The 113,586-nt window shown below is 58.5% G+C and carries 108 protein-coding genes (2 of these 108 only partly in view); 33 read left to right on the top strand and 75 right to left on the bottom strand.

All coding sequences use genetic code 11. The features are described from left to right. The 3 genes in view from hflK (ACLK1G_RS14885) to hflK (ACLK1G_RS14875) are tightly spaced (each overlapping or abutting the next) and all read right to left on the bottom strand, a layout consistent with a single transcriptional unit that may run on beyond the window. Positions 1-870: the 5' portion of a protease modulator HflK gene (hflK, locus tag ACLK1G_RS14885; RefSeq protein ID WP_420766083.1), read on the bottom strand. The gene continues 183 nt to the left of window position 1, outside the view; the window shows 870 of its 1,053 coding nt (coding positions 1-870); it begins with the start codon at positions 868-870; the stop codon falls past the left edge of the window. Next, positions 867-1,910: a protease modulator HflC gene (gene hflC / locus ACLK1G_RS14880; RefSeq protein ID WP_420766082.1), complete on the bottom strand. Its 1,044-nt coding sequence runs from the start codon at positions 1,908-1,910 to the stop codon at positions 867-869. The genes hflK (ACLK1G_RS14885) and hflC overlap by 4 nt, the downstream gene beginning before the upstream one ends. Next, on the bottom strand, positions 1,907-3,868 hold the full coding sequence (gene hflK, locus ACLK1G_RS14875; RefSeq protein ID WP_420766128.1) for a protease modulator HflK: 1,962 nt from the start codon (positions 3,866-3,868) through the stop codon (positions 1,907-1,909). Before hflK (ACLK1G_RS14875) ends, hflC begins: the two co-directional genes overlap by 4 nt. 207 nt (positions 3,869-4,075) lie before the next feature. On the opposite strand from hflK (ACLK1G_RS14875), the gene lpdA reads away from it, so the two are divergent. Then, positions 4,076-5,476, top strand: coding sequence for a dihydrolipoyl dehydrogenase (gene lpdA, locus ACLK1G_RS14870; RefSeq protein WP_420766081.1), 1,401 nt, complete (start codon positions 4,076-4,078; stop codon positions 5,474-5,476). Positions 5,477-5,577: 101 nt separating this feature from the next. On the opposite strand, the gene ACLK1G_RS14865 is transcribed toward lpdA, so the two are convergent. The 4 genes from ACLK1G_RS14865 to ACLK1G_RS14850 all read right to left on the bottom strand — a co-directional run bounded on the left by ACLK1G_RS14865 (position 5,578) and on the right by ACLK1G_RS14850 (position 10,662). After that, positions 5,578-7,728, bottom strand: coding sequence for a hypothetical protein (locus ACLK1G_RS14865; protein WP_420766080.1), 2,151 nt, complete (start codon positions 7,726-7,728; stop codon positions 5,578-5,580). Beyond that, positions 7,715-8,908: a DUF3142 domain-containing protein gene (locus tag ACLK1G_RS14860; RefSeq protein WP_420766079.1), complete on the bottom strand. Its 1,194-nt coding sequence runs from the start codon at positions 8,906-8,908 to the stop codon at positions 7,715-7,717. The genes ACLK1G_RS14865 and ACLK1G_RS14860 overlap by 14 nt, the downstream gene beginning before the upstream one ends. Before the next feature lie 99 nt (positions 8,909-9,007). Continuing rightward, the gene (locus tag ACLK1G_RS14855) at positions 9,008-9,634 is read right to left on the bottom strand and encodes a glutathione S-transferase family protein (RefSeq protein WP_420766078.1); all 627 of its coding nucleotides are present in this window, start codon (positions 9,632-9,634) and stop codon (positions 9,008-9,010) included. Positions 9,635-9,759: 125 nt separating this feature from the next. Continuing rightward, complete coding sequence (locus tag ACLK1G_RS14850; RefSeq protein ID WP_420766077.1) at positions 9,760-10,662, bottom strand: LysR family transcriptional regulator; 903 nt, start codon at positions 10,660-10,662, stop codon at positions 9,760-9,762. Positions 10,663-10,908: 246 nt separating this feature from the next. Here ACLK1G_RS14850 and ACLK1G_RS14845 point away from each other — a divergent pair, with 246 nt between their 5' ends. After that, positions 10,909-13,122, top strand: a complete 2,214-nt coding sequence (locus ACLK1G_RS14845; RefSeq protein ID WP_420766076.1) for an LTA synthase family protein — start codon at positions 10,909-10,911, stop codon at positions 13,120-13,122. 63 nt (positions 13,123-13,185) lie between these two features. On the opposite strand, the gene ACLK1G_RS14840 is transcribed toward ACLK1G_RS14845, so the two are convergent. The 5 genes from ACLK1G_RS14840 to ACLK1G_RS14820 form a co-directional block, all read right to left on the bottom strand. Then, positions 13,186-14,175: an aspartate-semialdehyde dehydrogenase gene (locus ACLK1G_RS14840; protein ID WP_420766075.1), complete on the bottom strand. Its 990-nt coding sequence runs from the start codon at positions 14,173-14,175 to the stop codon at positions 13,186-13,188. Positions 14,176-14,231: 56 nt separating this feature from the next. Further along, positions 14,232-15,161, bottom strand: coding sequence for an EamA family transporter RarD (gene rarD / locus ACLK1G_RS14835; RefSeq protein ID WP_420766074.1), 930 nt, complete (start codon positions 15,159-15,161; stop codon positions 14,232-14,234). Then, the gene (locus tag ACLK1G_RS14830; protein ID WP_420766073.1) at positions 15,158-15,904 is read right to left on the bottom strand and encodes an iron-containing redox enzyme family protein; all 747 of its coding nucleotides are present in this window, start codon (positions 15,902-15,904) and stop codon (positions 15,158-15,160) included. The genes rarD and ACLK1G_RS14830 overlap by 4 nt, the downstream gene beginning before the upstream one ends. 82 nt (positions 15,905-15,986) lie before the next feature. Beyond that, positions 15,987-16,781: a HalD/BesD family halogenase gene (locus ACLK1G_RS14825; protein ID WP_420766072.1), complete on the bottom strand. Its 795-nt coding sequence runs from the start codon at positions 16,779-16,781 to the stop codon at positions 15,987-15,989. Next, positions 16,782-18,035 carry a cation:proton antiporter domain-containing protein gene (locus tag ACLK1G_RS14820; protein WP_420766127.1) on the bottom strand — a complete coding sequence of 418 codons (1,254 nt, stop codon included), beginning with the start codon at positions 18,033-18,035 and terminating at the stop codon, positions 16,782-16,784. Between the two features lie 355 nt (positions 18,036-18,390). On the opposite strand from ACLK1G_RS14820, the gene ftrA reads away from it, so the two are divergent. After that, positions 18,391-19,386: a transcriptional regulator FtrA gene (gene ftrA, locus ACLK1G_RS14815; RefSeq protein ID WP_420766126.1), complete on the top strand. Its 996-nt coding sequence runs from the start codon at positions 18,391-18,393 to the stop codon at positions 19,384-19,386. Between the two features lie 8 nt (positions 19,387-19,394). Here the strand turns inward: ftrA and nudK are convergent, their stop codons facing one another. From nudK to arsN2 (ACLK1G_RS14780), 7 genes are all read right to left on the bottom strand, one after another. After that, positions 19,395-19,991 (bottom strand): GDP-mannose pyrophosphatase NudK, encoded by a 597-nt coding sequence (gene nudK, locus ACLK1G_RS14810; RefSeq protein ID WP_420766071.1) that lies wholly within the window; start codon positions 19,989-19,991, stop codon positions 19,395-19,397. 52 nt (positions 19,992-20,043) lie between these two features. Beyond that, entirely contained in the window at positions 20,044-21,474 is a 1,431-nt protein-coding gene (locus tag ACLK1G_RS14805) for an FAD-binding oxidoreductase (protein WP_420766070.1), read from the bottom strand. 22 nt (positions 21,475-21,496) lie between these two features. Beyond that, complete coding sequence (locus tag ACLK1G_RS14800; RefSeq protein ID WP_420766069.1) at positions 21,497-22,654, bottom strand: L-talarate/galactarate dehydratase; 1,158 nt, start codon at positions 22,652-22,654, stop codon at positions 21,497-21,499. A gap of 79 nt (positions 22,655-22,733) precedes the next feature. Then, complete coding sequence (locus ACLK1G_RS14795; protein ID WP_420766068.1) at positions 22,734-24,254, bottom strand: tripartite tricarboxylate transporter permease; 1,521 nt, start codon at positions 24,252-24,254, stop codon at positions 22,734-22,736. A 9-nt stretch (positions 24,255-24,263) separates the two neighbouring features. Next, entirely contained in the window at positions 24,264-24,737 is a 474-nt protein-coding gene (locus ACLK1G_RS14790) for a tripartite tricarboxylate transporter TctB family protein (RefSeq protein WP_420766067.1), read from the bottom strand. 75 nt (positions 24,738-24,812) lie between these two features. Then, positions 24,813-25,784 carry a tripartite tricarboxylate transporter substrate binding protein gene (locus ACLK1G_RS14785; protein ID WP_420766066.1) on the bottom strand — a complete coding sequence of 324 codons (972 nt, stop codon included), beginning with the start codon at positions 25,782-25,784 and terminating at the stop codon, positions 24,813-24,815. 644 nt (positions 25,785-26,428) lie between these two features. Then, positions 26,429-26,923, bottom strand: coding sequence for an arsenic resistance N-acetyltransferase ArsN2 (gene arsN2 / locus ACLK1G_RS14780; RefSeq protein WP_420766065.1), 495 nt, complete (start codon positions 26,921-26,923; stop codon positions 26,429-26,431). A 175-nt stretch (positions 26,924-27,098) separates the two neighbouring features. On the opposite strand from arsN2 (ACLK1G_RS14780), the gene ACLK1G_RS14775 reads away from it, so the two are divergent. Genes ACLK1G_RS14775 through arsH (ACLK1G_RS14760) form a run of 4 tightly spaced genes read left to right on the top strand, consistent with a single transcriptional unit; the run spans position 27,099 to position 29,990 of the window. Beyond that, a complete protein-coding gene (locus tag ACLK1G_RS14775) occupies positions 27,099-27,455 on the top strand; it encodes a metalloregulator ArsR/SmtB family transcription factor (protein WP_420766064.1) in 357 nt (118 codons plus the stop codon). Positions 27,456-27,484: 29 nt separating this feature from the next. Beyond that, positions 27,485-28,768 (top strand): arsenic transporter, encoded by a 1,284-nt coding sequence (locus ACLK1G_RS14770; protein WP_420766063.1) that lies wholly within the window; start codon positions 27,485-27,487, stop codon positions 28,766-28,768. A gap of 14 nt (positions 28,769-28,782) precedes the next feature. Further along, positions 28,783-29,253: an arsenate reductase ArsC gene (locus ACLK1G_RS14765; protein ID WP_420766062.1), complete on the top strand. Its 471-nt coding sequence runs from the start codon at positions 28,783-28,785 to the stop codon at positions 29,251-29,253. Positions 29,254-29,276: 23 nt separating this feature from the next. Continuing rightward, positions 29,277-29,990: an arsenical resistance protein ArsH gene (arsH, locus tag ACLK1G_RS14760; RefSeq protein ID WP_420766061.1), complete on the top strand. Its 714-nt coding sequence runs from the start codon at positions 29,277-29,279 to the stop codon at positions 29,988-29,990. A gap of 581 nt (positions 29,991-30,571) precedes the next feature. Here arsH (ACLK1G_RS14760) and arsN2 (ACLK1G_RS14755) read toward each other — a convergent pair. Then, positions 30,572-31,021 carry an arsenic resistance N-acetyltransferase ArsN2 gene (arsN2, locus tag ACLK1G_RS14755; protein ID WP_023048556.1) on the bottom strand — a complete coding sequence of 150 codons (450 nt, stop codon included), beginning with the start codon at positions 31,019-31,021 and terminating at the stop codon, positions 30,572-30,574. 177 nt (positions 31,022-31,198) lie between these two features. On the opposite strand from arsN2 (ACLK1G_RS14755), the gene ACLK1G_RS14750 reads away from it, so the two are divergent. The 7 genes from ACLK1G_RS14750 to ACLK1G_RS14720 are packed head-to-tail and all read left to right on the top strand — an operon-like array spanning position 31,199 to position 36,241. After that, a complete protein-coding gene (locus ACLK1G_RS14750) occupies positions 31,199-31,555 on the top strand; it encodes a metalloregulator ArsR/SmtB family transcription factor (RefSeq protein WP_049695271.1) in 357 nt (118 codons plus the stop codon). A 29-nt stretch (positions 31,556-31,584) separates the two neighbouring features. Further along, positions 31,585-32,868, top strand: a complete 1,284-nt coding sequence (locus ACLK1G_RS14745; protein WP_049695270.1) for an arsenic transporter — start codon at positions 31,585-31,587, stop codon at positions 32,866-32,868. Positions 32,869-32,882: 14 nt separating this feature from the next. After that, positions 32,883-33,353, top strand: a complete 471-nt coding sequence (locus tag ACLK1G_RS14740) for an arsenate reductase ArsC (protein WP_023048558.1) — start codon at positions 32,883-32,885, stop codon at positions 33,351-33,353. Between the two features lie 23 nt (positions 33,354-33,376). Continuing rightward, on the top strand, positions 33,377-34,090 hold the full coding sequence (arsH, locus tag ACLK1G_RS14735; RefSeq protein ID WP_023048559.1) for an arsenical resistance protein ArsH: 714 nt from the start codon (positions 33,377-33,379) through the stop codon (positions 34,088-34,090). Between the two features lie 4 nt (positions 34,091-34,094). Next, positions 34,095-34,598 carry a cyclin-dependent kinase inhibitor 3 family protein gene (locus ACLK1G_RS14730; protein ID WP_080992800.1) on the top strand — a complete coding sequence of 168 codons (504 nt, stop codon included), beginning with the start codon at positions 34,095-34,097 and terminating at the stop codon, positions 34,596-34,598. Positions 34,599-34,623: 25 nt separating this feature from the next. After that, entirely contained in the window at positions 34,624-35,706 is a 1,083-nt protein-coding gene (locus tag ACLK1G_RS14725; protein ID WP_023048561.1) for an ArsO family NAD(P)H-dependent flavin-containing monooxygenase, read from the top strand. Continuing rightward, positions 35,699-36,241: an arsinothricin resistance N-acetyltransferase ArsN1 family B gene (locus ACLK1G_RS14720; RefSeq protein WP_023048562.1), complete on the top strand. Its 543-nt coding sequence runs from the start codon at positions 35,699-35,701 to the stop codon at positions 36,239-36,241. The genes ACLK1G_RS14725 and ACLK1G_RS14720 overlap by 8 nt, the downstream gene beginning before the upstream one ends. Before the next feature lie 166 nt (positions 36,242-36,407). On the opposite strand, the gene ACLK1G_RS14715 is transcribed toward ACLK1G_RS14720, so the two are convergent. The 9 genes from ACLK1G_RS14715 to ACLK1G_RS14675 all read right to left on the bottom strand — a co-directional run bounded on the left by ACLK1G_RS14715 (position 36,408) and on the right by ACLK1G_RS14675 (position 46,996). Further along, complete coding sequence (locus ACLK1G_RS14715; RefSeq protein WP_172439589.1) at positions 36,408-37,091, bottom strand: hypothetical protein; 684 nt, start codon at positions 37,089-37,091, stop codon at positions 36,408-36,410. Between the two features lie 657 nt (positions 37,092-37,748). Next, a complete protein-coding gene (locus tag ACLK1G_RS14710; RefSeq protein WP_371263243.1) occupies positions 37,749-38,075 on the bottom strand; it encodes a four-helix bundle copper-binding protein in 327 nt (108 codons plus the stop codon). Between the two features lie 160 nt (positions 38,076-38,235). After that, positions 38,236-38,589 carry a copper-binding protein gene (locus tag ACLK1G_RS14705; protein ID WP_023048565.1) on the bottom strand — a complete coding sequence of 118 codons (354 nt, stop codon included), beginning with the start codon at positions 38,587-38,589 and terminating at the stop codon, positions 38,236-38,238. Then, positions 38,586-41,744 carry an efflux RND transporter permease subunit gene (locus ACLK1G_RS14700; protein WP_420766060.1) on the bottom strand — a complete coding sequence of 1,053 codons (3,159 nt, stop codon included), beginning with the start codon at positions 41,742-41,744 and terminating at the stop codon, positions 38,586-38,588. Before ACLK1G_RS14700 ends, ACLK1G_RS14705 begins: the two co-directional genes overlap by 4 nt. Continuing rightward, positions 41,741-43,201, bottom strand: a complete 1,461-nt coding sequence (locus tag ACLK1G_RS14695; protein WP_023048567.1) for an efflux RND transporter periplasmic adaptor subunit — start codon at positions 43,199-43,201, stop codon at positions 41,741-41,743. Before ACLK1G_RS14695 ends, ACLK1G_RS14700 begins: the two co-directional genes overlap by 4 nt. Beyond that, a complete protein-coding gene (locus tag ACLK1G_RS14690) occupies positions 43,198-44,448 on the bottom strand; it encodes a TolC family protein (RefSeq protein ID WP_420766059.1) in 1,251 nt (416 codons plus the stop codon). Before ACLK1G_RS14690 ends, ACLK1G_RS14695 begins: the two co-directional genes overlap by 4 nt. A gap of 86 nt (positions 44,449-44,534) precedes the next feature. After that, positions 44,535-44,882, bottom strand: coding sequence for a hypothetical protein (locus ACLK1G_RS14685; protein WP_023048569.1), 348 nt, complete (start codon positions 44,880-44,882; stop codon positions 44,535-44,537). 36 nt (positions 44,883-44,918) lie between these two features. Then, on the bottom strand, positions 44,919-46,319 hold the full coding sequence (locus ACLK1G_RS14680) for a heavy metal sensor histidine kinase (RefSeq protein ID WP_084966822.1): 1,401 nt from the start codon (positions 46,317-46,319) through the stop codon (positions 44,919-44,921). Then, positions 46,319-46,996: a heavy metal response regulator transcription factor gene (locus ACLK1G_RS14675; RefSeq protein WP_012316925.1), complete on the bottom strand. Its 678-nt coding sequence runs from the start codon at positions 46,994-46,996 to the stop codon at positions 46,319-46,321. The genes ACLK1G_RS14680 and ACLK1G_RS14675 overlap by 1 nt, the downstream gene beginning before the upstream one ends. A gap of 165 nt (positions 46,997-47,161) precedes the next feature. Here ACLK1G_RS14675 and ACLK1G_RS14670 point away from each other — a divergent pair, with 165 nt between their 5' ends. The 6 genes from ACLK1G_RS14670 to ACLK1G_RS14645 all read left to right on the top strand — a co-directional run bounded on the left by ACLK1G_RS14670 (position 47,162) and on the right by ACLK1G_RS14645 (position 52,048). Continuing rightward, a complete protein-coding gene (locus ACLK1G_RS14670) occupies positions 47,162-47,368 on the top strand; it encodes a co-regulatory protein PtrA N-terminal domain-containing protein (protein WP_012316926.1) in 207 nt (68 codons plus the stop codon). Positions 47,369-47,549: 181 nt separating this feature from the next. Beyond that, the gene (locus tag ACLK1G_RS14665) at positions 47,550-49,367 is read left to right on the top strand and encodes a copper resistance system multicopper oxidase (RefSeq protein WP_012316927.1); all 1,818 of its coding nucleotides are present in this window, start codon (positions 47,550-47,552) and stop codon (positions 49,365-49,367) included. A gap of 14 nt (positions 49,368-49,381) precedes the next feature. Continuing rightward, complete coding sequence (locus ACLK1G_RS14660; protein WP_012316928.1) at positions 49,382-49,705, top strand: hypothetical protein; 324 nt, start codon at positions 49,382-49,384, stop codon at positions 49,703-49,705. Further along, positions 49,695-50,810 carry a copper resistance protein B gene (locus ACLK1G_RS14655; protein WP_012316929.1) on the top strand — a complete coding sequence of 372 codons (1,116 nt, stop codon included), beginning with the start codon at positions 49,695-49,697 and terminating at the stop codon, positions 50,808-50,810. The genes ACLK1G_RS14660 and ACLK1G_RS14655 overlap by 11 nt, the downstream gene beginning before the upstream one ends. 10 nt (positions 50,811-50,820) lie before the next feature. Next, positions 50,821-51,603: a c-type cytochrome gene (locus tag ACLK1G_RS14650; RefSeq protein WP_012316930.1), complete on the top strand. Its 783-nt coding sequence runs from the start codon at positions 50,821-50,823 to the stop codon at positions 51,601-51,603. Continuing rightward, positions 51,593-52,048 carry a DUF411 domain-containing protein gene (locus ACLK1G_RS14645; protein WP_023048571.1) on the top strand — a complete coding sequence of 152 codons (456 nt, stop codon included), beginning with the start codon at positions 51,593-51,595 and terminating at the stop codon, positions 52,046-52,048. The genes ACLK1G_RS14650 and ACLK1G_RS14645 overlap by 11 nt, the downstream gene beginning before the upstream one ends. Positions 52,049-52,153: 105 nt before the next feature. Here the strand turns inward: ACLK1G_RS14645 and ACLK1G_RS14640 are convergent, their stop codons facing one another. The 3 genes from ACLK1G_RS14640 to ACLK1G_RS14630 form a co-directional block, all read right to left on the bottom strand. Further along, positions 52,154-52,342 (bottom strand): AbrB/MazE/SpoVT family DNA-binding domain-containing protein, encoded by a 189-nt coding sequence (locus ACLK1G_RS14640; protein ID WP_016489899.1) that lies wholly within the window; start codon positions 52,340-52,342, stop codon positions 52,154-52,156. A 137-nt stretch (positions 52,343-52,479) separates the two neighbouring features. Next, a complete protein-coding gene (locus tag ACLK1G_RS14635; protein WP_012316932.1) occupies positions 52,480-52,812 on the bottom strand; it encodes a DUF2790 domain-containing protein in 333 nt (110 codons plus the stop codon). A gap of 145 nt (positions 52,813-52,957) precedes the next feature. Next, positions 52,958-53,470: an antitoxin Xre/MbcA/ParS toxin-binding domain-containing protein gene (locus ACLK1G_RS14630; RefSeq protein WP_023048572.1), complete on the bottom strand. Its 513-nt coding sequence runs from the start codon at positions 53,468-53,470 to the stop codon at positions 52,958-52,960. 137 nt (positions 53,471-53,607) lie between these two features. Here ACLK1G_RS14630 and ACLK1G_RS14625 point away from each other — a divergent pair, with 137 nt between their 5' ends. Next, entirely contained in the window at positions 53,608-54,531 is a 924-nt protein-coding gene (locus ACLK1G_RS14625) for a TniQ family protein (RefSeq protein WP_125924300.1), read from the top strand. Here ACLK1G_RS14625 and ACLK1G_RS14620 read toward each other — a convergent pair. The 26 genes from ACLK1G_RS14620 to rpmH form a co-directional block, all read right to left on the bottom strand. Then, a complete protein-coding gene (locus tag ACLK1G_RS14620) occupies positions 54,503-55,981 on the bottom strand; it encodes a TnsD family Tn7-like transposition protein (RefSeq protein ID WP_031312166.1) in 1,479 nt (492 codons plus the stop codon). The two genes, ACLK1G_RS14625 and ACLK1G_RS14620, sit on opposite strands and share 29 nt — an antisense overlap. A gap of 24 nt (positions 55,982-56,005) precedes the next feature. Then, positions 56,006-57,454 (bottom strand): ATP-binding protein, encoded by a 1,449-nt coding sequence (locus ACLK1G_RS14615; protein ID WP_023048574.1) that lies wholly within the window; start codon positions 57,452-57,454, stop codon positions 56,006-56,008. Further along, positions 57,451-59,418, bottom strand: coding sequence for a transposase (locus ACLK1G_RS14610; protein WP_420766058.1), 1,968 nt, complete (start codon positions 59,416-59,418; stop codon positions 57,451-57,453). Before ACLK1G_RS14610 ends, ACLK1G_RS14615 begins: the two co-directional genes overlap by 4 nt. A gap of 8 nt (positions 59,419-59,426) precedes the next feature. Continuing rightward, the gene (locus ACLK1G_RS14605; protein ID WP_420766057.1) at positions 59,427-59,615 is read right to left on the bottom strand and encodes a hypothetical protein; all 189 of its coding nucleotides are present in this window, start codon (positions 59,613-59,615) and stop codon (positions 59,427-59,429) included. After that, complete coding sequence (locus ACLK1G_RS14600; RefSeq protein WP_420766125.1) at positions 59,608-60,507, bottom strand: TnsA endonuclease N-terminal domain-containing protein; 900 nt, start codon at positions 60,505-60,507, stop codon at positions 59,608-59,610. The genes ACLK1G_RS14605 and ACLK1G_RS14600 overlap by 8 nt, the downstream gene beginning before the upstream one ends. A gap of 268 nt (positions 60,508-60,775) precedes the next feature. Further along, a complete protein-coding gene (glmS, locus tag ACLK1G_RS14595; protein WP_420766056.1) occupies positions 60,776-62,608 on the bottom strand; it encodes a glutamine--fructose-6-phosphate transaminase (isomerizing) in 1,833 nt (610 codons plus the stop codon). A 1-nt stretch (position 62,609) separates the two neighbouring features. Further along, entirely contained in the window at positions 62,610-63,386 is a 777-nt protein-coding gene (locus ACLK1G_RS14590) for a DeoR/GlpR family DNA-binding transcription regulator (RefSeq protein WP_420766055.1), read from the bottom strand. A 201-nt stretch (positions 63,387-63,587) separates the two neighbouring features. After that, entirely contained in the window at positions 63,588-64,955 is a 1,368-nt protein-coding gene (gene glmU, locus ACLK1G_RS14585; RefSeq protein WP_420766054.1) for a bifunctional UDP-N-acetylglucosamine diphosphorylase/glucosamine-1-phosphate N-acetyltransferase GlmU, read from the bottom strand. 115 nt (positions 64,956-65,070) lie between these two features. Beyond that, positions 65,071-65,496 carry a F0F1 ATP synthase subunit epsilon gene (locus tag ACLK1G_RS14580; protein WP_420766053.1) on the bottom strand — a complete coding sequence of 142 codons (426 nt, stop codon included), beginning with the start codon at positions 65,494-65,496 and terminating at the stop codon, positions 65,071-65,073. 45 nt (positions 65,497-65,541) lie between these two features. After that, positions 65,542-66,918, bottom strand: a complete 1,377-nt coding sequence (gene atpD, locus ACLK1G_RS14575) for a F0F1 ATP synthase subunit beta (RefSeq protein ID WP_039593181.1) — start codon at positions 66,916-66,918, stop codon at positions 65,542-65,544. A gap of 27 nt (positions 66,919-66,945) precedes the next feature. Continuing rightward, on the bottom strand, positions 66,946-67,806 hold the full coding sequence (gene atpG / locus ACLK1G_RS14570) for a F0F1 ATP synthase subunit gamma (RefSeq protein ID WP_072397487.1): 861 nt from the start codon (positions 67,804-67,806) through the stop codon (positions 66,946-66,948). A gap of 50 nt (positions 67,807-67,856) precedes the next feature. Further along, positions 67,857-69,401, bottom strand: coding sequence for a F0F1 ATP synthase subunit alpha (gene atpA, locus ACLK1G_RS14565; RefSeq protein ID WP_024777788.1), 1,545 nt, complete (start codon positions 69,399-69,401; stop codon positions 67,857-67,859). A 21-nt stretch (positions 69,402-69,422) separates the two neighbouring features. After that, on the bottom strand, positions 69,423-69,959 hold the full coding sequence (locus tag ACLK1G_RS14560) for a F0F1 ATP synthase subunit delta (protein WP_003187192.1): 537 nt from the start codon (positions 69,957-69,959) through the stop codon (positions 69,423-69,425). Positions 69,960-69,971: 12 nt separating this feature from the next. Continuing rightward, positions 69,972-70,442, bottom strand: coding sequence for a F0F1 ATP synthase subunit B (locus ACLK1G_RS14555; RefSeq protein WP_030139033.1), 471 nt, complete (start codon positions 70,440-70,442; stop codon positions 69,972-69,974). 58 nt (positions 70,443-70,500) lie between these two features. After that, positions 70,501-70,758, bottom strand: a complete 258-nt coding sequence (gene atpE, locus ACLK1G_RS14550; RefSeq protein WP_003097235.1) for a F0F1 ATP synthase subunit C — start codon at positions 70,756-70,758, stop codon at positions 70,501-70,503. 132 nt (positions 70,759-70,890) lie between these two features. After that, positions 70,891-71,760 carry a F0F1 ATP synthase subunit A gene (gene atpB / locus ACLK1G_RS14545; protein WP_305497744.1) on the bottom strand — a complete coding sequence of 290 codons (870 nt, stop codon included), beginning with the start codon at positions 71,758-71,760 and terminating at the stop codon, positions 70,891-70,893. Positions 71,761-71,776: 16 nt separating this feature from the next. Beyond that, positions 71,777-72,184, bottom strand: coding sequence for a F0F1 ATP synthase subunit I (locus ACLK1G_RS14540; protein ID WP_039593179.1), 408 nt, complete (start codon positions 72,182-72,184; stop codon positions 71,777-71,779). Between the two features lie 148 nt (positions 72,185-72,332). Continuing rightward, positions 72,333-73,205: a ParB/RepB/Spo0J family partition protein gene (locus tag ACLK1G_RS14535; protein ID WP_420766052.1), complete on the bottom strand. Its 873-nt coding sequence runs from the start codon at positions 73,203-73,205 to the stop codon at positions 72,333-72,335. Between the two features lie 9 nt (positions 73,206-73,214). Continuing rightward, positions 73,215-74,012 carry a ParA family protein gene (locus tag ACLK1G_RS14530; protein WP_186633322.1) on the bottom strand — a complete coding sequence of 266 codons (798 nt, stop codon included), beginning with the start codon at positions 74,010-74,012 and terminating at the stop codon, positions 73,215-73,217. 18 nt (positions 74,013-74,030) lie between these two features. Beyond that, positions 74,031-74,666 (bottom strand): 16S rRNA (guanine(527)-N(7))-methyltransferase RsmG, encoded by a 636-nt coding sequence (gene rsmG / locus ACLK1G_RS14525; protein WP_420766124.1) that lies wholly within the window; start codon positions 74,664-74,666, stop codon positions 74,031-74,033. A 5-nt stretch (positions 74,667-74,671) separates the two neighbouring features. Next, on the bottom strand, positions 74,672-76,570 hold the full coding sequence (gene mnmG / locus ACLK1G_RS14520; protein ID WP_420766051.1) for a tRNA uridine-5-carboxymethylaminomethyl(34) synthesis enzyme MnmG: 1,899 nt from the start codon (positions 76,568-76,570) through the stop codon (positions 74,672-74,674). Between the two features lie 678 nt (positions 76,571-77,248). Next, positions 77,249-78,619: a tRNA uridine-5-carboxymethylaminomethyl(34) synthesis GTPase MnmE gene (gene mnmE, locus ACLK1G_RS14515; RefSeq protein ID WP_420766050.1), complete on the bottom strand. Its 1,371-nt coding sequence runs from the start codon at positions 78,617-78,619 to the stop codon at positions 77,249-77,251. Positions 78,620-78,698: 79 nt separating this feature from the next. Then, complete coding sequence (yidC, locus tag ACLK1G_RS14510) at positions 78,699-80,381, bottom strand: membrane protein insertase YidC (RefSeq protein ID WP_420766049.1); 1,683 nt, start codon at positions 80,379-80,381, stop codon at positions 78,699-78,701. Between the two features lie 2 nt (positions 80,382-80,383). Further along, complete coding sequence (gene yidD, locus ACLK1G_RS14505; RefSeq protein ID WP_010465488.1) at positions 80,384-80,629, bottom strand: membrane protein insertion efficiency factor YidD; 246 nt, start codon at positions 80,627-80,629, stop codon at positions 80,384-80,386. After that, positions 80,622-81,023 carry a ribonuclease P protein component gene (rnpA, locus tag ACLK1G_RS14500; RefSeq protein WP_420766123.1) on the bottom strand — a complete coding sequence of 134 codons (402 nt, stop codon included), beginning with the start codon at positions 81,021-81,023 and terminating at the stop codon, positions 80,622-80,624. The genes yidD and rnpA overlap by 8 nt, the downstream gene beginning before the upstream one ends. A 16-nt stretch (positions 81,024-81,039) precedes the next feature. Then, the gene (gene rpmH, locus ACLK1G_RS14495) at positions 81,040-81,174 is read right to left on the bottom strand and encodes a 50S ribosomal protein L34 (RefSeq protein WP_003213577.1); all 135 of its coding nucleotides are present in this window, start codon (positions 81,172-81,174) and stop codon (positions 81,040-81,042) included. A 568-nt stretch (positions 81,175-81,742) separates the two neighbouring features. Between rpmH and dnaA the strand changes: the two genes are divergently transcribed. The 4 genes from dnaA to gyrB are packed head-to-tail and all read left to right on the top strand — an operon-like array spanning position 81,743 to position 87,953. Next, a complete protein-coding gene (gene dnaA, locus ACLK1G_RS14490) occupies positions 81,743-83,269 on the top strand; it encodes a chromosomal replication initiator protein DnaA (protein ID WP_420766048.1) in 1,527 nt (508 codons plus the stop codon). 39 nt (positions 83,270-83,308) lie between these two features. Continuing rightward, positions 83,309-84,412, top strand: coding sequence for a DNA polymerase III subunit beta (dnaN, locus tag ACLK1G_RS14485; RefSeq protein ID WP_025211054.1), 1,104 nt, complete (start codon positions 83,309-83,311; stop codon positions 84,410-84,412). A gap of 14 nt (positions 84,413-84,426) precedes the next feature. Beyond that, positions 84,427-85,530, top strand: coding sequence for a DNA replication/repair protein RecF (recF, locus tag ACLK1G_RS14480; RefSeq protein WP_420766047.1), 1,104 nt, complete (start codon positions 84,427-84,429; stop codon positions 85,528-85,530). Positions 85,531-85,535: 5 nt separating this feature from the next. Next, a complete protein-coding gene (gyrB, locus tag ACLK1G_RS14475) occupies positions 85,536-87,953 on the top strand; it encodes a DNA topoisomerase (ATP-hydrolyzing) subunit B (protein ID WP_420766046.1) in 2,418 nt (805 codons plus the stop codon). Between the two features lie 62 nt (positions 87,954-88,015). Here gyrB and ACLK1G_RS14470 read toward each other — a convergent pair whose 3' ends face one another. Further along, positions 88,016-88,750: a response regulator transcription factor gene (locus ACLK1G_RS14470; protein WP_420766045.1), complete on the bottom strand. Its 735-nt coding sequence runs from the start codon at positions 88,748-88,750 to the stop codon at positions 88,016-88,018. Positions 88,751-88,986: 236 nt separating this feature from the next. Here ACLK1G_RS14470 and ACLK1G_RS14465 point away from each other — a divergent pair, with 236 nt between their 5' ends. Next, positions 88,987-90,501, top strand: a complete 1,515-nt coding sequence (locus tag ACLK1G_RS14465) for a sensor histidine kinase (protein WP_420766044.1) — start codon at positions 88,987-88,989, stop codon at positions 90,499-90,501. Between the two features lie 166 nt (positions 90,502-90,667). Here the strand turns inward: ACLK1G_RS14465 and ACLK1G_RS14460 are convergent, their stop codons facing one another. The 4 genes from ACLK1G_RS14460 to glyQ form a co-directional block, all read right to left on the bottom strand. Next, positions 90,668-91,447 carry a lysophospholipid acyltransferase family protein gene (locus ACLK1G_RS14460; protein WP_420766043.1) on the bottom strand — a complete coding sequence of 260 codons (780 nt, stop codon included), beginning with the start codon at positions 91,445-91,447 and terminating at the stop codon, positions 90,668-90,670. Between the two features lie 77 nt (positions 91,448-91,524). Next, entirely contained in the window at positions 91,525-92,058 is a 534-nt protein-coding gene (gene gmhB / locus ACLK1G_RS14455) for a D-glycero-beta-D-manno-heptose 1,7-bisphosphate 7-phosphatase (RefSeq protein WP_420766042.1), read from the bottom strand. A 3-nt stretch (positions 92,059-92,061) separates the two neighbouring features. Then, entirely contained in the window at positions 92,062-94,116 is a 2,055-nt protein-coding gene (glyS, locus tag ACLK1G_RS14450; protein ID WP_420766041.1) for a glycine--tRNA ligase subunit beta, read from the bottom strand. Then, complete coding sequence (gene glyQ / locus ACLK1G_RS14445) at positions 94,113-95,066, bottom strand: glycine--tRNA ligase subunit alpha (protein ID WP_022641565.1); 954 nt, start codon at positions 95,064-95,066, stop codon at positions 94,113-94,115. Before glyQ ends, glyS begins: the two co-directional genes overlap by 4 nt. An 81-nt stretch (positions 95,067-95,147) precedes the next feature. Between glyQ and ACLK1G_RS14440 the strand changes: the two genes are divergently transcribed. The 3 genes from ACLK1G_RS14440 to ACLK1G_RS14430 all read left to right on the top strand — a co-directional run bounded on the left by ACLK1G_RS14440 (position 95,148) and on the right by ACLK1G_RS14430 (position 97,733). Further along, positions 95,148-95,705, top strand: a complete 558-nt coding sequence (locus ACLK1G_RS14440) for a DNA-3-methyladenine glycosylase I (RefSeq protein WP_420766040.1) — start codon at positions 95,148-95,150, stop codon at positions 95,703-95,705. 43 nt (positions 95,706-95,748) lie between these two features. Further along, the gene (locus ACLK1G_RS14435; protein WP_122567691.1) at positions 95,749-96,636 is read left to right on the top strand and encodes a lysophospholipid acyltransferase; all 888 of its coding nucleotides are present in this window, start codon (positions 95,749-95,751) and stop codon (positions 96,634-96,636) included. Between the two features lie 308 nt (positions 96,637-96,944). Next, positions 96,945-97,733, top strand: a complete 789-nt coding sequence (locus ACLK1G_RS14430; protein WP_420766039.1) for an SDR family NAD(P)-dependent oxidoreductase — start codon at positions 96,945-96,947, stop codon at positions 97,731-97,733. A gap of 163 nt (positions 97,734-97,896) precedes the next feature. On the opposite strand, the gene ACLK1G_RS14425 is transcribed toward ACLK1G_RS14430, so the two are convergent. From ACLK1G_RS14425 to ACLK1G_RS14400, 6 genes are all read right to left on the bottom strand, one after another. After that, positions 97,897-98,202 (bottom strand): hypothetical protein, encoded by a 306-nt coding sequence (locus ACLK1G_RS14425; protein WP_420766038.1) that lies wholly within the window; start codon positions 98,200-98,202, stop codon positions 97,897-97,899. Between the two features lie 41 nt (positions 98,203-98,243). After that, on the bottom strand, positions 98,244-99,368 hold the full coding sequence (locus tag ACLK1G_RS14420) for a GGDEF domain-containing protein (RefSeq protein WP_420766037.1): 1,125 nt from the start codon (positions 99,366-99,368) through the stop codon (positions 98,244-98,246). 228 nt (positions 99,369-99,596) lie between these two features. Continuing rightward, positions 99,597-99,971 (bottom strand): lysozyme inhibitor LprI family protein, encoded by a 375-nt coding sequence (locus ACLK1G_RS14415; RefSeq protein ID WP_420766036.1) that lies wholly within the window; start codon positions 99,969-99,971, stop codon positions 99,597-99,599. A 201-nt stretch (positions 99,972-100,172) separates the two neighbouring features. Then, a complete protein-coding gene (locus ACLK1G_RS14410) occupies positions 100,173-100,943 on the bottom strand; it encodes a MetQ/NlpA family ABC transporter substrate-binding protein (protein WP_420766035.1) in 771 nt (256 codons plus the stop codon). A gap of 90 nt (positions 100,944-101,033) precedes the next feature. Continuing rightward, positions 101,034-101,708 (bottom strand): methionine ABC transporter permease, encoded by a 675-nt coding sequence (locus tag ACLK1G_RS14405; protein ID WP_420766034.1) that lies wholly within the window; start codon positions 101,706-101,708, stop codon positions 101,034-101,036. Continuing rightward, a complete protein-coding gene (locus tag ACLK1G_RS14400; protein WP_420766033.1) occupies positions 101,708-102,715 on the bottom strand; it encodes a methionine ABC transporter ATP-binding protein in 1,008 nt (335 codons plus the stop codon). The genes ACLK1G_RS14405 and ACLK1G_RS14400 overlap by 1 nt, the downstream gene beginning before the upstream one ends. Positions 102,716-103,141: 426 nt before the next feature. Between ACLK1G_RS14400 and ACLK1G_RS14395 the strand changes: the two genes are divergently transcribed. Continuing rightward, positions 103,142-105,025 carry a ricin-type beta-trefoil lectin domain protein gene (locus ACLK1G_RS14395; protein WP_420766032.1) on the top strand — a complete coding sequence of 628 codons (1,884 nt, stop codon included), beginning with the start codon at positions 103,142-103,144 and terminating at the stop codon, positions 105,023-105,025. A gap of 232 nt (positions 105,026-105,257) precedes the next feature. Next, the gene (katE, locus tag ACLK1G_RS14390) at positions 105,258-107,396 is read left to right on the top strand and encodes a catalase HPII (protein WP_420766031.1); all 2,139 of its coding nucleotides are present in this window, start codon (positions 105,258-105,260) and stop codon (positions 107,394-107,396) included. A gap of 121 nt (positions 107,397-107,517) precedes the next feature. Here katE and ACLK1G_RS14385 read toward each other — a convergent pair whose 3' ends face one another. Genes ACLK1G_RS14385 through zur form a run of 4 tightly spaced genes read right to left on the bottom strand, consistent with a single transcriptional unit; the run spans position 107,518 to position 110,311 of the window. Further along, positions 107,518-108,228, bottom strand: a complete 711-nt coding sequence (locus tag ACLK1G_RS14385; protein ID WP_420766030.1) for a PA5502 family lipoprotein — start codon at positions 108,226-108,228, stop codon at positions 107,518-107,520. A 37-nt stretch (positions 108,229-108,265) separates the two neighbouring features. Then, entirely contained in the window at positions 108,266-109,054 is a 789-nt protein-coding gene (gene znuB / locus ACLK1G_RS14380) for a zinc ABC transporter permease subunit ZnuB (protein ID WP_420766029.1), read from the bottom strand. After that, positions 109,047-109,829 (bottom strand): zinc ABC transporter ATP-binding protein ZnuC, encoded by a 783-nt coding sequence (gene znuC / locus ACLK1G_RS14375; protein WP_420766028.1) that lies wholly within the window; start codon positions 109,827-109,829, stop codon positions 109,047-109,049. The genes znuB and znuC overlap by 8 nt, the downstream gene beginning before the upstream one ends. After that, a complete protein-coding gene (zur, locus tag ACLK1G_RS14370) occupies positions 109,829-110,311 on the bottom strand; it encodes a zinc uptake transcriptional repressor Zur (protein WP_420766027.1) in 483 nt (160 codons plus the stop codon). The genes znuC and zur overlap by 1 nt, the downstream gene beginning before the upstream one ends. Positions 110,312-110,377: 66 nt before the next feature. On the opposite strand from zur, the gene znuA reads away from it, so the two are divergent. Continuing rightward, positions 110,378-111,310, top strand: a complete 933-nt coding sequence (gene znuA / locus ACLK1G_RS14365) for a zinc ABC transporter substrate-binding protein ZnuA (protein WP_420766026.1) — start codon at positions 110,378-110,380, stop codon at positions 111,308-111,310. Positions 111,311-111,441: 131 nt separating this feature from the next. Here znuA and ACLK1G_RS14360 read toward each other — a convergent pair whose 3' ends face one another. Both ACLK1G_RS14360 and ACLK1G_RS14355 read right to left on the bottom strand, forming a co-directional pair. Continuing rightward, positions 111,442-112,392: a homoserine kinase gene (locus ACLK1G_RS14360; protein ID WP_420766025.1), complete on the bottom strand. Its 951-nt coding sequence runs from the start codon at positions 112,390-112,392 to the stop codon at positions 111,442-111,444. Between the two features lie 59 nt (positions 112,393-112,451). Then, entirely contained in the window at positions 112,452-112,739 is a 288-nt protein-coding gene (locus ACLK1G_RS14355) for a DUF2782 domain-containing protein (protein WP_030138994.1), read from the bottom strand. A 74-nt stretch (positions 112,740-112,813) separates the two neighbouring features. On the opposite strand from ACLK1G_RS14355, the gene polA reads away from it, so the two are divergent. After that, on the top strand, positions 112,814-113,586 hold the 5' portion of the coding sequence (gene polA, locus ACLK1G_RS14350) for a DNA polymerase I (protein WP_420766024.1). Its footprint extends 1,996 nt past the window's final position; the window shows 773 of its 2,769 coding nt (coding positions 1-773); its start codon is at positions 112,814-112,816; the stop codon falls past the right edge of the window.

The raw sequence follows: 113,586 nt of genomic DNA, 5'->3' as shown, positions 1-113,586 counted from the left end.
GAGCCGTTCTCCAGCCTGGGCATGGGCCACCTGCAAGGCCCGGTCGGCCTCCTGGCGGGCTGACTGGGTCTGTTTTTCCGCCTCGGTACGGGCGCTGGCGACGGCTTTGTCGGCCTGCTGGCTGGCGGTCAGCACTGCGTTGAAAGCCCCCACGGCAGGCCCGGGCAGGCTCGACTGCACGTCGACTCGCACCACTTCGATTCCCAACCCCTGCCCTGTCGCGGCAAGATCAGCGAGTCGCCGGTTGATACCTTGCACCAGATCGCCACGAAGGCGCTCCCGACGCTCCGCGGCCTGGCTATCGCTACCCAACAATTCGGGGCGAGCCACCAGGATCGTGTCCAGGTCCCGGGCTGCGGCAAGAGCCACGGCACTGCGGGTCGCCAACCGATCCAGGGCCGGCAAGACGTGTTCGCCTTGCAGGACAAACGCGTAAGGGTCGGTGACCTTGTAGAAAACCCGCACGTCCAGCTGCACCACGCCGGCGTCACCGGTCAATAAATAACCAGAACCCGCCAAGGCATCCGTCACTGGCGAAGCGAAGCTGGCCACTCGATCGGCCTGTAGCGCCGCATCCGAGCGGAGCAGATTTTCTACGCGGCGTTCCAGGACTCGATCCGCCGCCGGCAGTAGGATCACCTGTTCCACGGGACGAGGCCATGCCCATAAAAGTCCCGCGTTCTGGACACGATCCAGTGCGCCAAAGTGCAAAACCATCGCGCGGTCCTGCGGAGCGACCTGCCGCACGTTGGCGAACAACCAGGCCAACGCGGCAAGGACAGTGACCGCGTAAAGCGCAAGGAACGACAGGCGTCCGGCCTGAATCCATGGACTGGACAGCTCGTTTGTTCCACGTGGAACCAAACTCATGGCTGGGTCCCGCCCTTGGGTTCCAGTGAAGGAGGGCCGTCCACCAACACCCGGAATGGCGCCGCGTCTGTGCGCAGAATCAGCTTGGTGCCCGGGCTGACGATGGTCTCCAAGGTGTCCAGCGAGCGAAGCAGATTGTAAAGCTGGGGCGAACCCGCATAGGCCCTTCCATAGATCTGCGCTGCCTCCACGCGAGATTGTGCCTCTATCTCGGCAGCTTTGACGGTGGCGTCGGCTTGCATGATTCGCGCGTCACGTTCAGCCGCCGAACGAATTTGTGCTGCTTCACGCTTACCGATGGCGGTGCGCTCCGTGGCGATGGTTTCTCGTTCGGCACGCATGCGGTCCACGGTTGCGGTAAGCGTTATCGAAGGCAAAGTCAGGCGCTCGATGCCCACTTGCAAGACCCGCACACCATAGGTTGTCAGCAGTTGCTGCTCGATCTGTTGACGCAGTTGGGTTTCAAAATCAACGATGCGCACTTGGCTGGCATCGGTATTGACCAGATTCGCCAAATCGAAACTGGCGGCCGTGGTCTCCAGCGCCGAGCCGACAAACGTGCGTATTTGCCGTGCGGCTTCGTCTGGCTGGTTCTGCACTGCCCGCATGAAACGCTGCACATTTTCCGGGTCCGCTTGCACCTGCCAGGTGACATAGGCCTGAACAATGATTCGCAGCCCATCGCGAGTACCGACATCCTGCAATCCGCTGGAGCTGGTACGTAACCGCAAATCCACCGGGACCGCTGCTTCGAATGGCGCCGGCCAGCGCCAGCCCAGGCCCGGGTCCAGCAGCACTCGCGCCGGGTTGCCAAAACGGGTGATAACGGTGGCCTCCCCCGAGCGCACTTGCACCAGGCTGGCAGCCGCTATGGCAAACACCACCAACAGCGTTGCCCAGCCCATGCGCCTCCAGGGAAACGGACCAGCCTGCTGCGGGTCGCCGTGGTGATGATGCCCGTGGTGATGACCAACATGGCCGTGATCGTGACCACCGTGGTCGTGATGGTCGTGATGGTCGTGGGACGAAGACTGGCTCAATGGGCAGCTCCTGGCAGGACAGGGTTACGTGGCGACGCAGGGTCCGCCGGCAGCGGGAAAGTGCGCAGATCCAGGGTCGGCGCGTTGCCGCTGCCGCCCACGCGATGATCGAGAATCAGCAGATTGGCCTTGTCCAGGCCATGGCTCAGTTGGCTGAAGTACTGCTCAAGGAGGAAGGCGTGGCCTGCCTTCGCATAGGCTTGGCGTTCGGCATCGAAGCGCAGGCCCGCGGCTTCGGCGGCGGCGTTGATTTCCCTCGCCGTGGCTTGGGCCTGGTCATGGGCGATGCTGGCTTGCAGTTGCGCCTGGTTGGTCTGTTCAGCCGCGGCGCCGCGCTCCCGGGCGATCAATGCCTGCGCGCCGATCTGCGCCGCTTGCACACCGTGATAGGCATTCGCCGCGCCAGCCGGAGGGTGGATCGCCTCGACCACTGTCGCAAGAATCTCAACGCCGCTGTCCAACGATTGCAAGTCAGCCTGCACCGCACGGCCGATTTCGTCGGCCAGGCTGACCCGGTCCGTGCCCAGCAAACCGTCCAGCGTGCGCGATGCGAATTCATGCACGAGGATGCGGCTGGCCGTGCTGCGGATCAGCGTTGGCACATCGGCACTGTTGTACGTCGCAGCAAGTGCTGCGGCATCCGTCAGGCCGATGCGATATACAAAGCGCACATCCATGTTGACGATCTCGAAGCTTTGTTTATCGGCACGCCGGCTGGCGATGACTTGGGATTTATCGTTCACATGCGTGGCGTCCCATAACCGATTGGCGTTGACCGGCGCCGCTCCTTCGGCCGGTTCCGCTTGCACAAGCGCGTTGCTATCGCCAACGCTGGTCGCCAATTCATGCACGACACCATTTTCCACTGTGAGCACCCTGCCCCACGGCCAAGGGAGGCCCCCATGCAGGCCTGGGCCAAGGACTTGCACCGGCTCGCCGAATCGCTCGTAGATTCCGCGCTCCTGCAACGCCACTTCATGCACGCCGGTGAGCGACCAGCCCACCAGCGCCACCAGCGCCAGCACAGGAAAGAAAGCCCGGCGCATATAGCTGAACGCCCAGATCTGACGCAGGTCGATGCCGAAACGGTTGTGCAACTCGTGCTGCAAGACCAGCAACGGTTGCGGCGGCCAGCGCAGCAGATCGGCGACAAAGCTGCGACCCATCAGCGTCGGCTCGAGGGAGTCGCGGCGCGGGCTGAATAAGGAGAGTATGGCGCGCAACAGCAGCTCCACCGCGACCAGCCCTGGCAACACCCCGATCAACACTCCCAGGCGCGTCGGCCAGATTGACGTATCGGCGGCGAACAGCAGGCACAATGCGCCAAGGACAAGCACGGCGATCGCCACCCGCGCGAGCTGTGCCAATGGCAAGGCTTCCGGCCACTCGATTGGCGGTTGCTGGGCCAGTTGGCGTTCAAACACCAGCAAGCTGAACGCCAGCAATAACGAAACCACCGCCCCGACACTCGCCGACACCCCAAGCGATGCAGCAGGCAAATCTAGATTCCAGGCTTGCTCAAGGCTCAGCAACGCCAGGAGCGCCCAACCGGAAAGCCACAACGCGGGCGCCCCGATTTGCTTCAGCAGACCGACCCAGCGGGCGCTGATCCCCTCGAGCATCCGCTCATACCAACCCGAGTCTTCAACCGGCTCAGTTATAACAGGTGCGTTGTCCACCGCAGGCGCCAGCGCCTCGCTGCGCCAACGCGTCACCCACCCGGCCGATTGCAGGCCCGCCAACAACACAACAAGGCCGGCGCTTTGGCTGACCAACAGGGCAGGCCACAAGGATTGCGGCGAGAACAATCCGATGAAAAACGCCAGTACCAGGCCCAATCCCGCCAGGCCGGCCAGCGCCAACGCGATCCGCTTCAAGCGGCGTGTCTGGAGCGCAGCACGCTGAAAGCGCGGCCACTCGGCCACCCGTGCCCCTTCGATTTCTAGATCGACTTGCATGTCATCCCAGCGCATGTGGAAAACCAAATTCAGGGCTGTGGATAAAAACCGCCACCGCTCCGCTACGTTCGTTACTTTATAACCGGTGCTGTGAAATTTCCGTGTTGAATTTTTCACGGCCAGCCCTGGTGACTTTAGCCTTGACCGTAATCTCTGGAAACGCTCATATTACGTGCATAATTTTTTTGGCGAGGCGGGAGAACAGTGATGAGCGATTACGACGTGATCATTCTGGGTGGCGGTCCCGGCGGCTATAACGCAGCGATTCGGGCCGGGCAGTTGGGCTTGAAGGCCGCTTGCATCGAAGGCCGCGCAACGCTGGGCGGCACCTGCCTGAACGTCGGTTGCATGCCCTCCAAGGCACTGCTCCACGCGTCTGAGCTGTACGAAGCGGCCAAGGGCGCGGAATTTGCCAATCTGGGCATCAACGTCAGCCCTACCCTCGACCTCGCGCAGATGATGAAACAAAAGGACGAAAGCGTGGCGGGCCTGACCAAGGGCATCGAGTTTCTGTTTCGCAAAAACAAGGTCGACTGGATCAAGGGTTGGGGCCATATCGATGGGCCCGGCAAGGTGAGCGTCACCGGCGGCGATGGCGGCAAGGTTGAACTCGGCGCCAAGGACATCGTTATCGCCACCGGCTCCGAGCCGACGCCACTGCCCGGAGTAGAGGTCGATGACCGGCGCATCCTCGATTCCACTGGCGCATTGTCCCTCGGCGAAGTGCCCCGTCACCTGGTGGTCATCGGCGCGGGGGTCATTGGGCTGGAACTGGGCTCAGTCTGGCGACGCCTGGGCGCTGAAGTGACCGTGGTGGAATACCTCGATCGCATCTGCCCGGGTGTGGATGCGGACACCGGCAAGACTTTGCAGAGAGCCCTGGCGAAACAGGGCATTCAATTCAAGCTGGGGGCCAAGGTCACTGGCGCCGTGTCCTCGGCCAACGGCGTGCAGTTACAGGTCGAATCCGCAGCAGGCGGCAACGCGCAGACGTTGGACGCCGATTACGTGCTGGTCGCCATTGGCCGCCGGCCTTACACACAAGGGCTGGGGCTGGAAAATGTCGGGTTGACGACCGACCCGCGTGGCCTGCTCGCCAACAAGCGCCACCGCACTGAGGCGCCCGGTGTCTGGGTGATCGGCGATGTCACGTCCGGGCCGATGCTCGCCCACAAGGCCGAAGACGAGGCCATGGCCTGCATCGAGCAGATTGCCGGCAAGGCCGGCGAGGTCAATTACGACCTGATCCCCAACGTGATCTATACCCGGCCGGAACTGGCCAGCGTCGGCAAGACCGAGGAACAGCTCAAGGCTGCGGGCCGCGCCTACAAAGTCGGGAAATTCCCTTTTACGGCCAACAGCCGGGCGAAGATCAATCACGAAACCGAAGGGTTCGCCAAAGTGTTGGCCGATGAGCACACCGACGAGATCCTCGGCGTGCATCTGGTTGGCCCAAGCGTCAGCGAAATGATTGGCGAATACTGCGTAGCGATGGAATTCGGCGCCTCGGCCGAAGACATCGCCCTGATCTGCCACCCTCACCCGACCCGCTCGGAGGCATTGCGCCAGGCGGCGATGGATGTGGAAGGAATGGCTACGCAGATGTAGCGCCGCATTCCTGTGGGAGCGAGCTTGCTCGCGATGGCGTCAGGTCAGTCTCATCCACACCTGCTGACTCGGCCTCATCGCAAACAGGCTCGCCTCCACAATCAGCGCGCCGCCAACCGTGCCTTGCGCTGGCGACGGCTGATCAATGCCAGCCCAACGGCTACAACCAGCACTACGCTGCCCACTTGCACCCAGATTTTATAGGGCTGCAACGCCGAGCGAATCGGACTCAGCGCCTGCGTGACATAGCGCTTGTCAGCCTTGTCAAAGTCCGGAAATGGACATAATTCCCCAAAATGCCATCCCCATTCCACGTAAGGCCCTTCCTCTATATACCGCCGGTACAACGCTCCCTGCTCTTCAGGGCTTGAATTGAATCTCCATGCATAACACAGCACCGCTGCAAACGCCTGGCTGGTATGGGGTAGATTGTCCGCCGCCCGACTCGCCAATGCAGTGGCGACAAACCGATAGTGATATCGCTGGTCCGGTTCGGCTGCGCTGGCCTGTTGCCTTTGCACCTCGCCTTCAGACAATAAGGGGCCAACCTTCAGTTCCACTGGTTCAAAACTGTAGTTGCCTTCCAGACTGGCGTAATCCGGCGCCATCTCATAAGCGAGCAGCTGCATGCCCATGTCGCGCGCTACCGTGGACGCAAGAAAATACGCCTTGGCACGTCCGGTCGGCCACCATTTGGACTCGGCATCCTTGCGCATTTGCCCGTAATATTCGGCACTCACCTGCAGCTGAACGCTGTCGAAATACGCTGGTGCTTCGTCGTAGCGCCCCTCGCGCAGCAGACGACGACCCAGCAGGTTACGCAGTTTCGCCGGCACCGACAGTTGTACATAATTGTCCCGCTCTTCCTGGCTCAATGGCGGCGGAGCCGTAACCTGGGCGTCTACGTATTGCTTGAGTTCATCGACCGTCAGCACGCGCTCGGCGACCGTCGCGGCGTCGTACCAATAATTGTTGCCGCCGCGATAAAGCTGATCGAACGCTTGCAGGTAATCACCACGCTGCAACGCTAGGATCGCGCTTTCACCTTCGACCCGGCACTTGGGCTGGACCGTCTCGTAATCCCAGTCCGGCGTGCGTCGATCGCCCCAGGATTCCTCCTTCGGAAATGCCTGGGCGGCCTTGGCATAAGCCGCCGCCGCAGCAACCTTGTCTCCGTCGCGCAGGGCGAGTTTGGCGCGCACCCACCAGGCCAGCCCAGTGTCGGCGGCTTTATCCACGAAAGCCTTGGCGCCGGCGTAGTCGCCGTGTTGATAACTCACCGCAGCCAGGCGATCCGCATCGTCCAGGTTGCCCCGGGCGCTGGCCTGCAGCAACTTGACGAGTTGTTTCTCGCCGGATGGCTCTTCGCCGTCCCACCAGCCGACGCGGCTGAGCAAATACGCCGTCGCCAGGCGCTGGACGCCTTTGGTCTTGAGCAATTCCCTAAGGCGCTCGTCGGATTCGAGCTTCAGGCTACTCGCCAACTGCAACAACGAGCTGTAGCCGACCGGAGAACCCTGCAGGTTCTGGGTCGCGTACAGCCCGATGGCACTGTCCCAGTCATCGGCGGTATAGGCCACCCTGGCCTCCTCACCGAGACTGGCGACGCCCAGTTCCAACGGGTCGCTGAAACCGGCGACGCTCAACTCTCGGGCCTGGCGAAAGGCTTGGCGCGCCTGATCCCGCAAAATAGTGGGGTCGCCGCGACCGGCCTCGGTGCTCATGGCGAACAACGCGCGGCCCAGGGAATAGGCTGCCCAGGTGCTGCGCAGGCGGCGCTCGTCGGCGGGCAGCGCCAGCAATTGTTGGAATGATTCGGCGGCGCGCTGGTGATCGCCCGCGTTGAAAGCCGCCGCGCCCACCGCGTACAAGCGCAGCTCGGCGGGCAGGTTCGCCGCTTCGCTGGCGACCTGCTCAACATCGCCTACTGCTCGCAGCCGCTCTACCACCGCTTGTTGCGGTGGCGTCAGGCCGAGCTGTTCGGCTTTGTTGCGTTGTTCAACGTAGGAGGCCACATCGTCATAACTGTAGTCGGGGTTGCGCGTCGCATCCGTGGTTGGCTTCAGCCCCGCAATGGCCTGACCGAGACGGCTGACCTCGAAACGAAAGCTGCCTTCGGGCAACTCCGCCAAGGATTGGGCCCGGTTATCCAGCAGGCGCATGGGGAACTCCGGTCCACAGGCCAGCGCCTGGCCCACGGGCAGGCTGAGGCTCAGGCACAGCAGGCGACGAGGCCACTTACGGGTAGACATTGAAACCTCCTTGGTCAATTTTTGTGCAGCGCGCCCAGCCGATCGCCCGTTGGGCACCGGCAGCCAGGCGACCTTCCTGAATGCGCGAGAAGGTAAGCACTCCGGGGGTTTGTTGCAATGCATAACCTGACAGGGCATCGACCCCGTCACATGCGCCCACCGCCAGCGTCAGCCGCTGGGGCCAAGGGCTGTCGAGATTGCCCTGGTTCACCAGCCAGATATCGTAGAGGCCGTCCTGCTCGTCAATGCGCACCGCCATACGACTGTGGAGCCTGTCGCCACGGGCCACCGCGCCAAGGGTGGCCAGGCTCCATGCCCGTCGATCTCCCGGCAGCGGTAACCGAAACCAGACGATCCCGGCCAGGTGCCCAGGCGGTTCGGCGCGCAGCTTTGCCGTCAGGTCGGCGACCTGTTGCGGATCGGCCCGCAATTCCCGGCGTTCGCCGCCCCGGTCGATAGACACTTCGCTTTCCACCACGGGCGCACCGTTTTCCTGGGTCAGCAGCGCGACACCATACGCCGGCAAGGCCAAATAGAACGGCCGCGCGGTGATCTCGCCCCAGCGTTCGGCCCAACGCCTGGCCTGTTGCGCGTCGAACAGACCTTGGCGAGGATCGCTGACCGCATGGACCTGCAAGACGCTACTGTCCACGGTCGCCAACAATTCAGGCAACTCGGGGCTATCGAGCCAGGCCGGCAGCGCCGTGATGCTGAGCTGTAGCGTGGTGGGTAAGGTTTGTCGCAACCGGGTGAGAAAGGTCCGGTAAGCCGGTAGCCGTTCAGTGCCCGCATCGTGATCGATTTCCACACCCATCGGCACCAGGCCCTGGGCCCGCCACTGGGCCAGCAACTGTTGGATCTGTGCGATCACATCGTCCTGGTCCAGAGATCTGAGCTGGCCGTCCAGACGGATCACCGCAACCAGCGGTCGGCCGTCAGCCTTGAGCAATACTGGGTCAATACGCGCACGGCTCCAGCCGGCTCCCGGAAACGCCTGCAACGCCAACACCCGCAAGCTGGAAAAATCGCCGTGGCTTTGGCGCAGCGCGCCTTCGTGGGCCGGCGTCCACTGGCGTTGCCAGACATAGAGCTGTTGATCAAGGACGGCAGGCGCGGGCTGGTCACAGCCGCTCAGAAACAACGCGGCGAGGACCAGCGCTAGCCTGTGGATAAAAGTCATGAAGCGCAGCCAACCGAGAAAGGTTGGCAGATTAACCCTTCCAGGTTCCTTCAGAAACCGCTGGCGGGGGCATTGCCCCCGCCATAACCGGCCAGGCGCTCAGACTTCTGTCTGCAATCCCGCAGCCGTACGCGGCATCCCGACGAAGCCAGGCAGGGCTTCGATCCGCGCCAGCCATGCGCGCACATGGGGATAGTCTTGCAACGAAACATTACCCTCCGGCGCGTGGGCGATGTAGCTGTAACTGGCGATGTCGGCAATGGTCGGGGCGTCGCCGACCAGATAGGCGCTGTTGCCCAGGGCTTGGTCGATGACTTTGAGCAGGCTGTGGGCACGGGCGATCACCTCTTCGGCATTATGAGAGGCACCGAACACCGTGATCAGCCGCGCCGTGGCCGGTCCGGCATGCAGTGGCCCGGCGGCTACCGACAACCAGCGCTGGACGCGAGCGGCGCCGACCGGGTCCGTTGGGAGCCAACGGCCCTGGCCGTACTTGTTTGCCAGGTACACCAGGATCGCGTTGGAGTCAGCCAGTACCACGCCGTTGTCATCAATGGCCGGCACCTGGCCAAACGGGTTGATCGCAAGGAAATCCGCTTGTTTGTGCGCGCCCTTGGCCAGGTCCACAAAGCTGATCTCCACAGGCAGATCGAGTAACGAGAGCATCAGCTGCACACGGTGGGCGTGGCCCGAGAGTGGAAAGTGATAGAGCTTGATAGGGTTCATGGTCGACTCCGCTCAGAGATGACGCCATCAGCAGAACGGCGTCGATGGCCCATCTTCTGCCCAAGCCCGACGCTGTGGAATCACCTGCAAACGCAATCCATTATTTCTGCTGGCGAAACAATGCGTCAGCCTTTCAAGGCCGGGTGTTCTCGCAACGCGCCGACCATGAAGTCGACAAAGCTGCGCACCCGCGCCGACGCATTGCGCCCGCCCTGATACACCACGTGGATCGGCAGGGGCGGCAGCTCGAATTCCTCCAGGACGATTTCCAGCTCACCGGCAGCCAGGTTGCCGGCCACTTGGTAAGACAGCACCCGCGTCATCCCCAAGCCTTGGCACGCCGCAGTGATGGCGGCCTGATTGGCCGTCACCACCAGCCGCGGCGCGGGCCGGACGGACAATGGCTGGCCAGCCTCGACAAAGGTCCAGTTCTTGATCTGGCCAATCGCCGATGAAGACACCACCGGCATCCGCTCGAGGTCTTGAGGGTGCCGCGGACGGTCGTGGCGGGCAAAGAAATCCGGGGAGCCACACACCACCCGCCGCACCTCACCGACACGTACGGCGTGCAGGCTGCTGTCGGGCAGCTCGCCGATGCGCACGGCCACGTCTATGCCCTCCTCCACCATGCTGACGGTGCGATCGAGCAGCAAGGCGTTGACGCAGACCTCGCAGAAGCGACCCAGATAATCCACCAGCAATGGCGTGACAAACAGCTGTCCGAACAGCACGGGTGCCGTGATGGTCAATTGCCCGCGGGGTTGGGCGTGACTGCCCGCGGCGGAATCCTCGGCTTCCTGCAGGTCGCCCAGGATCCGCCGGCTGTCATCGAGAAAGCGCTGGCCGGCTTCACTCAGGTAGACGTTGCGTGTAGTCCGTACCAACAACGGCGTACCGATGCGTTGCTCCAACGCCGCCACTGCACGCGTCACGCTGGCCGCCGACAAACCCAGGCGTCGCGCAGCCGATGAGAATCCCGACTCCTGGGCCACGGCGACAAACACCTGCATTTCCTGGAACCTGTCCATCCATCCTCCGATGAGAAATCCTGATACAAGTTTTGTACACGCCGAAAAGCCGCGCCGGACGCCATTGTAGGGGGCTTGGCAAGCGAACCGTAGCCAGCCGCGAGGCCATAGGCCAACAATGGCTACTGGGCTTGATACCATCCAGCACACTGTTATGAAAAACTCATGACCATTAAATGAAATCTTGTGGGAGCGAGCCGTTCCCGCAAGGTGTGTGTGATTGGTTAGACCCGAAGGCCGTTTTCCGTGAATATTGTCCACCGCCCCCTGACTCATCCCCTCGCGCGCCTCATCGCCTTGGCGGGATGCGTCCTCTTGGTCCCCATGGGGATGCGCGTCGCATTGGGCTGGTCCGACCCGCTGGGCTATCTCTCGGATATCGCCATTGGCACCCTGCTGGTCGTCCTGCTCTATCGGCGTCCCTGGTGGCTGGCCTTGCCCGTGTTGCTGGCATGGTGTGTATTGACGCTCACCAGTATCGAGCTGGTCAACGCGGTCGGGCGGATGCCAACGCCTGCGGACATCCAGTACCTGACCGACCCACAATTCGTCGAGAACTCCAGCAGCGGCGGCTTCGCGCATCCCTGGCTCGCGGCAGTCATGTTGACAGCCCTGGTGCTTTGCCTGGCCGTCCAGTGGGCCAATCGAAGCCGCCAGGCCCCGCCCTTGCCGCGCCACGCCTGGGCCATGCCGACAATGCTGTTGCTGGCCCATGCCGGCGTTCAAAGCTGGCGCCCCAGCGAGGCGGATCAGTGGAACCTGTTCAACCTGCCCCACCAGCTCATGACCGCCAGCGTCGCCGCCGGGCAAGAACATCTGGAGCAGTGGCTGGCGGGCAACACGCCGGAACCGCTTCCCCCCATGGAAGGGCTGACCCGCCTGGACCTGGAGGGGCAAAAGCTGCTTGCCGCCCCGGGCCGCGCGCGCAATGTGCTGATCATCGCCCTGGAAGGCATTCCGGGTGCCTATCTGGAAACCAACCGCCAGGCTTTGCAAAGCAGCTATCACGAGAATCTGATGCCGCGCCTCAGCGCCTGGTCGGAGCGCGGGATGAACACGCCCGACTATGTGCTGCACAGCCACCAGACCATCCGTGGCCTGTACGCGATGCTGTGCGGGGATTACGACAAACTCGACAATGGCACGCCCAAGGGCGTCGAGATGCTGAACCAGACCCAGCGCAACCAGGCCTGCCTGCCCGCCCAGTTGCGCAAGCACGGATTCTCCACCCACTTCCTGCAAGGTGCCGGGCTGCGGTTCATGGCCAAGGACCGGATCATGCCGCATATCGGCTTCGATACGACCCTGGGCATGGAGTGGTTCACTCGACCGGCTTACCTGGAGTTTCCCTGGGGCAAGGATGACAAGACCTTTTTCGAAGGCGCGCTGGATTACGTCGGGCAACTGCAACAAGCGGACAAGCCGTGGATGCTCACCCTGCTGACGGTAGGCACGCACCAACCCTACTCGGCACCGGACGATTATCTGGAGCGCTACGACACCGCCAAGCAGGCGGCCGTGGGCTATCTGGACGACGCGCTGGACGTCTTCCTGACGAGCCTTGAACACCAGGGAATTCTGGACAACACCCTGGTGGTCATCACCTCGGACGAGTCCCATGGCATCGACGACGTGCGCCTGGCATCGTCCTGGGGTTTCAACCTGACTCTGGCACCAGAGCCCTTGCCGGCAATCAAGCAAGGGGTGCATGGCCATGTCGACCTGACCGCTTCGGTGCTCGATTACTTCGGTTTCGACGTGCCAACGTCCCTGTCCGGCCGCTCGATGTTCAGGCACTACGCGACGGGCCGGGAAATCATGTCGTTCACCAACGGCAAGCTGCGCTATCACGATGGCAAGGGCACCTTCACCGAGTGCGATTTCCTGCAACGTTGCCGTGACTACAAGAGCGAGGGTTTCATCGCCGATCGCGCCACTTACGCCGGGCAATACAGCGGCCAGCGCGCCCGGCTGATCGCCGCGCGGGCCACCGCCCTGGACCAAACGCTGCTGGCGACGCCCCTGAACCAGCACTACCAGTTTGGCAGCAACGAAAAAATCCCGCTGCCCGCCCAGGTTTCCAACGATTGGACCGACAACCTGATCGGCGCCCAATACCTGGAAATGCCCAAGGGCACCCGCACACGCGTCAGCCTGACCATTCGCGCGGTGGACACTGACCACGCCGCGTACATTTCACTCAAGGCCAAGGAATTCGAGCAAGACGTGCCGATGGACTTGCCCACCGACGTGGCGGTTACCATGGATCAACCGCTGGTGATGGACATCCATTTCGACAACCCGCAACCGCGCAAGGCGTTCTCTTTCCACTTGCTGGGTCATGGTGTGGGCGCTATCGAAATCAGCGACTTCAGCGTTGTGACCGAGCTGCCCGACCAGACCGACCAACCGGAATATCTGGATGACATGCAGGACGACAGCGAGGCGCAGTCCAGCTGAAAGCAAAAACGCGCAGCCGCTGGGGGGCGGTTGCGCGTCAGGTTCACTCAATGCCTGGTTCGATCAGTCACTGACCAGTTGCATGATCTCGAAGGCATTCAACGCCGCGCCCCGCAGCAACTGGTCGCCGCTGATGAACAGGTCCAAGCCGTGTTCGCCGTAGATCAGGTTGTAGCGAATCCGGCCAACCTCGACCGCATGCTTGTAGGTCGATGTCATGGGCATTGGATAAACGCCCTGCTGGGGTTCGTCCACCACTTCGACGCCCGGCGCAGCCGCCAGCAACTCGCGCACCTGGGCCAGCGATTGCACCGGTTTCTTGAAGCGCAGGCTCAGGCTCTCGGCATGGGAGCGCAGGGTCGGCACCCGCACCGCCGTGGTGCTGATGGCCAGCTCCGGTTCGCCCAGGACCTTGCGCAGCTCCCAGACCACTTTCATCTCTTCGCGGGTGTAGCCGTTGTCTTCGAACGAATCGACTTGAGGGATGACGTTGAACGCCAGGTTATGGGCGAAATTCTCGCTACCGTCCTGGTCGCCGTAGTCGCTGAACGCCTTGGCCTTTTCCCGCAGCTCGAGCATCGCCGGCTGCCCCGCGCCGCTGGCGGCCTGGTAGGTGGAAATGATCGCGCTTTCGAGCCCGAAGGTTTCGTGCAACGGCCCCAGCACCATCAGCGCAATGGCCGAGGAACAGTTGGGGTTGGCGATCAGCTTTTCGCCCTTGTAGCGCTGACCATTGATCGGCGGTACCAGTAGCGGAATGTCCGGGTGATAACGAAAAGCCGATGAGTTATCGATGACGTAAGAGTTTTCAGCCAGGCGCTCGCCATATTCCAAGGCAAACGATCCGGAAACGCACAGGAAGACGATATCGCACGAAGCGCAGCCTTCGACCGAAAAAGGCTCGATCAGGTGCTCGGTATTGCCAGCCTTCAAGCGCTTGCCGGCCGAACGCTCAGAGGCCATGCAGACCACTTCGTAGTCGGTTTCTTCAAGCAATTGCAGCATGGTCATGCCCACTGCACCGGTGCAACCCACCACGGCGACTTTCTTCATTTCGATTCCCTTATCCTGAAAAACCCGCGCCGCTGTAGACGGCGCAGGCGGGTATGTCATGCCGTACGCATTTGCACGGACAACCTGGCGGCTGCCGCTGCACGCTGGACCCGAATGGAATTCAACGTGAACAATGCAAGCGCCAGCCAGATGAACGAAAACGCCGCCAGTTTCAACGACGAGACCGGTTCACCGTAAACGAACGCCGCCAACAGGAAGTTGCAAATTGGCGGGACAAACTGCAAGAAGCCCAGCGTGATCATCGACAACTGCTTGGCCGCCAGACTGTACCACCACAACGGCAGCACCGTGATCAGGCCCGTCGCGATCAGCAACACGTCGCGGGTGCCCGATTGCAGGAACTGATGCCCTACTCCCTGGGCTTGGGCCAGCAGCAGGAACAGCGCCGCGAACGGCAAAAGTACGGCAATTTCCAAGGTCTGGATGACCACCGGATCGCCCGGGACCTTTTTCTTGAAAATGCCATAGAAGGAATAGCAGAAGCCGATGACCAATGCGATCCACGGGAAGGAATGCAGGTTCAGCAGTTCGAACGCCATCAGCGTCACGCCAGTGACGGCCAGGAATATCGCCCAGGTCTGCAATGACGTGAGGCGCTCCTTGAAGATGACCCGCGAGACCACCATGCTCATGATCGGGCTGAGGAAATAGCCGAAAGCCACCTCCAGCACGCGCCCAGTCATGATCCCGTAGATGTACATCAGCCACCACAGCCCAAGGACCGCCGACACTGTCAGCACATTTGCCGGACGCACCGTCTTGAGGGTCGAACGCAACGTTCCTACCCGGGCGGTCAACAGTACCAGGGCGAGGAGAAACAACTCGGCGAAGACCACCCGCCAGGACAGCAGATGATAGGCATCGAGCCCGGCCAGCGGCTTGTACCAGAGCGGGTACGAGCCCCAGAGCAGCGTGGCGCCGAGCCCGAAGGCGACGCCTTGTCCGGATTCATTCTTGGCGGTCATTGACGTCCTCCGGCGTTGAGTTTGCGCTCGATACCATCCCAGTACACTTCCATCAGGTGCAGGTACTGCTCAATGCCTTCGGCGAACAGGCGACGCTCTTGCGGTGTTTGCAGGTGCTTTTCCATGACGTTGAACACAGCGTTGGAATGCCCGACTTCGACTTCCATATGCAGCGTCCAGAAGAACCGTCCACGCTCGCTGACGCCTTCCTTGATCAGGCCATCGTTGTACTTGGAAACCATCGAGGCCGACATCGCCTCGTCGGCGAACAATCCGCCCAGGGCCTTTTGCAGGGGCGGCTTGCTGTAGAGCGCGCAAATTCCGTCATTCAAGGCCTGGGTGCTGGGCAAGCACTTGTAGGCTTCGATCTGCTCTTCGCTGATGCCCTTGTCGTGCAGGAACTTGCGATACAGGTCGGAGTGGGAGTGCGTTTCACCCAGCTCGTCGCGGGCATTGAACGCGATCGTGCGCAGAACCGCTTCGTCACGAGTGATGGTGGAAATGCCACACACGTAGAACGGCAGGTACTTGAAGTAGTGAAGGGTTTCCAGGTACAGCACCTTGCTTTGCTCCGGCGGCAGGCCGTGCTGGGCGTAGGCATTGAGGAACGGATGTTCGGTCGCTCGATGCTTGAGAATGTAGTCGATCTGCTCATCCATGAACGACTGAAGTTCCAGGTCGACACCTTCGTTGCGCACGACGTAAGCGGTTTCGGACTGAAATGTTTCTTGGGTAATGGACATGGCCTGCTTCCTTGAGCCCCGGGGGCAACGTTGATTTTGAAATATGAACCGGGCGGACACCCATCCGCCCGGCCGGTTGCCGTCAGGCTTCTTCGGTGCTCCGGGCCTTGGTGTCCCAGATCACTTCAATGCTTTCGTGGGCGACGTCGGTTCGCCGGTCATGGGCGCTTGCCCAACAGGTGTTGAGGATGATCCGAGTGGTTTCCTGTTGGATCGGCACGACGTGGTGCAACGTGGTGTCGGACTTGAGGAAATACACATCGCCCTTGAGGTGGTGGTAGGACTTGATCGGGTTGTTGAGGATGTACTGCCAGATCTGCGGGTTCTGCTTGTCCCACTCGCTGTGTGGCACGCATTGCAGCACGCCGCCGATCGCCGGGTCCTCGGGTGCTTCGATGATCCAGATCATCGTGTAGGGGTAATCGCCCCAATGCCAGCCGTGGGTATCGCCCGGGTGGCTCAGCTTGGTGATCAGGTATTGCTCTTGCTCCCAGCAGGACGCCAGGTCATCGCCCGCGATGTTGCCGAGAAAATTGCGCAGCGACTCCGATTGGTAGAGCGCAGGGATGAACGTCCCGCCCTCGGCGATCTCTGGTTGGTTGACGTTGTACATCTTGCGGTAAGTATTACCGGTGGAAGGAACCGTAACATCGCGACGTACCGAATATTCATCCAGCAAGGCATGAACTTCGGTGTGAACGTTTTCCAGGATTCTTTTTGGCAGAAAGGAAAAGTTCTTGAAGTTGAAATAACCGTCGCGGCGAAATTCATTACGAATCTGCTTCATCCGGTTTTCATCTTGCAAAATAGCCTGGAAATGCCTGGCCAGTTGTTGCTCCATGGCTTCAATGACCAAGCTGGATGTTTGTTCGCTCATTTATCGCTCCATTCCATTGTTATCGGTCGGTGTTACAAATCCGTTGGGGGATGACACTCTCGCCATTGACGGAGTGCCGGTCGCAACTTTCTTGTTATGCAGATTCATCAGCGGGCCGGTCATCAGCGTGGTGACGATGGTCATCACCACCAGGGCGGTAAACAGCTCGCTGCCGATGATCCCCATGTCCAGGCCGATCTTGAGCACTACCAGCTCCATCAGCCCGCGGGTATTCATCAGGGCCCCGACGGTCAGGGAATCGGACCAGGAGCATCCCACCAGCCGGGCGCCCAGGGCGCTGCCGGCCACTTTGCCGGTGACAGCCACCACCAGGATCACCAGCAGCACCCAGACGCCAAGGCCCGAGAAGGCCGAGGAGGTTGTGCTCAAACCTGCAAGAGCGAAGAAGCACGGCATCAATATGATCAACGACACGTGTTCCAGCCGCTCGATGATCATGTCCAGCAGGCCCTGGTCCCGTGGCAGGCACAGGCCGAACAGGAAAGCCCCGAACACGGCGTGTACTTGCAGCGCGTGGGTCAGGCTGCCGTAGATCATCACACCGGCCAGCAGCGCCACCAGCACCATGGGTTGCGCGAGTTTTCCTTCAGCGGCGAGCCAGCGCGCCAGCAACGGCTTGAGCACCAGGAACGAAAAGACCACCAGCGACAACAGACAGGCGCCTCGCAAACCCAGGGCCATCCAGTTGTCGTCCTGGCCATTCACCATGGCGACGGCTGCTATCAACATCCACGCCACCACGTCGCTCATGGCGGCAGCCAGCAAGGCAATCGCACCGGTTTGCGTGCCGAGCATGCCTCGCTCCTTGAGGATCCGCGCCAGAACTGGAAAAGCGGTCACGGAGAACACGGTGCCGATGAACAGGACGAAACCCAACCGAGAGGTTCCGGGCGTGGCGAAATGCTCGAACAGCCAAGGGGCTATCGCGGCGCCGAGGGAAAAAGGGATCACTATGCTGAAAGCGCCGATGACCATGGCCTTGAAGCCGGTCTTGCTTTGCTTGAGAGGGAAGCGAAACTCGGCACCGATGACGAACATGAACAACAAGATGCCCAGTTCACTCAATACTTTGAGTTGGGTAATGGCAGTGCTGTCAAATAACTGCTGATGGAAGGCGGGAAACAACTGACCGAGTACAACAGGCCCCAATACAAAGCCGGCTATCATTTCGCCAACAACCTGAGGTTGCCCCAAGCGATTGAATACCGCGCCCAAAAGTTTTGCTGACAACATCACAAACAGAATCTGGATCAGCAACATAGTCCATTCCCTTACAACGTCCAGGTTAATCCGGTTACAACTGACAACTCCTCGACACCGCCGAAATCCGTTGGCAGCGTCGTTAACAGAACTCAATCAGATGCGCACACTCGCGCAGCTCGCACTTATCGAACTTCTGTAGAAGCAGGAATAAATCTGGAAGTGACAATCCTCTACCGGCGCGATGGGGTGGGGTACCGGTAATGCGACAGTCACCTTTGTGGGGTGCGGCCGTCTTGGTTTTCCTGATTGCCTGGCAGCGATTGTAGGGGCATGGGATCGTCCGCTACAGTGCAGCAGACGACAATAATCGGTGAATTTACGCCAAATGCACGCTCATCCCGGAACAGTGGCAATCCTCGTTTATGAGGGCCTTTGCGTATTCGAGTTCGGTATCGCCCTGGAGATATTCGGGCTGCCACGCCCAGAATTGGACGTCCCTTGGTACACCCATCGCATCGTCGCGGTCGACCAGGGCCCGATGCAAGCGCTGGGGGGCTTGCAGATTTCCGTCGATGCCGGCCTGGAAGCGCTTGAAACCGCACAAACCATCATCGTGCCCGGTTGGCGCAGTCGTCTCGAGCCGCCTCCAGAGGCGTTGTTGCAGGCCCTTAGGCGAGCCCACGCCCGCGGGGCACGCTTGCTGTCGATCTGCTCGGGGGTCTTCGTACTCGCCGCCACGGGGCTGCTCGACGGCGAGACCGTGACCACCCATTGGCAATTCTCCCAGGAACTGGCCGAGCGATACCCCAGCATCAAGGTCGACCCCAACGTGCTCTACGTCGATCTGGGGCAACTGATCACCTCAGCCGGCAGCGCCGCCGGGATTGACGCCTGTCTGCATCTGATCGCACGGGATTTCGGCACGCATATCGCCAATTCGGTGGCGCGGCGCCTGGTCATGGCGCCACAACGAACCGGCGGGCAATCGCAATTCATCGTCGCGCCGGTGTGCAAGTCACCGCGCAACGAGCTGACGCGCGTGCTGCAATGGATTCGCGAGAACCTCGATCAACCGCTGAGCGTGGCCGACATGGCGGCTCGCGTGGCGATGAGCGAGCGCACGTTTTTGCGGCGTTTCATTGAGACAACCGGCCTGTCGCCCAAGGTCTGGCTGCAGCAGGAACGGCTGAACCGGGCAAGGGAAATGCTGGAAAGCACGGACCAGAACACCGCCGGCATCGCACACGCCTGTGGCTACCGGTCAGTGGAAAGTTTTCGCGCGGCCTTCCGCAACGCGGTAGGCCTGGCTCCCTCCGCCTATCGCGAAAGGTTCGGCAGCGGCGAGATCAGCAAACAGGCTGCCTGGGTCGCCAACTGCTGAAACCGGCGTCAATCGAGCAACCGATGCAGCTTGGCGTACTGCAACAGCATGATGGTCTTGCCGTCACAGATCTCCCCCGTCTCGATCATGCCCAGGGCCTGGTCGAGCGGCATTTCCAACACTTCGATCTCCTCACCTTCGGCCTCGAGCCCTCCTCCTTCGTGCTGCTTGTCCTCGTCGAAATATTCACCGACGAAAAAATGCACGCGCTCGGTCACCGATCCCGGGCTCATGAATGCCTCGAACACCTTGCGCACGTCCTGGACGATGTACCCGGTTTCCTCCTGGGTTTCCTTGCGGATGCAGGTTTGCGGATCATCGTTATCCAGCAGGCCGGCGCAGGTTTCGATCAGCAAGCCGTCGTGCCCGTTGACGAACGCCGGGAAGCGGAACTGCCGGGTCAACACCACCGTTTGCTTGGCCTTGCTGTAAAGCAGGATGGTGGCGCCGTTGCCGCGATCATAGGTTTCACGCGCCAATTCACGCCATTGGCCGTCGCGGCCAAGGTAGTCGTAGGTCGTCTTGCGCAGGATGTACCAATTGTCCGAGAGAACTTCGACGTGCTTGATGCGCACGCGATCCTTGGTGCTGATGGCCTGTGTCATTCCACCCTCCATGTCCGGTGTCAAACCGGCAGGCTAGCAGAGCCGGCCCCGGTCACTCCAGCCCAGCGGCGAACACTTTGCCTGGGTTCATCAACCCCAGGGGATCCAGCGTGCGCTTGATGGCCCGCATCAGTTCCATTTCCAGCGGGTCCTTGAACTGGGCCGCGGCCCGGGGCTTGGCTTGTCCAAGCCCGTGCTCGGCACTGATGCTGCCGTTGTAGGAGCTGGTCATCCGGTAGATGACGTTCATGATCGCCTGCTCCTGCGACTTGAACGCGGCATCGGCGTGGCCCAGCGGTTTGCTGATGTTGTAGTGCAGGTTGCCGTCGCCCATGTGGCCGTAGGACACAATGCGCACGCCGGGAAACTGGTCTTGCAAGGCCCGGTCGGTATGCTCGATGAATGCCGGGATCTGGCTGACCGGCACACTGATATCGTGCTTGAGGCTGGGCCCCTCATGATTCTGTGCTTCGGAGATACCCTCGCGCAGGGCCCACAACGCAGCGGCCTGGGCATGATTGCTGGCGATGACTGCATCCAGGACCCAAGCCTTTTCGAAAGCATGGCCGAGCCCGGTTTCAAGCAATTGGGCCAGCGGCGCATCGGGCACCGTGTCGCGCAGTTCGATCAACGCATACCACGGGTGTGACTCCGCCAAGGGATCGCTGCAGCCGGCAACATGTTCCAGGACGAACTCCACGCTCTGGCGCGACATCATCTCGAAGCCTGTCAAACGGTCGGCGCAGAGGCCACGGACATGGCCGATCAAGTCCACCGCCGCCTGCGGCGAGGGCAGCGCGACCCAGGCGGTGGCCTTGCTGTGGGTGGCCGGGAACAACTTGAGTACCGCCGCCGTGATGATGCCCAGCGTACCCTCCGAGCCAATGAACCAATGTTTGAGATCGTAGCCGGTGTTGTCCTTGCGCAAGCCACGCAAGCCGTTCCAGATTCGGCCGTCCGGCAATACCACCTCCAGGCCCAGCGTCAGTTCGCGCATGTTGCCGTAGCGCAGCACCGCTGTACCGCCCGCGTTGGTCGCCAGATTGCCGCCCACCGTACAACTGCCCTCCGCCCCCAGCGACAATGGGAACAGGCGCCCGGCCTCACTGGCGGCTTCCTGCAATTGCCGCAGGATGACCCCCGCCTCGACCGTGACGGTTTCATTGGCCAGGTCGATGTCGCGGATGCGTTTCATCCGGGTCAGGGACAACACCAGCTCGGTGCCGGAAGCATCCGGAATCGAGCCACCGCATAAGCCGGTATTGCCGCCCTGGGGCACCACCGCCACCCTCGCGTCATGGCAAAGCCGCACCACTGCCGCCACTTCCTCGGTGGTGGCGGGCCTGACCACCAACGCGGCCTGGCCTTGATAGGCGTTGCGCCAGTCTGTCAGGTAGCTGGCCATGAGCGCCGGATCCCGTACCACGCCTGCGGCACCCACCACCTGCTCGATGCTGTGGATAAACTCAGGACTCAACGCCATGCCGCGCTCCTCATCGAACTGATCATGGACGCCGCCCGATCTCAACCTGGTCCGCCGTCCATCCCGCCACACGTTCGCTCAACGACAGCCCAAGGCCAGGCCGGGTCGGCACCAGCATTCTTCCGTCGCGGGTTTCCATGCGTTCGTTGAATAACGGCTCCAGCCATTCGAAATGTTCGACCCAAGGCTCGCGACTGTAGGTGGCGGCCAGATGGATATGCAGCTCCATCGCAAAATGTGGCGCGATCATCAACCCCGCTTGTTCAGCCGCTGCCTGGACTTTCAGATAAGGCGTGATGCCGCCGACACGCGGTGCATCGGGCATGAGGTAATCGGCGGCGCGCAGTTTTATGAATTCCCAGTGCTCGGCCACGCTGGTCAGCATCTCGCCGGTGGCGATCGGTGTGTCGAATTGCTGGGCCAGGGCGGCATGACCTTCGGCGTCATAGCAATCGAGCGGTTCCTCGATCCACACCAGGTTGTATTGTTCCAACTGGCGGCACATCCGTTGCGCGGTGGGCCGGTCCCACTGCTGGTTGGCATCGACCATCAGCGGGAACGCATCACCCAGGTGCTTGCGGATGGTGCTGACACGGTGCAGATCCAGCGCCTGATCCGGCTGGCCCACCTTGAGCTTGATACCGCCAATGCCTTTTTCTCGAGAGATGTCGGTATTGATCATTAATTGCTCAAGCGGCGTATGCAAAAAACCGCCGGACGTGTTGTAGCACTGGACCGAATCACGGTGGGCTCCGAGCAGTCGCGCCAATGAGAGATTGGCCCGCTTCGCTTTCAGGTCCCAAAGCGCCACATCGAAGGCGCCAATCGCTTGGGTCGCCAGGCCGCTGCGGCCCACCGAAGCCCCGGCCCAGCACAGCTTGTCCCAGAGTTTGGCGATATCGCTGGGATTCTCGCCTATCAGGCCAGGGGCAAGTTCCCGGGCGTGGGCAAACTGCCCGGGGCCGCCGGCGCGCTTGGAATAGCTGAATCCCAGGCCATGATGGCCATCCCTGGTCTGGATTTCGACGAACAGCATGGCGATCTCGGTCATCGGCTTTTGCCGACCGGTCAGCACCTTGGCGTCACTGATAGGATTGGCCAGCGGCAGGAAAACCGAAGCAACACGAATCCAGGCGATACGGTCATCATCGGCCGAGGGCGAGTGAGTCAGGTCTTGCATGTCGATCTCCGGGCGTATCGGTTCAACTGCTGCCACGCTTGACGGCGTGGCAGCAGCAAGAGCGGATGGATGCGCTGGACTAGCTGCGCATCAACTCGATGGCGGCGCTTTTCTTTTGACGGATCACGGTAACCAGGTGCCAGGAAATCGAGGCGGCGGCCAAAATCAGGAAACCGGCCGAGATAGGGTTGGCGAGGAAGCCGCTGAAATTCCCATCGGACAACATCAGGCCCCGGCGCAGGTTGGTTTCCGCCATGGGACCGAGAATGAAGCCAATGATGAAAGGCGCGATCGGCAAACCGCTCTTGACGAATCCATAGCCCAGCAAGCCAAACAGCAGCACCGCCCAGACGTCGAAGATCCGACTGTTCAAGCCAAAGGCGCCGACGACGCAGAGCACCAGGATGATCGGCAACAGGATGTGCTTGGGCACCGCCAGCAATTTGATGAACATGCGCAGGCCATAGAACTCCAGCACCAGCATCATCACGGAAGCGAGGATCAGCGCGGCGAAGATCGTGTAGACCAACGGTGCCTGGCTGATGAATAGCAGGGGCCCGGGCTGGATCCCGTGGATCATGAAGCCACCCAGCATGACCGCTGTGGTGGTATCGCCGGGAATGCCAAGGGTCAGCAGCGGAATCATCGCCCCACCGATACCGGCGTTGTTTGCCGTTTCGCTGGCCACCACACCGTCGATCTTGCCTTTACCGAACTCTTCCGGGGTCTTGGAGCGTTTCTTGGCAACGATGTAAGAGACGATGTTCGACGTACCGGCACCGATGCCGGGCAGGATGCCAATACCCAGGCCGATCAGGGATGAACGGGTGGCATTGGGCAGCTGGCCGACGAATTCCTTCATCGAGAAACCAAAGCCTTTCACGCCTTTCATGCTGACGTGCTGCGGTTTGGCCCGGTGGCTCAGGCGTGCGCTTTCGGCGAACTTCAGCACTTCGGCAACCGCGAACATACCGATCATGACCGTGAGCATGGCAAAGCCGCCATTGAGACTCGGCAGATCAAAGGTAAAACGGCGGATGGCCTCGACCGGGGCGATTCCCACTGTGGAGAAGGCAAAGCCCAGGGCACCGGCAAACAACCCTTTGACCAAGGAGCCGGTGGACAGCGTAGCGATCAACGTCAGCGAGAAGATCGCAATGGAAAAATATTCGTGCGGGCCAAAGCTCAGCGCCAGATCAGCCAGGATCGGGGCGATGAACATCAGCGCGGCAATGCTGAAAATCGTGCCCAGGAACGAGAACACCACGCCAATCCCGAGGGCCTTGACGCCGTGGCCTTGTTTCATCAACGGCCAGCCATCGAACGTCGTCGCAATGGAGGCCGGCGTTCCCGGTATGTTGAGCAATATCGCCGATATCAACCCTCCCGAGGTGGCGCCGACGAACAGCGCGACCAGCAGGGCCAGGCCCGTGCCAGGCCCCATCGAATAAGTCAGTGGCAGACACAGCGCGATGGCCATGGTGGCTGATAGCCCGGGCACCGCACCGAAGACAATCCCCACCGCCACGCCAAGGAGGATGATGATGAAAACGTAGGGTGTGAGTATGGCCCCGAAGCCTTGTTGCATGAGTTCAATCATGGCCGTCCCCTAGAAATCCAATAAACCGACCGGCAGGAGCAAGTCGAAGCCATGGCGGAAGATGTAAAAGATCAACACCGACGAGACGACCGCGATCAGCCCGTATTGCAAGTGCTTGATTTTCTGTTCCGCAGGGGTCAGTACGATGAACTGGGCATAGAGATAAAGCACAGTCGTGATCACGAAACCCACCGGCTCCATCAGCGCTGTATACAGCAGCACCAACGCCAGGGATTTGAAGACCGTTGGGTAATCGATCGCCTCGGGCTTTTCCGCGGGTTCGGCACTTTTGTTCGGCAGCTTTCGCCAAGCCCACAATTGCAGCGCGCCCAACAGGCACAGCGACACGGCGAGCACCCAGGGCACAAACGCGGCATCGACCGTCCCGCGACGTGGCAGGTTCAAGGTCAGCACCAGGTAAGCCACGCCGGCGCCGAGCATGGCCAGGCCGGCGATCAGCTCGTTTCTTTTATAGGAATCCATACAGGCTCCTCTTGCTTGGAAGGACGGGGCGTCGGGTGCCTGCCAGCGCGGCGTGCACCCGAGCCGCTACGCAGATTATTTAGCCTTACGCATCTCGTCCTTGAACTGCATGAAGCTGTCGCGGGTTTTGTTCAACGTGGCTATGGCTTCTTCGGTGCCCTGGAAACTGACCGGCTGTTTGAACGACTTTTTCAGCTCTTCGGCGTATTCAGGTTCTTCGGTGATTTTTTTCATGGTGTCGGCCATTTTCTTGACGATGGCCGGGTCGGTGCCTTTCGGGAACGCGACGACGTAAGGCTTGTCCAGAACCAGGTCCACGCCTTGCTCCTTGAACGTCTTGACGTCACCCAGCAGCGCGTTGCGCTCGGCGTTGGGTTGGCCCAGGGCGGTCATCTTGCCGCTGGAAATGTAATCCTGGACCGAACCATAGCTGATGGCCCCCAGATCGATCCGCTTGCCCAGCAAGGCGACGATCTTTTCCGAGACGGTGCCGCTGTCCACCATTTTCAGTTTCACGCCGGCGAGCTTTTCGAACATCAAGCCTTGCAGGTGGGAGAAGTTGCCCATCTCGGTGCCGTAGGTGATGGTGCCGGGCTTGGCCTTGGCTGTTTCAATCAGTTGGTCGAGGCTGTCGATGCCCGAGCTCTTGGCCGAGACGAACACCGCGCCTTTGTCGACGCCAGCGATGCAGGAGATATCAAACGCATCGAAACGGTCTTCGGACAGCCCCGCCACTTCATTGACGATCAACTGGCCGGTGTGGGTGAAAAGAATGGTGTTGCCATCGGGCGCCGCGCTCTTCACCGCATCGGCGGCGATGGTGCCGCCCCCGCCGGCCATGTTGGTGACCACCATGGTCTTGCCGGTGACCTTGGTGAAGTACTTGGCCATCATGCGTGCGTTGAAATCGGTGTCACCGCCAGCGTTGGCGATCACCACCACCTGTATCGGACGATTTGGCCAGTCGCTGGCATCGGCAGCGATCGCCGTCCCGGCAGTCAGGCTCAGGAAAGACGCGAGCAGTGAGGCATAGAGTTTTTTCTTCATTGTTGTTCTCCAAATACTGCCATTCAGTGTGAGGGGGAAACGGCTCGAGCAGCGCCTGCGCCAACGCTAGATGCCTGGCGGGACGGACGATGTCGATAAAGGGATGCGAGGGAGGAATCGGGTTGTGCTTGCAAGCAGGCGAAAGGGTTTTCAAGCGCCGACGCGAAGCGTGGCGGCAGCGCATCAGTGGCCGAGGCTGGCACGATGTGCAATGGATGGGCTGCAAGTGTGGAAACCATGACTGCGCCTTTCGTTTTTATTATTTTTTGATGTCATACGTTGTCGTACGACTGAATATCAACACCTATGCCCGGCATTGTCAACGCAGTTGTTCACTCGCCCATGACGAAAGCGACAAACAGGAAAGGCGCGAATCAGAGGGCCCTCCGTAGCGCGTTTGCCCAAGGACGAGCCGGACCTTTTCCCAGTCCAAAAATAAACCCTTGGGTTTCAGGGGGTTAGTGCTCAAGGTTGGGGGCTTCTGATCGCTGGAAAAACTACTAGTGCCTGCATAACAAAGGGGGTCCCAACCCTCCTGATTCGCGGCCGCTAGGAGTAGACGAGACATGGAACAAAAAAGATTAAATCGCCCCCAGCAACCTCGGGATCGGTACAGCGCGACATTTCGGCCATTGAGAACGAACTCACTGACGTTCGTTGAAGCAAGTTTCCGCTGGTAATGACAGGGTCACGTCAGCAAGTTCCTTCACCATATAAACCGCCGATGCAGGGCAGAGCGCTGTGAATTCCTCGGAGTTGGAAATCACCTCCGGCGCTTGGGAGCGATCTCTGCGCTCGTATCCCCGAGCCTCGAAAAACTCGGGCGCCGTGTCGGTCAGAAGATGAAGGCTCAGGGCGCCATCGGCGGCAGCTATACCCTCAAGCGCTTGCAACAACAAAGTGCCAGCCCCAGATTTTCTCTGATTAGGCACGACGATGAGCGAGCGTAGAAGGCGCGCACCGCCGTTTCCTTCAATACCCCCGAACCCCAGCTCGGCTTCTCCACGGTGAAAGGAATAAAAGATTCGATCGGGCTGCAGAAGGTCCTGGGTTGGCAATCCCGCTGCGCTCAAATGAGCAGCCATCCCTTGGATTAGATCAGCATCAAGTAATCGCACGGAGATATCTGGGGGGTTCATCGCAGGCTCTGAAGGAGGTGATGGACGTTCAGTATAGGTTTCTAAACAAGGACACCTGCTGTGTTTGGGCGGAGCCTGGTGACCTAGGCCAGGCGGAATATCTGATTTACCGCATATTCGAATAAACGTATATTCCCGTTTTCAGATATGAGCCGTGCATTCACCAGGAGGCCACATGCAGGAACCCCTGACACCCCTCGCCCTTTTCAAGTGTCTTGCTGACGAAACCCGAGCCCGGATGACCTTGCTGATTGCCCGTGAGGGCGAGCTTTGCGTATGCGAGCTCACCTGCGCGCTGGACGTGAGTCAGCCGAAGATCTCCAGACACCTGGCACAACTGCGTGAAGCGGGAGTCCTCATGGACCGGCGCCAGGGTCAATGGGTTTATTACCGGCTACACCCGTCTCTGCCTGAATGGGTGGGCGTCATGCTCAAGGGTATTGTTGATGCGAACAAGGAATGGTTGAGCACCGATGCGCTGCGTCTCGCAGAAATGGGCGAGCGGCCGCAGAGCCTGACCGCCTGTGCCTGACCTTTTCTTCCGCTGACAGAGTAGTACTCATGCTGATCGCATTTCTGATTTTTCTGGTGACGATTGTTCTCGTCATCTGGCAACCAAAAGGTTTGGGTGTGGGTTGGAGCGCCGCCCTAGGGGCTCTCGTGGCGCTGCTGGCAGGTGTCGTGAGCGTGTCCGATATCCCCGTGGTGTGGCAGATCGTATGGAATGCGACTGCAACCTTCATCGCCGTCATCATCATCAGCCTGTTGCTGGATGAGGCGGGATTCTTCGAGTGGTCGGCGTTGCATGTGGCCCGTTGGGGCAACGGTAGCAGTCGTAAATTATTCGCCTTCATCATCCTGCTGGGGGCGGCGGTATCGGCCCTGTTCGCCAATGACGGCGCGGCGCTGATTTTGACTCCGATCGTCATCGCGATGCTTTTGGCCCTGCGCTTTTCGCCGGCCGCTACGTTGGCGTTCGTCATGGCGGCGGGATTCATCGCTGATACCGCGAGCTTGCCTTTGGTCGTATCCAATCTGGTGAATATTGTTTCCGCTGATTATTTCAACATCGGCTTCAGCGAGTACGCTGCCGTCATGGTGCCGGTGAACTTGGTCAGTGTCGCAGCGACCCTGGTCATGCTGCTGTGGTTCTTTCGCAACGATTTGCCACGTACGTATGAGCTTGATCAGTTGAAGGCCCCCGAGGCGGCCGTCCGCGACAAGGCGACGTTTATTGCAGGCTGGTGGGTACTGGGTTTGTTGCTGATCGGTTTCTTCGTTATCGAGCCGCTGGGCGTCCCGATAAGCGCCATAGCCGCCGTCTGCGCGTTTATTCTTTATCTGATCGCCGCCCGTGGGCACGTTATTTCGACTCGCAAGGTACTAAGAGAAGCACCTTGGCAGGTCGTAGTGTTTTCGCTGGGCATGTATCTCGTGGTCTATGGCATGCGTAACGCTGGCCTCACCGATTACCTGGCGCAAATTCTCAATGTCTTCGCTGGTTATGGCGTGTGGGGAGCGGCGTTTGGGACAGGGCTGCTGGCCGCAGGTCTTTCGTCGGTCATGAACAACATGCCCACTGTTTTGGTGGGGGCGCTGTCGATCCACTCCACAGAGGCTACCGGTGTCATCCGCGAGGCCATGGTCTACGCCAACGTCATCGGCTGCGACCTGGGACCGAAAATCACTCCTATCGGCAGCCTCGCCACCTTGTTGTGGCTGCATGTGCTGGCGCGCAAGAACATCGTCATCACCTGGGGCTATTACTTTCGCACCGGCATCGTCCTGACGTTGCCAATCCTGCTTGCCACCCTGGCCGCATTGGCCATCCGCCTGAGCTTTTGAACCGGAGATAGTTGATGAAAGTCTTGTTCATGTGCACCCACAACAGCTGCCGCAGCATTTTGTCCGAGGCGTTGTTCAATCACTTGGCACCCTCCGGTATGGAGGCTGTCAGTTCAGGCAGCTTTCCCAGCGGCAAGGTCAATGAACGGGCACTGAAGACACTGCAAGCCGCCGGTATTCCCACTGTCGGTCTTTCGAGCAAGGCGTCGGATGCCTTCGAAAGCGCCCCCCCCGATATCGTCATTACCGTGTGCGATCGCGCAGCCGGCGAGGCCTGCCCGATCTTCTTCGGCCCGTCACTCAAAGCCCATTGGGGCCTGGCCGATCCCTCTGCGTCAACGGGGAGCGAGGCGCAGATCGAGGAAGCCTTCCAAAACACTGTGGCGAAAATTGATGAAAGGGTACGCGCTTTCTTTGCGCTGCCTTTGCAACAAATGAGCCCGGATGAATTGAAAGGAGAGCTAGCCCGCATCGGCTCGCTCTAATCCTTGGATCAATGGAGACTGAAATGAACGACAATCTGCCGAATATTCAATCAGCGCTGATTGATCTCCCGTCGCTTGAGCGGCTGGAGCCCAAGGATCCTTCTACTCACAAACCGCGCATGCTCCTACTGTATGGATCAACCCGTCAGCGCTCATTCAGTCGTCTTCTTGTCCAGGAAGCAGCCCGCCTGTTGGAGGAACTCGGCGCCGAGGTCCACATTTTCGATCCGTCCGGGCTGCCGTTGCCGGATGACGCTCCCGACTCACATGAAAAGGTGCTTGAGCTTCGCAAGCTGATGCAATGGTCCGAAGGCCAGGTGTGGTGTTCACCTGAGCGCCACGGCTCGATGAGCGCCGTTTTCAAGGCACAGATCGACTGGGTACCACTGGCGATGGGGTCCGTGCGCCCAACCCAAGGCAAGACCCTGGCGGTGCTACAGGTCTGTGGCGGTTCGCAGTCCTTCAACGTAGTGAATCAGTTGCGAGTGTTAGGCCGCTGGATGCGCATGTTCACTATCCCTAACCAGTCTTCGGTACCCAAAGCCTTCCTGGAATTCGACGATGCCGGGCGTATGAAGCCCTCGTCCTTCTATGATCGGTTGGTCGATGTGATGGAAGAACTGATGAAGTTCACGCTGCTGCTGCGCGATCGCCAGGACTATTTGGTTGACCGCTACTCCGAGCGCAAGGAGTCGGCGGAGGAGCTTTCCAGACGGGTCAACCTTCGGTCCATTTGAGGTATCGAAACCATTATTGTGTTTGTGACATCCACCCGCGAAGCTGCTGAGCTCGATTGAGCTGTTGCCGATTAATAAACTTTGTCACAAAGTCTCTTGCATTTCGCGGCCTAGCGAGGAGGCTGCTTCTAGGGAAGCAAAAATAAAGGTTGTCACAAAGCATAATTTTTCAAAATTTCTCGGGCTTTTTCGTTTAATAAAGGTTGTCACAGCAAAGGTTCAGCCAGAAAAAATCACAGGAAGGACCCCGTGCTAAAACCCCAAAAAAATTATGATGGTATCTTTTTGGGGCGTGGTAACCGGTGCGAGCGCTCCTGGCTGGGAGCCCCCTACAAATCGTTGGGTTGGGCATGGATTTCTCTGAGATACATCTTGGAGGGGTTGCTGCTTTTCCGAGCGCAGACGCGCCAACCAGACTGACTGTTTTCCGCTACCAGGCAGGTTTAAAACCGTCCAAGGATACGCCTGTATCCTCACTCATGAAGTCGCTCAATCATGCCGGGCCCAGGGCTCGCCATCTTCAGGGCGCCGCAGGACTCAGTGAAATTCGTGGAGGCGAGTTCCCTGAGGTGACACCGAGTTCATGTCGCCAGATCCTTCACCATATAGACCGCAGAGGTCGGACAAAGGCTCTTGAACTCCTCCGAACTGGAAATTGCCTTTGGGGCTTGAGATCGGTCTCTGTGCTCATATCCCCGAGCCTCGAAGAAGTCGGGTGCTGTTGTGGTCAGCAGATGAAGGCTCTGGGCTCCGTCAGCTTCCGCTATTCGCTCAAGTGCTCTGAGCAGCAGGGTACCGATCCCTGACTTTCGCTGGGCCGGTACGACAACCAGTGAGCGAATCAGACGAGTCCGACCAGTTCCTTCAATGCCCCCGTATCCCAGCTCCGTTTCTCCCCGATGAAAGGAATAGAACATTCGGTCGGGCTGCAAAAGGTCTTGGGTCGGCAAGCCCGCTGCAGTCAGATGCGCAGCCAGGCCTTGGATTTGATCGGTACCAAGCAATCGGACAGAGATATCAGACTGGTTCATTGGGGACTCTGGGGATGGTATCGACGGCCAGTATAGGGCCCAAAGCGAGGGCTTTTTCCAGTTTTATGACGTCCCGTAAGGCGAGGCGAGTGTAAATATCTGCTTTACCGTATATTCGAATTGGCATATATTCGGATTTCCAGATATTGGCCGTACACGCATTCCCCAGGAGGTCACATGCGGGAAACACTGACTCCCCCCATCGTTTTCAAATGCCTGGCTGATGACACCCGGGCCCGGATGACCCTGCTGATCGCCCGTGAAGGCGAACTCTGTGTCTGCGAACTTACCCACGCGCTGGAGCTGAGCCAGCCGAAGATCTCCCGGCATCTTGCCCAGTTGCGCGAGGCTGGAATCCTGATGGATCGCCGCAAGGGTCAATGGGTGTACTACCGACTGCACCCCGAACTGCCGCAGTGGGTGGACGCGATGCTGAAGGGAGTGGTCGATGCCAACCAGGAATGGTTGAGCCCCGATGCATTGCGCCTTGCCGAAATGGGCGAGCGGCCGCAGAGCCCTGTTGCTTGTGCTTGAGAATTCCCTTCGCTGATTGAGTTGTAGTCATGCTGATCGCATTTTTGATTTTCCTGGTGACGATCGTTCTCGTCATCTGGCAGCCCAAAGGCCTGGGCGTGGGCTGGAGCGCCGCACTGGGGGCCGTCGTGGCGCTGCTGGCGGGCGTCGTGAGCCTGTCCGATATTCCCGTGGTCTGGCAGATCGTCTGGAACGCTACCGCCACTTTCATCGCCGTCATCATCATCAGCCTGCTGCTGGATGAGGCGGGGTTCTTCGAGTGGGCGGCATTGCACGTGGCCCGCTGGGGCAATGGCAGCAGCCGCAAGCTGTTCGCCTTCATCATCCTGCTGGGCGCCGCCGTCTCGGCGCTGTTCGCTAACGACGGTGCGGCACTGATCCTGACCCCGATCGTCATCGCCATGCTGCTGGCCCTGCGCTTCTCCCCGGCGGCGACGCTGGCATTCGTCATGGCGGCGGGCTTCATCGCCGATACCGCGAGCTTGCCGCTGGTGGTGTCCAACCTGGTGAACATCGTTTCCGCCGACTACTTTGGCATTGGCTTCAGCGAATACGCCTCGGTCATGGTGCCGGTGAACCTGGTCAGCATCGCCGCCACCCTGGGAATGCTGCTGTGGTTCTTCCGCAAGGACCTGCCGCGTACCTATGAACTCGACCAACTGAAGGCTCCCGAAGCCGCTATCCGCGACAAGGCGACGTTCGTTGCCGGCTGGTGGGTGCTTGCGCTGTTGCTGGTTGGCTTCTTCGCCATCGAGCCGCTGGGCGTTCCGATCAGCGCCATCGCTGCTGCCTGTGCGCTGATCCTCTACCTGATCGCCGCGCGTGGGCACGTGATTTCAACCCGCAAGGTGCTCAAGGACGCGCCTTGGCAGGTCGTGGTGTTCTCGCTTGGCATGTACCTTGTGGTGTATGGCCTGCGTAACGCCGGCCTCACCGACTACCTGACGCAGATCCTCAATGTCTTCGCTGGCTACGGAATCTGGGGCGCATCCCTCGGGACGGGGCTGCTCGCCGCTGGCCTGTCGTCGGTCATGAACAACATGCCCACTGTGTTGGTAGGGGCCTTGTCGATCCATTCCGCCGAGGCCACCGGCATCGTGCGCGAGGCCATGATCTACGCCAACGTCATCGGCTGTGACCTCGGTCCGAAAATCACCCCCATCGGCAGCCTGGCCACCTTGCTGTGGCTACACGTGCTGGCCCGCAAGAACATCGTCATCACCTGGGGTTACTACTTCCGCACCGGCATCGTCCTGACGCTGCCGATCCTGCTTGCCACCTTGGCCGCATTGGCCATCCGCCTGAGCTTTTGAACCGGAGATACCTGATGAAAGTCTTGTTCATGTGCACCCACAACAGCTGCCGCAGCATCCTGTCCGAGGCGCTGTTCAATCACCTGGCCCCAGAGGGTATGGAAGCTGTGAGCTCGGGCAGCTTCCCAAGCGGCAAGGTCAATGAGCGGGCACTGAATACCCTGGAAGCCGCCGGTATCCCCACCGCAGGTCTTTCAAGCAAGGCCTCGGATGCCTTCGAGAGCTCTCCTCCCGACATCGTTGTCACCGTGTGCGACCGCGCTGCCGGCGAAGCCTGCCCGATCTTCTTCGGTCCATCGCTCAAAGCCCACTGGGGCCTGGCCGACCCTTCGGCGGTCACCGGGAGTGAGGCAGAAATCGAAGAAGCCTTCCAGACAACACTTGCGAAGATTGATGAGCGCGTGCGCGCCTTCATTGCGCTGCCTTTCTCGCAACTGAGCCAGGACGAACTGAAAGCCGAACTTGCCCGCATCGGCGCGCTGTAGGCCCTGGATCAATGGAGACCGAAATGAACGACCACCTGCCCAATGTCCAACCAGAACTTATTGATCTGCCGTCGCTGGAGCGGCTGGCGCCGAAGGATCCTTCCACACACAAACCGCGCATCCTGCTGCTGTACGGATCGACCCGCGAACGCTCATTCAGCCGCTTGATGGTCCAGGAGGCTGCGCGCCTGCTGGAAGAGTTCGGCGCCGAAACCCGAATCTTTGATCCTTCCGGCCTACCGCTGCCGGATGACGCTCCGGACTCTCACGAGAAGGTGCTGGAACTCCGCGAGCTGATGCAATGGTCCGAGGGCCAGGTGTGGTGCTCGCCCGAGCGTCACGGCTCAATGAGTGCTGTCTTCAAGGCGCAGATCGATTGGGTACCGCTGGCCATGGGCGCGGTTCGCCCAACCCAGGGCAAGACCCTCGCGGTGATGCAGGTATGTGGAGGCTCGCAGTCCTTTAACGTGGTGAACCAACTGCGCGTGCTTGGCCGCTGGATGCGTATGTTTACCATCCCGAACCAGTCGTCGGTGCCGAAAGCCTTCCTGGAGTTCGATGAAGCCGGGCGCATGAAGCCGTCTTCTTTCTACGATCGACTGGTCGACGTGATGGAGGAACTGACCAAGTTCACGCTCCTGCTGCGTGATCGCCAGGATTATTTGGTAGACCGCTACTCCGAGCGCAAAGAGTCGGCGGAAGAACTATCCAAGCGAGTCAATATTCGGTCTATCTGAGGTCATGAGCATGTCGCATCCTTACTCATTGAAATCGTTGCCCCATGCTCCGGGTGTGCTGATTTTTACGCCTTGTCCGGGCACCCAGACCAGCGGTCTCGCTGAAAGCCTGGATACGCTCAAGAAGGCCGGTGCCGTGGCGCTGGTTACGCTGATGTCGGACGCAGAGCTTCAGGAAAACGGAGTTGCCCAGCTTGGCGTCGCGGCCAAGCAGCATGGGTTGGAGTGGTACCAACTGCCGATCAAGGATGATCATGCTCCGGATAAAAACTTCGAGGTCGGGCTGGGAGAGATCCGCCACCAGTTGAACGCTTTGCTCGCATCCAACAAGGCCCTGGCCATCCACTGCAAGGGCGGCTCCGGCCGCACCGGGCTGTTCGCTGCCCGTCTGCTGATCGAGTCCGGAATGCCGCGCCGCGAGGCGATTGCATGGGTGCAGGATCTTCGCCCACGGGCGATTCAGAAGCCTGCGCACATCAACTACATCAACCAGTTCGGCGAAGGCTGAGCGCTCCAGCCAGACAGGAGAAACCATGGCCACCGAAGGCGAGCTACTCGATGTCATCGTGATTGGCGGCGGGCAGTCCGCGCTGACGGTGGCCTATTTTCTCAAGCGGGCCAAGCTCTCGTTCCTGCTGCTTGACGCTGAAGAGGCTGCGGGCGGGGCGTGGCGCCATGGCTGGCACTCGCTGACGCTGTTCTCGCCCTCCGCTTGGAGCTCCATCGCGGGCTGGCCGATGCCGCCAGTCACCGAAGGTAATCCTGATAGGGATCACGTGGTCAGCTACCTGGAGCAGTACGAGGCGCGCTACGGGTTTCCTATCGTTCGCCCCGTCAGCATCACGGCGGTGGAGCGGACCGCACGTGGTCTTCGTGTGCGCTCGAAGGACCGCAACTGGGAAGCCCGTGCCGTCATCAGCGCAACGGGGACCTGGAGCAAGCCCAATGTTCCGGCCTATCCGGGGATAGAGCTGTTCCAGGGGCAGCAGATTCACTCCGCCCAGTACCAGTTACCAGAGGCTTTCCAAGGAAAACGCGTGCTGGTCGTTGGTGGTGGCAACTCGGGGGCGCAAATCTACGCGGAGCTGTCCGAGATCGCCGACGCAACGTGGGTAACCACGAAGGAACCGGCGTTTCTGCCTGATGACGTGGATGGCCGGGTGCTGTTCGAACGGGCTACCGAGCGCCTCAAGGCTCAACAGGAGGGCCGTGTTATCGACGCACAGGTCGGTGGGCTTGGTGATATCGTCATGGTGCCCTCAGTAGTCCGGGCTCGCGAGCGCGGGGCCCTTCGTGCTGTAAGGCCTTTCACCTCATTTACGTCGGATGGGGTCGTCTGGCCCAACGGTGAGAAAACCCAGGTCGATGTGGTGGTCTGGTGTACTGGATTCCGGCCGGCACTGGATCACCTTAAGGCACTGGACGTGCTGGATGACTACGGAAGGGTCGAGGTTGATGGGGGGCGTTCTATTCGCGAGCCGCGCCTCTGGCTGGTCGGATATGGCGACTGGACCGGCTTGGCCTCGGCGACGTTGATTGGCGTCACCCGTACCGCGCGCAGCACAGTTAACGAAGTAGTCGAACACCTGAACAGCTTGGAGCAGTCGGATGCATAGCGGAATCGAAATTCGTGTCGCCAGACCAGAGGATGCAGAAGAGATCCAGATCATCTACGCGCCCATCGTACTCAACACGGCCATCTCATTCGAAGAGGCAGTGCCGAGCGTGGAGCAAATGTGTGAGCGTATCTCCACGACGCTGCAAACCTATCCGTATCTGGTGGCTGTGCGAGAAGGACGGGTAGTCGGCTATGCCTACGCCAGTCAGCACCGGGCGCGTGCGGCGTACCGGTGGGCGGTGGATGTGACGGTGTATGTCGCCGAGGGGCAGCGCCGCAGCGGAATTGCTCGGCAGCTCTATGACGTGCTGCTGCCGGTTCTGAAGCGTCTGGGATATCGCTCGGCGTATGCCGGTATCGCCTTGCCGAATGAAGGCAGTGTCGGGCTGCACGAACGACTCGGTTTTCAGCACATCGGTACGTTTCCGCAGGTCGGATTCAAGCTCGATGCTTGGCATGATGTGGGGTATTGGCGGTTTGAGTTCGGTGACGACGGCCTTCGACCCGAGGCTCCAATGAGCTTCGTATCCTAAACCCGAATGCCACGCTAGAGCGTCCCAGCCCGCGCCGTTGCTGGCTGCGACAGCACTAATCCTCCAACACATGTGAGTAAACCTGAATCGTCCCAGTTTTGTAGACACCTCCAAACCTAATAATGATGCCCAAAGATTGGTGAAATGGTGCTTGCACTACAGGGGGCTAGTTGAAAAGGGCCAAGAAACGGCTGAAATTGACAGCGGCAATGGCAAGGCCGCTCAGTACGATAACTGTCGTGTAGATCGGGTGGTCTTTGACGATTTCAATTAACACAACAGGATGCACCCCGTTCCGCTCGTACCATTTGGATTTTGTCTTCAAGGACTTTTCATGTGTACGCTCGAAGAAGTTCGCAAACATATCGAGCTTCCTTAGGGTCGATTGATGCATTTTTATGTACTCAGCGTTCACAAAGGCGGCAGCCTCATCAGCGCCGGGCAGTGCGTCTTGGTCGCTGGCATTATTGAGTTCAGCCAATGCCATGATCCTGCCTTTCCTTCCCCTACTATCGGCATGCGGGGCATAGTTTCTTCCATATAACGCAACCAGCTCACGCGCAAGGTCAACCTTCTTGTCATCCGGCAGCTCTACGGGTTTGCCCCCGAGCACCCGAAAGCGATGCTCAAGCGCAAAGAACCCGAAATTTTCGTCTCGCATGTTCCAATGCAGGAACCGACAATCCTTGTGCTTATCAAGCCATTGGAAAAAACCTTTCAGCATCGACTTTTCGAATTTATTGAGCTCTGCTTGCATGCTGGAGAGCTGTTTGCTGAGCTCTGCTTCTTTATGGATGGACCACGATTTGGTTTGGCCGGTTTTTAGGTTCCGTGTGGCGATGGATGTCACACGTTTCGACTCCCCCGTATCATTTTCATAAAACGATTCGCAGGAGTAGTGAATTACGTAAACTCGGTTCGCGTCCAGGTAGAGGTCTTCGATTAACGCTCTGCTCCTTTTGCGATCCTTTACCCGATCTAGCTCTGCTCCCACACCTTTCCCCTCAACCCAATGCACTGTAGGCGAAGCTGGTGATTTTGCCCTCAAATGTGGGTACCCGCTAGATTCACCCCTAGCTTTGCCTTTGACTCTTCCTGAGGGTATACCGCTTGGGGATAATCAGCCGGCTTTGTCTTGGTGGATTGCCCTACAAATCGACGTGGCCTTCACCAAGCCGCTCCCAATGCCGGCCGTCAGAACGTAGGACCATTCGCTTCCGCCGAAGCGGGCTGGTGGGCGTGAGCCAACAGGCGTATCCTACAAGTGCTTGCTCCGAGACTTGTTGGCCTACAGCCTCCCCTTGGAGACATCTGATAGCCCGCCGCTGAGGCGGGCTTCTTTGCTATCGGGTCGCAGCGCCTTTGGTTTGCTAGCTTCCCAAGCTAGGCTCTGCCAGGGCGCATGCCCATCAGCGGTCTACCCGCCTCCCTAAGCACGACGATTATCGACGTACCCAAATCCTTAATCAGGCGCATGGAAAGCAGGCGGAGGTTTGGCGAAATTCGCTTACGCAGCCATTGCTTCGCAGGATTCTGCGCAGGTCATGCAGGCCTGGGCGCATTGCTGACAGTGGTCTGCCTTATGCTTACCGCACTCCTCCCCGCAGGCCCGGCAAATTTTGGCGCATAGGGCACAAAGCTCTTTGGCCAGCATGCTTTCTCGTGCCATCAAGGTAGCCGCAAGGTTGCACATATCTGCGCAATCTCTGTCCAGCTTGATGCAGTCAGCCATCATTTTTACATCTTGTTCTTGTAGGCAGGCTGACGCACAGCCTTCACAGGCCAGCGCACAGCGCAGGCATTCCGAGATGCATTCTTCAAAGCGACTGTTCATGGTCATATCTCCGGTATCGGGTCGATTTGATGCCAGTGCACCGTCTCATGACGGTATGTAGCGTTCGACCTGACGGGGTCCTGAAGATTGATTACATTTCTGTAAGCTTGTCCGAATCCTCTCGGTGTGAAGGCGTGCCCGATCATTTAAGGCTGGAACATCACTGCTTATGAATGCTCACGATCTTCGCGACGCTTCCTTCCATACGGAACCCAAATTTCACCTTGTCTCCTACGTTCAAGCCCTTCAGCTGTGCAGGCTCAGCATGGAAACCCATGGTCATCGCCGGCCATTTGAGCTCTGCTACCGGGCCGTGGGCCAATGTGATTTTTCCGCTTTGAGGATCCAGCGCCTTTATTGCCCCTTCAGCATGCGCGGTGGGTGCCGCCTGGGTGCCTTGGCCTCCTTCGGCGGAAGCTGGCATGTTCTTCATGTCCATACCATCCATGTCCTGGGCATGCACACTGGCGGCGAAAGCTGTGACCAGGGCTGCGATGACGATTAGCTTTTTCATTGGTTTTCTCCTGAGGGGTTGGGGGTAGTGACAGTAAGTTCGCGGCGACGGATCAGCCAGTACGCCGCAGGTATTACAAACAGGGAGAGCAACGGAGCGGTTAGCATGCCGCCGACCATGGGCACCGCGATGCGACTCATGACCTCGCTGCCGGTACCGCTGCTCCAGAGGATGGGCAGCAGGCCTGCAACGATGACCGCCACGGTCATTGCCTTGGGTCTGATGCGCTGCACCGCACCCTCACGGATTGCGCCGAGCAGCGCTGCTCGTGTGGTTTCGCCACTGGCCTGACGCTCAGCCCAAGCGTTATTCAGGTAAATGAGCATAATCACGCCAAACTCCGCCGCTACGCCGGCCAAGGCAATGAAACCAACGCCTGTGGCCACCGACAGGTTGTAGCCCAGCAAGTACAGCAGCCAAACGCCTCCGGTTAGCGCGAACGGTAGCGTGCCCATGATGAGTAGCGCCTCACCGAGGCGCCCAAAAGTCAGGTAGAGCAGCACGAAGATGATGGCCAGCGTCGCCGGCACCACCCAGGCCAGGCGTGCGTTAGCGCGCTCCAAGTATTCGAACTGCCCGGAGTAACTCAAGCTCATGCCCGGATCTAGCTTTACCTCGGTGTCGATCACCTGCCGCAGGTCTGCCACAACAGACGATAGGTCTCTGCCGCGCACATCGACGTACACCCAGCCCGAGGGGCGAGCATTTTCGCTCTTGAGCATGGGCGGGCCATCGGCAATACGTATGCGGGCCACGGTGCCAAGCGTCAGCTGGCCCCCCTGCGACGTGTAGATCGGCAGCTGACGCAACGCCTCCACGGAATCACGCCATTCACGTGGATAGCGCACGCTAATGGGAAAGCGAGCTAACCCTTCAACCGTTTCCCCAATGGTTTCGCCACCTATGGCACCGGCTACAATAGCCTGTACGTCGGTAATGTTCAGGCCATAACGCGCAGCGGCATGGCGGTCGATGTCCAAATCAATGTAGCGACCGCCAGTCAAACGCTCTGCCAGGGCCGAAGTCACTCCAGGCACCTTTATCGCTGCCCGCTCTACAGCAAGGGTAGCCCGGTCTATCTGGTTCAGATCGCTGCCGGCAACCTTGACGCCGATCGGACTCTTGATGCCGGTGGCCAGCATGTCAATCCGATTGCGGATAGGCGGAATCCAGATATTGGTGAGCCCAGGCACACGCACGATACGGTCAAGCTCTTCGATTAGCTTCTCAGTGGTCATACCTGGACGCCATTCACTCTTGGGCTTGAGCCGCACGGTGGTCTCGAACATCTCCAGCGGTGCAGGGTCAGTGGCCGATTCGGCGCGGCCGGCCTTACCAAAGACGCTGGCTACCTCGGGGACTATACGAATCAAGCGATCCGTTCGCTGCAACAGCTCTGAAGCTTTCTGCGCGGAGAGTCCAGGCAAGGCTGAAGGCATGTAGAGCAGATCACCTTCATCAAGTGGGGGAAGAAACTCGCCACCCAGATGGTTCAAGGGCCACAGACTGCTGAGCAGGATGAGCAATGCTCCAGCGAGGGTAAGCAAGGGCCGGCGCAGGACGACCTCCAATGCCGGACGGTACAGCCGGATGAGGCCCCGGTTGAGCGGGTTGCGCTGTTCCGCAGGCAGTGGCCCTCTGATCCAGTACCCCATCAGCACCGGTATCAGGGTCACCGATAGCGCAGCCGCCGCTGCCATCGCGTAGGTCTTGGTAAAGGCCAGGGGGGCAAAGAGGCGGCCCTCCTGGGCTTGCAGCGTGAACACCGGGATGAACGAGAGCGTGATGATCATGAGGCTGAAGAACAGCGCTGGTCCAACCTCGACGGCCGCCTCCGTCATTACGTTCCAATGCGCTTCGCCCCGCAAAGGTTGACCAGGATGCTGGGCATGCCAGGCCTCTACACGTTTGTGGGCGTTCTCGATCATGACCACGGCAGCGTCCACCATTGCACCGATGGCAATAGCGATTCCGCCAAGGGACATGATGTTGGCGTTGATGCCCTGATGACGCATGACGATCAGCGCAATCAGGATTCCCACGGGCAGCGACACGATGGCCACCAGCGACGAGCGCAGGTGCCAGAGAAACGCTGCGCATACCAACGCCACTACCACAAACTCCTCGACCAGTTTGTGACTGAGGTTCTCCACAGCACGGTCGATCAGCTGGCTGCGGTCGTAGACGGTGACAAGCTCCACCCCGGCAGGCAGGCCTTTCTTCAGGGTTTCGAGCTTGGCCTTGACGTGCGCGATGGCCTCACGAGCATTCTTGCCGCTGCGCAGGATAACCACTCCACCTACGGCTTCACCGAGGCCGTCCAGTTCACCTATGCCTCTGCGGGCTTCCGGACCTATCTGCACCGTAGCGACATCGCCTAAGTTCACCGGCACGCCCTTGGTAGCCAGTCGCAGAGGGATCGCTCTGAAATCGTCCAGCGATCCTAGGTAGCCGGCCGCACGAACCATGAATTCTGCTTCGCCTTGCTCCAGCACACCACCGCCGGTCTCCTGGTTGGCCTTACCTATAGCCTCTATCACCTCAGCTTGGGTGATACCGAGGCTGGCCATGCGAAGCGGATCGAGGAGGACTTGGTATTGCTTGACCATACCGCCGATGGTGGCCACCTCAGCGACATCCGGCAGGGTCTTGAGCTCATAGCGCAGGAACCAGTCCTGCAGGCTGCGCAGTTGCGACAGGTCATGGCCACCGTTGCGATCGACCAGCGCATACTGAAAAATCCACCCGACTCCGGTGGCGTCCGGTCCGAGTACCGGCTTGGCTGCCGCAGGTAATCGCGATTGTGCCTGGCTCAGGTACTCAAGAACCCGAGAGCGCGCCCAATACAGATCGGTGCCGTCCTCGAACAGCACGTAGACGAAGCTGTCACCGAAGGCGGAGAAGCCGCGTACCGTTTTGGCCTCCGGAACCGAGAGCATTGTGGTGGTCAGCGGATAGGTCACCTGATTCTCAACGATCTGAGGAGCCTGACCTGGGTAGGACGTGCGGATGATCACCTGTACATCCGACAGGTCGGGCAAGGCGTCGATTGGCAGACTGCGCACCGAGACGAAGCCCCATGCCACCAGAAACAGCGTAGCGAGCAGCACCAGTACCCGGTTGCCTACCGACCAGCGGATCAGTTTGGCAATCATGGTTGGCCCTCCAACACTTTGATCTGCTCAACCACCATGCCCTCGTCGCGTTCGCGTATCCCAAAGCGAATCTGTGCACCGACCTTGAGGCCATCAAGGAGCGACTGATCAGCCACCGGGAAGGTCATGGTCATCCCAGGCATACCCAGGGTGAGGAAGGGACCATGGTCAACGGTGAGCTGGGCTCCGTCTATCTGCACGATACGGCCGTTCGCTTCATGTAAGGCGGGCCCCGCTTTTGGCTGAGCGTCTTGCGCCGTCGCCGCTTCGATGCCTTTCAAATTAGCTTCGGAGTCCAGTAGGAATTGCCCCGACGCTACGATGCGCTGACCTGCCTGAAGGCCCTGCAACACCGCAACTTGCCCCTTGCTCTCCTGACCCAACACGACTTCCACCGGTCGGAAGCGACCACCTTCTTCAGCCAGCATCACCAGATCCCGCTTGCCGGTACGTATGACCGCCTCGGCAGGCACCAAGAGGCTCTGCTCGGCAGACACGCCGGGATTGAGAGCCACTTGAGCGGTCATCCCAGGACGAAGCCGTCCATCCGGGTTGGGCAACTCGATACGCAGGCGCAACGTGCGGCTTTGCAAATCGGCATCAGCCAACAGCGCGGTCAACTTGCCCGGTACCGGATCGCCTGGGAAAGCTGGCAATTGCGCTTGCACAGGCTGGCCTTCGCGCAGGCCTTGAGCCTGGGCTTCTGGCACAGCGGCTTCCAGCCAGACGTTGGCCACTCCGTTGATCCTTGCCAAGGTAGTCCCCGGCGTCAGCGTCATGCCGGGTCGCAGATCGAGAACCTGGATGACACCGGCAGTGGGCGCGGAAAGTGTGACCGAGAGCTGTACCTTTCCAGTGCTCGCGACCCGGTTGATCAGGTAGACCGGCATGCCGGAGAGCAGGAGCCGCTGTCGTGCCGCCGCTGTCAGTTGAGCGTCGCCGGAATGCCGCAACGCCAGATATTCCTCCTGCAAACCAGCCCACTCCGGGGTCAGCACATCGGCTAGGGGAGCCCCTTTAGCAACTATATCCCCCGCCGCCCGGCCATATACGCGTTCGACGTAACCGCCAGTACGGGCCTGCAACACGCTGAAGTCGCGTTCGTCGAACGCCAGAACGCCGCTCACGCTCAGGGATCGTTCAAGCCTGCCAGCCATCACCGTTGCCAATCGCATCCCGAGATTTTGCTGGAGCCCAGCCGAGACCTGAACCGCAGGCTGCCCCTTGTCATCCGTCTCGCCTGAATACTTGGGCACGAGCGGCATGTCCATGAACGGCGACTTTCCGGGTGCCGGGAAATGCTGCTGGGGATACATCGGGTCGTACCAATACAGCGCTTTTTGCTCACCTACTGGCTGCGATGGGGTAACCGTGCCCCGTCCACCTAGCCAGAAGCCCGCGCCTGCTCCAATAGCAAGGGCAGCAGCCACAACCAACCCAATCGACCTATTCCTCATGCCCGCACCTCTCCATATACGAAATGCAGACGCGCTGCTGTTGCAGCCAACTGTCCTTGCAGATCCACATCCTGTAACAGCGCTTCCACGCGTTGCCGACGTGCCGACAGCACTTCACTCAACGGCGACTTAACGGCGCGGTAGTCCGCCAGAGCGAGGCGTACCCGGTCCTCGGCCAGAGGTAGAAGCGTCTCGCGACTGCGCCGCACCGCCCGCTGCAAACGTTGGTACTCGGCAAGGTCTGTTTCAAGCTGGGCTTGATGCTCGCGCAGGGCTGCATCCTGCTCATCCTCCAACTGACGAACTTGCGCGCGTCGTGCCGCAATCATCGGGTCTTGCCGGGAGCCGGTGAACAACGGCAGCTGGAAGCTGACTTGCAAGCTGACCATGTTGCTGAAGTCCGGGCCACGACGCTGATAATCCACCCCCCAAGACCAATCCGACTTCTTTTCTGCCTGGGCCTGGTGTACCTGGGCTTGCGCCTCGCGTGTCATGGCGTTGTAGGTATTGAGCTCCGGGTGGGCATGTACGGAGTGCAGGTATTCAGCTGCGTCTACAGGCCAGAGTGGGAACGTCGGCGCCCCTACTTCGGCGTCCTGCCCAATCCAGCGCTTCAGCGCGGATCGCGCTTGAGCTGCCTGACTCAATAAAACATCCTTCTGCTCGTCCAGCTGCGCCAATTCCTGTTTCGGAGCCAGCGTATCGGTCGTCGAGCCTGCGCCACCGGCCAGGCGCGCCCGCACCGTAGAAGCCAGCAGCTGGTTTTCTTTGTAGAAAGCGTCGAACTGTTCAAGTTTTCGCTGCACGGTGTACGCATTAACCCAAGCCTGCGCGGTTGCCGCTCGAATCTTCAGGCGCTCGAAGACCGCCTCAGCATCGGCTCGCTCGACCGTGGCCTGAGCTGTCTCTACGCGAGCTTTACGTTTGTCCCGGTTCGGTACGTCCTGGGACAGGCCAACCACCTGCATGGTCATGAAGTCTCTGTTCAAGCTCCAGCGATCAGCGCCTTCAATCGGCAGGTTTTGTACTCCAAGATTCAGGCGCGGATCGGGTAGTTCGCCCGCTGGAATGACCAAGTTGCGCGCAGCTGATGCCTGCTCTTGGCGGGCTTGTAGAGAGGGAGCGTTGCGTTCAGCCAGTTGCAGCGCTTCATCCAGCGGCAGCGTTGTCGCCTGTGCTGAGACAGCCGGCAGCAGTATGAAAAGGACGGCAGTGGGAGTTCGTCCCTGAAAACGTTGGGGAGTCATGAGAATGATTCCTCGAAAGATCAGCGCCCAGGCGCGTGCCATCGGCCCGCTGCTAGGCAGAACGATGGTGTGAAATTAAGAGGGAGTCAGACGCGGGGAGGACGCCATGGATCGGGGGGAGAACCTGTTGCTATGCCTACAGCGTAGGTATCGGCAGGTCGTGGCTTGGCATAGGTCAGTCCAGGCGTCAGGAAGCTGAGCTGCACTGTGCTGGCAGTTCTGCACTCCTGGCCTACCTTGCAGGATTTGGCATGGTCACCAGTCTTGCCCGGCTCTTGGTCCTGGCAGCAGTCATGGTCCATGCCCGCCATCATTTCCATGCCCATGGTCTGCATTGGGCAAGGTTCAGTCGCCGAATCGATGCCCGCCATCCCGTTAAGCGGAAGCGCCACGATAAGCATCAGGATGGTGAGCAGTCGAATGAAGCGTTTCATGATGGGCGAATATAGGTTACCGGGATGAATTCAGCATTAAGAGGCTTCACCAAACAACCGCTTGGAGGCTGGAAGGCTGATGTAAAAGGTTGTGAATCCCTCCGCTGAAGTACACCAAATTCGTCCGCTGTGAGCCTCGATGATGGAGCGTGTTATCGACAGGCCCAGGCCTGCATTGCTTGGTCCGCCTTCGCGTCTGGCTGGATCAGCCCGATAGAACCGGTCGAAGATCTTGCCAATGTGCTGAGGATCGATGGTTACTCCGCTGTTACGTATGGACAACGTCACGTTTTCACGTGTTTGCTCGATCTGCACTGATATCTCGTTGCCTTCCGGGGTGTAGCGCAACGCGTTCGATAAAAGGTTGGAAAGCGCTCGGTCAATCATCAAGAGATCGCCACGAACCTTGCCACGACCTTGGAGGGTCAGCTGGATGCCTTGATCCTCAGCCAGAAACTGGTAGTACTCGAACAGCTTGGATACGAGTTCGGAGAGCTCCACATCAATCTGCTCAGGCACGATCAGACCGTTATCCGCCTTCGCGAGGAAAAGCATGTCGTCGATCATGCGCGACATGCGCTTGAGGTCTTCAAGGTTCGAATAGAGGTTTTCCTCATAGGCATCCAGGTCACGCTTCTTGGTGAGCACCACTTCGGTATGGGTAAGTAGGTTGCTGACCGGCGTTCTCAACTCATGAGCGATATCGGCAGAGAAGTTGGACAACCGAACGAATGCATCCTCCAACCGTCCCAGCATCCCGTTGAAAGACAGGATGAGCTCCTGAAGCTCTAGCGGTACGGGCTCCAGCGGAATGCGCTCGCGGAGCGATCTTGCCGACATCCCGGTGGCCACTTTGGTGATTTGCCCGACAGGCCGAAGCCCACTCTTGGCAACGACCCAGCCCAAGCCTGCGCTCACAATCGCGCTGATCACCAAGCCGATGCCGAACCACCATTGCAGGGTGACAAAGAAATGCGCGTGAGTGGTGACATCGAGCATCAGCACGGCCGTCACCGGTTCCGGCTCGCCCGCGATGGTCATCTGGGCGGTGATACCGCGGAAGTTCTGCGATTCATCCTGCCACTCCCAGACCGCACCCTGGCGCGCCTGCTCGAACCGCTGAGGAATTTGGGAGGCTTTGGAGTCTGAAAAAAGGGTCGTTCCGTCAGCCTTGGTGATTTTCGCCGAAAGATCCTGATGTGCGCCGAGCAATGCCCGCAGCTGCTGCTCCTGATCGCCGAGCTCGCCTCGCGCTGCTGAAATGGACAGAATATGACGCGTTGACTCCAGCTTTTCGGAGAGCGCCTGCTCATCCAGCATCCGGAAATGGTGCTGGCTGAGCCCGTAGAAAGCCACGCCGGCAACGACCAAGACAGCAGTCACCGCGAACATGAACATCAGGGTCAGTCGCTTGACGAGCGATGATTGCGGGCGCATCACTCTGCCACATCCATCATGTAGCCCATGCCTCGGGCGGTATGGATGAGCTTTGGCGCGAAGTCGTCATCAATCTTGGCCCGCAGTCGGCGAATCGCGACCTCGATCACGTTGGTGTCACTGTCGAAGTTCATGTCCCAGACCTGAGAAGCGATCAGCGACTTGGGGAGCACCTCCCCGCGTCGGCGCATGAGCAGCTCCAAAAGGGCAAACTCCTTGGCAGTAAGGTCGATCCGCTTGCCGTTTCGCGTAGCCCGGCGCTTGAGCAGGTCAACCTCAAGGTCCGCCATCTTCATGGTGGTTTGAGCAGAACCACCGTTGCCTCTGCGCAGCAGTGTGCGGACCCGAGCCAACAGCTCAGAGAACGCAAAGGGCTTCACAAGGTAGTCATCAGCACCCAGCTCCAAGCCTTTAACGCGATCATCTACGCCATCACGGGCCGTGAGAAAGAGGACCGGCACGTCTTTCCCCGCTGCCCGGATCTTGCGCAGGACCTCCCAGCCATCGAGCCCCGGCATCATTACGTCCAAGATCAGCAAGTCATACGCTTCGCTCTGCGCCTGTTGCAGGGCGTCAGTGCCTGTCATCACCCGGTCTACAGTGAAGCCAGCCTCTGTTAGGCCTTGCTGGAGGTAGACACCGGTTTTCGGCTCATCTTCGGCTACGAGTAATTTCATCTGCTCTCATCCACGCGGAGTGCATCTCCAGTTTGCAGGAAAAAAGACGCCCAACCAGAAGCTGACGGAAAAGTAATGTCGCGATCAGTTTTCTGACAGCACCGCGAGGCTAATTTGACCCTGTACCTGACGCCATGAGGCGCAGAACCCACTGAGGATCTCCAGATGAACATGGTCAAAGCAATTGTGGTGGTCGTTACCTTCGGCATGGCAGGCATCGCCCTGGCAGAGGGCGGCGCGGACCGGACCTTTGCGCGGATGGAAGCGGCTCGCCAAAACTCCATGCAGGCCTATCAGGTTGCGCAGCAGGAGAAAGAGCAGCCGCCGGTCGCCGCACAGTCCAGCAAGCATGTCGGCCACGAGAGCTGCTGATCCGAGCTTACAGAAATGTAATCACTCCGGAATCTGAACTATGGCAGTTTCAGACTACGGCCTCTCATCAGCCTCGCGCAGTAGCGAAAGTCTACGAGACTGGTGAGAGCTCCAACGAACCCAAGGGCTGCGCCATCGAGCAGCCTGGATATCAGCGATCTACCTGACTGGACGCAACGGCATGCAAAGCAAAACCACGAGACGATCATTCGTCAAAGGCCTGGCCGCTACCGGACTTCTGGGTGGGCTCGGCATGTGGCGCGCGCCGGTCTGGGCTGTGACCAGCCCTGGCCAACCGAACGTGCTCAGCGGCAATGAATTCGACCTGTATATCGGTGAACTGCCCGTCAACATTACGGGGGCAGCTCGTACGGCCATGGCCATCAACGGCTCCGTGCCTGGGCCGATCCTGCGATGGCGCGAAGGCGACACCGTGACGCTGCGTGTACGCAACCGGTTGAAACAGGACACCTCCATTCACTGGCACGGCATAATCCTGCCCGCCAATATGGACGGTGTGCCGGGCTTGAGCTTTCACGGCATCGCTCCCGATGGCATGTACGAATACAAGTTCAAGGTCCACCAGAACGGCACTTACTGGTATCACAGCCACTCAGGCCTCCAAGAGCAGTCTGGGGTCTATGGCGCACTGGTGATCGATGCTAAGGATCCCGAGCCGTTTGTATATGACCGCGATTACGTCGTCATGCTCAGCGATTGGACGGATGAGGACCCGGCGCGGGTGCTCTCCAAACTCAAGAAGCAGTCCGACTATTACAACTTCCACAAGCGCACGGTCAGCGACTTCGTTGACGACGTGAGCGAGAAAGGCTGGTCGGCCGCTGTAGCGGATCGGAAGATGTGGGCTGAAATGAAGATGAGCCCCACCGACCTCGCAGATGTGAGCGGGTATACCTACACCTACCTCATGAACGGCCAAGCTCCGAACGGCAACTGGACGGGTATCTTCAAGCCCGGCGAGAAGATCCGCCTGCGATTCATCAACGGCTCGGCCATGACCTATTTCGATGTCCGGATTCCTGGGCTCAAGATGACGGTTGTGGCTGCCGACGGCCAGTACGTCAAACCCGTATCGGTCGATGAGTTCCGGATCGCCGTTGCTGAAACCTACGATGTCATCGTCGAGCCTGAAAACGAACAGGCCTATACGATTTTCGCGCAATCCATGGACCGTACCGGGTATTCCCGAGGCACCCTGGCAGTTCGCGAAGGCTTGCAAGCGCCCGTACCGGCGGTAGATCCACGCCCGATCATCGCCATGAGCGATATGGGCATGGACCACGGCAGCATGGGCGGAATGGATCATGGCAGCATGGCTGGCATGGACCAGGGCAGCATGGCCGGCATGGATCACAGCAAGATGGCTGGAATGGACCACGGCAGCATGGCCGGTATGGACCACAGCAAGATGACTGGGATGGGCAATGAAGGCATGGCCGGCATGAGCGGCGCAATGCAAAGCCATCCGGCTTCCGAGACCAACAACCCACTGGTCGATATGCAGACTATGTCGCCAACGCCAAAGCTGAACGATCCGGGAATTGGCCTACGCAACAACGGGCGTCGAGTGCTGACGTACGCCGATCTGCGGAGCACCTTCATCGATCCCGATGGTCGAGAGCCTGGACGGACAATCGAACTGCACCTTACCGGCCACATGGAGAAGTTCGCGTGGTCGTTCGACGGTATCAAATTCTCCGACGCTGAACCGCTGCGGTTGAAATATGGCGAGCGTCTTCGCATCACCTTGGTCAACGACACCATGATGACTCACCCCATCCACCTCCACGGTATGTGGAGTGATCTGGAGGACGAGAACGGCAACTTCATGGTTCGCAAGCACACCATCGACATGCCACCTGGCTCAAAACGAAGCTATCGCGTCACCGCAGATGCCTTGGGACGTTGGGCCTATCACTGTCACCTACTGTTCCACATGGAAATGGGCATGTTCCGAGAAGTACGTGTGGACGAATGAACTGGAGATTTGAGATGAGCAAACCAATGAAACGAAGCGCCTTTTTCCTTTCTGCTGCGATGGTAGGCATTCTGGCTGTTTATGCCCCGTCGTCGTGGTCCAGCGACAATCATGATCAGCATTCCCAGAAAACCACAGAGGCCGGCAAAGCCAAAGGCTCGCAGGACAAGCAGGGCCAGGGGATGAACCATGAAGGCATGGACCATGGTTCCATGGAAGGTATGGACCACGGCTCGATGAAGGGAATGGACCATGGCTCGATGGAAGGCATGGACCACGACAAAATGATGAAATCGCATGGCAGCGACAAAGCTAAGGCAGGGAAAGATGGCCAATAGCCTCGGGCGGCCTTCGCTGCTGGCTCTGACCGTTTCGATCAGCATGCTGGGCGTAACGCCCAGCTTCGCTGCTGAAGAAATGGATCACTCGGGCATGGATCATTCGAAAATGGGGCACGGCTCCATGCAAATGGATGCTGCTCCATCCGAATCGATGCCGGCGATGGATCACAGCAAGATGGGGATGGGCAAACAGCAGAAAAAGCCTGCCCCTGTTGATCACAGCCAGATGGGGCATGCTCAAAGCAAGAGTAAATCCAGCCCGGTGGACCACAACAAGATGGACCACAGCAAAATGAACCATGGAAACATGCAGGGCATGGATCACGGCTCTATGAAGGGCATGGACCATTCCCAGATGAACCATAGCTCAGCGACTTCTCCGACCACGACGAGCCGCACGCCGATTCCAGTGCTCACTGATGCGGATCGCGAGTCGGCCTTTCCGCCCCTGGGTGGCCACCAAGTGCACGACAGCGGAATCAACAGCTTCTTCCTGTTGGACCAGCTCGAATACCAGGACGCCGATGAGGGCAGCACCCTGGCCTGGGACGCATCAGGCTGGATAGGCGGCGACATTAATCGCCTCTGGGTTCGTTCGGAAGGCGAGCGCACCAATGGGGTAACCGAAGATGCTGAGCTGCAACTCCTGTACGGGCGCTCGGTCAGCCCTTGGTGGGATGTGGTCGCCGGGGTCCGCCAGGATTTCAAACCGGAATCCCCACAGACCTGGGCAGCCTTTGGTATTCAGGGCATGGCTCTGTATGACTTCGAGGCCGAAGCCACGGCGTTTATAGGCGAGAACGGTCAGACTGCTGCGCGTCTTGAGGGCGAATACGACATCCTGCTGACCAATCGCTTGATTTTGCAGCCCACGGCCGAGGTCAATTTCTATGGCAAGAACGATCCTGAGCGCGGCGTTGGCTCGGGCCTTGCCAATACCGAAGTCGGGCTGCGCCTACGGTATGAAATTGTCCGCCAGTTTGCTCCATACATAGGCGTTACCTGGAGCCGCTCCTACGGCAACACCGCTGACTTCATCCGAGACGAGGGTGGAGATGTTGATGAGGCACGCTTCGTTGCCGGTATCCGGATGTGGTTCTGAGAATTCCAACATGAAAAAAACAATTACAACGCTGCTTGGGGCCGGTGCTGTCGGAAGTGCTGCGGTATTGGGCACAGCCTATTTCGGTCTGGTGAATGTCGGCGCTGATGATCCTCACTTCCCGGCAGTCCATTCCTTTCTCGCCATGGCTCGTGATCGGTCTATTGAGGTTCGAGCGCGAGACATCGAAGTCCCTGATCTGAAGGAAGCCGCGTTGATCAAAGCGGGGGCGGGCAACTACAACGCCATGTGTATAGGCTGTCACCTTGCCCCTGGCGTTGGGAAGACTGAGCTAAGCCAAGCGCTATACCCGTCGCCACCCGACCTCACCAAGGTGGGTGTCGGAGGCGATCCAGCCGCCGCATTCTGGACAATCAAGCACGGTATCAAAGCCACGGGCATGCCCGCCTGGGGCAAGAGCATGGGCGATGAGTACATCTGGGGAATCGTCGCGTTCCTGGATCAACTGCCCCAGATGAATGCCGAGCAGTACAAGGCCTTGGTGGCCACGAGCGGCGGCCACCAGCACGGCGGCGGTGAAAGCGATATGCACAACCATGAGGGCCAGCACGGCGGGAGCGGTCGTGCCGAGCATGGTGATCACGATGAAGCGGCAGACGACGATCATGCCCAGGCAGCTCACGACCATGGAGCTGCACCCGCAGGCTCCGCTCAAGCGGCAGATCATCACGGTGACCACAATGCGGCCGAGGCCCATTCGGATGCCCACCCGACATCGTCGCCAAAGACGCATGTTCACAAAGACGGTAAGGAGCACACTCATGCCAACTAACCGGATATTCGTTCGGCTAGCCGCTATCGCTGGGCTTCTGGTGACCTCGGCGGCCTATGCTGCCGAGCCATTGTCCATCGACGTTCACCGAGACGCGAACTGCGGTTGCTGCAAGAAGTGGATCGCGCACCTGGAAGCCAATGGTTTCAAAGTGACCGACCATGTTGAGACGGACATGAGCGCAGTGAAACAGAAGCTGGGCGTAGCGCCACGGTTAGCGTCCTGCCACACAGCTGTGATCGACGGAAAGTTTGTTGAAGGTCACGTGCCAGCTGAGCAGATTCGAGAACTCAGGGGGCGGAACGATCTAGTCGGGATCGCCGTACCAGGAATGCCAGCTGGGTCCCCAGGCATGGAGGTTGATGGCGTAAGCCATGCCTACCAAGTCATTGGTTTAATCAAAAGCGGCGAGGACCAAGTAGTCGCCAACTATCCAGCCAAATAACGCACCTACCAGGAGGACGGCGGTAGGCTGACTGCCGTCCCTTATTCCCCCGCTAGAAAGCTTCATCAGCTCAACAGGACGACAGAGAGGGGCTACAAAGGGTAGCTAGTCAGATTCACGGCGCTCGCGGACTGGCTTGAGTACGATATCGCCGTTGATGAGCTCGATGGAGAGTCTGTCGCCCGTCGTGACCCCGAGCTCGCGCAAAATGTCATCGGGTAATTCCACAATCACATCGCCGGAGCCGTCGCCGGGATCTAGGCACTTTACCGTGGTGCGCGCTGATTGAGTCATTGGACTCTCCTGCCTGAGCTACCAGTCCTCATCGTACTCCACCAGTCATGAAAGCCGGTAACCAGGCGATCTATTGCCGGAATTGACGCTTCAACCCGGCGTTTTATCAGAGTAAGTCCTGTCCACTCGCTCAGTGCTCAGTTCTGGCCCCGGCAACCGACTCCAGCGGTCCGGTATTCAAGGATTTTCACGTCTCCGTTGGAATCCTCGTAATTCATCTGTGCCGGCATCACGTCACAGCTCGCCTTGGTCGACGTCATGCTGATCACCTTCGCCACGTCGAGCCGCATCCCGTAGCGATAGTGGATCACCTCCGGTGGGTTCTTTCCCTTGGCAGCGGCATAAGCTCGCATAGCTTGCTCATTGGCCTGAATCATCTTTCCATGCAGACGGTCGGATCCTCCTTCGGCGAGTACGGCTGACGAAGCCACTAAGGCCAGGATAGCGGTGATACTTTTGATGACTTTCATTTCAATCACTCCAATAAACGTGACTGAAGATTAGGGGTTGATCGCTGTCAATTGAGTGATACGGGAATTACAAGGTTGTAAGTCCCGCATGTAAAAAGAGGTAGCGTTGCCTCCTCGCCGCATACCAACCTCGCCCTCAGGCAAGCTACTGGTAGACACCCAAGCGTATACGCTCAAGATAGTCCGCTACGACGCTGAACCCGAGCGACGTGTCGAGCATCTCGAAGGGTACAAACCCCAACAAACGGCCGCACGGCCGACAAAGCCACTGCTCCGCGAGCATCTGAGAGCCAAATACCTTCGATGCAAGCTCCAGTCCTTTCGCATACTGGAACGCCACCGCGCTCTGCTGGGCATCCAGACGATGGGCCTGAGCGGGATGGCTCAGACGGTGAATGCTTCTGGTCGATCTTCCTGTGATTCGCCCGACGAGGTTACGAGCCTTGAACAGGCTCGATGACTCGACCATGCACTTCACGTCGCTGAAAAAGAATCCTGTTTGGACTAGACTCAGGAGCTCCAGCTGGCTCAACCCGTCGGGGTGGGTATGAACCAGGTGGAACGTTGGTGGAAAGGCCTGCGATTCAACAGGTGGGCGAGTGCTTGTAGGATTCACTGCATCGACCTCCTCTTGTGCGTTGGCTGCCAGACTAGCCATTTTGATTCCCAAGCACGTCCGGCGCCCTTCCACCTTCACAATAGCCCAATACGGTCACCAATGTGGATGCGATACCGGTGACTTCTAACTAAAATGGCATACCGCCCGTCTAGCAACGTGTACAAGCACTTCAATTAATGAGAATTTTCGCACCATTACCTGGAGAATATGTCGCATCAGCGCTTAAGCGAGGCAATGAGCTTCTAGGTATTAAATCTCTAAAAACTGAAGATTTCTATATAAAACCGATACCTCGTGTTGGCTTTGGGATTAGTAAAACCTTAAGCACCGTGCAAGCAGAGTGGCGGCCGCATCAAGAATTTTATTACCCAAAACTGCTAGACGACCACAAAATTTCCGAACTAGTCCTAAACGACCACACTTTGTATCCTATGATAGCTGCGCTTGGTCGTCATCGAGCGACCGCAATCGTCACACCAAAGACTTGGCAGAAAGTTTGTCCAGATTGCGTTCTCGAAGACTTGAATAACTGCGGAAGCCCCTATATTCATTGCAGGCACGTGTTGGGTTCCGTACAGGTTTGCAGTACTCATGCTTGCACTCTAATCGAAACATGTCCGGCCTGCTCAATGCCACTGAAAAAGCACGAGATTGGTCACCTAGCCAAGTGCAGCAAGCAGGGCAAATGGTCAAGACGTCAAAAGCGAGAATTCGGATCAACCCGTCATATGTACGCCAAATTTGTCGCAGATCTTCTGGGCTACCGCGGCCCGATGATACATGATGGAACGGCAGACTTTATCGCATATGCAAGCCTCATGATTAATCGCACTAGAGAATTCGAACGCACCGAGCTGGATATTTCCAAACTGATTTACAAAGAAATGGGGATTACGTCGAGACTTACCACGAGCAGTATCTCCACCAGTGACAAATTTCCTATGTATGTATTTTTAGGATGTCACACCGCTGAGAATTATTTAAATTTGCTAGCGAACCAAGATGAGCAAGACCTCCTGCGAGAGAAGAAAAAATCCATATTCAATAAACTCTTGCACGAAGCCAATAGAACTAGTCCATATCGTCACGTATCTGCATGAGGATTTCATCTTCGGATACGCGAGATATCCGTATTCCGGCATAACGGTAGAGAACACTCATGGCACAGTGTTCAGTCAGAGAGTATTCTCGGATTGCCCACCGGATTTTACGCAGCTGGTGGTCATGAGTAGACTCAAGCAAATCCGCCATCAACCTTATGCTCCTCGGAAAATGTTCCGGCATTTTAAGGAAAGCGTGGGCGTTTACCACAAGCCTGCATAGAGCAGCGCGGGTGACCTGCTGAGGCTTTCCGTGTACAGAAAGTAAGATCGCCCTAGCTTTAGCGAGCTCTGACGCAAGGGTGAAGTCCCTGGATTGCCAGTCGATTCGAATCTTTCGATCTCTGAGGTAGGGGTTTGCAGCAACATAGTTGACCAACCATTCCCTGTCGTGGCGGTACAACCACTGATAGCCCGGCTTGTCATGACATTTGGGGTTAGCACTGTTTGCAAAGGCTAACCGGCGGGCTTGGAGGTCATTGTCATCAGTAAGGTTATTCGGCCTATCACGACAGACCATAACACCAGCGGATATATCGGCCTCTGGACAGTAGGTCTTGAGGTGTTCCAGCTCCAGATCGAGGAGCCAGCAGAGGAAATAGAACTTGAAGGGCTGCACGATTCGCTCTCGTCGCCGTATGATCTGCAAAACCCAGTCACAGGACCGAACCATTTCTTCAAACTCGGCAGCGCTAGGACTGCACCGAAGTCGCCTGGTTAAGAACTCTCTCAGCATTCCCTCTCTAATTCGACCAGACCTAATAAAACTCATCTCGTCCAAACGGGTCCTGAAAAAATTTCCAGCCTGGATCGCTTTGATCTCATCGGGGTGGTCGAGCCCCCATAGCTGCATACGGGCAATCGCAATGGCCGCGCTGTGTTCTCCACAGTCCATAACCGGCGTTCCACCTGATTCGCCCGGTAGCAACATGCAACGCCAATCTGCCCCTTTGGGAAATCTCATCGCCTGTAGCACTTCGCTGTGGCGCGGACAGACGCAAATGCCCGAAGCTTGATGAATACGATGCCAGTAGGCTAAGCCGCACTCCAGCATGTCCTGTCCGACGCAGCTCTCGCAATATCTAAACGAGGCGTGTTGGAGGAAACGCGACGCTGTTATGCCCAAGGCCATCTTGAGTCCTGTACCCCGATTACCTCCCATTAGAACAACGGCATCGCGGCCCTTCTGTTCATTCAAAAACGGCAAATAAAGCGGTAAAAGTGTGAAGCGATTGATCAACTCTCCTACGGGAATGGCGCCTCCCAGACGCTCAGACAGAGCCCCTAAGCAGCATGGCAAAATGGAACCACAGGTACGCGAGTAGCTACCGAAGAGCTCGTGGCTTGACACGCGGTATCCTGGATTGGCCGCTAGCTTGTGATAGCGCACGGCCAGGCTGTAGAGCGACTCATCCGGGAACGGCTGGGGGAAGAACAGAAGGTTAGCCACTGCCTTGAGCTCCCGATCCTCATGTCACCAGGAGGAATCCCTATCCACCCAGCCGCGCTGTTCGAGCTGAGCCTGAAGGTCTTCGTCCTTCGAAAAATGCACGTTAGCTAATGCTCCGTCAGCAACCGGGACCACGGTACGACCCGTAGCCTTCGATGCCGATTTATCCTTGGCTTGAGGTGGAGGAGTGATCGCGGCCTGGGTAAGTAGCGAAAGATGAGCTCTGTCGGCCCGGCGAGCCAAGTCGTAGTTCATCATCTGGGCGATCTGGTCTTTTGTAGGCATCATGTCCTCGAAGTCAGCAATCTGAAGAGGATCACCGCTTCGTAGAGCCTCGATGGGCTTGTGTAGAAGCCTCATTTGATTGTCATACACCTGCTGAAGCACCGCTGGCGTAATAGCGTCGAGGCCCTCCCAAATTACATGACGCTGCGCAAGCATAAGCAGTTTCGCTAGGAAATCAGTATTGCCTTGGGCGAGATCATAGATCTTGGACAAGAGCTCCTTCGTCAGGGGGGCGCATGATGCCGTCCAGTCATAGGCCCAGAGTTGGGACACCAAGTGCTCCCAAAACGGATCGTCTTCGCTGAATCGGTCAAAAGCGATGGGTCCCATCCCCGCCGCTCTTCGGGCGTTGCGCAGCACACCAGAAAACAGCGGGAGCATTGCGTTGGTCCCTACATACACCAGCGGAACGCCTGCATCGTTGGATAAAGTTACGAAGAAATTCAGCAACTTTTCCCGATCCTGTCCCCCCCGCGAGGAGCAAAGATGCTGCATTTCATCAATGATCAAAGCACCAATGAAAAAGGTTTTGCACAGCTGACTGATGTGCTGGAGCATTACGCTGATGCTGTTGCCAGAACCGCCCCTGCGCGAGTATTTGTCGACTCCTAACGCAGCATCCAACGCTGAGAAGAATGCTGCACAGAAACCGCGCAACGAGCCGTCATGAGGGCACTCAATCTTTAGCCACACGACCTGGGTTTCGATGAGAATGGCGTCTTTATATCTGCTGTGGCTGATCACCTGCGGATAAAGCCTTGCGATGGAATTGAGCGCTGTGGTCTTACCCATACCACTCAAGCCGATGAGCGTCATCGTCTCAGCGGTGGACATGAATCCGTGGCCCTTGGCCTCCGCTGAGGAAGGCAGCCGATGCCTAACAGATGAGGCCAACAGCGGATTGCGTCCCATATATCCGTAGCGAATCAGCTGGCTGAAAAGGTCTTCAAGGCGCAGGTGAATTTCGAATGGAACAACAACATCTTTCAGCCGGTTGATCCCATGACCGCGAAGCTTCGGTGGCAACGCTCGTTCGGCCTCGTCGGGCTTCGGCGGAAGGTTCCCAACGCGCCTGACCACATCTACATCCGACAGAATTCTAGGCAAGCATTCGATCAGCGGGTTGCCATCGTACTGAGGCATGCCTGTAGGAATGTATTCTGCGGGGGAGAACGTCAAATCGTTCATGTCTCAGCCTCGCTTCCCTCGCTGACGACTAGTTTCAGAAACGCCGCGCTTCTCGCGGAACTGGGCCTGCCGGTGACTAGCTTAGAATTTTCTGCCACAGGAGGTATGTTATCCACAACGCGTAGCTGATTCAGATCAGCGGTATGGGAATCGCGCTCGGTCTGAGCTTCGGTAGCACGCTTGGCACGTTTGTCCCGCTTGAAATCTGCATTCGATTTCGGGTCACCCTGAGCGACACGTTTGGATTTGGCCCGGTCAAAGATTTCCTCTTGCCGCCCCCTTACCAGCGCCGCAGTATTATCACTGTCATAACGGGCATCCGGCGAAACTTGGTTCAGGACATGGATCATATCAAGAACCTCCTCCATACGGAGTCCACCATATTTCTGCCGTTGCTGCGGTACAATAGTTAAAGCCTCAAAACCTGCTTCTGACTTGATCCAACAATTTTCAATAGAGTTAGGATCATAGAATACTCGAACATATTTCGTCCGCAGGTTGTGCGAGCGCTCCAACCACTCCTCGCGTAACGCTGTTTGACATGTATACTGTACGCCTTGGAAAACAATACCGCCTCGACTTATACGACACTGCTGAGAGGGCAATAGAGCGATTTTCAACTCAGCCGGCGATACTACTTTTGAATTTATAGGGCTATTATCCTTCGACCAATTCCAAATCGCTATAGGCGTTGCTTCCACTCCGCCGGCAATCATCTCGCGATTTAAAAGGTGTGGTATCCGCAGGCTCTTATTGTGAGCCAAGACTCCTACAATAACCATTTCGGTGAACTCGTCGATATCCAAAATGGCATCGAGTTGGTAGTCCCTATCGCCGCGCTCCATTTTACGAGCATCCACTCCGCCTGGAACGAACTTCAAGTCGAGGTGTTCATTGATCAGACGGAAACGGCTTTCGATGATCCCTTTCCAATCAGGCCTGAAAGGAGGCAAAATTTGCACCCCAAGCCCCAAGCTTTGGGAGAGCGTTGCCCCCGCCTCGCTTAGAAGTTCAGCCCGGTCAGCCACAATTTCGACTGGCAAATGCGAGCATGGCCAGTCAGCTTCCTCAATGTCTACGTTGTATCGTTTGCAAAACTCAACCTTTGAGGTGCAAGCGTTGTATATCGCGTGTCTAGCCCCATTCCAGCTGGGCCCCTCAAGGCCCACGTGAATTCCTACAATCATTCTGGTGTAGGTATCGACGACTACATAAAGTATCGGACGCCCAATGAGCCACAGCCTATTAACGCGATGCACTAAATAGACATCAGCGATGGTGGAATCTATCTCATATCGCTGCGTCGCGCCTATCAGGCCTTGGGATGCTGAGCCAACGATAGCCCGATGGTCTTTGTTGTACCTGATAGAACCGCCACGCACCTTGAGCTTATACAGGTCATCGAAAAATAATTTACCGTGATATCTAAGCTGTGCAGTAGTCGGGTAACTGCCGCGTACAATATTTCCTTTCGATCCGTCAGGGAGAGTCGCTCTATAAAATTTGTTTAACATCCACTTATGTGCATCTTTCAGGGTGCCACACTTGCCGCTAGCGACTCGCCCGTAAGCCAAACGGATATGAGAGAGATGGCGCTGTTCGAGCGGGATGGCACCACCATCATTGACAACGACACCAAGATACTTACGCGGCCGACCGGGGATAATACCTGAGGACCGATCCTTTTTCTTCCCACGTCCGCCGCAAGCGCTTGTGTTCCAAAGAAACGCGTTAGGTGTCTGACCCATACTCCAATAGCGGTATAGAAGCCGGTATATCTGCTTACGCTCTACCCCTGTCTCTATGGCATGCGTCGCAACAAGCTTCCCAAAACCAGGACCAAGAATATCCAAGGCAGAGCGATCTTCTACTAAACTTCTTATAAGACTCCAATTTCGATTTCGGCTCGCCTTTTCATTTTCACTAATTTCATCGTCGCTTCTGAGCAGATGTAAAGGAACCATTTCTGGACTTAAGACCGCCCTGAATCAATTTCGTCAATTAAAACTGACTTATCAATCTGCCACGGCTTGCCTGGATTCATATTCAGCTCAATCACGATAACAGTATCATTATTTATGCCTAAGACCCTAACTGCCTTTTTTAGTAAGCTCGGTTCTTCGCCGGGAGAAACAATGCTGTTAATTTGAAAATCAAGCATGATGAGAAACCTCGGTTGGCGGAGACAAAGCCGCTGACCGATGGCTCGGCCATACGTGCAACGGCTGCGACAAGCTTATTATTTTCGAGGTAATATCAGACTCTAAACGGCCGATCCATAGCAGGTGATGGAAGAGCCGCTTCACGCTCATATAGTCAATATAGATATCACGTGACGCCTTTTCCAAAAGAGCTTTTAAGGGTATTTGATCCGTCTTTGACCCCGCGATGTATTCAAGTAAGTTCCCTATATTTTTCTCAGTCGGCAACGAGGGATGGATATTGGCATAAGTCCTGAGAACTCTGAGGTTCGCTAATCTAATCTTCGAGAGGTTTTCGTGCAGGACCAGCTTCCAGTCCACGCCCCTCATTGACCAGTATTTTTCCTCAATAGCGAGCTTTTCAGCTATTCGATTCCGCACATGAAGATCAGTCTGCTCAAATTCCTTTCTATATTTTACTGAGCGAGCAGCTAACCTCGTTTCACCAGAGGGATCCAAGAAGGTGATGAGAAAGTCCGTCGTCATAACGACAGGTATCTGCGTCCCAGGATATACAGGGTGACGACAATTTATGCTTGAGGCAATTGCTTGAGTCTCAGCCTGTGTAAGCAGGGGGTACTGCTCTCGGATATCAATGATCGAGGCGTCGTGCTCAAGTACAGTGAGGTAATCTCGCTCCGCATTGGACAGCAGGTGATGAGTGCGGAAAATCTTAACTCCCGCAATCATATGGGAGACACCCTTTGATTTGATTTCCCACACCTTGATCCATGGTTTATAGGAATCTCTCACTCCACTTCCACGGCCTGATTTAATTTTTTTATCTATTTTTGATTGGGTCATCAGCTGGCGGTGGGCAGCCTTGACCGGAGCTACGGGCGCAGATGCCATGTTCAAGTCGCTCATGATTGGGCGACCCACTCGAACGGAACGAGGCTGGTGTGTCGTGTAAAGAGGACATGCCAGCGAGCGGGCTCAGCCAGGACAACAGTCACAGCGGTGCGTAGAGGATTGTCACCCAAATCTCCAAGGCCTGGCTCCGGCCTGATGTGCGGTCGGGGCCAGCCTTGTGACAACCTTTATTACGTTGTGACAACCTTTATTGTTTTGTGACAACCTTTATTAATCAAAAACATGAGCCCAGCAGCCCGCCTGAAACTCACTCCACCGTCACAGACTTCGCCAAATTCCGCGGCTGGTCCACGTCGGTGCCCTTGAGCACCGCCACGTAGTACGACAGCAATTGCAGCGGGATGGTGTAGAGGATCGGCGAAAGGATGTCGTGGATGTGCGGCATGTGTACCACATGGGTACCTTCGCCGTTGGTCATGCCAGCCTTCTCATCGGCGAAGACCACCAATTGGCCGCCACGGGCGCGTACTTCCTGCAGGTTCGACTTGAGCTTTTCCAGCAGCTCGTTGTTCGGCGCCACGGTGACCACCGGCATGTCGTTATCCACCAGGGCCAACGGGCCGTGCTTGAGTTCACCGGCCGGATACGCCTCGGCGTGAATATAGGAAATTTCCTTGAGCTTCAGGGCGCCTTCCATTGCCACCGGGAATTGCGCGCCACGACCCAGGAACAAGGTGTGGTTCTTGTCGGCGAACAGCTCGGCGATTTTTTCCACGGTGCTGTCCATCGCCAAGGCTTCACCCAGGCGAGCCGGCAAGCGACGCAGTTCCTCGACAAGCTTGGCTTCGACGCCCTCGCCCAGCATGCCGCGCACCTGGCCCAGGGACAGCGTCAGCAACAGCAGGCCCACCAACTGCGTGGTGAATGCCTTGGTCGACGCCACGCCGATTTCCCGACCGGCCTGGGTCAGCAGGGTCAGATCAGACTCGCGCACCAGCGAGCTGATGCCGACATTGCAGATCGCCAGGCTGGCGAGGAAGCCCAACTCCTTGGCGTTGCGCAGGGCAGCCAGGGTATCCGCGGTTTCGCCAGACTGGGAAATGGTCACGAACAGGGTGTCGGGCTGCACGACAACTTTGCGATAGCGGAACTCGCTGGCGACTTCGACCTGGCAGGGGATACCGGCCAGCTCTTCGAGCCAGTAACGCGCGACCATGCCGGCGTGATAGCTGGTGCCGCAGGCGACAATCTGCACGTTGCGCACCTTGGCGAACAGCTCGGCGGCTTGCGGACCGAAGGCCTGCATCAGCACTTGATCCTGGCTCAGACGGCCTTCGAGGGTGCGCTGCACCACGGCCGGTTGTTCATGGATTTCCTTGAGCATGTAATGCCGGAACTCGCCTTTGTCGGCGGCTTCGGCGCCGTCGCGGTATTGCACCACCTCGCGCTCGACTTCCTTGCCGTCAAGGTCCCAGATCTGCACGCTGTCGCGGCGGATCTCGGCGATATCGCCTTCTTCCAGGTACATGAAGCGATCGGTGACCTGGCGCAGCGCCAGTTGATCGGAAGCCAGGAAGTTTTCCCCCAGGCCCAGGCCGATCACCAACGGGCTGCCACTGCGGGCCGCCACGAGGCGATCCGGTTGTTTGGCGTTGATCACCGCCAGGCCATAAGCGCCATGGAGTTCCTTGACCGTGGCCTTGAGCGCTACGGTCAGGTCCACCAGGTCCTTGAGCTTGTGGGTGAGCAAATGGGCGATGACTTCGGTGTCGGTGTCCGAGGTGAACACATAGCCGAGTGCCTTGAGTTGTTCGCGCAAGGCCTCGTAGTTCTCGATAATGCCGTTGTGCACCACCGCCAGGTCGCCGGAGAAATGTGGGTGGGCGTTACGCTCGCACGGTGCGCCATGGGTGGCCCAGCGGGTATGGGCGATACCCAGGCGACCGATCAGCGGCTCAGCGTCCAGTGCCCGTTCCAACTCGCTGACTTTTCCCGGGCGCCGCACACGCTCAAGTTTTGCGTCTTGGGTGAATACCGCCACGCCGGCACTGTCGTAGCCGCGGTATTCAAGACGCTTGAGGCCTTCAAGCAGGATGGCCGTGATGTTGCGCTCAGCAACGGCGCCGACAATTCCACACATGTTATTTCTCCTGGCTGACAGGTGCGCAGATCAGATTGATGCCGCGGGCCTGAATCTGGTCGCGTGCCTCCACGGGCAGGCGATCATCGGTAATGAGGGTATGGACGCTGCTCCACGGCAGTTCCAGGTTGGGTATCTTGCGACCGATCTTATCGGCCTCCACCATCACGATCACTTCGCGTGCAACCTCAGCCATCACACGGCTCAGGCCCAGCAGTTCGTTGAAAGTGGTGGTGCCGCGCGCCAGGTCGATGCCGTCGGCACCGATGAACAACTGGTCGAAGTCGTAGGAACGCAGCACTTGCTCGGCGACCTGGCCTTGGAAGGATTCCGAATGCGGGTCCCAGGTGCCACCGGTCATCAACAGCACCGGCTCGTGCTCCAGCTCGCTCAAGGCGCTGGCGACGTGCAGGGAATTGGTCATCACCACCAGCCCCGGCTGATTGCCGAGTTGAGGAATCATGGCCGCCGTGGTGCTGCCGCTGTCGATGATGATGCGCGCATGTTCGCGGATCCGCTTCACGGCGGCCCCGGCAATGGCGTGTTTGAACTTGGAGACACTCTGGGCGTTATCCGCCACCAGCTCCTGAGGCATTGGTACCGCGCCACCGTAACGACGCAACAGCAAGCCATTGGTCTCCAGGGCGGCGAGGTCCTTGCGAATCGTAACTTCGGAGGTTTCGAAGCGCTTGGCCAATTCATCCACGCTGACCTCGCCCTGCTCTTGAAGCAGGACGAGGATATTGTGGCGACGTTGTGGTGTGTTGCGCTTGGACATGACGGCCTAAGTTTCGATTCGAAAGATAACGTAAGCAATCAAAACCTATTGCAGCGATATCGTCAAGGCGCCAAGAGAAAAAATTCAGAAATCGAATGTGGCAGCTCACTCGCGATAGCGGTGGTTCAGTTAGAACGTTCTATCTGACAAACCGCTATCGCGAGCAAGCTCGCTACCACCAAGGAGCATGTGTGGATAACTTCAGGGCTTCTTGATCTTTACCGGACGCTTCCAGCCGTCGATGTTGCGCTGGCGGGCGCGTGCCACGGCCAATTGGCCGTTATCCACATTCTGGGTAACGGTCGAACCAGCAGCCGTGGTCGCCCCACTGGAGATATCCACAGGCGCCACCAGTGAGTTGTTGGAGCCAATGAAGACGTCTTCGCCCAGCACGGTTTTCCATTTGTTGGCGCCATCGTAGTTGCACGTAATGGTACCGGCGCCAATGTTGGTGCGGGCGCCGACTTCAGCGTCCCCCAAGTAGGTCAGGTGGCCCGCCTTCGCGCCCTCGCCCATGTGGGCATTCTTCAGTTCAACGAAGTTACCCACATGGGCACGGGCTTCCAGCACAGTGCCCGGGCGCAGGCGGGCAAACGGACCCGCGTCGGAGCCTTCCCCCATCACCGCGCCTTCGAGGTGACTGTTCGCCTTGATCACCACACCCTTGCGCAGGGTGCTGTCCTTGATCACGCAGTTCGGGCCGATGACCACGTCATCTTCAATGATGACCTTGCCTTCGAGGATGACATTGATATCGATGACCACGTCGCGCCCCACGCTGAATTCACCGCGTACGTCAAAACGAGCCGGATCGCGCAGGGTCACGCCTTGGGCCATCAGGCGGCGGGCGGCGCGCAATTGATAGTGGCGCTCCAGCTCGGCCAGCTGCCGACGATCGTTGGCGCCCTGCACTTCCATGGCGTCCAGCGGCTGCTCGGTGGCGACGACCAGGCCATCGGCTACGGCCATGGCAATCACGTCGGTCAGGTAGTACTCGCCCTGGGCATTGTTGTTCGACAGACGACTCATCCAGTCGCCCAGGCGCTCGGCCGGCACGGCAAGAATCCCGGTGTTGCCCTCGGTAATCGCGCGCTGGGCTTCGTTGGCGTCTTTTTGCTCGACGATCGCTGTCACCTGGCCGTCGGCATTGCGCACAATGCGGCCGTAGCCGGTCGGATCATCCAGCTCGACGGTCAACAGGCCCAGTTGTTGTGGCGCGACGTGCTTGAGCAGACGTTGCAACGTGTCGACTTCAATCAGCGGCACATCGCCGTAGAGAATCAACACCGTATCGGCAGTAATGAATGGCACAGCCTGAGCCACGGCGTGGCCGGTACCCAGTTGTTTGTCCTGCAAGACGAAATTCAGGTCATCCGCCGCCAGGCGCTCACGCACCGCGTCGGCACCGTGACCGATCACCACGTGAATGCGCTGTGGATCAAGCTGTCGGGCGCTGTGGATAACATGGCCCAACATGGAATTGCCGGCGACCGGGTGCAAGACCTTGGGCAGCGCCGAACGCATGCGGGTGCCTTGACCGGCCGCGAGGATAACGATTTCGAGAGACATGACTGGCTACCAATCCTGGGTGGTCAGCGGCTGCGACCAGATGATGAGTGTCGGGAAAAGAAAAAAGGGTAGCCGAGGCTACCCTTTTTAATCAATCGCACAGAAAGCTGACGGCTTAGCCGCCGAACTTCTTGCGGATCTGCTGGACGGTACGCAGCTGGGCTGCGGCCTCGGCCAGACGTGCAGCAGCAGAACCGTAGTCGAAGTCTGCGCCTTTTTCGTTCAGGGCCTTCTCGGCAGCCTTGACGGCTTCCTGAGCGGAGGCTTCGTCCAGGTCGGCAGCACGTTGCACGGTGTCGGCAAGGACCTTGACCATGTTCGGCTGAACCTCGAGGAAACCACCGGAGATGTAGAACACCTCCTTGTCCCCGCCCTGCTTGGTCAGAGTAATCGGACCTGGCTTCAAGCTGGTGATCAACGGTGCGTGACCCATGGTGATACCCAGATCACCCAGCTCACCGTGCGCAACCACAAACTCGACCAGACCGGAGAAGATTTCCCCTTCCGCACTGACGATATCGCAATGGACTGTCATAGCCATCTGATTGCCTCAACCTAAATTAGCGCCCGTTGCCGGGCGCCGGGATTACAGTTTCTTGGCTTTCTCGATCGCTTCTTCGATGCCGCCGACCATGTAGAACGCTTGTTCTGGCAGGTGGTCGTAGTCACCGTTGAGGATGCCTTTGAAGCCAGCAATGGTGTCTTTCAGGGAAACGTATTTACCCGATGCACCGGTGAAGACTTCAGCCACGAAGAACGGTTGCGACAAGAAGCGCTGGATCTTACGAGCGCGGGATACCAACTGCTTGTCGGTTTCCGACAGTTCGTCCATACCCAGGATCGCGATGATGTCCTTCAGCTCTTTGTAACGCTGCAGCACGTACTGAACGCCGCGAGCGGTGTCGTAGTGCTCCTGGCCGATCACGTTCGGGTCCAGCTGGCGCGAAGTCGAGTCCAGTGGGTCTACCGCTGGGTAGATACCCAGGGAAGCGATGTCACGGGACAGAACGACGGTGGCGTCCAAGTGGGCGAAGGTGGTCGCTGGCGACGGGTCGGTCAAGTCGTCCGCTGGTACGTATACCGCTTGGATCGAGGTGATCGAACCTTGCTTGGTCGAAGTGATGCGCTCTTGCAGCACGCCCATCTCTTCAGCCAGGGTCGGCTGGTAACCTACTGCCGAAGGCATACGGCCCAGCAGTGCGGATACTTCGGTACCGGCCAGGGTGTAACGGTAGATGTTGTCGACGAACAGCAGAACGTCGTTACCTTCGTCACGGAACTTCTCGGCCATGGTCAGGCCGGTCAGGGCTACGCGCAGACGGTTTCCCGGCGGCTCGTTCATCTGGCCGTAGACCAGTGCCACTTTGTCCAGAACGTTGGAATCCTTCATCTCGTGGTAGAAGTCGTTACCCTCACGAGTACGCTCACCCACACCGGCGAACACGGAATAACCGCTGTGCTCGATGGCGATGTTACGGATCAGTTCCATCATGTTTACGGTCTTGCCCACACCGGCACCACCGAACAGACCGACTTTACCGCCCTTGGCGAACGGGCAGACCAGGTCGATAACCTTGATGCCTGTTTCCAGCAGCTCGTTGCCACCGGCCTGTTCAGCGAAGGATGGCGCAGGACGGTGAATGCCCCAACGCTCTTCGGTGTCGATCGGGCCAGCTTCGTCGATCGGGTTGCCCAGTACGTCCATGATCCGGCCCAGAGTCGCTTTACCGACCGGTACGGAGATGGCTGCGCCAGTGTTGTTGACGTCCAGACCGCGCTTCAAGCCTTCGGTGGAGCCCATCGCAATGGTACGAACCACGCCGTCGCCCAGCTGCTGCTGAACTTCCAGGGTGGTTTCGGCGCCTTGAACCTTCAAGGCGTCGTAGATGCTCGGTACGCTGTCGCGTGGGAATTCCACGTCGATAACGGCGCCGATGATTTGAACGATACGTCCGCTACTCATAGCTGGATCCTCTGAATATTTGAACCGTTAAACCGCGGCAGCGCCGCCGACGATTTCCGAGATCTCTTGGGTGATCGCAGCCTGACGCGCCTTGTTGTAGATCAGCTGCAAATCGCTGATCAAATCACCGGCGTTGTCGGTAGCGTTCTTCATCGCGATCATCCGCGCCGCTTGTTCAGCTGCGTTGTTCTCGACCACCGCCTGGTAGACCTGCGACTCCACGTAGCGGACCATCAAGCCGTCGAGCAGCTCCTTGGCATCCGGTTCGTAGAGATAGTCCCAGTGGTGCTTGAGTTCCTGTTCCGGGGTCGCCACCAGTGGAATCAACTGCTCCACGGTCGGCTGTTGCGTCATGGTGTTGATGAACTTGTTGGATACCACGGACAGGCGGTCGATCCGGCCTTCCAGGTAAGCATCCAGCATCACCTTGACGCTGCCGATCAAATCATTGATCGATGGTTCTTCACCCAGGTGGCTGATAGCAGCGACGACGTTACCGCCGAAGTTGCGGAAGAAAGCCGCACCCTTGCTACCGACCACGCACAGATCGATCTCGACGCCTTGTTCGCGGTTTACCGCCATGTCCTTGACCAGGGCCTTGAACAGGTTGGTGTTCAAGCCACCGCACAGACCACGGTCACTGCTCACCACAACGTAACCGACGCGCTTGATGGCGCGTTCGATCATGAACGGGTGACGGTATTCCGGGTTGGCGTTGGCCAGATGACCAATCACCTGGCGGATGCGCTCCGCATAAGGACGGCTAGCAGCCATGCGCATTTGTGCCTTGCGCATTTTGCTGACCGCCACTTTTTCCATGGCGCTGGTAATCTTTTGCGTGCTTTTGATGCTCGCAATCTTACTGCGAATCTCTTTTGCGCCTGCCATGTAACACCTATCAGGTTAGCAAGCGGGAGCCTTGCGGCTCCCGCTGCGGCTTACCAGGTTTGGGTGGCCTTGAACTTCTCGATGCCGGCTTTGAGGCCAGCGTCGATTTCGTCATTGAAGTCACCCTTCACGTTGATCTTGGCCATCAAATCGGCGTGATCGCGGTTGAAGAAAGCAATCAGCGCTTGTTCGAAGCTGCCGATCTTGGCGATTTCAATGTCAGTCAGGAACCCACGCTCAGCGGCATACAGCGACAGCGCCATGTCAGCAATCGACATCGGTGCGTATTGCTTCTGCTTCATCAGCTCGGTAACGCGCTGACCATGCTCAAGTTGCTTACGGGTCGCTTCGTCCAGGTCAGAAGCGAACTGGGCGAATGCCGCCAGTTCACGGTACTGGGCCAGGGCGGTACGGATACCACCGGACAGCTTCTTGATGATCTTGGTCTGAGCGGCACCACCCACACGGGATACCGAAACACCGGCGTTCACAGCAGGACGGATGCCCGAGTTGAACATGGCCGATTCCAGGAAGATCTGACCGTCGGTGATGGAAATCACGTTGGTCGGAACGAACGCGGAAACGTCGCCAGCCTGGGTTTCGATGATCGGCAGCGCGGTCAGGGAACCGGTCTTGCCAGTCACTGCGCCGTTGGTGAACTTCTCTACGTACTCTTCCGAAACGCGGGATGCGCGCTCCAGCAGACGGGAGTGGAGATAGAACACGTCGCCTGGGTAGGCTTCACGGCCTGGTGGACGGCGCAGCAGCAGGGAAATCTGGCGGTAGGCCACTGCTTGCTTGGACAGATCGTCATAAACGATCAGCGCGTCTTCACCGCGGTCGCGGAAGTATTCGCCCATGGTGCAACCGGAGTACGGTGCCAGGAACTGAAGGGCAGCCGATTCGGAGGCGCTGGCGGCGACGATGATGGTGTTGGCCAGTGCACCGTTTTCTTCCAGTTTGCGAACCACGTTGGCGATGGTCGATTGCTTCTGACCGATTGCTACGTAGACGCAGAAGATGCCGCTGTTTTTCTGGTTGATGATCGCGTCGATCGCCAGAGCGGTCTTACCGATCTGACGGTCACCGATGATCAGCTCACGCTGGCCACGGCCGACAGGAATCATGGCATCGACAGCCTTGTAGCCAGTCTGTACAGGCTGGTCTACCGACTTACGCCAGATCACGCCAGGAGCAACTTTCTCGACCGCGTCGGTCTCGGTGTTGTTCAGCGGACCTTTGCCGTCGACAGGGTTACCCAGTGCGTCGACAACGCGACCCAGCAGTTCCTTACCGACAGGAACCTCGAGGATGCGGCCGGTGCACTTGGCGCTCATGCCTTCAGCCAGAGTCGTGTACGCGCCCAGTACCACGGCACCTACAGAGTCTTGCTCCAGGTTGAGGGCCATACCGTAGACGCCGCCCGGAAACTCGATCATCTCGCCGTACATGACGTCGGCCAGACCGTGAATCCGCACGATGCCGTCAGATACGCTGACGACAGTGCCTTCGTTACGGGCTTGGGAGGTCACATCGAGCTTTTCGATGCGGCCCTTGATAATTTCACTTATTTCGGAAGGATTGAGTTGCTGCATTGCTCTGCTGCCCCTTCAAACTCAAGATTTCAATGCTTCGGCAAGTTTCGCGATTTTGCCGCGAATCGAGCCATCGATAACCAGGTCGCCGGCGCGGATTACAACGCCCCCTATCAGGGACTTGTCTTCCTCGACTTGCAGGCGCACTTCCCGGTTGAGTCGTGCACTGAGAACCTTGGCGAGTTTGTCTTGCTGTTCTTGGTTCAATGCAAAAGCACTGGTCACTTCCACGTCTACCGATTTCTCCTGCTCGGCCTTGTACAGGTCGAACAGTGCGGCGATCTCCGGCAGAAGCGGGAGACGGTCGTTTTCGGCAACGACGTGGATGAAATTCTGTGCCTTGGCATCGAACTTGTCGCCGCACACGTCAATGAACGTGGCGGCCTTTTCTGCGCTCGTCAGTCGCGGGGCCTTGAGCACGCGCTGCATGGTGTCGTCTTGCGACACCGCTGCTGCCAGGCCGAGCATGGCTGACCAATTGGCCAGTTGCTGGTGGGCCTGAGCGTGCTCGAAGGCCGCCTTAGCGTAAGGTCGGGCCAACGTGGTCAGTTCTGCCATGATCGCCCTCGCTTAGATTTCAGCAGCCAGTTGGTTTACCAGCTCTGCGTGCGCGTTTTGATCGATTGTGGCACCCAGGATCTTCGAAGCACCGCCAACGGCCAGGCTACCCACTTGGGCGCGCAGCGCGTCTTTGACACTGTTGAGTTCCTGTTCGATCTCGGCTTGAGCCTGAGCCTTCACACGGTCAGCTTCGACGCGAGCCTGTTCACGGGCTTCGTCGACAATCTGCGTACCGCGCTTCTTGGCTTGCTCGATGATTTCAGCTGCCTGAGCTTTCGCTTCGCGCAGTTGCTGACCCACTTTCTCATGGGCCAACTCCAGGTCGCGAGCTGCTCGGCTGGCAGCGTCCAGACCATCAGCGATCTTCTTTTGACGTTCGTGCAATGCCGCAATGACCGGAGGCCATACGAACTTCATGCAGAACAGTACAAAAATCAGGAACGCAACGGACTGGCCAATCAGGGTCGCATTAATGTTCACGCCAACACCTCGCAGTTACGTTGTCCATCACACCAAATTACCCGGAAAATCCGAGTAATCAGCCAGCGATCTGACCAACGAACGGGTTCGCAAAGGTGAAGAACAGCGCGATACCAACACCGATCATGGTTACGGCGTCGAGCAGACCGGCAACGATGAACATTTTGACTTGCAGCATTGGAACCATTTCTGGCTGACGCGCAGCGCCTTCCAGGAACTTGCCGCCCAACAGGCCGAAACCAATTGCGGTACCCAGTGCGCCCAGGCCGATCAACAGTGCAACAGCGATAGCGGTTAGACCAACTACAGTTTCCATCTTTCCTCCCGACTTTTACGTCGTATGGTTTAGGTTTTTTAGATTAAAGCGGTAAAACAAATCGTTTCATCGAGCCCGTTCGGGCCCCTTCCCGTTTGACCGGGAAGGACATCAGACTAGTCGAGACTGGCCTTAATGGTTTTCTTCGTGCGCCATCGACAGGTAGACGATGGTCAGCATCATGAAGATGAACGCCTGCAAGGTGATGATCAGGATGTGGAACACAGCCCACGCCCATTGCAGCACCACGCCCAGGCCGCTGAGCCAGAGCAGGCCGCTGCCGAACATCACAGCGATCAGGATGAACACCAGCTCGCCGGCATACATGTTGCCGAACAGACGCAGGGCCAGAGAGATTGGCTTGGCGATCAGGGTCACGAATTCCAGGAGGAAGTTCACCGGAATCAGCAGGGCCTGAACAAGGATGTTCTTGCTGCCGAACGGGTGCAGGGTCAGTTCGCCGATGAAGCCGCCGATGCCCTTGACCTTGATGCTGTAGAAAATGATCAGTGCGAAAACCGAGAACGCCATGCCCAGGGTCGCGTTCGGGTCGGTGGTCGACACGGCGCGGAACGGGATATGGGCATCGCCGGAGATCAGGATGGCCAGCTGAGGAATCCAGTCGACCGGTACCAGGTCGATGGCGTTCATCAGGAACACCCAGACGAAGATGGTCAGTGCCAGCGGTGCGATCACCGGGCTACGGCCATGGAAGCTGTCTTTCACGCTGCCATCGACGAATTCGACCAATACTTCAACGAAGTTCTGCAGTGCACCTGGCTGACCGGAAGTCGCTTTTTTCGCCGCCATGCGGAAAAGGAAAACGAAGATCAGACCCAACGCGACCGACCAGCCGAGGGTATCGACGTGGAAAGCCCAGAAGCCCATTTCCTTGGCTTCTGCTGCGGTGTGAGCAAAGCCCCAGCTGCCGTTAGGTAGCTGCCCGAAGGTCAGGTTCTGCAAGTGGTGCTGGATATAGCCCGAAGCGGTTGTTTCTGCCATGGTTGCCTCAAACGCCCTAAGGTCTCGAAAGTCTTGTTCTCATTAGCAGGGGAGCGAACCAACTGACCATCTGGGTCAGCAGGAACACGCCGAATACAGCCAGCGGCGCCAGTGGCTTCACACCTGCGAACGTCAGCGCAAACAGCACTGCCGTCAAAATCAGTTTCCCCGCCTCGCCGGCATAAAAAGACCGGACGATAGCCTGGGCTGCTCGGGCGCCGGAAAACCGAAATGCCCTGTGAGCGAAGTAAATATTGGGAAGCAAGGCTATCAGGCCTCCGCAAAGACCCGAGTATCCGGCGACGACTCCCTTCCATTGCCAAAGCGCCAACGCGGCGATCAATACAACGACGAACTGGGCCATCAACACCGGGAAAACTGCCAGACGATGGAACGGCAAGCGGTTTGGCGTGCGTGTTTCCATCGCTTTTGCTCTCCAATGGTCGGCTGCCTGAATTCAACAACTTGGCATAATTTGTGCCGACAAAATGCGCGCAGAGTATAGGGGCGGTTCTGCCCCTATTCAACCTTCAGGTAGTGATTTCCGACTGCGCGCTACAAGGGCAATTGTTTCAGCGAATGTGCGCAAGAACACCTTGCAGCTCATCGAGGGAGTTATAACCGATCACCAGCTGACCCTTGCCCTTCTTTCCATGGCGAATCTGCACGGCAGAGCCCAGGCGCTCGGCCAGGCGCTGCTCAAGACGAGCGATATCCGGATCGGGTTTTGGTGCTTCGACAGGCGCAGGTTTACCGCTCAGCCATTGACGAACCAGTGCCTCGGTTTGGCGCACGGTCAGGCCGCGTGCGACAACATGTCGCGCCCCTTCAACCTGTTGATTCTCCGGCAAACCGAGCAATGCCCGGGCATGTCCCATTTCCAGGTCGCCGTGGGACAACATGGTCTTGATGACCTCTGGCAACGCGATCAACCGCAGCAGGTTCGCCACTGTCACGCGAGACTTGCCCACCGCTTCGGCGACTTGTTGCTGGGTCAGCTGGAATTCCTGCTGCAAGCGCTGCAGGGCCACGGCTTCTTCGATAGGGTTGAGGTCTTCGCGCTGGATGTTCTCGATCAGCGCCATGGCGATTGCAGTTTCGTCCGGCACATCGCGGACCATCGCCGGAATGGTTTCCTGTCCGGCCTGCTGGCTGGCGCGCCAGCGGCGCTCGCCAGCGATGATCTCGAAACGCCCATCGGCAATCGGCCGCACCACGATCGGTTGCATCACCCCCTGCGTCTTGATCGACTGGGCCAGTTCCTCCAGCGCCTGCGGATCCATGTCCCGGCGCGGCTGGTATTTGCCACGCTGGATCAGGTCCAGGGGCAAATGCTGCAATTCACGGTGATCGGCCTGCACGGCCTGCTCTTCCAGCGAACTGACAGTCGGACCGCTGAGCAGCGCATCCAGTCCACGTCCGAGACCTCGTTTCTTGACGGCCATGGGGCTTCCTTAAGTTGGCTGGGCTGCAGCGATGCGTGGTTGACGACGTTGGCGGCGAACCATCTCGCCTGCCAGCGCCAGGTAAGCCAGCGCGCCGCGCGATTGTTTATCGTACGCCAGGGCCGGCATGCCGTAGCTCGGCGCTTCGGCCAGACGGATGTTGCGCGGGATGACCGTATCGTAGAGCTGCTCGCCGAAATGCTCCTTGAGCTGGGCAGAAACATCGTTCATCAGGCTCAGGCGCGGGTCGTACATGGTCCGCAACAGTCCCTCGACCTTCAGGTCCGGGTTCAGCAATTCAGCGATACGCTTGATGTTATCCACAAGGTCGCTCAACCCTTCAAGGGCGAAGTACTCGCACTGCATGGGGATAATCACCCCATCGGCGGCTACCAAGGCGTTGAGGGTCAACATCGACAGCGACGGTGGGCAGTCGATCAGGATGTAGTCGTAATTCTCGCGGACCGGCGCCAGCGCGCTGCGCAGGCGGCTTTCCTTCATCTGCATTTCCAACAGCACCACTTCGGCCGCCGTCAGGTCGCGGTTGGCCGGCAGCAGTTGATAACCGCCATGTTCGGAGAAGTGCATGGCCTGGCCCAGATCGCATTCGCCGATCAGGACGTCGTAGATGGAGTTTTCCAAGCCATGTTTATCCACACCGCTACCCATGGTGGCGTTGCCCTGTGGATCGAGGTCGATCAACAGCACCCGGCGCTTGGTGGCGACCAGGGATGCTGCGAGGTTGATGCAGGTGGTGGTCTTGCCCACACCACCTTTCTGGTTCGCTATTGCGAATACCTTAGCCATTCTTGCGTGTGTTCCCAATCATGCCGTGCGGCGCAGTATCAGCAGATGGCGTTGGCCTTGGCAACCGGGTACGGCCAAGGCGTGTTCGCTATCGAGGTGGAAGTCTGCCGGCAATGCTACCAGCTCATCGGCCGGATGAACGCCCTTCATTGCCAGCCAGCGCGTATTGGCGTTGCCAAGGTGGCGCGTCCAGTTGCTGAAGTTCTCCATGCTGCTGAAAGCCCTGGAGATGATTCCGTTGAAAGGCTTTTCAGGCTGGAAAGCTTCGACGCGGCTGTGGATAACCTGGAGGTTATCCAGTTTGAGTTCGAGTTTGACCTGGGTCAGGAAGCGGGTTTTCTTGCCGTTGCTGTCCAGGCAGGTCACTTGAGAATCCGGAAACAGGATCGCCAGCGGGATGCCCGGCATGCCACCGCCACTGCCAACGTCCAGCCACCGACCGTTCTCGACGAAGGACATCACACTCAAACTGTCGAGCAGATGTCGCGAAACCATCTCGTCGGGATCGCGTACCGCAGTCAGGTTGTAGGCCTTGTTCCACTTGATCAGCAGCGCCAGATAGCCTAGCAGTTGCGCATGCTGGGCTTCGCTCAGGCTCACGCCGAGCTGGCGGGCACCTGTGGATAACTCTTCAGCGTGTTGCGAGGTGACCATCGAACTCAAGCGCTCTGCTCCAACTGGCGGCCCGCGCCGCGTTTTTTCAAATGAATCATCAACAGTGAAATGGCCGCCGGCGTGACGCCGGGAATGCGCGAGGCCTGGCCCAGGGTCTCTGGCCGCGTCGCACCGAGTTTGCTCTGGATCTCTTTCGACAATCCGGAGATGCCGGTGTAATCGATATCCACAGGCAATTTGGTGTCTTCGCTGGCGCGCAAGCGAGCGATTTCATCCTGCTGGCGGTCGATGTAACCGGCGTATTTGGTCTTGATTTCGACCTGTTCGGCGACTTGCGGATCCTCCGCACCTTGACCGGTCACGTCCACCAGCCCGGCGTAATCGATTTCCGGACGGCTCAACAAGTTGAGCAGGTTGTATTCGTGGGTCAACGGGGTACCGAATCGAGCTGCAATCGCATCGCCCTGTTCGGTGCCCGGGCGAACCCAGGTACTTTTCAGGCGCTGCTCTTCCAGCTCGATACTTTCGCGCTTCTTGCAGAACGCGGCCCAACGCACGTCATCCACCAAGCCCAGTTCACGCCCTTTTTCGGTCAGACGCAGATCGGCGTTGTCTTCACGCAGGATCAGGCGATATTCGGCGCGGGAGGTGAACATCCGATACGGTTCCTGAGTACCCAGGGTAATCAGGTCGTCCACCAGAACACCGATGTACGCCTCATCACGGCGCGGGCACCAGGCTTCCTTACCCTTGGCGAGCAGTGCGGCGTTGGCTCCGGCGAGCAAACCCTGGGCACCCGCTTCTTCGTAGCCGGTGGTGCCGTTGATCTGTCCAGCGAAGAACAGACCGCCGATAACTTTGGTTTCCAGGCTGTACTTCAGATCGCGCGGATCGAAGTAGTCGTACTCGATCGCATAACCCGGACGCACGATGTGCGCGTTCTCCATGCCACGGATCGATTGCACGATCTGCAATTGCACGTCGAACGGCAGACTTGTGGATATCCCGTTCGGATACAGCTCATGGGTGGTCAAACCTTCCGGTTCGATGAACACCTGATGGCTTTCCTTGTCGGCAAAACGATGGATCTTGTCTTCGATCGACGGGCAATAGCGGGGGCCGACACCTTCGATTTCACCAGCGGCGGAATACATCGGCGAACGATCGAGGTTCGCCGCGATGATTTCGTGGGTGCGGGCGTTGGTATGGGTGATCCAGCAACTGACTTGCCGTGGATGCTGTTCCTTGTTGCCCATGAACGACATCACCGGGATCGGAGTATCGCCAGGTTGCTCGGTCATCACCGAGAAATCCACCGACTTGCCGTCGATACGCGGTGGTGTACCGGTTTTCAACCGACCAACACGCAGCGGCAGTTCACGCAGGCGCTGGGCCAGGGCGATCGATGGAGGATCACCAGCGCGACCGCCGGAAAAATTCTGCAAACCGATGTGGATAAGTCCGCCGAGGAAGGTCCCGGTGGTCAACACCACGGAATCGGCGAAGAAACGCAGACCCATTTGCGTGACGACACCGCGTACCTGGTCCTGCTCGACGATCAGGTCATCGGCTGCTTGTTGAAATATCCACAGGTTCGGCTGGTTTTCCAGGATTTCACGGACAGCGGCCTTGTACAGGACTCGATCGGCCTGGGCGCGGGTGGCGCGCACGGCTGGGCCCTTGCGGCTGTTCAACACGCGAAACTGAATGCCCCCTTTATCCGTGGCCATGGCCATCGCACCGCCAAGGGCGTCGATTTCCTTGACCAGGTGGCTCTTGCCGATGCCACCAATGGCGGGGTTGCAGCTCATGGCACCGAGGGTTTCCACGTTATGCGTCAGCAGCAGGGTTTTAGCGCCCATGCGTGCTGATGCAAGTGCTGCCTCGGTACCGGCATGACCGCCGCCGATGACGATCACTTCAAAACGGGAAGGGAAATCCACCACGCACCTCGTGCCTGCTTTATTCAGGTAATTCGGAAATAGATTCTGGCTTGGTTCCTGGGCGTTTTCGAGCCAGGGTCGGCAAGTATAGGGACTTCCCTCTTCCTAAAGAACCCTCTGCACAAAATTTAACCAGCTGTGGAGAACTCGGGGTTAAAAAAATAAAAAAGAAAGAAATTTATAAAACCTTTGTTTTTATGTTTATTCTTAGTGACCGGCCTATCTGTGGATAACGTTCTGCATCCCTTGTTTTACAGCATGTACAGAGTTTCAAAACCCTGTGACCATGTAGCCCTGAGCGCCTTGGATAACCGGTGTAAGCCTGTGGATTAATATGGCCTTTATCCACAGGTGCGGTTATATCCAGTTTTGAAGGGGCCTTATCAACCGACCTCAGTGGCAGTTATTCACAGGGCTTAATCCACAGAAAACAGCCGACAAGGGTCGCCGAAGCGTCCACAGGCCAGCCGCCATTAAGGGCAATCAGTTCAAAAAAAAGAGGAGGCAGCGGGTTTGTGTTGCGTTCGATAGGCTTTCGAGGACAAACCCGGCTGCAAAGACGTGATGTGGTTGCCGAGAAACGATAGGCCTGTGGCCGCACCCGCCGGTTTACGACTGCGTCGCAGCCGAACGGGAGCAAGCTCCCTCGCCACGGGTTTGTCGACAGCCCCGGCGGGGTTATTTACCGATGCAGAAGCTGGAAAAGATCCGCCCCAACAGATCATCAGAGCTGAAGGCGCCGGTAATTTCCCCGAGGAACTGTTGAGCCTGGCGAAGATCTTCTGCCAGCAGTTCTCCTGCCCCCGCCAAGGTCAATTGTGCGCGGCCGTGCTCCAAGGCCGCGCTGGCGTGGCGCAGTGCTTCGAGGTGTCTGCGCCTGGCGCTGAAGCTGCTCTCCGAGGTCTGTTCATAACCCATGCAAGCCTTGAGATGGTCGCGCAGCAATTCCAGCCCCTCGCCCGCTGATTTCGCGCTTAGGCTGATGGTCACGTGGCCGTCGTCGCTGACTTCGAGGGCAATCGCCTCCCCGGTCAGGTCAGCCTTGTTACGAATCAGCGTGACTTTCGCTGGATCCGGGCGAACTTGGAGGAACTCAGGCCACAAGGCAAAGGGATCGTCCGCTTCCGGCGCAGTCGCGTCCACCACCAGCAATACACGGTCGGCTTCACTGATGGCCTTCAGGGCACGTTCAACACCAATTTTTTCGACCTGGTCATCGGTGTCGCGCAAACCAGCGGTGTCCACCACGTGCAGAGGCATTCCATCGATGTGGATATGTTCGCGCAGGATGTCTCGGGTAGTGCCGGCAATCTCGGTGACGATCGCTGCTTCGCGACCGGCTAAGGCGTTAAGCAGACTGGATTTGCCGGCGTTCGGCCGACCGGCAATCACCACTGTCATCCCGTCGCGGAGCAAGGCACCCTGCCCAGCTTCACGCAGGACTGTGGATAATTCATCGCGGACCTTATCGAGCATGCTCAGCACGTGGCCATCGGCGAGAAAGTCGATTTCCTCTTCGGGGAAATCGATTGCGGCCTCGACGTAGATGCGTAGCCCGATCAGTTGCTCGGTGAGGTTATGCACACGCTGTGAAAATGCCCCTTGCAACGAACGCAACGCATTACGTGCCGCTTGCGCGGAGCTCGCTTCGATGAGATCGGCAATGGCCTCGGCCTGGGCCAGGTCGAGTTTGTCGTTGAGAAATGCTCGTTCGCTGAATTCCCCCGGCCGCGCCAGGCGACAGCCCAGCTCGAGGCAACGCTGGAGCAACATGTCCAGGACAACCGGGCCGCCGTGGCCCTGTAGCTCCAACACATCTTCACCGGTGAATGAGTTAGGCCCCGGGAAATACAAGGCCAGCCCTTCATCGAGCACTTGCCGCTGCGAATCGAAGAACGGGCCGTAATGGGCAAACCTCGGTCTGAGTTCACGACCGCTGATCGCGTTGGCCGCGACACTGGCCAACGGCCCCGAAATACGGACGATGCCGACACCGCCGCGACCTTGAGCGGTGGCAACGGCGGCGATGGTTTCACGCGGTGCGCTCATAAACCGGTATCCAGACAAAAGTGGCAGATAGCAAAACGCCCCACTAGGGGGCGTTTTGTGTGGTTATCCACAGAGCAAGTTACGCCTCGGCTTTTTTCGTAGCCGCTTCGATCTTACGCGTGATGTACCACTGCTGGGTGATCGACAGCACGTTGTTCACAACCCAGTACAGCACAAGACCCGCCGGGAACCACAGGAAGAAGAAGGTGAAGATGATTGGCATCATTTTCATGACCTTCGCCTGCATCGGGTCCGGAGGTGTCGGGTTCAGCTGCTGCTGGATGAACATGGTGGCGCCCATGATGATCGGCAGGATGAAGAACGGATCCTTGATCGACAGGTCCGTAATCCACAGCATGAACGGAGCCTGGCGCATCTCCACGCTTTCCAGCAAGACCCAGTAAAGCGCGAGGAACACAGGCATTTGTACAAGAATCGGCAAGCAACCACCCAGCGGGTTGATCTTCTCCTTCTTGTACAACTCCATCATGGCCTGAGACATTTTCTGCCGGTCATCGCCATGTTGTTCTTTCAGGGCGGCCAGTTTCGGCGCCACTGCACGCATCCGTGCCATCGATTTGTAGCTGGCAGCCGACAGCGGGAAGAAGATCCCCTTGATCAGCATGGTCAGGAAGATGATCGACCAACCCCAGTTGCCGACGATGCTGTGGATATGTTGCAGCAGCCAGAAGATTGGCTGGGCAATGAACCAAAGGAAGCCATAGTCAACAGTCAATTCCAGACCTGGGGACAACTCTTTCAGCACGGCCTGGCTTTTTGGACCGGCATACAGAACGGCGCTCGTTTCGGCTTTTGCACCGGGCGCGGCAGTCAATGTCGGGCCGGTATAACCGATGATGAAGTTGCCTTTGCTGTCTTTACGCGTCTGGACGACGTTACTGTCGCCTTTTTGCGGGATCCACGCGGTTACAAAATAGTGCTGCAGCCAGGCAACCCAACCACCTTGGACGGTTTCCTTGAGCTGAGCCTTGTCCATGTCCTTCATGGACACTTTTTTGTACGGCTCCGAACTTGTCCACAGGGCAGCGCCCAGGTAAGTCGCGGTGCCGGTGGCGGTGCTGGAGGATGGATCGTCGCTGGCATCACGCTTGAGTTGCGCGAACATCGCACCGGACCAAGGCTGGGCGCTCTGGTTGTCGATCAGATAAGAGACGGTTACGTCGTACATGCCACGTTTCACAGTGAAACGCTTGATGTAGTTGACGCCGTCCTTGCTGAACTTCAGGTCCACGACCAGTTGGTCCTGACCGTCAGCCAGTTGATAAGTCTTCTTCTCGGCAGAGTAGATCGGGCGACCGGCCGGGTTCGAATCCGGACCGTTGGTACCGATCAGGCCACTTTGGGCCAGATAGGTGCGCTCGTTACCGTTGTCGAACAACTGGAACGGAATTTCCGGATGATCCTGACGACGTGGGTACAGCGGCAGCTTCAGCTGCGCGACGTCACCACCTTGTGGGTCGATTGCCAGCTCGAGCACGTCCGTCTTGATCTGGATGAGATCTTTGCTTACGGCCACTGGGGCTTCGGCAGGAGCGCTGGTATCGCTTGCCGCGCGTGGGATGTCGTCATTGTTGGCAGCGTTGTTGCCAACTGGAGCATCCGGCAGGCTCGGTGCGGTATTGCTGGCTGCAACATTCTGAGTCGGCAGGGCAGCCTGGCCATAGTCCTGGTTCCATTTAAGGACCATGACGTAGGACACGATTGCCAGGGCGACGATCAGGATCGTGCGTTTGATATCCATGATTACTCGGCCATCGAAGAAGAACGGGAGGTAGGGATAGGCGGAACCGGGTCATAACCGCCGGGATTCCACGGATGACAGCGACCTAAACGACGAAAGGTCAGCCAGCCACCGCGCAGAAGGCCATGATTTTCTATGGCTTCATACGCGTAGCAAGAACAACTGGGGTAGAAACGACAGTGGCTGGCCATCAGGGGACTAATGGCGTAGCGATAAAACTGGATCGGAACGAGTGCCAGCTTACGCATCGGTACTGTCTACCCCTACAGTTTCGGTGTTGGCTGCTGGTGCTGGCTTGTTACGGGCCAGACGTTTCCAGAGCTTGCCGAAATGCTGAATCAATTCGGGGTTTTCTACGTCACCCAAACCTTTGCGCGCAACGATCACAATGTCCCACCCCACCAGTGAATCCTGATTCAGGCGAAACGATTCGCGCATCAAACGCTTGAGGCGATTGCGCTGAACGGAGAGCTTAACGCTCTTTTTCCCGATAACCAGCCCAAGTCGGGGGTGATCGAGATCGTTACTGCGCGCAAGGAGCAGGAGATTTTTCCCCGGAACCTTGCCGGTAGGGGAGTCAAAGACTGCCTTGAAATGCCGGGGGGTAAGCAGACGCTTTTCCCGACTGAAGTCCTGACTCACCTCCAGTGCCGGATTATCAAACTGCCAGACGCGCACGACCTTTGGCGCGACGACGCGACAGGACGGCACGACCATTCTTGGTAGCCATGCGAGCACGGAAACCGTGGGTACGAGCGCGTTTGATAGTGCTTGGTTGGAAAGTACGTTTCATGTCGTGTTACCTGGTTCGTCCACAACGGGCCGGAATGGCCCCCGTTTTAAGAGACCGGGGATTCTAGAGAAAGCAAGCCTCTAGGTCAATTTCCAACCAGCGTTTCCTTTAAATAGATGACCAGGCGCTTTTCGGTGGTTTCGTCACACAACGCTAGATATAGAAATAAAGAAGGAAAGTATTTAAAGCTTTTCTGTAAAGCTTATAAAAGCAAGGCCGGCGCCTAGCTGTGGATAACCACTCCAAGGCCTTGTAATCCGCAATGTACAGAGAATGACAACTAGGCGGGAAAGCGGTGGCAAGCCTGTGCTGCGCTGTCGGATAAGCTGTGTGTGGAATGCCAGGTTATCCACAGGCCGGTTATCCACTGAGTTTCGCCCCCAGTTGTGCAACGGCCTCAGGCGCGGTTATCCACAGGGCTTATCCACCGACCGCCGGTCGCCTTTCGTTCGGTTTACGCATCGATAAATCATGGTCGATGAGCAAGCTGCGTGTGGATAAGTGCTCGTCTGCTCGCTACAATGGCCGCTTGTTTTTGCCTCACCGGCTTTCAACTTAGGGGATGTCCGTGTCAGTGGAACTTTGGCAGCAGTGCGTGGAGCTTTTGCGCGATGAGCTGCCTGCCCAACAATTCAACACTTGGATCCGTCCACTACAGGTCGAAGCCGAAGGCGACGAGTTGCGTGTCTATGCACCGAACCGTTTCGTCCTCGACTGGGTCAACGAAAAGTACCTGGGCCGGGTCATGGAACTGCTTGATGAGCATGGCAATGGCATGGCGCCTGCGTTGTCCTTGTTAATAGGCAGCAAACGTAGCTCCGCCCCCCGCGCCGCGCCCAACGCGCCGCTGGCTGCTGCTGCGTCACAGGCCCAGCAGGCTGCGCCGGTACCGGTCAACAACCATGCCGCCCCGGCGCCCGCGCCAGCCCCGAGCAAGCGCAATGCACAAAAAGTCGCCGAGGTCAGTGAAGAGCCTTCCCGGGACAGCTTCGACCCGATGGCCGGGGCGAGCTCCCAGCAGGCGCCGGTGCGTACCGAACAACGCACCGTCCAGGTCGAAGGCGCGCTCAAGCACACCAGCTATCTGAACCGGACCTTTACCTTCGAGAATTTCGTTGAAGGTAAATCCAACCAATTGGCTCGCGCCGCGGCCTGGCAGGTGGCGGATAACCCCAAGCACGGCTACAACCCGCTCTTTCTTTATGGCGGCGTCGGCCTGGGTAAGACCCACTTGATGCATGCGGTGGGCAACCATCTATTAAAGAAGAACCCGAACGCCAAGGTTGTGTACCTGCATTCCGAGCGTTTCGTGGCCGATATGGTCAAGGCGTTGCAGCTCAATGCTATCAACGAGTTCAAGCGTTTCTACCGTTCGGTCGACGCCTTGCTGATCGACGACATTCAATTCTTCGCCCGCAAGGAACGTTCACAGGAAGAGTTCTTCCACACCTTCAACGCATTGCTTGAAGGCGGGCAGCAAGTCATTCTCACCAGCGACCGCTACCCGAAAGAGATCGAAGGCCTTGAGGAACGCCTCAAGTCGCGTTTCGGTTGGGGCCTGACGGTGGCCGTCGAGCCGCCTGAGCTGGAAACCCGGGTCGCGATCCTGATGAAGAAAGCCGATCAGGCCAAGGTCGAGCTTCCTCATGACGCCGCGTTCTTCATCGCCCAGCGTATTCGCTCGAACGTGCGTGAGCTTGAAGGTGCCCTCAAGCGGGTGATTGCCCATTCCCATTTCATGGGCCGGGATATCACCATCGAGCTGATCCGCGAGTCGTTGAAGGACCTGCTGGCGCTTCAGGACAAACTTGTGTCTGTGGATAACATTCAGCGTACCGTTGCTGAATACTACAAAATCAAGATTTCCGACCTGCTTTCGAAACGTCGTTCACGTTCGGTGGCTCGACCGCGACAGGTGGCCATGGCCTTGTCCAAGGAACTGACCAACCACAGCCTGCCGGAAATCGGCGACGTGTTTGGTGGACGCGATCACACCACGGTGCTGCACGCCTGCCGCAAGATCAACGAACTTAAGGAATCCGACGCGGACATCCGCGAGGACTACAAGAACCTGCTGCGTACATTGACCACTTGATGACCACCAGCGCAGCTTATTAAGGCAAGGGACTAGACCATGCATTTCACCATTCAACGCGAAGCCCTGTTGAAACCCCTGCAACTGGTCGCGGGCGTCGTCGAACGCCGCCAGACCTTGCCGGTACTTTCCAACGTGCTGCTGGTTGTCGAAGGCCAGCAATTGTCGCTGACCGGTACCGACCTGGAAGTCGAGCTGGTTGGTCGTGTCCAACTCGAAGAGCCGGCCGATCCGGGCTCCATCACCGTGCCTGCGCGTAAGCTGATGGATATCTGCAAAAGCCTGCCAAACGATGCGCTGATCGATATCAAAGTTGATGAGCAAAAGCTCGTCGTCAAGGCTGGTCGCAGCCGTTTCACTTTGTCGACCCTGCCGGCCAACGATTTCCCGACGGTCGAGGAAGGCCCGGGATCGCTGACTTGCAGCCTGGAGCAGAGCAAGCTGCGCCGCCTGATCGAGCGCACCAGTTTCGCCATGGCCCAGCAGGATGTGCGTTATTACCTCAACGGCATGCTGTTGGAAGTGTCTGCCGGGATCATCCGCGCCGTGGCTACCGACGGTCATCGCTTGGCGATGTGCTCGATGCAGGCTGATATCGGTCAGCCGGATCGCCATCAGGTAATAGTGCCGCGTAAGGGCATTTTGGAGCTGGCCCGTCTGCTGACCGAGCCGGACGGCAACGTCAGCATCGTGTTGGGCCAGCACCACATCCGCGCCACGACTGGCGAGTTCACTTTCACGTCGAAACTGGTGGACGGCAAGTTCCCCGATTACGAGCGTGTGCTGCCAAAAGGTGGTGACAAGCTGGTGCTGGGCGATCGCCAAGCGCTGCGCGAAGCGTTCAGCCGTACCGCGATCCTCTCCAACGAAAAATACCGCGGCATTCGTTTGCAGTTGGCCAACGGGCAGCTGAAGATCCAGGCGAACAACCCCGAGCAGGAAGAAGCGGAGGAAGAAGTCGGCGTGGACTACAACGGCGGCTCACTGGAAATCGGTTTCAACGTCAGCTACCTGCTAGACGTGCTGGGCGTGATGACCACTGAGCAGGTGCGTCTGATCCTGTCCGACTCCAACAGCAGCGCGTTGGTGCAGGAGTCTGATAACGACGATTCGGCTTACGTTGTCATGCCGATGCGTCTGTAATCAGAATCAGCTAGATGTCCTTAAGTCGCGTCTCGGTCACCGCGGTGCGCAATCTGCACCCGGTGACCTTCTCCCCTTCCCCCCGCATCAATATTCTTTACGGCGCCAACGGCAGCGGCAAGACCAGCGTGCTGGAAGCCGTGCACCTGCTTGGGCTTGCCCGTTCGTTTCGCAGCACCCGTCTGTTGCCGGTCATTCAGTACGACCAACTGGCGTGTACGGTGTTTGGCCAAGTGGAACTGGCGGAAGGCGGCCATAGCGCCCTGGGGATCTCGCGGGACCGGCAAGGCGAGTTCCAGATCCGCATCGATGGCCAGAACGCGCGCAGTGCCGCGCAGTTGGCCGAAATCCTGCCGTTGCAGTTGATCAACCCGGACAGCTTCCGTTTGTTGGAAGGCGCGCCCAAGATCCGCCGACAGTTTCTGGACTGGGGCGTGTTCCACGTGGAACCGCGTTTCATGGCGACCTGGCAGCGCTTGCAGAAGGCGCTGCGCCAGCGAAACTCTTGGCTGCGACATGGTACACTTGACGCCGTTTCGCAAGCGGTTTGGGACAGGGAACTGTGTCAGGCCAGCGCCGAAATCGATGAATACCGCCGCGCTTATATAAAAGCCTTGAAACCGGTTTTCGAACAGACGTTGAGCGAACTCGTTGAGCTTGAGGGTCTGACGCTCAGCTATTACCGAGGCTGGGATAAGGACCGGGAATTGAGTGCCGTGCTGGCTGGCTCGCTGCAGCGCGATCAGCAGATGGGTCATACCCAGGCTGGACCTCAACGCGCTGACCTGCGGCTTCGATTGGGCGCACATAATGCCGCGGACATCTTGTCCCGAGGGCAGCAGAAGTTGGTTGTGTGCGCCTTGCGCATCGCCCAAGGGCATCTGGTCAGCCAGGCCCGCCGCGGTCAGTGTATTTATCTGGTGGATGACTTGCCGTCCGAGCTGGACGAAGCCCACCGTCGGGCGTTGTGCCGCTTGCTGGAAGACTTACGCTGCCAAGTGTTCATCACTTGTGTAGACCACGAAATATTGAGGGAAGGCTGGCAGACGGAAACGCCAGTCGCTCTGTTCCACGTGGAACAGGGCCGTATCACCCAGACCCACGACCATCGGGAGTGAAGGCATTGAGCGAAGAAAATACGTACGACTCAACGAGCATTAAAGTGCTGAAAGGCCTGGATGCCGTACGCAAACGTCCCGGTATGTACATTGGCGACACTGATGATGGTAGCGGCCTGCACCACATGGTGTTCGAGGTGGTCGACAACTCCATCGACGAAGCCCTCGCCGGCCATTGCGACGACATCAGCATCATCATCCACCCGGATGAGTCCATCACCGTTCGCGACAACGGCCGTGGCATCCCGGTGGACGTACACAAAGAGGAAGGTGTTTCCGCTGCCGAGGTCATCATGACCGTCCTCCACGCAGGCGGGAAATTCGACGATAACTCCTACAAGGTTTCCGGCGGGTTGCACGGCGTAGGTGTTTCGGTGGTGAACGCACTGTCCGAAGAACTGGTGCTGACCGTTCGCCGCAGCGGCAAGATCTGGGAACAGACTTATGTCCATGGCGTGCCCCAGGCACCGATGGCGATCGTTGGCGACAGCGAGACCACGGGCACCCAGATCCACTTCAAGGCTTCCAGCGAAACCTTCAAGAACATCCATTTCAGCTGGGACATCCTGGCCAAGCGGATTCGTGAACTGTCCTTCCTCAACTCCGGTGTCGGCATCGTCCTCAAGGACGAGCGCAGCGGCAAGGAAGAGCTGTTCAAGTATGAAGGCGGCCTGCGTGCGTTCGTTGAATACCTGAACACCAACAAGACTGCGGTCAACCAGGTATTCCACTTCAATGTGCAGCGCGACGACGGCATCGGTGTGGAAATCGCCCTGCAGTGGAACGACAGCTTCAACGAGAACCTGTTGTGTTTCACCAACAATATCCCGCAGCGCGACGGTGGAACCCACCTGGTGGGCTTCCGTTCGGCGCTCACGCGTAACTTGAACAACTACATCGAACAGGAAGGCCTGGCGAAGAAGCATAAGGTCGCCACTACCGGTGACGATGCCCGTGAAGGCTTGACCGCGATCATTTCGGTCAAGGTGCCCGATCCGAAGTTCAGCTCCCAGACGAAAGACAAGCTGGTGTCTTCCGAAGTGAAGACTGCGGTCGAACAGGAAATGGGGAAATACTTCTCTGACTTCCTGCTGGAGAACCCCAACGAAGCCAAGCTGGTGGTCGGCAAGATGATCGACGCCGCCCGCGCCCGTGAAGCGGCGCGCAAGGCTCGTGAGATGACTCGCCGCAAAGGCGCGCTGGACATCGCGGGCCTGCCGGGCAAACTGGCGGACTGCCAGGAAAAGGACCCTGCCCTGTCCGAGCTGTACCTCGTGGAAGGTGACTCTGCTGGTGGTTCCGCCAAGCAGGGTCGTAACCGTCGCACCCAGGCCATCCTGCCGTTGAAGGGCAAGATCCTCAACGTCGAGAAAGCGCGCTTCGACAAGATGATTTCCTCCCAGGAAGTCGGCACGCTTATCACCGCGCTGGGCTGTGGCATCGGCCGCGAAGAGTACAACATCGACAAGCTGCGCTATCACAACATCATCATCATGACCGACGCTGACGTTGACGGTTCGCACATCCGCACCCTGCTGCTGACGTTCTTCTTCCGTCAGTTGCCGGAGCTGATCGAGCGCGGCTACATCTATATCGCCCAACCACCGTTGTACAAGGTCAAGAAAGGCAAGCAAGAGCAATACATCAAAGACGACGACGCCATGGAAGAGTACATGACGCAGTCGGCCCTGGAAGACGCGAGCCTGCACCTGAACGAAGATGCGCCGGGCATTTCCGGTGAAGCCCTTGAGCGCCTGGTGAATGACTTCCGCCTGGTGATGAAGACCCTCAAGCGTCTGTCGCGTCTGTATCCGCAGGAACTGACCGAGCACTTCATCTACCTGCCGGCCGTAAGCCTGGAGCAACTGTCCGATCACGCTGCCATGCAGGATTGGCTGGCCCAGTATGAAGTCCGCCTGCGTACCGTGGAAAAATCCGGCCTGGTCTACAAGGCCAGCCTGCGTGAAGACCGTGAACGCAACGTATGGCTGCCTGAAGTCGAACTGATTTCCCACGGCCTGTCGAACTACGTCACCTTCAACCGCGACTTCTTCAGCAGCAACGACTACAAGACGGTCGTCTCTCTCGGCGCTCAGTTGAGCACGCTGCTAGACGAAGGGGCTTACATCCAGCGCGGTGAGCGCAAGAAGTCCGTGACTGAGTTCAAAGAAGCCCTTGAATGGCTGATGGCTGAAAGCACCAAGCGCCACACCATCCAGCGATACAAAGGGCTGGGCGAGATGAACCCGGACCAACTGTGGGAAACCACGATGGACCCGGGCTCGCGTCGCATGCTGAAAGTCACCATCGAAGACGCCATTGGCGCGGACCAGATCTTCAATACCCTGATGGGGGATGCGGTCGAGCCACGTCGTGACTTCATCGAGAGCAACGCATTGGCGGTATCCAACCTGGATTTCTGATCCGGGTTGTCACTGCCCCAACGAAGAAGGCCAACGCGTATGCGTTGGCCTTTTTTTTTACGCTAACTCGCTTCGCAAGCCTCGCTGCCCGCCGCCACGCTCTCCAGACGATATCCATACCCATAGATAGTCAGCAACTGCCAGCCCCGATCCGCCGTCAGCCCTAGTTTGTTGCGCAAGCGGTAGATGTGGGTGTCGAGCGGACGGGACGAGGTCATTTCCTCGTGGGTCCAGAAGCGTTCATAAAAATACTCCCGGGACAGTGGCCGCCCGAGGTTGGCGAACAGGCAGCGAGCCAGGCGATATTCTCGTTCAGTCAGGCTGATGGGAATGCCAGCGCGGGTAACCGTGAGTTCCGCGTCGTCGAATTCCAGGTCGTTGAATACCAAGACATCACTGGTCGGTATGCGTTGCAGGTTATGACGGCGCAGTACTGCCGTAACCCGGGCCTTGAGTTCATTGGGACGGAATGGCTTGCTGACGTAGTCGTCGGCACCGGCATTAAGGGCTTGGACAATGTCGTGCTCGCCGTCACGGCTGGTGAGCATGATGGCAGCCGGTGGTGAGTCCATGTGCTCGCGTGTCCAGCGAAGCAAAGACAGTCCGCTGATATCCGGCAACTGCCAGTCGAGTATCAGCAGGTCGAATGTTTCGCGGCGCAATTGGCGCAACAGATCTTCGCTTCGTTCGAAACTATGCAGTGTCCAGGCTTGCTCGCCCCTTCCGGGGATCTGTTGCAGTGTCTGTTCCACCCGGCGTAGTTCGGCCGGTTCGTCATCCAGTATGGCGACACGCATGGGACGCGATTCCTTGATCTTGAAAATACTGACATCCACAGGGGCGATGAAGGCAACTCAGCAGCTGACGTGTTTCACTCTCCTGTCGCAGGCTGAGACAATACCGGCTAGTGGCGACGAGGGAAAGGCAGCCGCATGCCACGATCGAGTCCGCTATAGTCTCGGGCTTGACGCTGAACGTATGACGCGCCAAGCCATGATCATTCCCCCCCAGTCCATGTTCCGTCAGGTTACTTATGAGCAACCCGCGTCGCCATGAAAGTCGTGAACCCACCCAAGTCCAACGGTTGTTTCGTCGTTGGGTTCGCGAATGGTTGTGGATAAGTCTTCTCCTGTTACCAACGACCGCGTTGATGTCGTATTGCGTGCACTCGGATCGCAATGGGACGGTCGCCGCCTTGCTATCAACATGTCTGGTGGGCTGCGTCCTGGGTTCGCTGCTGTTGCGCCCGCGCTTTGCCCTGGGAACGACATTGGCAGGCATGGCGGCGGCCCTACTCGTAAGCCTGTTGCTGGACGCGCAGGGTAGGTCGTGGTCGCCGGCACCTAGCCTGCTGGGCATGCTCGGCGGTTATCTGATCTGGAACTGGCGGCGCTTGAGCGTGGTGCTGGCTTATTTTGGTTGGGAGTTGGCACGCCTGGATGCGGAGCCGAAGGTATTCCCGGAGCGTCGTCGCGCGTCCTATATCGGCAGTGATGGTCTACAAGGACAAGTCATGGCGTTGGAACAGGCCATGAATCGCACGAGGGACACGCGACGTTTTATTGCCGACGGCCTGGAGTATTTGCCGGTGGCGACGATGATCAGCGATCCGCAAGGCAACATACTGCTCGGCAATCGCAAGGCCCGTGAGTTGTTCGATCATGCCCTGGTGGGCGCAGATGTGCTGGAAGCACTGGCACGGCTGGGTTATCCCGCATTGGCGCACTCCCCTGCCCACCGATTGTCCACATTGCCGTTGGTTGAGTTTCGCGACATACGTGAACGCAGCCTGCGGCTGGAAAGAGCTGCGCTGCTGCCAGTTGATGGGGACGTCCCTATCGGTTGGCTGATGAGCCTGACGGACCTGAGCGCCGAGCGGGCGGCCGAAGAGCAGCGCAGTGTCATGCTCCGCTTCCTTTCCCATGACCTGCGCGCCCCCCACTCGGCCATCCTGGCGCTGCTCGATGTGCATCGGCATGACGCAGGGGCTGAAAACCCACTGTTCGACCAGATCGAGCGCCAGGTCCGTCGTGCCTTGGACCTGACTGACGGGTTCGTCCAATTGGCCAAGGCTGAATCAGACGCCTACCAGTTCCGGCCGACGCTGTTTGCAATGCTGGTCCTGGACGTCATCGACCAGGCATTACCCATCGCCCAGGCCAAGAACATCCATCTGCAATACCAACTGGATGATGACGAAGCGACAGTCAACGCCGATCAACCCCTGCTGACTCGCGCGCTCTTCAACTTGCTGGAAAACGCCATCAAATACAGCACGAGCGAAACCTGTATTTCACTGCATGTGCGATGTGCGGAGGGTTGGTTGACTTGCGATGTGGTTGACCAAGGCAAAGGCATCGATGCCGGGGAGCTGCCAGACCTGTTCATTCAGTATCGACGCTTTTCTTCAGCTCATGGCGTGGATGGCATTGGCCTGGGACTGTCCATGGTCAAGGCAGTCGTCGATCATCACGGCGGGGAGATTGAATGCCGTAGCGAAGTGGGGGAAGGGACAACCTTCAGCTTGCGGTTTCCGCTGTTGAGTTAAAAATCGCAGCTTCGACGAACACCGAAGCTGCGTTTCAAGAGCGCTATAAAAACTTATGCACCTTTTCCGCTGTTTTATATGCTTAAGAAATATGCTTTAAAAACAAGGAATTAGGAAATAAAAGCAACTAAATTCAGCGAAACGGTACACAGGTTATCCACAGTTCTCAGACAGCGAGCGTGTCCGGCGTTGCCGGTGCGGCGGGGGCTGATGGTAGCGAACCCAAATCCCTTTGCGTCTGCTCGTTCCAGGCCTGGACGCGGTCGTTGAGCTCAGCGATTGCCCGGGGGCCGCTGCCCTCTGCATACATCGGTGCGCCGATGACCACGGTGATGGTTCCAGGCGTTCTGATCCAGCCCGTCTTTGGCCAGAATTTTCCGGCATTGTGTGCAATCGGCAGCACCGGCAGGCCTGCATTCACAGCCAACGCCGAACCGCTGCGGGAGAACTTTCCGATCGTCCCATAGGGCACGCGGGTGCCTTCGGGAAAAATGAGGACCCAGACGTTGTCCTTCAGCAGCTCATCGCCTTTTTGCGCCACTTGCTTGAGCGCAACCTTGGGGTTGTCGCGATCAATCGCGATCGGGCGCAGCATCGCCATGGCCCAGCCGAAGAACGGTACGAACAGCAGCTCGCGCTTGAGGACCTGGCTCAATGGCTCGAAATAGGCCGAGAGAAAGAAGGTTTCCCAAGTGCTCTGATGGTTGGACTGGATGACGCAAGGTCGGTCGGGCACGTTCTCGGCACCCTTCACTTCGTAACGAATGCCCAGGAACACCTTGCTTAGCCAAAGTGCGCAGCGGCACCAGTAGACGTTGATGAAGCGGTAGCGCGTCCTGAACGACATGAACGGTGCGACAAAAAAACTCAGCGTGCACCACAACAGGGAACTGGTGCCCAGCAGCAGGTAAAAGAGGAAGCTTCTGATGGCCTGCAGTATCGACATAGCGGCGTTTACCATGCGGGCAATGCCCGCCGTTCAAGCGCTTCCCGAACAATCCTTGATCAGGATGTCGGGGAGCCCTAGTTGTGGATAAGTTCAGCGGCAATCGCCGCCAGGTCGTCAAATATCAAGGTGCCCACCGGTAGGGTCTTGCCCAGAGTCTTCTCGCCTTTCCCGGTCTTTACTAAAACTGGCTGACAATCGACGGCCTTGGCCGCCTCCAGGTCACCGAGGCTGTCGCCAACGAACCATACGCCCGCCAGCGCAACGTCATAATGCGTGGCGATGGTTTTTAACATGCCGGGCTTGGGCTTGCGGCAATCGCAGCCCTCGTCCGGCCCGTGCGGACAATAAACGATCAGGCCGATTTCACCGCCCTGCTCGGCCACCAGCTCGCGCAAGCGCTCGTGCATGGCGTCCAGGACGGTTAGCTCGTAGTAACCGCGGGCAATGCCCGACTGGTTGGTGGCCACCGCCACCGTCCAGCCGGCCTTGCTCAACTGCGCAATGGCCTCGATGGAACCGGGGATCGGCAACCATTCCTCCACCGATTTGATGTAAGCATCGGAATCGTGATTGATCACGCCGTCCCGATCGAGAATCAGCAGTTTCAAGGCTTACCCCAGCAGCGAAATATCGGCAACACCAAGGAACAACCCGCGCAGACGCGCCAGCAGTGCGTACCGGTTGGCCCGTACGTTGGCGTCTTCAGCGTTGACCATTACCGCCTCAAAAAACGCATCCACCGGTTCGCGCAACGCTGCCAGGCGTGCCAGGGTTTCGCTGTACTGACGCGCCGCCGCCATCGGTTGGACCGCCTGGTCTGCCTGCTGGATCGCCGAATACAGGGAAAACTCGTTGGCGTTGTCGAAGTACTTGGCCTCGACGGTGGCCGCGATATTGCCTTCGGCTTTGCCCAGCAGGTTCGATACACGCTTGTTCACCGCCGCCAGCGCAGCGGCTTCCGGCAGTTTGCGGAACGCCTGCACCGCCTGTACGCGTTGGTCGAAATCCAGGGCGGAGCCCGGCTTCAGGGCGCGCACCGACAGGTAGGTCGCGACGTCGACGCCTTCGTCTTCATAACGCGCACGCAGGCGGTCGAAGATGAATTCAAGCACCGCATCGGCCAGGCCGGCAGCCTTGACCTTGCTGCCGAACGCATTCACGGCGAAGGCCACGGCGTCGTTCAGGTCCAGGTCCAGCTGCTTGTCGATCAGGATGCGCAACACGCCCAGCGCCGCGCGACGCAGTGCGTACGGGTCCTTGCTGCCAGTGGGCAGCATGCCGATACCGAAGATCCCGACCAGGGTGTCGAGCTTGTCGGCGATCGCCACGGCCGCACCGGTCAAGGTGGTTGGCAACTCAGCGCCGGCACCGCGCGGCATGTACTGCTCGTTCAGGGCCAGTGCCACGTCTTGCGGCTCGCCATCGTTGAGGGCGTAGTAATAACCGGCGATGCCCTGCATCTCCGGAAACTCACCAACCATCTCGGTGGACAGGTCGCACTTGGAAAGAATGCCGGCACGGGCCGCGCGCTGGGCGTCACCGCCGATGCGTGGGGCAATGAATGCCGCCAGCCTGGAGACACGCTCGGCCTTGTCGTAGACGCTGCCGAGCTTTTCCTGGAAAACCACGTTCTGCAAACGCTGGTTGAAGCTTTCCAGGGATTGTTTCTTGTCTTGCTTGAAGAAGAACTCAGCGTCTGTCAGGCGCGGGCGAACCACTTTCTCGTTACCGGCGATGATCTGCTGCGGGTCCTTGCTTTCGATGTTGGCCACGGTGATGAAGCGAGGCAGCAGCTTGCCCTCCGCGTCCAGCAGGCAGAAGTACTTCTGGTTGTCCTGCATGGTGGTGATCAGTGCTTCCTGCGGCACTTCAAGGAAGCGTTCCTCGAACGAGCACACCAGCGGCACCGGCCATTCCACCAGCGCGGTCACTTCGTCCAGCAGGTTGGTCGGCACGATGGCCGTGCCTTCCTGGCTGGTCGCCAGCTCTTCGGTGCGCTTGCTGATCAGCTCGCGGCGCTCGTTGGCGTCGGCCAGCACGTAGGCGGCGCGCAGGTCGGCCAGGTAGTTGGCCGGCGACGTGATGCGTACGCTGTGCGGATGATGGAAACGGTGACCACGGGAATCGCGACCGGCCTTCTGCGCCAGGATCGTGCAATCGATGACCTCGTCGCCGAGCAGCATCACCAGCCATTGGGTCGGACGCACGAACTCTTCCTTGCGCGCGGCCCAGCGCATGCGCTTGGGAATCGGCAGGTCGTTCAGGGAATCTTCGACAATGGTCGGCAACAGGCTGGCGGTCGGCTTGCCGTTGATGCTCTGGCTGTAGCGCAGCTTCGGACCGCTCTGGTCGATCTCGCTCAGGTCCACGCCGCACTTCTTGGCGAAGCCCAGGGCGGCCTGGGTCGGGTTGCCGTCGGCATCGAACGCGGCCTGGCGTGGCGGGCCGTCGAGGTTGATGCTGCGGTCCGGCTGCTGGGTTTCCAGGGCGGTGATCAGCACGGCCAGGCGGCGCGGCGCGGCATAGACGTGCTTGGTTTCGAAGTTCAGGCCAGCGGCTTGCAGGCCTTTTTCGATGCCGGCCAGGAACGCATCGGCCAGGGTGTTCAGGGCTTTGGGTGGCAATTCTTCGGTGCCCAGTTCAACCAGAAAATCTTGAGCACTCATTGTGCAGCCTCCAGCTTAGCCAACACTTCATCACGCAGGTCCGGGGTCGCCATCGGGAAGCCCAGCTTGGCACGGGCCAGCAGGTAGGCTTGCGCAACGGAACGCGCCAGGGTGCGTACACGCAGGATGTATTGCTGGCGCGCGGTCACGGAAATCGCCCGGCGCGCATCCAGCAGGTTGAAGGTATGGGATGCCTTCAACACCATTTCATAGCTCGGCAGCGGCAGCGGCTGGTCCAGTTCGATCAGGCGCTTGGCTTCGCTTTCGTAGAAATCGAACAGTTCGAAAAGCTTGTCGACATTGGCGTGTTCGAAGTTATAGGTCGACTGCTCCACTTCGTTCTGGTGGAACACGTCGCCATAGGTCACTTTGCCGAACGGGCCGTCGGCCCACACCAGGTCATAGACCGAATCCACGCCCTGCAGGTACATGGCCAGGCGCTCGAGGCCGTAGGTGATCTCGCCGGTGACCGGGTAGCACTCGATACCGCCCGCCTGCTGGAAGTAGGTGAACTGGGTCACTTCCATGCCGTTGAGCCAGACTTCCCAGCCCAGGCCCCAGGCGCCCAGGGTTGGCGATTCCCAGTTGTCTTCGACGAAACGAATGTCGTGCACCAACGGGTCGAGGCCCACGTGCTTGAGGGAGCCCAGGTACAGTTCCTGGAAGTTCTCCGGGTTCGGCTTCAGGACCACCTGGAACTGGTAGTAATGCTGCAGGCGGTTCGGGTTTTCGCCGTAGCGGCCGTCAGTCGGGCGGCGGCTGGGCTGCACATAAGCGGCGTTCCAGGTTTCCGGGCCGATGGCACGCAGAAACGTGGCAGTGTGGAAAGTGCCGGCGCCTACTTCCATATCGTAGGGCTGAAGTACCACGCAACCTTGCTCGGCCCAGTATTGCTGGAGGGCGAGGATCAAGTCTTGGAAGGTACGCACGGCTGGCGTAGGCTGGCTCACGAAATTCACCTGTTTCTTGGGCTGCGATTTAAAGAGCGGGAGTATACCCGATTCGTTCGTGCGCACGCCCCCTGGAGCCTTATGCCACGCTGCTTTTGGTGTTCCGAAGATCCGTTGTACATGGCTTATCACGATCAAGAGTGGGGCACGCCGCTGCGCGATGCGCAGGGTCTGTTCGAGTTGCTTTTGCTCGAAGGGTTCCAGGCAGGGCTGTCCTGGATCACTGTTTTGCGCAAACGCGAGCGCTACCGGCAAGTGTTGTACGGCTTCGATGTGCAACGGGTGGCGCAGATGAGCGACGCGGAAATCGATGAACTGATGCTCGACCCCGGCATCATCCGCAACCGTCTCAAGCTCAAGGCTGCACGCCGTAATGCCCAGGCCTGGCTGGCCCTGGAAGACCCGGTGGCATTCTTTTGGTCGTTCGTGGACGGCAAACCCATCGTCAACCATTTCAAGGACCGCACCGAAGTGCCAGCCATCACGCCTGAGGCGTTGGCGATGAGCAAAGGCCTGAAAAAACTCGGGTTCACCTTTGTCGGGCCGACTATTTGCTATGCGCTGATGCAGGCCTCGGGCATGGTCATGGACCACACCCAAGACTGCGACCGCTACGCCGAGTTGGTAAACGGCGGTTAGAATAGCCAGCTCGCAACACGCCCCATACATTCAGGAGTGACCTGTGGATAAGTTGAAAGGCGCCTTGCTGGTCGGCGCTCTGCGGTTGTTTGCGCTGCTGCCCTGGCGAGCGGTGCAGGCGGTGGGCTCGGCCATCGGCTGGCTCATGTGGAAATTTCCCAACCGTTCCCGCGATGTGGTGCGGATCAACCTCGCCAAATGCTTTCCCGAGATGGACCCGGCCGAGCGCGAACGCCTGGTGGGCCAGAGCCTCAAGGACATCGGCAAGTCTCTGACCGAGAGCGCCTGCGCCTGGATCTGGCCGGCCCAGCGCTCCATCGAACTGGTGCGCGAAGTCGAAGGCCTGGAGGTGCTGAAAGAAGCCCTGGCCTCGGGCAAGGGCGTGGTTGGCATCACCAGCCATCTGGGCAACTGGGAAGTGCTCAACCACTTCTATTGCAGCCAGTGCAAACCGATCATTTTCTACCGTCCGCCCAAGCTCAAGGCGGTGGACGAATTGCTGCAGAAGCAACGCGTGCAATTGGGCAACAAAGTAGCGGCGTCGACCAAGGAAGGCATCCTCAGTGTCATCAAGGAAGTGCGCAAAGGCGGCCAAGTGGGCATCCCCGCCGACCCTGAACCGGCCGAATCCGCCGGCATCTTCGTGCCCTTCTTTGCCACCCAGGCCCTGACCAGCAAGTTCGTGCCGAACATGCTCGCTGGCGGTAAAGCAGTGGGCGTGTTCCTTCATGCCCTGCGCCTGCCGGACGGCTCCGGCTACAAAGTCATCCTCGAAGCCGCCCCCGACGCAATGTACAGCACCGACACCGAAACCTCCTGCGCCGCGATGAGCCAAGTGGTGGAACGCTACGTACGCGCCTACCCGAGCCAGTACATGTGGAGCATGAAACGCTTCAAGAAACGCCCGCCGGGCGAGGCGCGGTGGTACTGAAGGCCTGTTGTTTAATATGAGCGAGGCTGCTAGGAATTTGTGGTGGATGCACAAACTGTGGACACCCAAGCCCCCTGTGGGAGCGAGCCTGCTCGCGAAGAGGCCGGCACTGGTTATGAGCTGGCGGTGTGGTCGGCTTCCTGATGCCAGATTGAGCACAAAGAGGCGCAAAGCCTCAATCGTGTCCATGATTAAACGCCTGCGGTATCGCAAACGCTGGGATTGCAAAGCCATCTCTAGTCCATTGGATGACCGTCCAGCCAGAACGATCGCACTTCCTATGGTTCATCAATCAAGGAGTCCCCCTCATGAACATCGACTTCACCGGACGTCACGTCCTGGTCACCGGTTCCACAAGCGGTATCGGTTTTGCGACCGCCAAAGGCTTCCTGGAAGCCGGCGCCCATGTGGTCATCAACGGTCGCAGCGAGAGCAGCGTGGAGGATGCGTTGCAGCGGTTGGGTGATCTTTCCTCCAAGGCCACAGGCTTTGTGGGCGACCTCAGTAACGAGCGAGGTTGCCAGACACTCATCGCCAAGCACCCCAACTTCGATATCGTCATCAACAACCTGGGCATTTTCAAACAGCAAGACTTCTTCGAAACGCCGGACAGCGAATGGCAGCGCTTCTTCGAAACCAATGTGATGTCCGGTGTGCGTGTTTCCAGGGCTTACGCACAGGGTATGGTCGAGCGCGGTTGGGGGCGGATCGTGTTTGTCTCGTCGGAGTCGGGCGTGAATATTCCCGCCGACATGATCCACTACGGCTTCACCAAAACCGCGCAACTGTCCATCGCTCGCGGCCTGGCCAAGCGCCTCGCCGGCACGGGCGTGACGGTGAACTCGGTGCTGCCTGGGCCAACCCTTTCCGAAGGCGTTGCCCAAATGCTCCAGGCAGACGTCGAGCGCAGCGGGGAAAGCCTGGAAAAGGTCGCGGCAGATTTCGTCAACGAGCATCGCAGCACCTCGATCATCCAGCGCGCGGCGCGCGTCGAGGAAGTCGCCAACATGATCATCTACGCCAGCTCGGAACAGGCCTCGGCTACCACCGGCGCGGCGTTGCGGGTTGATGGTGGGGTGGTCGATAGCATCATTTAGCGCAATGCGTCGCTGAAAGTAGGAGCAAGCGTCCTCGCAAAGGATGAACCGAGATCCGAGTAAAAAACGAGACCGCATTCCAAGTCTCGCTTTCATTCAGTCTTGGTTGACCATGTGGCGAGGGCGCTTGCTTCCCATTAACGCCAAACGCCTCGAACCAACACTATTGGCCGTCATCTTCGCAAATGGCTTTCATCGCCAGGATTGTGGTTGGAGTGGTGCCAAGCTGAGTCTGGGTACTGACGAGGGTAGGAGCTCCAGCATTACCTTCCAGACGGTACGGCTTTCCGTTACAAACCTTTTTGGCTTTGTTATTGATACTTTCCAACATGCCTTCCCTTGAGTTGAAAACACTGCCACCGCAGGTGAGCATATATTCGCCCGGGCCGACTTTGTCAGCGGCGGTGAAGGTGCAACCTGCTAGAGCGGAAAGAATAAATCCGGTTAACACTATTTTTTTCAATTTCAATTTCAATTTCTCATGAAAGTTAATGCCGAAATGGTCTTCTGCTAAGCAACAGCCACTCGATTACGCCCCAACGCCTTTGCTCGATACAGGGCCTTATCCGCATCGTTCATCAAACTATGGAGATCCTTATTGCAGACCTCCGTCGACGCGACGCCGAGGCTGGCTGATATGCCGTGAACAGGCTCGATCATCAAACCCGCAATGGCATCGATGAGCTGTTCTGCAATCTGGGTAGCGACCTCGATTGAAGTGTCTGGAAGCAGAATGGCGAACTCTTCCCCACCGAGCCGGCCATGTATATCCGTCGCCCGAAACGACGAACTGATCACCGTCCCCATCTCGCGTAAAACCTGATCCCCGACTTGGTGGCCGTAGGTGTCGTTGATGTGCTTGAAGTGATCCATATCCAGCATGACTGCGCACAACCCTAACCGGTTGCTCTTACATTCATCATAGAGCTGCTGGGCATGCTCAAAAAAAGCCCGCCGACTCTTCAGGCCGGTCAGTTCATCGGTTTGTGCGGCACGGGTGGAGATGCTGTTTGCCTGTTCCATCTCACGGGTGAGACGAAAGGCAATTTCCAGGGCTTGGGACATTTTGTGCGTGGCGCGAGCGGCAAATGCCGCGAACACCAAGATTGAAAGTGCCATGCCGACTTGAATCGGAGACGGTTGAAAGAGCAGCCAGACGGTGCACGGGAACAGCACCAGGCCAATGGAGGCCAGGGTCATATCGCGGTAAGCCGAATAGCAGGACACCGCACTGACAGACATGCCCACGGTAAACAGCATGACCAGCGCCTGGGACAACAGATCGTCCGCTGGCATCAGCACGAACGCACCACCGCCCCAGATGCTTGCGGATAGCACTAGCGTGACCCAGTACCTGCGCTCCCAGCGTTGTGGCGTACGCTCACTTTCGTCGCTGCGCAGATAGGCTATGAACATCGCGATACGCAACAGCGTCGATGCGGTCAGGATTAATAGCCACCAAGCGATAGTGCTGTGGTCAAACCGATCCCAACACAGCCAACTCAACATGATGGCAGCCAGGTAACTACCGAAAACCGCAGAAACAGACTGGCGAAACAGTTGCTGCAACCGATCTGTTCGAACCTGCTCGGCTATTACAAAATCCTGGCCATTGCGCAATCTTGGGCCATCCATTTGAACCACCTGATTATGACGCAGCGAAGAAGGCGATTGTGGCACCCTGCCATTAGCGCAAACAACTGAATTAAGCCCACGGCCCCAATTGAACCGAGCTTAGTGGCGAGGATGCTTGCTTCCGCTGGGCCGTGACAGCGGCTCAACCTGCTAAAGAAAAAACCCGACGCTTCACGTCGGGTTTTTCGTGGCTACGACTGCAAACCCGATGCGCTCAATGCTAGCGGATTACTCGACCTGCGACAGCTTCGCGTCGTCGCAACCGGCGGCACGGCATTCGCGCTCGATAGCCTTGAGTATGACGATACGCGCCTCAGTCTTCTCATTGGCACAGTCCAAGTAGAGCAGGCCATCGTTGGAACAGGCGTTGTCACGAGTCTTGATCCACTGGATCTGAGCGGCTTTCACTTTTTTCTTTTGATCCGGATTCAGCGCGCTCATCGTCTTCTTGTATTGATCATTGATGTCCTGATCTGACTGAACCATTTTCAGCGATGCGCAATAGGTTCTGTCATAGGCGTTTCTAGGATTATCGCAACTCATCGCAGACGCCGATGCCGATGCCGTTGCCAGCAATGCCCCAACCAACACAGACTTGATCACTACTTCTCTCCCTGAATGCCCTCTATTGATTAGAGGTTGCGGCGCGAATCTATCATGAGGGTTTGTAAAACAATAAAAGTATTTGATTCAGCCATTTCTTTACCGAGCGGCAACCAGCTTGTTGTTTTAGCTCTTTATTCCAAGCATAAAAAAACGGGCCTGCATTCCCACGCAGCCCCGTTTTTTTGCCACCTGATCAGCTCAAAACGCCGGCAAAACTGCCCCTTTGTACTTCTCCAGAATGAATTTCTTCACTTCCGGCGTATGCAAAGCCGCCACCAGCTTCTTCATCGCCTCACTGTCCTTGTCGTCCGGACGGGCAACGAGGATGTTCACATAAGGCGAGTCGTTACCTTCAATCACCAACGCATCCTTGGAAGGATCAAGCTTGGCTTCCAACGCATAGTTGGTATTGATCAGAGCCAGATCCACCTGGGTCAGTACCCGCGGAATGGTCGCGGCTTCCAGCTCACGGAACTTCAGGTCCTTCGGGCTTTCAACGATGTCTTTGATGGTCGACAGGATATTGTTCGAATCCTTCAACTTGATCACCCCAGCCTTCGCCAACAGCAACAGCGCACGGCCGCCGTTGGTGGCGTCGTTAGGAATCACCACGTTGGCGCCGCCTGGCAGTTCTTCCAGCTTTTTGTATTTGCTCGAATACGCGCCCAGTGGCTCCAGGTGCACACCCGCCACGCTCACCAAGTGCGTGCCCTTGGCTTTGTTGAACTCATCCAGGTACGGCTGGTGCTGGAAGAAGTTGGCGTCCAGGCGCTTTTCAGCCACCTGTACGTTCGGCTGGATGTAGTCGGTGAAGACCTTGACCTTGAGGTCCACGCCTTCCTTCGCCAACGCCGGTTTGACGAATTCGAGGATTTCCGCATGGGGGACCGGCGTGGCCGCGACGGTCAGGGTATCGGCGTGGGCAGAGAACGCTGCGGCGGCAGCGAAGGCAACCAGTAGTTTTTTCATTCAGCTAACTCCTTTTTAGTGCCCGCTTGCGGCGCCTGCTCTCGACGCCGCCAGCGAATGGCCGGCTCATGGTTTTATTGGCGCGAGGCCTTATTTTCTAGAGAAATGCACAACCAGTTTGTCGCCCACGGTTTGCAGAACCTGAACCAGCACCAGCAGCAACACCACGGTGACGACCATGACATCGGTCTGGAAACGCTGGTAACCGAAGCGGATCGCCAGGTCGCCCAGACCACCGGCGCCGACCACACCGGCCATGGCCGTGTAGGACACCAGCGTAATGGCTGTCACCGTAATCGCTGCAAAAATGCCCGGGCGGGCTTCCGGCAGCAAGGCGTTGACGATGATCTGCCGCGTGGTGGCGCCCATGGCCTGGGTCGCTTCGATGATGCCGCGATCCACTTCGCGCAGTGCCGTTTCCACCAGGCGAGCGAAGAACGGGGTGGCGCCGACCACCAGCGGTGGGATCGCGCCGGCCACGCCCAGGGAGGTGCCGGTGATCAACACCGTGAACGGGATCATCACGATCAACAGGATGATGAATGGCAGCGAACGCAGGATGTTTACGACCAGCGACAGCAGCGCATAAACGCCGCGGGCTTCGAGCAACTGGCGCGGGCTGCACAGAAACAGCAACACGCCCAGGGGCAAGCCGAGCAGCACGGTGAACAGCAGCGAACCGAACAGCATCAGGAAGGTGTCGCCGGTGGCCAGCCAGATTTCCAGCCAGTCGATATTGGAGAAGAACGAACTCAACAGTTCCATTAGCGCAGCACCTCCATGTGGACATCGGCCGCGGTGAAGCGGGCGAACGCCGCCTCCATGTCACCGCCGGTGATGGCGAGGGTCAGTTGCCCGTAGGGGGTGTCTTTGATGCGGTCGATACGTCCCGCCAGGATGCTGTAGTCCACGCCGGTCTCCCGGGCGACGGTGCCGAGCAACGGCGCGTAGGTCGCATCGCCTTGGAACGTCAGACGCACGATGCGTCCTGGGACGTGGGCGAAATCGTCGCGCTGTTCGCTTTCGTCGATCTGCTCGTCTTCCTGGACGAAACGTTTGGTGGTCGGGTGCTTGGGGTGCAGGAACACGTCGGCCACCGGGCCTTGCTCGACGATTACGCCAGCGTCCATCACCGCCACTTGATCGCACACTCGGCGGATCACGTCCATTTCATGGGTGATCAAAACGATAGTTAGCTTCAGCTCGCGGTTGATCTCCGCCAGCAATTGCAGCACCGAGGCGGTGGTCTGAGGGTCAAGGGCGCTGGTGGCCTCGTCGCAAAGCAGGATCTTGGGTTTGGTCGCCAGGGCACGGGCGATGCCGACGCGCTGCTTCTGGCCGCCGGACAATTGCGCCGGGTATTTGCGGGCATGGTCTGAAAGCCCTACCCGCGCCAGCAGCTCGGCGACGCGCCGGTCGATTTCGCTGCGGGACAATTCGCCCGCCAGCGTCAGCGGCAGCGCCACGTTGTCGGCGACAGTCTTGGATGCCAGCAGGTTGAAGTGCTGGAAGATCATCCCGACCTGTTGACGGAAACGGCGCAGGCCGCTGGCGTCCAGGGCGGTGACTTCTTCGCCATCGACGATGATCTTGCCGCCCGTGGAATCTTCCAGGCGATTGATCAGGCGCAGCAGAGTACTTTTTCCTGCTCCGGAATGGCCGATGAGGCCGAAGACCTGACCGTTCTCGATTGTCAGGCTGGTCGGATGCAGGGCGGGGATATCCCTACCGGCAACCCGGTAGGTTTTATGGACGTTTTGAAACTCGATCACGTAGCGAACCTTGTGGGGCGCGTTGAAAAAGGATCAGCGGTAAGCCGGGCGCGCATTTTAGCCTGTCCTTATAGGGGTTCTTAGCATTTATTTTGCATCGCAGCTGTCATTTGGCAATAACGCGATCAAAGGTCGTGCCGGTGCGATTGTCTGGGGCTCTTCTTCACGGGCAGGTTTCGCGATTGCCTGCCACGTCGGAGCGAACTCCTACGTGCCGATAGGTAACCGGGAAAACCTGCCGATTTTTCTTGAAATAATATGATGGGAATACCACCTTTCAGCGATATCGCTTTATTAATGTTTGGTTGCAGGCTGGACAAGGCCTTTAGTTGCATTCGCAGGGACATCTGTTAGTTTAAAGTTGCTCCGCGCATGTAAGTGGGGCATGCCGTTTCAAACCAGGATGAAACACTAAAAGGAATTGATATGAATAATCGAAACGCATTATTGACGGGGCTGTTCGCTCTAAGTTTAATCGCCAGTGCTACGGCGGATGAGAATACAATTTCGAACCGCTTAATCGTCTTTGGTGCCCTCCCTTCGCCTGCCATGGCTGATAGCCTGGATCAGCAGTTGTTATTGGTGAAAGATGTTCGCCAAGAGGAATTGTTAAAGGCCGCTTCGGATGCGGCCTACTCCACCTTGGCCTATCTGGATATTGCCGCCGTAGCCGATGAAAGCTCGATCGAAGCTGCCAGTGCGATCTTTCGCTCAGGGACGCCGATTTTATTGAAACTGAACAGTCAGGACCCTGAACTAAATAAGCGGGTAAGTCGGATTTTTGGTATATCCGGCACCTTTGGCTATGCTTTATTTAGCCGCGAGAGCAAGAGTACCGTTGAGGTGTTTCGACTGGAAGGCTATGAGGACGATAGCGTCATGGAAGCGGCCAGGTCGCTGTTGTCGGAACGTAGCCTGAAACGGCGAATGACCGCGACAGAAGAAGAATATATTGGCCTGCCCAAATTGACCTACAATATTAATTTACGAAGTCCTACCCGGGAAATGACTTCTGTTGTAAACATTGACGTGGTCAGGAGCGCGGAGCGGAGCCAAGATAAAAAATTCATTTCGATAACGACGTCCCCGACCACCGTACATTCCTCGAAGAACGGGATAGTCATCGGAGGTACGGGGGGTACCGGGCTTAACCTGTGGGGAGCCTATTTACCGCATGCTTACCGTTTCAGCCATCAGGTGACGACGCCGACCGACACGCCAACACTTGTGAAATCGGCGCCTCCGAGCGACTCAAGAACTGAATTTACCTATTCGGAAACTCAGGCCACGGGCCTCGCCATTGGTGGAACATTAGGCAGTGAGTTTGGCGCAACCAGAGCGGAAAATATTAGCTACGCCGCAAAGTCACCGTTCAATGTGAACTTCGGATTTAATTATTCTCATTCGAAAACTACCACTTTCACATTCAGGGACTACGCGTTGTTACAAGAACTGGGTGATGATCCGAAAGTTACGTGGATCGCGCCCATAGATTCCCAGCTCAGAAACGTCTTGATCCGGCGGACAACCAGTCAGCTTCCGGAATTAACCGAAGACAGGATGACGCCTATGATGCGTTCCGCATCGTTTGAAAACTATTCGTTATGGGAATTGCCAGGCTCTTATACGGGTTTCGCAACTGTCAGCGTTGGTGGCGGTTACGATCTTGGCCGTTCCGAATGGTGGTGGGACAGAACCCAGGTCAGGAGCCGCCGAGTAACGGATGTATTTAATGCTGAGGAAACGTACACGCTGGATTTGAACAATCCTTTCTTGACTCGTGAGATGACCGTATTGATTCGCTCTGCCGAGGGGGCTGGAAGATGTCTATCTGAAAACCTTGACGCCAGCGTCAGCCTTCAATCCTGCATGGCCTCCGATACGAAACAGCTGTGGGGTTTCGACTCCGAGAGTCGATATGTCAACAGGGCAACTAATCGATGCTTGAGCGTCCGCGAAACTGACGGCTCGATGGTGACAGCCCGATGTGCATTGGACAACCGGCAACAATGGGAATGGCAAGCCGACCGGCTGCATTCGTTATATAACCGAGAGTGGCTACTGTATTCGGAAAACAATCGAGTGAAGGTTATTCCGGATGATTCGATGCACTTCCAAAGTACGCCCAAGAACTCCTTCAACCCACTGAACATCCCCTGGGCGAGCTACCCGCGGGCCCCTTCTCTTCACGACGTTATGCCCAACCATTTGGGCCCTTCGCCACAGATCAGTCCGGAGTGGGTCGAGCGCTACCAAGGCGTCGACACACGCCAGCGGTGGCGCATCGAGATTTTGCGCGACGGCATCTGAACTGAATCCAGGCCAATCGGACCGTGATAAAAGGTGACGACTCGGTTGGTATCGCTTGCGCAGGGTTACGAGTGACCCTGCGCGAGGCCATCGATTCAGTAGGTGCAAACAGAACGGAACGGCTCTGATCCTGATCAGTCACTACTTAGGTCACTCCCTATGCCCGGATACCTATCCCGGCTTTGTCCCCAAGATCCTGCCTTCAAGGATCGAAACGAGGAGTTCATGCCTGATGAGTACTCACCCACCCAAGGACGACAAGAGCCAATTGGCCGGGACCGATACCTTGGATCGCACCAACACCAACGCCAAGCTCGAAAGCCTGGAGCAGTTTCGCTCCGATGCCACGGAACAGGCGCTGCGCACAAACCAGGGCGTAAAAATCGCCGATAACCAGAACACCCTGCGTGCCGGCGCCCGTGGGCCATCGTTGCTGGAAGATTTCATCATGCGTGAGAAAATCACGCACTTTGACCATGAGCGGATCCCGGAGCGCATCGTCCATGCCCGCGGGACCGGTGCCCATGGCTACTTTCAGGCCTATGAATCACATGCGGCCCTGACCAAGGCTGGTTTCCTGCAAGACCCCAATAAAAAAACGCCTGTGTTCGTGCGTTTTTCCACCGTGCAGGGTCCACGCGGTTCCGGTGACACCGTACGGGACGTGCGCGGTTTTGCCGTGAAATTTTTCACCGACGAGGGCAACTTCGACCTGGTGGGCAACAACATGCCGGTATTTTTCATCCAGGACGCGGTGAAATTTCCAGATTTTGTCCACGCGGTGAAACCCGAGCCCCATAACGAAATCCCCACCGGTGGCTCGGCCCACGACACCTTTTGGGATTTTGTCTCATTGGTTCCGGAATCTGCTCACATGGTGATATGGGCCATGTCCGACAGGGCGATTCCAAAGAGCCTGCGCACGATGCAGGGTTTTGGCGTGCACACCTTCCGTATGATCAACGCTGAAGGGCGCAGCAGCTTCGTCAAATTCCACTGGCGGCCCAAGGCGGGCACTTGTTCCCTGGTGTGGGACGAAGCCCAGAAGCTTGCAGGCAAGGACACCGATTATCATCGTCGCGATCTGTGGGAATCCATCGAGATGGGCGACTACCCCGAGTGGGAGTTCGGCGTTCAGATCGTTGCCGAGGAAGACGAGCATAAATTCGACTTCGACTTGCTCGACCCGACCAAGATCATCCCAGAAGAACTTGTGCCCATCACCCCGTTGGGCAAGATGGTATTGAACCGCAACCCGGACAACTTCTTCGCCGAGGTGGAGCAGATTGCGTTCTGCCCAGGACATATCGTGCCGGGCATCGACTTCACCAACGACCCATTGCTGCAAGGACGGCTGTTTTCATACACCGATACGCAGATCAGCCGACTCGGCGGCCCGAATTTTCATGAGCTGCCTATTAATCGCGCCATCACGCCCGTGCACAACGGCCAACGTGATGCGATGCACCGCACCACCATCGATAAAGGGCGCGCGTCCTACGAGCCGAACTCCATCGACGGTGGCTGGCCGAAGGAAACCCCGCCAGGTCCTCAAGATGGCGGTTTCGAAAGCTATCCGGAGCGTATCGACGCCCACAAGATCCGCCAGCGCAGCGATTCGTTCGGTGATCATTTCTCCCAGGCTCGGCTGTTCTACAAGAGCATGAGCGCCCACGAACAAGAGCACATTATCGCGGCCTATAGCTTCGAGCTGGGCAAGGTGGAGCGCGAGTTCATCAGGGCGAGGCAGGTAAACGAGATTCTCGCCAATATCGATCTGGAGTTGGCCGGGCGCGTTGCGAAAAACCTCGGCTTGCCGGCACCCACCGCGTGTACGGTCGATGTTCCGACGCCTTCGTTGCAGCAGTCCCCGGCATTGAGCCAGGCGAACCTGCTATCCGGCGACATCAAGACGCGCAAGGTCGCGGTGTTGGTGGCGAATGGCGTCGACGGCGCGATCATCGATGCGCTCAAAAAGGCGCTGGAGGCAGAAGGCGCCCACGCGAAGATCCTTGGTCCGACGTCCGCTCCGGTGACGGCGGCCAACGGACAAACGCTGCCGGTGGATGCTTCGATGGAAGGCCTGCCGTCGATTGCCTTCGACGCGGTGTTTGTACCGGGTGGCGTGGAGTCGATCAAAGCCTTGAGTGCCGATGGGGTGGCGTTGCACTACCTGTTGGAAGCTTACAAACACCTCAAGGCCATTGCGCTGCATGGCGAAGCCCGGCAGTTGTTGGTGTTGTTGAAGCTAGAGGCGGACGCAGGGTTGATTCCGGATGCTGACGCGAGCAAGTTCCAGGCGTTTTTTGACGCGATTGCTCAACATCGGGTTTGGGCGCGGGAGGCTAAGGCCAAGGCGGTTCCGGCCTAAAGGAAATTTGTTGTCCGCCGGGACGCTATCGCGAGCAAGCTCGCTCCCACGGGGGTTAGTAGTCGTTCACTAAACTCATGGGAAGCGAGCGTGCTACGGGCAGCGTTCCGACGAGGCTTTTTCAGGGCTTGCGCGGAGTTAGAACCAACTGCGCAGGCACGTTGCGCAAAATTTGCTTGCGCAGTTTCAGATCGAACCCAGGATCTAGCTTCTTGACTCGTTTGCTCAGCAATGTCGCCAACCAAGGGTAATCATCGGTGCGCGGCACCTGGATGCTGACATCACACTTGAAATTCACAGTATCTGCGGCGATGGCGTCCAGTTGATGACGCATTTGCCGAATATCACCTAGATTCAACGCGACTGTTGTGCTGGGTGCGCTCGGATCGATCATTTTGGCGACCGGCTTGGCTTCGGCGGCCTTGAGATCGGCCTCGGCTTTTTCCAGGTCGGCTTTACGCGCTTCGGCAATCGCGCTGTTGACTTCGCCGGTAAGCGCCGGCGCCTTTGGCATCAGGGCGCGAGCTCGGCTAAGGGCCGTGGCGGCGGCGTTTACATCGCCTTTCTGCAGATCGATCTGGCTACGGCGCAAGTACGCCTCGGCCAGTTGACGCTGGTAAGGCTCCAACGATGGGTCTTCCGGCGATTGAGCCTGCAACGTTGCCAATTGATCTTCGGCGGTGGCCAATTCATTGCCGGCCAGACTCTGTTGCAGCTGCGCGAGGGCCGGACCCCGCGTATCAGGGGCTTGGGTGACCGGCGGCGTGCTCTGGCAGGCGCCCAGCAGGGAAAACGCGACAAGGAGCAGATAACGGGAGGCGAACGGCTTCATTCCTGCGACTCTCTATTTGCGCAAAAAGCGAGCAAGTCTACACCCCTCGACGGGGTAGGACAAAACTCAGCAGAAACAACGCCGCGGCGCTGACCACGATGGACGGGCCGGCCGGGGTGTCCTTGAACCATGAAAGTGCCAGCCCGCCACATACGGCGAGCATGCCCAGCAGGCTCGCGCCCAGGGCCATCTGCTCGGGCGAGCGAGCGTGACGCTGTGCCGCAGCCGCCGGAATGATCAGCAACGAAGTAATCAGCAACACACCGACGATCTTCATCGCCACCGCAATGACAACCGCGATCAACAGCATCAGCGCCAAACGCAGGCCCACCACGGGCAAACCTTCGACCCGCGCCAGCTCCTCATGGACCGTGACCGCCAGCAGCGGACGCCACAGCGCCACGAGCAACGCCAATACCGCCGCGCTGCCGCCGAGGATCCAAGAGAGATCCGCCGGGCTTATCGCCAGCAGGTCACCGAACAGATAGGCCATCAGGTCGATACGGACGTCACGCATGAAGCTCAGCACCACCAATCCCAAGGACAGGGTGCTGGGGGCCAAGATGCCCAGCAACGTGTCGGACGCCAGCGGCTGGCGCTGTTGCAGGGTCACCAGCACCACCGCCAGCAACAGGCAGCCGACGGTAACGGCCACTGCGGGACTGACGTCCAGCAGGAAACCCAGGGCCACGCCCAAGAGCGCCGCATGGGACAAGGTGTCGCCAAAATATGCCATGCGCCGCCAGACCACGAACGAGCCCAATGGACCAGCCACGAGCGCGAGGGCCAAGCCTGCAAGCAGGGCATACAATAGAAAATCAGCCATGCTTGCAGCCGTCTCCATGAACATGATTGGAAGCAGAAGGGGCGCTGACCACCGAACCGTGCAGGTCATGGGCATGGTCATGGTGGTGGTGATAAATCGCCAGGCTCTGTGCGTTCTTTCCGAACAGTTCGACGAATGCTGGATCACCGCTGACTTGTTCGGGGTGGCCGGAGCAGCAGACGTGGCGGTTGAGGCACACCACTTGGTCGGTGGTGCTCATGACCAAATGAAGATCGTGGGAGACCATTAACACGCCGCAACCATGGCGGTCGCGCAGGCGGGTGATCAAGCTGTATAGCTCGGCCTGTCCCGCGACATCGACGCCTTGCACGGGCTCGTCGAGCACCAATAACTCCGGCTCGCGCAGCAGGGCCCGGGCCAGCAATACACGCTGCATCTCGCCCCCGGAAACACTTTGCACCGGGCTGTCGATCACTTGCTCGGCGCCGACTTCCTTCAGCGCCGCCAAGGCTCGCTCGCGATCGACGCCTGGCACCAGGCGCAGGAAGCGCAGGACCGAAAGCGGCAACGTCGGATCGACGTGGAGTTTTTGCGGCATGTAGCCGACGCGCAACTTGGGTTTGCGCCAGACGCTGCCGCTGTTTGGCTTGAGCAAACCCAGCACGGCGCGCACCAGGGTGGTCTTGCCGGCGCCGTTGGGGCCGATCAAGGTCACGATCTGCCCCGGTTCGACGCTTAAATGGATGTTGTCCAGCACGCTCTGCCCGGCGAACGTCACGGCCACCTGGTCGAGGCGGATCAACGCGTTGCTCATCAGGCCCCCTGGCAGCCGGAGCAGAGACCGACCACTTCGACGGTCTGGGTGTCGACCACGAAGCCGACCTCCCTGGCGCTGGCGATGATCGCGTCGCTGATGGACTTTTGTTCAAGCTCGATCGCCGCATGACATTCGCGACAGATCAGGAACTGGCCCTGGTGGGCGTGCTCCGGGTGGTTGCAGCCGACGAAGGCATTCAGCGACGAGATGCGATGCACCAAGCCGTTTTCCAGCAGGAAGTCCAACGCACGGTAGACGGTCGGCGGCGCGGCCCGTCGGCCGTCCTGCTCGCTGAGCACCGCGAGGATGTCATATGCACCCAGCGGCTTGTGGCTTTGCCAGACCAACTCCAGTACGCGCCGACGCAGGGCGGTCAGGCGCAACCCTTGGCGCGCGCAGATGGCGTCGGCCTCGGACAGTGCGCTGTGCACGCAGTGGGAGTGATCGTGGGGACGACTGGCAAGGGGTGTGATAGGCATGGGCAGCGACGAGTTTGGTGAGAGACGTTATTATGTTACCCGTTCTCGTCTCTCCGAGTGGTCATCGTGTCCCGAATTTTTTCGCTCTTTGTCGCTTTTGTCGCAAGTTTTCTGCTGATCGGCCCGGTCCAGGCGGACGTCAAGGTACTCACCAGCATCAAGCCGCTGCAATTGATTGCCGCCGCGGTGCAGGACGGCGTGGCCGTTCCGCAGGTATTGCTACCGCCGGGGGCTTCGCCCCATCACTATGCGTTGCGGCCATCCGATGTACGCAAGGTGCAATCGGTGGATTTGCTCTACTGGATCGGCCCAGACATGGAAGGTTTCCTACCGCGTGTGCTGAATGGTCGTACCTTGCCTTCCATCGCGGTCCAGGACTTGCCGGGGCTCAAGTTGCGTCATTTCGCCGATGACAGCGCGTCCCACGAGGATCATGACCATGATCAGGGCGATGACCACGATCACGACCACCGCCCCGGCACCGTGGATGCCCACCTGTGGCTTTCGCCGCACAATGCGCGGGTGATCGCCGCCAGGATGGCGGCTGACCTGAGCGCTGCGGATCCGGCGAACGCTGCCCGTTACCAAGGCAATCTCAAGGGCTTCAACCAGCGTCTCGATGCGTTGGATACACGCCTCAAGGCCCGCCTGGCCGGGGTCGCGGGCAAACCTTATTTTGTCTTTCACGAGGCGTTCGATTATTTCGAAGACACTTACGGCCTCAAGCACGCCGGTGTGTTCGCCGTGGCCGCCGAAGTGCAGCCCGGAGCCCAGCATGTGGCGGCGATGCGCACGCGCTTGCAAGCGGTAGGCAAGACCTGCGTCTTCAGCGAGCCGCCGTTGCGCCCGCGCCTGGCCGAAACCCTGGTGGCCGGGTTGCCGGTGAAACTGGCGGAGCTGGACGCACTGGGCGGCTACACCCCGGCGACGGCGCAAGGATATGAGCAGCTGTTGGAAAAGTTGGGCAATGATCTGGCGGGGTGTCTGGAGTCGTTGTAACCCCACTGCTCTTGTGGCGAGGGAGCTTGCTCCCGCTGGGCGCGCGAAGCGGCCCTAAAAATCTTGCGGTCGCTGCGCAACCGAGCGGGAGCAAGCTCCCTCGCCACAAAAGCCTTCGCGCCGGCCTGCTGTTATAGGGCGAACGGCAACAACGCATGAACCGTCTGCCGCTGCGCCAAGCGCTGCTGGAACTCCATGGGATCGTGAATCAACACATCCTGCCCGGCAAACGATTCGGCGGCGATCAACCGCGACAACCAGAACCGCACGCACGCCACGCGCAGCATGGTCGGCCACAGCTGCGCCTCGGCGGCGGTGAACGGCCGTAGCGCGGCGTAGGCCCCCAGCAGTGCTCTTGCCCGGGGACCGTCGAGCACGCCGTCATCGTCCGAACACCAGTCATTCAAGGCGATGGCGACGTCATAAAGCATCGGCCCGGAGCAGGCGTTGTAGAAATCGATCAATCCGGTCAGGTGCGTGCCTTCGAACATCGCGTTGTCGCGGAACAGGTCCGCGTGGATGTTGGCGCGAGGCAGCGCGAGGATGCCGACCTTTTGCAGCGAGATCTCGTCCAGCGCTGTTTCCAGCAGCCGACGGGCTTCGGCATCGAGGCGCGACAACAGCTTGGCACCCTCCTCCTGCATCCAGTCGAGGCCGCGATCGGTCTTGCGCTTGATCATTTTGTCGCGTGTCGCCAGGTGCAGGTGTGCGAGCAATTCGCCGACTTGCGCGCAGTGCTGCGAATTGGCCTGCTTGATGTGCTTGCCGGCCAGGCGCGGTTGCAGCAGTGCCGGTTTGCCGGCCAGTTCACGCAACGCAATGCCGTCGGTGGTGCGCAGTGCGTAGGGCACCGGCAGGTTGGCGTCGTGCAGCACGTCCAGCAGCTCGATGAAGAACGGCATTTCCTGCACCGGGCCGCGCTCGACCAGGGTCAGGACGAATTCGCCCCGCTCAAGGCTGATGAAAAAATTGGTGTTTTCGCTGCCAGCGGCGATCCCCTGGAAGTCAAGCAGGCGGCCGAGCCCGTAAGGGGCGAGAAAGGTTTCCAGCTCGGGCCGAGCCAGGGGCGTGAACACAGACATGGTTAAAACTGCCAGTACGGGCGCTCTTCAGCGAGCGCCGGTTGAAGTCGAGAGCGGCATTACCACTCAAAGATTTTCCACGAAGGGATCAGCATATCCGGCTGGTCCGAGCGGATGAAATTTGCATCGGTGCCGTCGGCGCGTACCAGGAAATAAGGCTTGCCGTTCTTGGGCGTGACCTTGATCGCGTACAAAAAGCCGTTTTGCCGATATTCCTGGATGGTTTTATCGCCTTCGGTGCGGATGGTGACATCCGGGTCCGCCGAGGGAGCGTCATCCGCCGCCATGACGGCTATCGGGGTGAATGCAAACAAACCAGCGAGTAACAGGCGATTTAGTGTACGCATGATAACCTTGTCCCTTTGTCGTCAACGGTCCCGCTATTCTAGCCCCGGACCCGCCGAAAAGGTTGATCCTGCTCATGAGCCAAGCCCCCCTCGTCCTGGTGGACGGTTCTTCTTATCTGTACCGCGCCTTTCACGCGCTGCCACCGCTGACCACCTCCAAAGGCCTGCCGACCGGTGCGGTCAAGGGCGTGCTGAACATGCTCAAGAGCCTGCGCAAGCAGTATCCGGACAGCCCATTCGCGGTGGTATTCGACGCAAAGGGTGGGACATTTCGCGATGCGCTGTACGCTGAATATAAAGCCAACCGCCCAAGCATGCCCGACGACATGCGCGTGCAGATCGAACCGCTGCACGCCAGCGTCAAGGCCCTGGGTTTCCCACTGCTATGCGTGGACAACGTCGAAGCCGACGACGTGATCGGCACCCTGGCCCGTAGCAGTGCCGCCGCCGACCGGCCCGTGGTGATCTCCACTGGCGACAAGGACATGGCGCAACTGGTCGATGGGCACATTACCTTGGTCAATACGATGACCGGTAGTGCGCTGGACGTGGCTGGCGTGAAGGAGAAGTTTGGCGTCGCTCCAGAGCAGATCATCGATTACCTGGCGTTGATGGGCGATTCTTCCGACAACATCCCGGGCGTTCCGGGTATCGGACCGAAGACCGCGTCCGGCCTGTTGGTAGGCGTCAACGGCGGCCTGACCGAGCTGTATGCGCAACTGGACATCGTTGCCACGCTGCCGATTCGCGGCGCCAAGACGTTGGCTGCCAAGTTGGAAGAACACAAGGAAATGGCGTTTCTTTCCTACGAACTGGCGACCATCAAGACAGACGTGCCCCTGGATAT

The organism is Pseudomonas algeriensis, from assembly GCF_048847255.1.
Taxonomy (GTDB): domain Bacteria; phylum Pseudomonadota; class Gammaproteobacteria; order Pseudomonadales; family Pseudomonadaceae; genus Aquipseudomonas.
This window is presented reverse-complemented; position numbering and strand designations above follow the sequence as displayed.

What these genes read in the sequence shown, in the direction of transcription:
- ACLK1G_RS14535 (WP_420766052.1), bottom strand. Translation starts at nt 73,205, where the DNA reads ATGGCCGTCAAGAAACGAGGTCTCGGACGTGGACTGGATGCGCTGCTC.
- ACLK1G_RS14640 (WP_016489899.1), bottom strand. Translation starts at nt 52,342, where the DNA reads ATGACTCAATCAGCGCGCACCACGGTAAAGTGCCTAGATCCCGGCGAC.
- ACLK1G_RS14790 (WP_420766067.1), bottom strand. Translation starts at nt 24,737, where the DNA reads ATGGATTCCTATAAAAGAAACGAGCTGATCGCCGGCCTGGCCATGCTC.
- atpD (WP_039593181.1), bottom strand. Translation starts at nt 66,918, where the DNA reads ATGAGTAGCGGACGTATCGTTCAAATCATCGGCGCCGTTATCGACGTG.
- ACLK1G_RS14660 (WP_012316928.1), top strand. Translation starts at nt 49,382, where the DNA reads ATGAGCAAACCAATGAAACGAAGCGCCTTTTTCCTTTCTGCTGCGATG.
- ACLK1G_RS14580 (WP_420766053.1), bottom strand. Translation starts at nt 65,496, where the DNA reads ATGGCTATGACAGTCCATTGCGATATCGTCAGTGCGGAAGGGGAAATC.
- mnmE (WP_420766050.1), bottom strand. Translation starts at nt 78,619, where the DNA reads ATGAGCGCACCGCGTGAAACCATCGCCGCCGTTGCCACCGCTCAAGGT.
- ACLK1G_RS14750 (WP_049695271.1), top strand. Translation starts at nt 31,199, where the DNA reads ATGCGGGAAACACTGACTCCCCCCATCGTTTTCAAATGCCTGGCTGAT.
- ACLK1G_RS14710 (WP_371263243.1), bottom strand. Translation starts at nt 38,075, where the DNA reads ATGAACAGTCGCTTTGAAGAATGCATCTCGGAATGCCTGCGCTGTGCG.
- atpA (WP_024777788.1), bottom strand. Translation starts at nt 69,401, where the DNA reads ATGCAGCAACTCAATCCTTCCGAAATAAGTGAAATTATCAAGGGCCGC.
- ACLK1G_RS14635 (WP_012316932.1), bottom strand. Translation starts at nt 52,812, where the DNA reads ATGAAAGTCATCAAAAGTATCACCGCTATCCTGGCCTTAGTGGCTTCG.
- ftrA (WP_420766126.1), top strand. Translation starts at nt 18,391, where the DNA reads ATGCACGCTCATCCCGGAACAGTGGCAATCCTCGTTTATGAGGGCCTT.
- ACLK1G_RS14665 (WP_012316927.1), top strand. Translation starts at nt 47,550, where the DNA reads ATGCAAAGCAAAACCACGAGACGATCATTCGTCAAAGGCCTGGCCGCT.
- ACLK1G_RS14655 (WP_012316929.1), top strand. Translation starts at nt 49,695, where the DNA reads ATGGCCAATAGCCTCGGGCGGCCTTCGCTGCTGGCTCTGACCGTTTCG.
- ACLK1G_RS14825 (WP_420766072.1), bottom strand. Translation starts at nt 16,781, where the DNA reads ATGAGCGAACAAACATCCAGCTTGGTCATTGAAGCCATGGAGCAACAA.
- ACLK1G_RS14865 (WP_420766080.1), bottom strand. Translation starts at nt 7,728, where the DNA reads ATGTCTACCCGTAAGTGGCCTCGTCGCCTGCTGTGCCTGAGCCTCAGC.
- ACLK1G_RS14410 (WP_420766035.1), bottom strand. Translation starts at nt 100,943, where the DNA reads ATGAAAAAACTACTGGTTGCCTTCGCTGCCGCCGCAGCGTTCTCTGCC.
- rpmH (WP_003213577.1), bottom strand. Translation starts at nt 81,174, where the DNA reads ATGAAACGTACTTTCCAACCAAGCACTATCAAACGCGCTCGTACCCAC.
- ACLK1G_RS14690 (WP_420766059.1), bottom strand. Translation starts at nt 44,448, where the DNA reads ATGACTCCCCAACGTTTTCAGGGACGAACTCCCACTGCCGTCCTTTTC.
- ACLK1G_RS14440 (WP_420766040.1), top strand. Translation starts at nt 95,148, where the DNA reads ATGCCACGCTGCTTTTGGTGTTCCGAAGATCCGTTGTACATGGCTTAT.
- ACLK1G_RS14775 (WP_420766064.1), top strand. Translation starts at nt 27,099, where the DNA reads ATGCAGGAACCCCTGACACCCCTCGCCCTTTTCAAGTGTCTTGCTGAC.
- ACLK1G_RS14405 (WP_420766034.1), bottom strand. Translation starts at nt 101,708, where the DNA reads ATGGAACTGTTGAGTTCGTTCTTCTCCAATATCGACTGGCTGGAAATC.
- ACLK1G_RS14705 (WP_023048565.1), bottom strand. Translation starts at nt 38,589, where the DNA reads ATGAAAAAGCTAATCGTCATCGCAGCCCTGGTCACAGCTTTCGCCGCC.
- ACLK1G_RS14720 (WP_023048562.1), top strand. Translation starts at nt 35,699, where the DNA reads ATGCATAGCGGAATCGAAATTCGTGTCGCCAGACCAGAGGATGCAGAA.
- ACLK1G_RS14745 (WP_049695270.1), top strand. Translation starts at nt 31,585, where the DNA reads ATGCTGATCGCATTTTTGATTTTCCTGGTGACGATCGTTCTCGTCATC.
- ACLK1G_RS14860 (WP_420766079.1), bottom strand. Translation starts at nt 8,908, where the DNA reads ATGACTTTTATCCACAGGCTAGCGCTGGTCCTCGCCGCGTTGTTTCTG.
- ACLK1G_RS14850 (WP_420766077.1), bottom strand. Translation starts at nt 10,662, where the DNA reads ATGGACAGGTTCCAGGAAATGCAGGTGTTTGTCGCCGTGGCCCAGGAG.
- glyS (WP_420766041.1), bottom strand. Translation starts at nt 94,116, where the DNA reads ATGAGTGCTCAAGATTTTCTGGTTGAACTGGGCACCGAAGAATTGCCA.
- ACLK1G_RS14430 (WP_420766039.1), top strand. Translation starts at nt 96,945, where the DNA reads ATGAACATCGACTTCACCGGACGTCACGTCCTGGTCACCGGTTCCACA.
- ACLK1G_RS14460 (WP_420766043.1), bottom strand. Translation starts at nt 91,447, where the DNA reads ATGTCGATACTGCAGGCCATCAGAAGCTTCCTCTTTTACCTGCTGCTG.
- rarD (WP_420766074.1), bottom strand. Translation starts at nt 15,161, where the DNA reads ATGACCGCCAAGAATGAATCCGGACAAGGCGTCGCCTTCGGGCTCGGC.
- katE (WP_420766031.1), top strand. Translation starts at nt 105,258, where the DNA reads ATGAGTACTCACCCACCCAAGGACGACAAGAGCCAATTGGCCGGGACC.
- arsN2 (WP_420766065.1), bottom strand. Translation starts at nt 26,923, where the DNA reads ATGAACCCCCCAGATATCTCCGTGCGATTACTTGATGCTGATCTAATC.
- ACLK1G_RS14725 (WP_023048561.1), top strand. Translation starts at nt 34,624, where the DNA reads ATGGCCACCGAAGGCGAGCTACTCGATGTCATCGTGATTGGCGGCGGG.
- ACLK1G_RS14625 (WP_125924300.1), top strand. Translation starts at nt 53,608, where the DNA reads ATGAGAATTTTCGCACCATTACCTGGAGAATATGTCGCATCAGCGCTT.
- ACLK1G_RS14630 (WP_023048572.1), bottom strand. Translation starts at nt 53,470, where the DNA reads ATGGCTAGTCTGGCAGCCAACGCACAAGAGGAGGTCGATGCAGTGAAT.
- ACLK1G_RS14355 (WP_030138994.1), bottom strand. Translation starts at nt 112,739, where the DNA reads ATGCGTACACTAAATCGCCTGTTACTCGCTGGTTTGTTTGCATTCACC.
- ACLK1G_RS14675 (WP_012316925.1), bottom strand. Translation starts at nt 46,996, where the DNA reads ATGAAATTACTCGTAGCCGAAGATGAGCCGAAAACCGGTGTCTACCTC.
- ACLK1G_RS14770 (WP_420766063.1), top strand. Translation starts at nt 27,485, where the DNA reads ATGCTGATCGCATTTCTGATTTTTCTGGTGACGATTGTTCTCGTCATC.
- ACLK1G_RS14700 (WP_420766060.1), bottom strand. Translation starts at nt 41,744, where the DNA reads ATGATTGCCAAACTGATCCGCTGGTCGGTAGGCAACCGGGTACTGGTG.
- arsH (WP_420766061.1), top strand. Translation starts at nt 29,277, where the DNA reads ATGAACGACAATCTGCCGAATATTCAATCAGCGCTGATTGATCTCCCG.
- glmS (WP_420766056.1), bottom strand. Translation starts at nt 62,608, where the DNA reads ATGTGTGGAATTGTCGGCGCCGTTGCTGAGCGCAACATCACGGCCATC.
- ACLK1G_RS14670 (WP_012316926.1), top strand. Translation starts at nt 47,162, where the DNA reads ATGAACATGGTCAAAGCAATTGTGGTGGTCGTTACCTTCGGCATGGCA.
- ACLK1G_RS14805 (WP_420766070.1), bottom strand. Translation starts at nt 21,474, where the DNA reads ATGGCGTTGAGTCCTGAGTTTATCCACAGCATCGAGCAGGTGGTGGGT.
- ACLK1G_RS14695 (WP_023048567.1), bottom strand. Translation starts at nt 43,201, where the DNA reads ATGAGGAATAGGTCGATTGGGTTGGTTGTGGCTGCTGCCCTTGCTATT.
- ACLK1G_RS14385 (WP_420766030.1), bottom strand. Translation starts at nt 108,228, where the DNA reads ATGAAGCCGTTCGCCTCCCGTTATCTGCTCCTTGTCGCGTTTTCCCTG.
- recF (WP_420766047.1), top strand. Translation starts at nt 84,427, where the DNA reads ATGTCCTTAAGTCGCGTCTCGGTCACCGCGGTGCGCAATCTGCACCCG.
- glmU (WP_420766054.1), bottom strand. Translation starts at nt 64,955, where the DNA reads ATGTCTCTCGAAATCGTTATCCTCGCGGCCGGTCAAGGCACCCGCATG.
- znuC (WP_420766028.1), bottom strand. Translation starts at nt 109,829, where the DNA reads ATGAGCAACGCGTTGATCCGCCTCGACCAGGTGGCCGTGACGTTCGCC.
- yidD (WP_010465488.1), bottom strand. Translation starts at nt 80,629, where the DNA reads ATGCGTAAGCTGGCACTCGTTCCGATCCAGTTTTATCGCTACGCCATT.
- ACLK1G_RS14795 (WP_420766068.1), bottom strand. Translation starts at nt 24,254, where the DNA reads ATGATTGAACTCATGCAACAAGGCTTCGGGGCCATACTCACACCCTAC.
- ACLK1G_RS14530 (WP_186633322.1), bottom strand. Translation starts at nt 74,012, where the DNA reads ATGGCTAAGGTATTCGCAATAGCGAACCAGAAAGGTGGTGTGGGCAAG.
- ACLK1G_RS14605 (WP_420766057.1), bottom strand. Translation starts at nt 59,615, where the DNA reads ATGCTTGATTTTCAAATTAACAGCATTGTTTCTCCCGGCGAAGAACCG.
- ACLK1G_RS14615 (WP_023048574.1), bottom strand. Translation starts at nt 57,454, where the DNA reads ATGAACGATTTGACGTTCTCCCCCGCAGAATACATTCCTACAGGCATG.
- atpB (WP_305497744.1), bottom strand. Translation starts at nt 71,760, where the DNA reads ATGGCAGAAACAACCGCTTCGGGCTATATCCAGCACCACTTGCAGAAC.
- ACLK1G_RS14465 (WP_420766044.1), top strand. Translation starts at nt 88,987, where the DNA reads ATGAGCAACCCGCGTCGCCATGAAAGTCGTGAACCCACCCAAGTCCAA.
- atpE (WP_003097235.1), bottom strand. Translation starts at nt 70,758, where the DNA reads ATGGAAACTGTAGTTGGTCTAACCGCTATCGCTGTTGCACTGTTGATC.
- ACLK1G_RS14785 (WP_420766066.1), bottom strand. Translation starts at nt 25,784, where the DNA reads ATGAAGAAAAAACTCTATGCCTCACTGCTCGCGTCTTTCCTGAGCCTG.
- nudK (WP_420766071.1), bottom strand. Translation starts at nt 19,991, where the DNA reads ATGACACAGGCCATCAGCACCAAGGATCGCGTGCGCATCAAGCACGTC.
- ACLK1G_RS14650 (WP_012316930.1), top strand. Translation starts at nt 50,821, where the DNA reads ATGAAAAAAACAATTACAACGCTGCTTGGGGCCGGTGCTGTCGGAAGT.
- ACLK1G_RS14740 (WP_023048558.1), top strand. Translation starts at nt 32,883, where the DNA reads ATGAAAGTCTTGTTCATGTGCACCCACAACAGCTGCCGCAGCATCCTG.
- ACLK1G_RS14855 (WP_420766078.1), bottom strand. Translation starts at nt 9,634, where the DNA reads ATGAACCCTATCAAGCTCTATCACTTTCCACTCTCGGGCCACGCCCAC.
- ACLK1G_RS14360 (WP_420766025.1), bottom strand. Translation starts at nt 112,392, where the DNA reads ATGTCTGTGTTCACGCCCCTGGCTCGGCCCGAGCTGGAAACCTTTCTC.
- atpG (WP_072397487.1), bottom strand. Translation starts at nt 67,806, where the DNA reads ATGGCAGGCGCAAAAGAGATTCGCAGTAAGATTGCGAGCATCAAAAGC.
- arsH (WP_023048559.1), top strand. Translation starts at nt 33,377, where the DNA reads ATGAACGACCACCTGCCCAATGTCCAACCAGAACTTATTGATCTGCCG.
- ACLK1G_RS14600 (WP_420766125.1), bottom strand. Translation starts at nt 60,507, where the DNA reads ATGGCATCTGCGCCCGTAGCTCCGGTCAAGGCTGCCCACCGCCAGCTG.
- ACLK1G_RS14560 (WP_003187192.1), bottom strand. Translation starts at nt 69,959, where the DNA reads ATGGCAGAACTGACCACGTTGGCCCGACCTTACGCTAAGGCGGCCTTC.
- ACLK1G_RS14730 (WP_080992800.1), top strand. Translation starts at nt 34,095, where the DNA reads ATGAGCATGTCGCATCCTTACTCATTGAAATCGTTGCCCCATGCTCCG.
- ACLK1G_RS14685 (WP_023048569.1), bottom strand. Translation starts at nt 44,882, where the DNA reads ATGAAACGCTTCATTCGACTGCTCACCATCCTGATGCTTATCGTGGCG.
- ACLK1G_RS14820 (WP_420766127.1), bottom strand. Translation starts at nt 18,035, where the DNA reads ATGTTGTCAGCAAAACTTTTGGGCGCGGTATTCAATCGCTTGGGGCAA.
- ACLK1G_RS14680 (WP_084966822.1), bottom strand. Translation starts at nt 46,319, where the DNA reads ATGCGCCCGCAATCATCGCTCGTCAAGCGACTGACCCTGATGTTCATG.
- zur (WP_420766027.1), bottom strand. Translation starts at nt 110,311, where the DNA reads ATGCCTATCACACCCCTTGCCAGTCGTCCCCACGATCACTCCCACTGC.
- ACLK1G_RS14645 (WP_023048571.1), top strand. Translation starts at nt 51,593, where the DNA reads ATGCCAACTAACCGGATATTCGTTCGGCTAGCCGCTATCGCTGGGCTT.
- ACLK1G_RS14610 (WP_420766058.1), bottom strand. Translation starts at nt 59,418, where the DNA reads ATGGTTCCTTTACATCTGCTCAGAAGCGACGATGAAATTAGTGAAAAT.
- yidC (WP_420766049.1), bottom strand. Translation starts at nt 80,381, where the DNA reads ATGGATATCAAACGCACGATCCTGATCGTCGCCCTGGCAATCGTGTCC.
- hflK (WP_420766128.1), bottom strand. Translation starts at nt 3,868, where the DNA reads ATGCAAGTCGATCTAGAAATCGAAGGGGCACGGGTGGCCGAGTGGCCG.
- ACLK1G_RS14590 (WP_420766055.1), bottom strand. Translation starts at nt 63,386, where the DNA reads ATGTCCAAGCGCAACACACCACAACGTCGCCACAATATCCTCGTCCTG.
- ACLK1G_RS14470 (WP_420766045.1), bottom strand. Translation starts at nt 88,750, where the DNA reads ATGCGTGTCGCCATACTGGATGACGAACCGGCCGAACTACGCCGGGTG.
- ACLK1G_RS14765 (WP_420766062.1), top strand. Translation starts at nt 28,783, where the DNA reads ATGAAAGTCTTGTTCATGTGCACCCACAACAGCTGCCGCAGCATTTTG.
- arsN2 (WP_023048556.1), bottom strand. Translation starts at nt 31,021, where the DNA reads ATGAACCAGTCTGATATCTCTGTCCGATTGCTTGGTACCGATCAAATC.
- ACLK1G_RS14800 (WP_420766069.1), bottom strand. Translation starts at nt 22,654, where the DNA reads ATGCAAGACCTGACTCACTCGCCCTCGGCCGATGATGACCGTATCGCC.
- lpdA (WP_420766081.1), top strand. Translation starts at nt 4,076, where the DNA reads ATGAGCGATTACGACGTGATCATTCTGGGTGGCGGTCCCGGCGGCTAT.
- dnaN (WP_025211054.1), top strand. Translation starts at nt 83,309, where the DNA reads ATGCATTTCACCATTCAACGCGAAGCCCTGTTGAAACCCCTGCAACTG.
- ACLK1G_RS14840 (WP_420766075.1), bottom strand. Translation starts at nt 14,175, where the DNA reads ATGAAGAAAGTCGCCGTGGTGGGTTGCACCGGTGCAGTGGGCATGACC.
- ACLK1G_RS14420 (WP_420766037.1), bottom strand. Translation starts at nt 99,368, where the DNA reads ATGGATGGCCCAAGATTGCGCAATGGCCAGGATTTTGTAATAGCCGAG.
- ACLK1G_RS14395 (WP_420766032.1), top strand. Translation starts at nt 103,142, where the DNA reads ATGAATAATCGAAACGCATTATTGACGGGGCTGTTCGCTCTAAGTTTA.
- rsmG (WP_420766124.1), bottom strand. Translation starts at nt 74,666, where the DNA reads ATGGTCACCTCGCAACACGCTGAAGAGTTATCCACAGGTGCCCGCCAG.
- znuB (WP_420766029.1), bottom strand. Translation starts at nt 109,054, where the DNA reads ATGGCTGATTTTCTATTGTATGCCCTGCTTGCAGGCTTGGCCCTCGCG.
- ACLK1G_RS14830 (WP_420766073.1), bottom strand. Translation starts at nt 15,904, where the DNA reads ATGTCCATTACCCAAGAAACATTTCAGTCCGAAACCGCTTACGTCGTG.
- ACLK1G_RS14540 (WP_039593179.1), bottom strand. Translation starts at nt 72,184, where the DNA reads ATGGAAACACGCACGCCAAACCGCTTGCCGTTCCATCGTCTGGCAGTT.